The organism is Agromyces sp. GXS1127, from assembly GCF_050565425.1.
Taxonomy (GTDB): Bacteria; Actinomycetota; Actinomycetes; order Actinomycetales; family Microbacteriaceae; genus Agromyces.
The window spans coordinates 285,418-399,822 of record NZ_JBOCIG010000002.1; the positions used below are offsets into that span (position 1 = coordinate 285,418).

Below are 114,405 nucleotides of genomic sequence, written 5' to 3' on the forward strand. Positions count from 1 at the left end.
TCGCGCAGGAGTTCGCCGAACGCCTTCATGCGGTGGCGGATGCCCTTGGTGTAGTCGAGTCGGTCGACGCCGAGCATCACGATGTCGGGGTCGCCGAGGCTGCGACGGATGGCGCGGGCGCGTTCCTGCACCTCGGGCATGCGCGCCAGGTCCTCGAAGGCGGCCGCGTCGATCGAGATCGGGAAGTGACGCGCGACGACGTGGCGGACCATGCCGTCCGCCTCCGGGACGTCGACCACGGTGCCGCGCGTCTTGTATCCGAACAGGCGACGGACCGCGCGCGAGAAGTTCCCGGCATCCGCGGCCCGCTGGAAGCCGATGACGTCGGCGCCGAGCAGTCCCTCGACCACCTGGCGGCGCCACGGCAGCTGCGAGTAGATGCCGTACGCGGGGAACGGGATGTGGTTGAAGAAGCCGATGACGAGGTCGGGGCGCGTCTCGCGGAGCATCCGCGGCACCAGCTGCAGCTGGTAGTCCTGCACCCAGACCACCGCGCCCTCGGCGGCGGCCGCCGCCGCGGCCTCGGCGAAGCGCCGGTTCACCGCGACGTACGCCTCCCACCACTCCCGGTGGAAGCTCGGCGGCGCGATCACGTCGTGGTAGAGCGGCCAGAGGGTGTCGTTCGAGAAGCCCTCGTAGTAGTCCTCGATCTCCTGCTCGGAGAGCGGGACGGGCACGATCGAGATGCCGTCGTGCTCGAACGGGGCGAACTCGCGGTCGGCCACGCCGGCCCAGCCGACCCACGCGCCGTCGTTCGCGCGCATGACGGGCTCGAGGGCCGTGACGAGCCCACCGGGCGAGGCCTTCCACCTCGTGTCGGCGCCCTCGCCGCCGACGTAGTCGACGGGCAGGCGGTTGCTGACCACGACCATGTCGTAGATCGGGCGGACCTCGGATTCCAGCTCGTGTGCGGTCTCGGAGTCGGTGGCGGGCTTCACGTCGGATCCTCCTGGCGGCTCGCGAATCAGGCTAACAGCCGAAGGTCCCCACCCGATCTCCAGCCGCCGGGGCTAGACTTCGAGCCTCATGATGCGTATCGGAATGAGCACCACCTGCGTGTATCCCCTCGAACCCGAGCACGCCTTCCGCATCGCGAAGGAGGCCGGTTTCGACGGCGTCGAGATCATGGTCACGCAGGAGGCGACGACGCAGGATCCCGCCGCGCTCATCGAGATGTCCGAGCGCTACGAGCTGCCGATCCTCTCCATCCACGCCCCGGTGCTGCTGCTCACGCACTTCGTGTGGGGCCGCGATCCGCGGGTGAAGCTGGCGAAGACGGCCGAGCTCGCGAAGGCGGTCGGCGCGGACAGCGTCGTGGTGCACCCGCCGTTCCGCTGGCAGGCGAGCTACGCACTCGAGTTCCTCTCCATCGTGCGCACGCTCTCCGAGGAGCACGGCGTCGCCATCGCGGTCGAGAACATGTTCCCCTGGCGCGCCGCCGGCCGGAACATGAAGGCGTACGCGCCCGGCTGGGACCCGCGCCTGATGGACTGCGACGACGTCACGCTCGACTTCTCGCACGCCGCGCTCTCGGGCACCGACAGCATGCAGCTCGCCGTCGAGCTCGGCGACCGCCTGCGCCACGTGCACCTCTGCGACGGGTCCGGTGCGATCGGCGAGGGCCAGATCTTCGACGAGCACCTGCTGCCCGGCAAGGGCCGCGAACCGGTCGCCGAGGTGCTGCGCATGCTCGCCGACCGGGGCTGGGAGGGCTCGATCGTCGCCGAGGTCAACACGCGCAAGGCGAAGACCGAGGCCGAGCGACTCGAGATGCTGCGTGAGACGGTCGCGTTCGCGCGCGAGCACACCGCCGTCGCGCCGCGGACGGATGCCGCGGAGCCGGCGGCCGCGTCACCGCTGCGACGCGTCATCGACGCGATCATCCCGGGCCGGCACGCGTAACCCGCCGCGGCGTCGGGCTCTATCCGTCGAGGCGTCCCCCCCTCGGCTCTCGCACCGCCGACCGCATGCGGCGGCGACGCCGGGCGTGAGCCGCGACGCCGCCGCCGAGCGCGTCAGGCGCTCGCAGGCGTCGCGGGTGCGAGCCGCGGTGCGGTGCGGATGCCTCGGCGCCGGGCGACCACGATCGCCGTGCCCGCCACCCCGAGGACACCGAACAGCACGAGCGCGCCCGCCGCGGCCCAGACCCCGGAGCCGCCCGCGCCGGACACGATGAGCTGCATGCCCTGCACGGCCCACGTGAGCGGCAGGAAGGGGCTGATCGCCTGGTAGGGCCCGCTCACGATCTCGAGCGGGTAGACCCCGCCGGATGCCGCGAGCTGGAGCACCACGAGCACGAGCGACACGACGGTGCCGACGGCGCGGCCGAGCCACGCGGAGAGGAAGGCGTGGATCGCCGTGAACACGACCGCGAGCAGCGCCGAGAACGCCAGCGTCTGCGGCAGCAGCGACCAGTCGACGCCGAGCACGGTGTGCATGAGCGCCACCACGGCGACGGCTTGCGCGAGCCCGATGAGGGAGCCGCGGAACAGCGTGCGCGCGACGAGCCGGCCGGTCGGCGCGGTCGTCTCGAGCGCCTCGCGGCGGAGCGGACGGAAGACCAGGAACGTGGTCATGGCGCCCAGCCACAGGCCGATGGGCCCGATGAGCATCGCGACGACCTCGCCGAACGTCGAGATCTCGTTGGCGCGCGACGCCTCCGTGACGACCGGCTCGGCGACGACGCTCGCGGTCTCCTCGGGGTCGAGACCCTCGAGCGACGAGGTGCCCTCTGCACCCTGCGCGAGCCCGTCGGCGAGATCGCCCGTGCCATCGGCGAGCTGAGCAGCACCGTCGGCGGATGCCGTGGCGCCGTCGCTCAGCTGCGTGAGGCCGCTCGCGATGCCGCTCACGCCGGACGCGAGGCCGTCGGCGCCGTCCCGCAGCGCGGGCGAACCGGCCGCGGCCTGGGCCGCGCCGCCGGAGAGCTGCGAGATGCCGGACTGGAGGCCGTCGATGCCGGACCCGGTACCGGAGACGAGGGTCGCGCCGCCCGCGGCGAGCTCGTCGAAGCCGGAGGCGGTGCCCACGCGCAGCGCGTCGCCGCCGGCCACGAGCTTCGCGAAGCCGTCGGCGGTTCCGGTCTGGAGCTTCGCGCCGCCCGCCGCGAGCCCCGCGAACGTGGCATCCGTTCCGCTGACGACGTCGCGACCTCCCGCGGCAGCGGCCTCGACGTTCGCCGCGTACTCCGCCACGGCGGCCTGAGCCAGCGCGCCCGTGGGGTCGGCGGCGAGCAGCGCCGGGATCGACTCGGCGAGCTGGTCGCCGCCGTCGGCGAGCTGGTCGAGCCCGTCGACGTACCGCGCGGTTCCGGCGGAGAGCTGGGCACCGGCGCCGGCGACGCCCTCGAGGTAGTCGGCGATGCCCGCATCGACGCCGGCGCCGGCCGCCTTCACGCCCGCGACGTACTGCGCGATGCCGTCGTCGATCCCCGAGCCGGCCTGCGCGACGCCGTCGACGTACTTCGCGACGCCCGACGTGATGCCGTCGAGTCCGCCCGCTTCGGCATCGAGCGTCCCGAGCCCGCCCGCGAGCTGCTCCACGCCCGACGTGTACTGTCCGACCCCCGACGCGTACGCGGCGGCGCCGTCGGCCGCCTGCGCGGTGCCGTCGGCGGCGGACCCGATGCCGCCCGCGAGCCGGTCGAGCCCGCCGGCGAGGTCGTCGGCGCCGTCGGCGAGCTGCCCCGCGCCATCCGCCGCATCGCCGAGTGAGCCGCCCACCTGGACGAGGTTGCCGTAGAGCCCCTCGAGGTACTGGGTCGTGAGCTCGTGGCCGAACGTCGTCGCGATCGCGTCGCCGACCGTCGCGCCGATGGTGCCCGCCAGGTAGCTGTGCGCGTCGTCGGTGCGGATGTCGAGCGCCGCCGTCGTCGGTGCGTCGCCCGAGAGCGAGGTGACCGAGGCGGAGAAGTCGGCCGGGATGGTGAGCACCGCGTACGCCTCGCCGTCGGCGAGCTTGGCCGCGGCCTCCTCGTCGTTCGAGATCGTCCAGTCGAACCCGGTGTCGCCGTCGCCCGTGAGCTCGGTCACGAGCAGGCGGCCTGCGAGCACAGGCTGCTCCTCGCCGTCGGGCGTGGTCGCGGTGACCATCTCGTCGTTGTTGACGACGACCGCGGGGATCGCGTCCATGCGCTCGTCGGCGCCGCCGATCGCGCCGGCGACGAGGCCGGCGACGGCGAGCGGAACGGCGATCACGGCCGCGAGCAGTGCGGCGCGGCGGCCTCTGCGGCGGGCCGCGGGCGCGGCCTGGGCGGGGGCGTCGGTGCGGGTCATCGGAGTGCCTCCATGGGGCGGGTGGCGAGGTCGATCGAGCGGATGCCGCGTGGCTCGAGCGCCGCGCGGGCGGCATCGAGGTCGGCGTCGGGGTCGGCGGTCGCGATCAGCACGACGCCCGGAGGAACGATGCGGTCGAGGGCCGTCCATGCGGCGGCCGACCGGGAGAGGCCGTCGAAGTCGACGACGATCGCCCGGGGATGCTCGGCGAGCGCCGCCGACACCGTGACCAGCAGCCGGTCGAGCGGGTCGAGCGAGGCGATCGGGGTGTCGGGGTCGATCGTGCGGCTGCGGCGGGCGACATCCGCGCCGGGCGCGACGCGGGCGTCCGCGACGCGGCGGAGCGCCGCCTCCACGGCCGACCGGGTCGAGTCGAGGCGGTACCACGCGCGGGTCGCGTCGGCACGCGCGGCGATGAGCTCGCCCGCGCTGCCCGCGGCCGCGGCATCCGCTGCCCCGTCGGCGATCGCGACGCGGCGCATGACCGTGCCGGCGTCGATCGGGAGCGGGGCGTCGAGCACCGCGAGGCGTCCGCCGGCGGGGACGACCCGCCCGGCGAGGGTCGCAGCCACGAGTCGGCGCTCGGCGGGCTCGCCGAGCACGACGAGGGCGCCGCCACGCGGCACGCTGACCGAGATCGGCCCGAGCGGTGCCGCCGGGTCGCCGACGAGCAGGTCCTCGGCGAGCACGTCCGCGTTCCGCGCAGCCGCCCACTCCGACTCGGCGAGGTGGTGGCGCAGGCCCTCGCCCTCGATGTCGACGTCTGGAAGGATCCGACCGAGCCACTTCGGCAGCCACCACGCGCCGCGGCCGGCGAGCGCCATCGCCGCGGGCACCAGGGTCATCCGCACCAGGAACGCGTCGAACGCGACGCCCACGGCGAGCGCGAACGCGATGCCCTTGATCACGCCCGTGCCCTCGGGCACGAACGCGAAGAAGACGAAGAACATGATGAGTGCGGCGGCCGTGACGACGCGCGCGGCGTGCTGGAAGCCGTGCACGATCGAGCTCCGTGGCTCCTTCGTCTTCACGAACTCCTCGCGCATGCCGGAGACGAGGAACACCTCGTAGTCCATGGCGAGGCCGAAGAGCACGGCCATGAGCAGGATCGGCAGGAAGCTCAGGATCGGACCGGGCTCGATGTGCATGAGGTCGGCGAGCCATCCCCATTGGAAGACCGCCACCGTGAGGCCGATCGCGCCGAACGCCGAGAGCAGGAAGCCGAGCGCCGCCTTGATCGGCACGAAGAGCGAGCGGAAGACGACGAGCAGCAGGATCACCGAGAGGCCGACGACGATGAGCGCGAACGGCACGAGGGCGTCGTTGAGCCGCTGCGAGATGTCGATCGAGACGGCCGTGTAGCCGGTCACCGCGATCGGGGTGCCGAACTCGTCGACGATGTCGTCCTCGAGGGCGCGGATGTCCTGCACGACCTGCTTGGTCTCGGGGTCGGTCGGCGCCGACTCGGGGATGACCTGGATGATCGCGGTGTCGACGGTCTCGTTCGGCAGGCCGTCGCCGACGTAGGCGACGCCGTCGACCTCGGCGAGCCGGGCGCCGATCGCGTCGAGGTCGCCGAAGATGTCGGTCGTCTGCGTGATGTCGACCGTGACGATGAGCGGGCCGTTGTAGCCGGGCCCGAAGCCCTCCTCGATCATGTCGTACGCCTCGCGCTGGCTCGTGCCCTCCTCGCCCTGGCCGCCGGGCAGGTTGAGGTCGAGGCTCGCGGCGGGCACCGCGGCTGCGCCCAGGAGGCCGACGACGAGCAGCACGAACACGACGGGCGCCTTGAGCACGGTGTCGACCCAGCGGCGGCCCATGGTGCGCTTGCCGGAGTCGTCGGATGCCACCGCGCGACGGTGCGCGCGGCTGCCGGGCTTCGGGGCGAGCCGGCCCTTCGCGAGGCCGAGCAGCGCGGGCAGGAGCGTCGTCGCGCCGAAGACGGCGACGAGCACCGCGAACGCGGCGGCGACGCCCATGACGCTGAGGAACGGGATGCCGACGACCAGCAGGCCGAGGAGCGCGATGATCACGGTGAGGCCCGCGAACACGACCGCGCCGCCCGCGGTGGCGACGGCCTCCGCCGCGCTCTCCTCCGGATCCATGCCGCGTGCGAGCTGGGTCCGGTGGCGCGACAGGATGAACAGCGCGTAGTCGATGCCGACCGCGAGGCCGATCATGACGGCGAGCATCGGGGCGGTGCTCGAGACCGTCGCGAACGCGGCGACGACCGAGATGCCGCCGAAGGCGGTGCCGACGCCGACGAGCGCGGTGAGCAGCGGCATCCCCGCCGACAGCAGCGAGCCGAACGTGATGAGGAGCACGACGCCCGCGAAGATCACGCCGAACGCCTCGGTGATCGTCAGTCCGAACGTGGTCTCCTGGAACACCTCGCCGCCGAACGCGACCTCGAGGCCCGCGCCGCGGCCGAGATCGCCCGTGGCGAGCACGGCGTCGAGCTGGTCCTGCGTGACCTCGGTCGTCTGGCCGTCGAACTGGACCTGGATGTAGGCCGTGCGGGCGTCGTCGGAGACCTGGTCGCCGGCGTACTCGTCGAAGGGGCCGAGCACGCTCGCGACGCCGTCCACGTCCTCGAGCTCGGACTCCATCTCCTCGATGGCGGCGCGGTACGGGGCGTTCTCGACGGAGTCGCCGTCGGGCGCCTCGACGACGGCCTTGGCGGATGCCCCGGCGGTCTGCGGGAATACGGCCGCGAGCTGGTCGATCGCGTCCTGGGATTCGGTGCCGGGGATCGCGTACGACTCCTGGAGCTGGCCGCCGAGGGCGATGCCGCCGCCGACGAGACCGCCGAGGGCGATCACCCAGGCGACGATCACGATCCAGGCGCGGCGGTAGGCGAAGCGTCCGATGCGGTGGAGGAGGAGGGCCACGGTTCTCTCTCAGTTGCTGGGGGTCGGGGCGGGGGTGCGCGGTGAGGTTCCGGCGGTCGTTCCGGCCGGCGTTCCGGCGAACGATCCGGCCGGCGTGAGGATCTCGGCGATGATGCGACGGAGCGCGTCGCGCAGTTCGTCGTCGGTCGGCACGGTCGACTCGTCGGCGAAGGTCCGGCCGGCGGTGAGCAGGAACGCGGCGCCGCCGATGGCGATGCCGAAGCGGACCTGGTCGTCGACGCTCTCGCGGTCCTCGCAGACGGCGGCGGCGAGCCGGCGCACGGCCACGTTGGCGCGGTCGATGGCCGGCAGGCCCGCGAGGCTCTGCCCCTGGGTGAGGAAGACGTGCACGGCCTCGCGGTGCTCGAGGAGCAGGTCGACGACGCGGTCGACGAGCTCGCGCCGGCGAGTGGAGCCGGGGCCCGTACCGCGACCGGCGAGGAAGGCCTCGAGCACGTCCTCGAAGCCCGCGACCGCGGGCTCGATCGCGGCCTCGAGCAGGGCCTCCTTCGACGCGTAGTGGTAGAGCACGCTCGACTTGGCGTAGCCGGCCTCGTCGGCGATGTGCTGCAGCGACGTGCCGGCGAAGCCGACCGAGGCGAACTGCTCGAGGGCGGCGTGCTTTAACTCGTCGGCGGCGCGCACGCGCGACGTCGTTCTCGCATCGGTGGGCATGGATTCGACGCTAGTTGACCGATCGGTCAGGGTCTGCACGATCGGTCAGACTCGGGGTGTACTCACAGCCTGCGCGGCGCACGTCAACCGGTCGCGCGAGCGTTCGGCGACGCGATAGCGTTGCGGAATGCGCAAGTACCTCTTCAGTGGAGCGGTCCTGAGTTCGCTGTTCGGCGCGGTCGGAGTCATCCGTGCCACGCAGGCAGGGCCACGTGACTGGAGGCTCGTGCTCATGTGGGTCTCGTGGGCCGCGACGCTCGCCATCGCGATCGGCACCGTCGCCGACGAGCAGAAGCGCCGCGAGCTGGCCGAGTAGCTCCGGCCGAGTCGCACCGTCCGCGTCCGACGGCTCGACGCCCCCGCGGCGTGTCCGAGCCCGGGGGGTCGCCGCGTGACGGACACTGGACGAAACCCGTCCGACGAAGTCCGCCACACCGTTCCGACCGAGAGGACACCGATGTTCCGCCGCTGGCGCCGCGCGCGGCTCGCCGCACAGGCCGCAGCCCACACCGCCCCCGCACCGTCGCCCCGCGCGACGGCCGCGGACCTCCGCGGCGAGCACATCTTCGAGCTCGTCAATGCGCGCCTCTCGCGCTTCATCGGCCCGGAGGGCCAGTGGGCGCTCGTGCGCCGCACCGCGGACGACTCGGACCGGATCTTCCAGGCCATGCTGACGCACCAGATCGCCGCCGAGGTCACGCGCGCGATCCTCGAGGAGCGCGAGCAGGTCGCCGTCGTGGTCCCCGCAGAAGAGGCGTCGCACGCCCTCAGCTGGACGCCGGCCCCGCTCGTCATATGGGCCGACCCGGTCGAGGTCGACGAGACGGATGCCGCGGCGTCGGCGATCGACGCCGAGACCGAGGCCGGCAACGTCGCCGAGCTGGCCGTCGAGGAGCCCGCGCGCGCCGCGTGACCCATCGTCGCTCGAGGAGGTCCGGCCGTGACGACGCCGCACGTGATCAGGCCGCTCACCCTCGAGACCTTCCCGGCGTGGCTCGCGCTCGCGGAGAAGCACAACGGGGTCTGGGGCGGGTGCTACTGCTCGTACTTCCACGGTGACACGGAGCAGACCGTGAAGGACGACCACGACCGGCCGACATTCAAGCGGCGGCTCGTGGCGGAGGGTATCGCGCACGCCGCCCTGGTGTTCGACGGCGACGATGCGATCGCGTGGTGCGAGTACGGGTCTCCTGCCGAGCTGCCGAACATCTACCACCGCAAGCAGTACGACGCGGGCGAGACGAACCCCGCACCGTGGCGCATCACCTGCTTCTTCGTCGACCGCGATCACCGACGTTCGGGAGTGGCGCGCGAGGCGCTGGACGGCGCACTCGGTCTCATCGCACAGGCCGGCGGCGGCGAGGTGGTGTCGTTCCCCAACGAGCTCGCCCCCGGCAAGCGGACGTCGTCATCGTTCCTGCACAACGGCACGCGAGCGATGTTCGAGAAGGCGGGATTCGTGTTCGAGCGCCGCATCGGCAAGAACAAGACGGTCATGCGGAAGACGGTCCCGCCGGCGGATCGCTGACCGGCGCGACGCCGTCGGACGGTCGTCGTCAGCATCGGCGGGTTGGCGCCGCTCGGCACCCGCCGATCCTGACGACATCCCCAGCCGGCCGCGCCCGTTGCCGCCCGGCCAGCCGAGCCGTCCCGCGGCCGGCGGCGACCTCGGCACTCCAAAATCGGTCCGGGATTCTTGTACGGCCACCTCGCGCGGCGCCTCCCCCGCGGTTCGTAGCGTGAACGACACGGGCATCCCGCCCCTCACGCCGACCGATGGGAACCGCATGACCGTCGCACCCAGCCCCGTCGCCGCGCCGGAACGGCGCCGCGTCCGCACGTCCGCCCGCGACCTCGCGCAGATCGCCGTCTTCGCCGCGCTCATCGCCGCGCTCGGCCTGCCGGGCGCCCTCTACCTCGGCGGCACCGCGGTGCCGATCACGTTCCAGACGCTCGGCGTCATGCTCGCCGGCGCGATCCTCGGCGCGCGGAAGGGTGCGCTGAGCGTGCTCCTGCTGCTCGTGCTCGTCGCGGCGGGCCTGCCGCTGCTGTCGGGTGGACGCGGCGGCCTCGGCGTCTTCGTCGGCCCGTCGGTCGGCTACCTGATCGGCTGGGTCCTCGGCGCGCTCGTCATCGGCTGGTTCACTGCCCGCCTGCTCCCCCGCTACCGCATCCTGCCTGCCCTCGGCGCGACGGCGCTCGGCGGCATCGTGGCGATCTACCTCGTCGGGGTCCCGGTCTTCGCCGCGATCACCGGCACCCCGCTCGGCGTCGCGATCGCCGGGTCCGCGATCTTCCTCCCCGGCGACATCGTCAAGGTCGTCGTGACCGTGCTCGTCGCCAAGGGCGTGCACCGCGCGTGGCCGGGGCTCATCGAGCCGCGCCCGCGGCCGTGGACTCGGGCCGCCGCGGAGGCCGCCGCCAGGTGATCGACCGGCTCGGCGCATCCGGCGACCGCATCGCGCTCTCGTTCAGCGGACGGCACATCCGCTCCGACGAGCTCGCGCGTGCGGTCGCCCGCGCCGAGCTGCCCGCAGGGCCGGGGCCGGTCGGATGTCCCGCCGACGCCGACCCCGTCGCCGCCATCACGACGGTGCTCGCCTGCCTCGACCGTGGCCGACCGGTGCTCGTCGGCGGCACGCAGGCCGACGCCGACCGCATCGCCGGCGACCTCCCGGAGGGAACCGGACTCGCCCTCACGACCTCGGGCTCGACCGCGACCGACGGCCGGCCGCGGATCGTCGCGCGCACCGTCGAGTCGTGGCTCGCGTCCGCCGAACCGCTGGCCGAGCTCGCGGGGCTCGGACCCGACGACCGCGTCGCGGTGACCGGCCCGCTCGCCGTGTCGATGCACCTCTACGCGGCGCTGCACGCGCTCTGGATCGGCGCGACGGTCACCGACGACCTCAGCACCGCCACGGCCGTGCACGCCACGCCGACACGCCTCGCACGGCTCCTCTCCGCCGAGACGGCGCCGCCCCGCACGGCGATCGTCGCGGGCGCGGCCCTCCCGGCTCGCCTCCGCGAGCAGGCGGCGGCGCGCGGCATCCGGCTCATCGAGTACTACGGCGCCGCCGAACTCTCGTTCGTGCTCGCCGCCGACCACGCACGCGGCGGCGGTGCCGGGGGCACCCTCGCGCCGTTCCCCGGCGTCGAGATCGACCTCCGACCAATCGACGCAGGGCTCGAGCTGTGGGCGCGATCGCCGTACCTCGCGCTCGACGTCGTGGGCGGGCGGATGCGTCGCGACGCCGACGGGTTCGCGACGGCCGGCGATCTCGCGGAGCGCACTCCCGGCGGAGGCATCCGGGTGCTCGGACGCGGCGACGCCGCGATCATCACGGCGGGCGCGACCGTGCTCGCCGAGGACGTCGAGGCGCACCTCGTCGCGCTGCCCGGCGTCCGCGACGCCGCCGTCGTCGGCGAGCCGCACGACCTGCTGGGCGAGCGCATCGCGGCCGTCGTCGAACTCGAGCCCGGCGTCCGGCTCGAGGCTGTGGCGGATGCCGCGCGCGCCGCGCTCTCCCCGGTCGAACTGCCGCGCCGGTGGTTCGCCGCGGACCTGCCGCGCACCGCGTCGGGCAAGCCGGCGCGCGGGCAGCTACGCGAGGAGATCGTCGCCGGGCGGCTCGGCACGGGGCATCCGCCGCCCTTCATCGACGGGAGGAGCGCATGATGCGCGACGCACCCGTGATCGTCGCCGCGCGGCGCACCGCGATCGGCACCTCCGGGCGAGGCTTCGCCGGGCACGCCGTCGATGCGCTCGCGGCCCCCGTGCTGGCCGCCGTCGCCGCCGAGGTCGCGCCCGCGGGCGTCGCGGTCGACGACGTCGTGCTCGGCAACTGCATGGGTCCGGGCGGCGACCTCGCGCGCGTGGCCGCGCTGCGCGCGGGGCTCGGGGCGCACGTTCCGGGCGTGACGGTCGATCGGCAGTGCGGGTCCGGGCTCGACGCGGTGATCCAGGCGGCGTCGCGCGTGCGCGCGGGCGACGCCGGGCTCGTGCTCGCCGGCGGCGCCGAGTCGGCGTCGACCGCGCCGCACCGTCTCTGGCCCGACTCCGGCGAGCGGTACACGCGCGCGCCGTTCGCGCCGGCGGGCCTCCCCGATCCCGACATGGGTCCGGCGGCGGAGCACCTCGCGCAGGTGCGCGGCATCGGCCGCGAGCGACAGGATGCCTGGGCCGCGCGTTCGCACGCCCGCGCCGCCGCAGCCCGCGACGCCGGGTGGTTCGACGCCGAGGTCGTGGCGATCGACGGCGTCGCCCGCGACGACCGGCCGCGGGCGTCGATGGATGCCGCCATGCTCGCGCGCTTCGCGCCGGCGTTCGTTCCCGAATCCGAGGACGTCCTCGGATTCGGAAGCGTCCTCGGATTCGGGAACGAACGCGAGCATGCGACATCCGGCACCGTCATCACCGCCGCGAACGCCGCCGCCGGCACGCGGGGCGGCACCGCGGGCACCGTCACCGCCGGCAACTCGTGCGGGTTCTCCGACGGCGCCGCCGCGATGGCCGTGACCACCGCCGACCTCGCGCGCGACCTCTGCCTGCCCGCGCTCCGCATCCGCGCGACCGCCGTCGCCGCGGGCGACCCCGCACTGCCGGGTCTCGGCGCTGCCTGGGCCGGGCGCCGCGTGCTCGAGCGCGCCGGCATGACCGCTGCCGACCTCGGCTTCGTCGAGATCACCGAGGCGTTCGCCGCGCAGGTGCTCGCCGTGAGCGACGAGCTCGGGCTCGACGAGGAGACGATCTCGGGCGACGGCGGCGCGATCGCGCTCGGCCACCCGTGGGGTGCGTCCGGCGCCATCCTGCTCGTGCGCCTCGCCGCCCGCATGGCGGCCGCCGACGACGCGCGCGCGGGCCTCGCGGCGTGCTCGATCGGCGGCGGGCAGGGCGTCGCGATGATCGTGGAGCGCGTCGCATGAGCGCCATCCGCTTCGAGGGCGTCAGCCACCGCTTCGACGTCGAGCCCGTCGTCGACGACGTGACCCTCGAGCTCACCGAGCGGCGCGTCGGCATCGTCGGGGCGAACGGCTCGGGCAAGTCCACGCTCGCGCGCATGATCAACGGGCTCGTGACGCCCACGTCGGGCACCGTCACGGTCGACGGCCTCGACGTCGCCCGGCACGGCCGCGAGGTGCGCCGACTGGTCGGGTTCGTGTTCACGAACGCCGACACGCAGATCGTGATGCCGACGGTCCGCGAGGACGTCGCGTTCACCCTCCGCCGGCACCGGCTGGATGCCGCGACGGCGGCCGCACGGGTCGACGCGGTGCTCGCCCGGTTCGGGCTGGTCGAGCTCGCCGACCGGCCCGCGCACCGCCTCTCGGGCGGGCAGAAGCAGCTGCTCGCCCTCGCAGCCGTGCTCGTCGGCGAGCCCGCGATCGTCGTGGCCGACGAGCCGACGACGCTGCTCGACGCACGGAACGCCCGCCGCATCGCCGAGCACTTCGCCACGCTCGACGAGCAGCTGGTCGTCGTCAGCCACCAGCTCGAACTGCTCGAGTCGTTCGACCGCGTGATCGTGATGGAGGCCGGCCGGATCGTCGCCGACGACGCCCCCGAGCACGCGCTCGACGCCTACCGGACCCTGATCGGGTGAGGCGGCCATGATCGGCGTGTACCACCCCGGCACCTCGGTCGTGCACCGGATGCCGGCGCTCGCGAAGCTCGCACTGCTCGCGGCCACCGTGACGGCGACCGCGCTCGTCGGCTCACTGCCCGCGCTCGGCATCGTCTCCGCCGCGACGCTCGCGCTCTTCGCCCTCGCGCGCATCCCGGTGCGCGTCGCGTGGCGCCAGGTGTCGCCGATCCTCTGGGTGCTGGCATTCGCGGTGCCCGTCCAGTGGATCTTCGCCGGCTGGGAGGCCGCCGCGACCATGGGCGTGCGGCTCGTGCTCGCCGTCGCGCTCGCGGCCGCCTACACGTTGACCACCCCGGTCACCGCGACCCTCGACGCGATGCAGGTGCTGCTGCGCCCGTTCGCACGGTGGATCGACCCGGATCGCGTCGGGTTGGCGCTGGCCCTCGCCATCCGCTGCGTTCCCCTGCTCGCCGAGCTCGTGCGCGAGGTGCTCGAGGCACGCAGGGCGCGCGGCGCCGAGGGGTCGCTCACCGCGCTCGCGGTGCCGGTCATCGTGCGGGCGCTGCGGACGGCCGACCACCTCGGCGAGGCGCTGGCCGCCCGCGGGCTCGACGACTGATCCGGCCCTACGCGTCCGCGTGCTCGCTCCCCGCCTCGAGCACGTCGCCCGCCGGCAGCTCGCGGTGGCCGCCGAACTGCAGCCGCATCGCCGAGAGCAGCTGGTTGGCGTAGCGGTCGTCCTCCCGGGAGGCGAAGCGCTCGAAGAGGGATGCCGCGAGCACCGGGGCCGGCACGCCGGTGTCGACCGCGGCCTTGACCGTCCAGCGACCCTCGCCCGAATCCGACACGCGGCCCGCGAGCCCCTCCAGCGTCGGATTCTCGGTGAGCGCCGCCGCAGTGAGGTCGAGCAGCCATGACGAGATGACCGAGCCGCGCCGCCAGAGCTCCGCGACGGCCGGGGTGTCGATCGTGAACCGGTAGAACTCGGGCGACTCGAGCGGTGCGACCTCGGCCGAGTGCTCGGCCTGGCGGAGCCCGGCATCCGCGTTCTTCAAGATGTTCAGCCCCTCGGCGAGCGCGGCCATGATCCCGTACTCGATGCCGTTGTGCACCATCTTCACGAAGTGGCCGGCCCCCGCCGGTCCGCAGTGCAGGTAGCCGTGCTCCTCCGGCGCCAGGTCGCCCTCGCGGCCCGGCGTGCGCTCGATGTCACCGGGTCCGGGCGCGATGGTGCGGAGGACGGGCTCGATCCGGGCGACCGCGTCGTCGGGGCCGCCGACCATGAGGCAGTACCCGCGCTCCAACCCGAAGACGCCGCCGCTCGTGCCGACGTCGACGTAGTGGATGCCCGTCCCCTCGAGCGCCGCCGAGCGCCGAACATCGTCTCGGTAGTTCGAATTGCCGCCGTCGATGATCACGTCCCCCGGCTCGAGCACCTCGGCCACCTGGTCCACCAGCGCCCCGGTGATGCCCGCCGGCACCATGAGCCAGACCGTCCGCGGCGCCTCCAGCTTCGCCGCCAGGTCGGCGAGGTCCTCGGCGCCCGTCGCCCCCTCGCGCGCGAGCGCGTCGACGGCGCCGGGATCGACGTCGTACACCACGCAGTCGTGCTCGTCCCGCATGAGCCGGCGCACGATGTTCGCGCCCATCCGCCCCAGTCCGACCATCGCGATCTGCATCCTCGGATCCTCCCGTCGTTCAGCCGACGCGGACGCTCGGACCGGCCGGCGGGTTCGCCGCGCAGTCTAGGTCGCCGGACGAGCGGGCGGCACGGGGTTGCGCGCGGGATGGCGGGCGATGTCGGGCGCACCCTGCAGACTGGTCCCCGGTGGACCCTTCGCCACCCCCGCCCCGCCGATTCGGCCGACCCACGGAGCACCGCAGACCCGATGATGGGCATCACCCATGCCACGAGCGGCGCCGCCGCCTGGCTCGCGATCACCGGAACCATGCCGATCGTCACCGCCGGCGCCTATCCGCTCGACCCCGTCGGGGTGCTCGCCGGCACGGCGGTGTGCGCCGGCGCGGCCCTGCTCCCCGACGCCGACCACCACAGCGCGACGATCGCGCGCTCGGTGCCCGTGCTCGGCAAGCTCGCGACGGGCGTCGTCGAGGCGGCATCCGGCGGCCACCGTCAGGGCGCGCACTCGCCCGTCGGCGTGCTCGTGACGTTCGCCGCGGCCTGGGCGCTCACGCTCGTGACGTTCCCGTTCGACGCGCTCGGCACCCTCGCCGTCGGCGCGGGAGCCGGCACCGCCGCGCTCACGGCGTTCGGCCTCAAGGCGCGGGGGCTCATCCGCTCGTGGCCTGCGGCATGGGCGATCGGCGCCCTGCTCGGGGCGTTCATCATCGTCTTCGCCCCCGAGCAGGTGGCGTGGTTCCCGCTCGCGGTGCTCGTCGGGTTCGTCGCCCACCTCGCGGGCGACCTGCTCACGACCGGCGGGCTTCCGGGCGTGATCTGGCCCTGGCGCATCCGCCCGCCGCGGTCCCTGCGCCCCATCCCGGTGCTCAACCGGATCTGGCTCCCCAACGGCTACGTCTCGCTGCCCGTGCTCGGCGACACCGGCTCGCTGCGCGAGACCATGCTCGGCGCTGCGCTCGGCACGTACTGCTTCGTCGGCACCACCTACGAGGTGCTGCGCCTCATCGGCGTCGATCCGTTCTCGTTCTGGTGAGGCGGTGCGAACGTGCCCCGGGGCTGGTGAGGCCGTGCTCGTCGGCGGGAACGACGAAGGCCCCGGCGATCGCTCGCCGGGGCCTGCTGGTGCACCCCCAGGGACTTGAACCCTGAACCCACTGATTAAGAGTCAGTTGCTCTGCCGATTGAGCTAGAGGTGCGTTTCGGCGGGATTTTCTCAACCCCGAACCGAGGAACAAAGTTATCAGGTCGCGGGCCGAACGCGAAATCGGCACGGCACCGGGCGCGTCGCACCGATCGCGCCCGGCCACGCCCGCCTCGTGGCATCCGCTCGCCCTCGCCCACGGCAGACGCCCGCCCCGCTACCGTTCTCAGGAACCCCTGGCCCGATCGGACCCGTTCTCAGGAAGACACGCCGCCCATCGCGGCGACGCGCCGGAAATCTCCTGAGAAGAGAATCGCACCCGTAGGCTGGGCCGGTGACGGATGCCTCGTACGCCGACGACCTCGCCCTCGCCCTCGAACTCGCCGACCTCGCCGATGCCGCCGCCATGGCGCGGTTCCGCGCGGTGGACCTGCGGATCGACACCAAGCCCGATCGCAGCTTCGTCACCGAGGCCGACCTCGCGGTCGAGCGCGCGGTGCGCGACCTGCTCGCCGAACGGCGGCCGGACGACGGCATCCTCGGCGAGGAGTACGGCACACAGGGGTCGGGCGCGCGGCAGTGGATCATCGACCCGATCGACGGCACGTCCAACTTCCTCCGCGGGGTTCCCGTCTGGGGCGCGCTCATCGCGCTCACGGTCGACGGCGTCGCGGTCGTCGGCGTCGCGTCGATGCCCGCGCTCGGACGACGCTGGTGGGGTGCGACGGGCTCGGGCGCGCAGACGACGGATGCCCCGGGCGCCACGCCCCGCGACATCCGCGTGTCGAACGTGGCCGACCTGGGCGACGCGTCGCTGAGCTTCCAGAGCATGGCGCAGTGGCGCGACGCCGGGTACCTCGAGCGGCTGCTCGCACTCGCCGAGCGCGTGTGGCGCGACCGTGCGTACGGCGACCTGTGGTCGTACTGCCTGCTCGCCGAGGGCCTGGTCGACGTGGTCGGCGAGTTCGACGTGAAACCCTGGGACCTCGCCGCGCTCATCCCGATCGTCGAGGGCGCCGGCGGCCGGTTCACCTCGGTGTCCGGCGACGCCGGGCCGGGCAACGGCAGTGCGCTGGCGACCAACGGCCTGCTGCACGACGCGGTCCTCGAGGCGCTGAAGTGACCCGCGAGCTCGAGGTCTGCATCTTCACCGAGCCGCAGCAGGGTGCCAGCTACGCCGAGCAGCTCGCGCAGGCGCAGGCGGCCGAGCGCCTCGGCTTCGACGGCTGGTTCCGCAGCGACCACATCCTGCACATGGGCGCGGGCGACCCGCTGCCCGGGCCGACGGACGCGTGGACGGCCCTGGCCGGCATCGCCCGGGAGACGGAGCGGATCCGGCTCGGGACCCTCGTCTCGCCCGTCACGTTCCGGCACCCCGGGCTCCTCGCGATCCAGGTCGCCCAGGTCGACGACATGTCGGGCGGCCGCGTCGAGCTCGGACTCGGCGCGGGCTGGTTCGGCGCCGAGCATGCCGCCTATGGCATCCCGTTCCCGCAGCGGCGGTTCGACCTCCTCGAGGAGCAGCTGCAGGTCGTCACCGGCCTCTGGCAGACCCCCGTCGGCGAGACCTTCACGTTCCCGGGCGTGCACTACGACCTCGCGGACGCCCCGGCGCTGCCCAAACCGGCGCAGTCGCCCGTACCGCTCATCATGGGCGGCGGCGGCCGCTCCCGCCTGCCCGTCCTCGCGGCCCGCTTCGCGACCGAGTTCAACCGCGGCTTCTCCGACGAGGACGAGATCGCGGCGTCCTTCGCGCGCGTGCGCGCCGCCTGCGAGGCGATCGGCCGCGATCCCGGCACGATGAAGCTGAGCGTGGCGCTGCCCACGGTCGTCGCGACGGATGACACGACCTACCTCCGCCGGCTCGACGCGATCCACGCCGACCCCGCCACGTTCGCCGAGGTCAACGTCGCCGGGACCCCGGTGGCCGCGGTCGACAAGATCCGCCGGCTCGCCGACCTCGGCGCCGATCGCGTCTACCTCCAGGTCGTCGACCAGCGCGACCTCGACCACGTCGAGCTCATCGCCGCCGAGGTGCTCCCCCACCTGAGCTGACCGCCGTGGGCTGCCGACGCCGAACGCCGGACGACGGACGCCGGACGACGGACGCCGGACGCCGGACGACGGACGCCGGACGCCGGACGCCGGACGCCGGACGACGGAGCGTGCCACGCTTCGCCGCGGCTCCGCCATCGCGTTTCGGCCACGATCCGCGCGATCGTGCCGGAGTGTCGCCGGCGTCGCGTACCCTTGTCGGTGAGGGCCGGGGGGCCTCGAGGGGGAAGAGATGCGGCTGATCGCACGCCGACGACACGAGTTCGTCGACCAGCAACCGCTGGATCCTGAGGACGATCCGTACGCCGCCTACCTGATCTGGAAGGCCGAGCGCGAGGCCGCGGCCGCCGCGCTCGTCACGGACGACGGGGAGGCGGAGGGCGCCGTGAGCGCCGCCTCCGCCGCCGCGGCGATCGAGTCCACCCAGCCGGAGCGCGGCTCGTGGTTCCGCCGCATCACCGCACTCGGGCACGTCAACGCCGCACGCGACCGCTGACGCGACATGACGACGGCCGCCCGAGGGCGGCCGTCGTCAGGCGGGCACAGCGTGCGATGACGACCGGTGGTGGAGATGGGGGGAATTGAACCCCCGTCCATCGCTGGGATTCCACGGTTTCTCCGGGCGCATCCTGTGAAGCGTTCTGCTCGGCCCCGACCCTTGCCACAGGCAGCCAGGTCGACGGGCCCAGCCTGAAGAAAGTCCCGTACGACGCTCAGGCGACGTCGTACAGCGAGTTCCCGAGATGACGCCAGCGACCGGGGCGGGAACGAACCCGGGCTGACGGACTAACGGACTCGCTTAGGCAGCGAGGGCGTAGTCGTTCTGCGACTTATTGGCAGTTATTGGTTCGCAGGGAGCGTTCACGAGATAACCCTGCATCCTCGGCCCGCTTCACGCGGTCTCGCAGGCGATGTCGAAACCGATCATCCCCAAGAGACGCGCTCCGACCATGGTCGGAAGGCGGGTCGTCATCGCACGCTGTGGAGTTGCCAACCGCGCCGCCCCGAAGGGTGCGCGGCCCTACAGGATACAACAGGACCAACCGCCGGGGCATTCCGGATGGCGCGACGGAATCGTTCATGTGCCTGTAACCCGCGGGGCTCCGCCAGCCCGTAGCGTCCCCGCATGGGACGTTCCGGATCCGCCGCGGGAGCCGCATGATCGCGCGGGTCGACCCGTTCATCGGCACCGAGGCCGTCGACCTGCCGCCGCAGACGGGGCTGGCCGCGACCTGGTGGTGGCCGAAGCCGCAGGTCGGCAACACGCATCCGGGCGCGACGTACCCGCTCGGGATGGTCTCCGCGTGCGCGTACTCGGGCGCCTATCCGACCGGGTACGGGCGCTACGACCTCGCCACCGAGGGCGTGCCCCCGACGATCCACGAGGGCGCCGTGGCATCCGGGTTCACGCACTTCCAGCAGTCGGGCACGGGCGCGATCCGCAAGTACTACAACTACTTCCGGGTGACGCCCATGCTCGAGCCGCTCGACGTGCTCGGCCGCACCTGGGAGCTGGCGGAGGAGGCCGCGGAGCCCGGGTACTACGCCGCGACGCTCGACTCCGGCATCCGCGCCGAGCTCACCGTCGGGCCGAAGTCGGCCGTGCACCGCTACACCTTCCCGCGGAACCCCAACGCCCGCATCGTGATCGACTTCTCGCTCGGGGGGCTGTCGATCCCGCACGGCGAGACGATCCCGCTGCGCGCGCGGCTCGAGCAGGTCGCCCCGGGCGTCGCACAGGGCGAGATCGTCGTCGAGGGCGCCCCGCTCGCGGTCTACATCGAGTGCGACGCGCACACGTGGCGGCAGATGCTCTGGTACGACCGGCGCCTGATGCCGGGCGGCACGAAGCTCGCGTTCGACCACATCCGTCCCACGACCCTGCGCCCGTTCGGCCTCATGTGGGCCGGCCCGAGCGAGCCCGGCCAGAGCATCGAGGTCCGCATCGGGTTCTCGCTGCGCGGCGTCGACCAGGCACGCGCGAACCTCCGTGCCGACCAGGGCACCGGACCGACCCGGTTCCCGCACCGCCGCGACCGCACGAAGAAGTCGTGGCGCAAGCACCTCAAGGCGATCACGGTCGACACGCCGTCGACGGAGCGCCAGACGATCTTCTCGACGGCGCTCTACCACTCGCTGATCAAGCCGTGCCTCGCACCCGAGGAGAGCCCGTTCTGGCCGACCGAGGGCCCGTTCGTGTTCGACCTCTGCACCATGTGGGACATCTACCGCACGCAGCTGCCGCTCATCACGACGCTGTTCCCCGAGCGGGCGGTCGAGCTCGCCAACGCGCTGCTCACGATCTGCGAGGAGGAGGGCAACTTCCCCATCGGGTACCGGATGGCGCGTGGCAGCGACCGCTTCTCGCGGCAGGGCAGCGCGCTCGCGCAGACCTTCCTCGCCGACCTCTGCCAGCTGGGACTGCCCGGCGTCGACTGGGAGTGGGCGCTGGTGCACATGCACGCCGATCTCCGTCGCACGTACGGCGAGGACTTCCTGCTCCGCGGTCATGCTCACCCGATCAGCCACACGCTCGACCTCGCCTACGGGTACTGGTGCACCGCGAAGGTCGCGGCCCGGGTGGGCGACCGCGCGCTCACCGAGGAGTTCACGGCGCTCGCGGCGCGCTGGGTCAACGCGTTCGACGCGCAGACGGGCCTGCTGCACGACTCGACGTTCTACGAGGGCAGCCGCCACAACTACTCCTTCCGCCTGCTGCACGACATGCGCCGACGGATCGAGCTCTCGGGAGGCGACGACGGCTTCATCGCAGCGCTCGACGCGTTCTTCGGCTACGGCGCGCAGCCGGTGCGGCAGCCCGGTGTCGCACCGGGTCTCGAGGAGCTCGCCGCCGGCTACGCACTCGGCCGCTTCGAGGGGCTGAACAACGAGCCCGACATGGAGGCGCCCTGGGCGTACCACTATGCGGGCCGCCCCGACCGGACGGCCGAGATCGTCCACGCGGCCGTGCACCAGCAGTTCGGCACGGGTCGCGGCGGGCTGCCCGGCAACGACGACTCGGGCGGCATCAGCTCGTGGTACGTGTGGGCGAGCCTCGGTCTCTTCCCGGTCGCCGGGCAGAACCTGCTCCTCGTCAACGCGCCGTCGTTCGCCGAGTCCGAGCTGCGCGTCGGCGGCGACGCGTTCCGCATCGAGACCACCGGGTTCGTCGAACCGCACCGCGACGGCCCCGTGCAGTACGTGCAGTCGGCGGAGCTCAACGGCGACCCGCTCGAACGCACCTGGCTCCGCGGCGACGAACTGCATCGCGGCGGCAGCCTCCTGCTGCGCCTCGGTCCCGAACCGAGCGAGTGGGGGCGGATGTCGCGGCCGCCGTCGTACCCGGAACGCTGAGCCCGCGGCATCCCGCCACCAGACCTGCCCCATGAGGACGCGCAGCTCGCGCCCAACCAGGAGAGGAGGAGCCATGAACGCTCCGCCCCGGAACCGCCTCGTCATCGTCAACCGCGCCGATCCGGTGATCTGCGGTCATTCGGTCGAGGGCCGCAACCTCGCCGAGGCCGCACTCGAACGCGGCTTCGACGAGGTGCGGATCGTGACCTGGCCGATCGATCGGCTCGAGGCGGCGGGTCTGCCGCTGAAACCCCTGGATCGGATGCTGCCCTACAGTCCCGGCATCATCGTCGAACGCCCCGAGCCGGTGGGCGACTACAAGGTGCCCGACGGCCGGTACCTCGCGGGCATCACCGGTCGTCTCGTGGAGCTCTTCACCGACGGCGTGCCGACCGTGTGCCTCTCGCTCTACCTCAGCCCGCACACCGTCGCCGTCACCGATGCGGTGCGCGCGGCATGGAGCACCGGGCTGCCGGTGAACGTGACCACGATCGCCGAGGCGGTCGGATCGGATGTCACGAACGTCGTGCGCTCGTGCGTCGAGGAGGGCCGCTTCGGGGCGGCCGCGCACATCCTCTCCAGCTACCTGGCGCAGGATCACTGCGTCGCGGTCTCGGAGTACACGCGCGAGCTCATCGTGGCGGCGGCATCCGAGATCGACGCGTTCCACGGCACCCGGTTCGCCGAGCAGTGCCGCGACCGCATCCGGATCTCGTACCCGGCGATCGACACGTCGCAGTACCTCGACCTCGACCCGGCGATCGTGCGCGGCGTGCTCGCGGCCCGGGGGCTCGACCCGGACGGCTACGTGCTCTTCCTCTCCCGGCTGACGGAGGCGAAGGGGGTCGACGACCTCATCGGGGGCTTCGAACGGACGTCGGCGCACGACCGGCTGAAGCTCGTGATCGTCGGTCGCGGTCCGGCGGCCGAGAAGTTCAGGGCGCGCGCGGCCGCGTCTCCCGTCGCGGACCGGATCGTCTTCCTCGACGACGTCGACGACGCGGAGAAGCCGTACCTCATGGCCGGCTGCGCGACCTACGTGCTGCCGAGCAAGCCCAGGCCGGAGTTCGTGGAGACCTTCGGCATCGCGCTCGCCGAGCAGATGCTCGCGGGCGGCGGCACGGTGATCACGACCGACACGGGCGGCATCGGCGAGGCGGTCGGCGAGCACGCGATCATCGTGCCGGTCGACGACCCCGGCGCCATCGCGGAAGCCATCGATCGGGCGCTCTCCTTCCCGCCGGAGGAACGCGCGCAGCGCACCGAGCGTGCACGGGCGTATGCGCTGCAGTTCGACCGCGGCGCGGTGTTCGAGCGACTGTTCGACGGAGCGGGGGTGCTTCCGGCGCGCGCCGTCGCGTGAGCGGCCGCGCGCCCCGCCGTCGGCGCCGGCCGACGTATGCTGAGGTCGGCCGCGCCCCGGTGCGGCCGACCGACGCCGCGCCGGGCCGCGGCCGAACCCCCGGGGGGTCAACGAATGCCGACCACGATCGCCGTCACCGGTCGCGCCGAGGAGCGCGTCGATCCCGAGCTCGGGGCCGTGTCGCTCGCCGTCGCGTCGAGCGGCGCCGACCGCGACCGCGTGCTCGCATCGATCGGCTCGACGCACGAGCGCCTGCTCGCCGCGATCCGGGAACTCGACTCCGCGGGCGCCCTCGAGTCGTGGTCCGCTGGGCAGCTGCGCGTCTGGTCGCATCGACCGTGGAACGCACAGGGTCGGCAGCTGCCGCTCGTGCACGAGGCCGCCGCCGACATCGAGGTGGTCTTCCGCGACTTCGAGGCGCTCGGCTCATGGGTCGGTCCGATCTCCGGGACCACCGACGTGACCGTCCAGGGTGTCGACTGGCGGCTGACGGACGCCACGCGCTCGCGCGTGCAGGAGTCGGCCCAGCGGGCGGCCGTCGCCGATGCGGTGCGCAAGGCCGGCGTGTACGCCGAGTCGCTCGGACTCGGCACCCCGACGCCCGTCGAGCTCGCGGATCACGGCATGCTGCAGGCGCAGCCCATCCCGCGCGCGCACAAGGCCGTCGCGATGCGCGCGATGGCGATGGAGGCCGATGCCGGGGCGGCACCGGAGTTCGCGCCGGCGAAGCTCGTGGTCGAAGCATCCGTCGACGCCCGCTTCACGGCCGGCTGACCCTGCCCCTGCGGCGGGGCGACGCTCAGTCTCGCGCGACGAGCCACGCCTCGAGCGCCTCGAGCTCATCGTGGCCGAACCCCGAAGCGACGAGGTACTCCCGCACGGAGCCGTGGCTGCGCTCGACCTCGTCGAGCGCGGACTCGAGCGCCTCGCGCGGGCTCCCGCCCATGAGGGTCCGCAGCTCGGGGGTGTCCGGCACGCCGTAGGTGCCGATGAGCGCGACCATCTCCTCCAGCCACTCGCCTGCGAGGTGGCCCTCGGTGAGGGCGTAGTCCACGATCACGGCCTCGCGGTCGACGCCCGCGGCCAGGAGCGCCAGCGCCACCACGATGCCCGTGCGATCCTTGCCCGCGGTGCAGTGGACGACCACGGCCCGCTCCCCTGCGCTCGAGATCTCGCGGAGCGCCTCGACGACCACCGCGGAGTGCTTCGTGACGATGCGGTGGTAGAGCGCCTCGAGCGAGATGCCGCGTCCGCCCTGCGATGCGCCCGAACCTTCGAAGACCGGGAGCCGGCGCACCTCGACGTCGAGGCCGTCGAGGTCGTCGGGCATGGCTCGAGCCTCGTTGTCGTCGCGGAGGTCGACGACGATGCCGACCTCGAGGCGGCGAAGGGCGTCGCGACCGTCGTCGCCCAGCCGGTGCAGCCCGTCGGAGCGGAAGAGGCGCCCGTGGCGGACGCTCCCGCCGCGAGCGGGCAGCCCGCCGACGTCGCGGAAGTTGTACGTGCCCGGCACCGGGATGCGCGTCGAGATCTCCACGCGGCGGAGTCTAGCCCGCCGTGCCGCCGGGTGGCCGAGAGCCGGCGATCCGGCACGGTCGGGACGGTCGCGAAACTACTTTCTTTACTTGCAAGTAGTTGCTACGATCCTGACATGTCCACGAACGAACCCACGGGTGCCGACCTCCCCGACCGGGCCGACGCCGCCGCCTTCGTGCGCGAGGCCGAGTCGGCGGTGCGCCGGGTCGCCGTCGAGGGCTCCGCATCGGCGTCCGCGTGGCTGACCGGGCTGGCCGCCGCCTCAGCCATGTACCTCTTCGCCCTCGGCTGGTACGACCGCAGCGACGAGGGGCCGATCCTTGCGCTGTCCATCGCGTTCGGTGCCGTCCTCGGTGTGCTCTCGGTCGTGCACCTGCGGCGCATGCGGGCCGCGAGCCTCGGCTTCTCGCGCCGCTTCGGGCTCGCCGTGGGCGGCTGGGGCGCCGTCTTCGGCGTCTCGCTCACGCTGGGCCTGCTCCTCTTTCCCGCCGTCCCCGCCTACTTCGCCGTCGCGGCGATCGCGACCGCGACGCCCCCGCTCTGGGGGTCGTTGCGCGAACTGGTCGTGGTCCGTGGCTGACGCCGATGACGCCGGGCACCCCCGCCACCGTCTCGACCCGATCCTGCAGCGCCCCGTGCCGTTCTCGATCGCCGCGCTGCTCGCCGCGGCCGACGAGGCCGAGTTCGCGTTCGTCCGCGACTCGGTGGAGCTCACCGACTCGGCGCTGAGCAAGCAGGCGTCGGCGCTCGAGGCGGCGGGGTACGTGTCGGTGCGCAAGGGGTTCGTCGGCAAGTACCCGCGCACGTGGCTGTCGATGACGCCGCAGGGCCGTGCCGCGTTCACGGCCCACCTGGCCGCGCTGCGCGAGATCGCCGGCTGAGTCGTCGCGCCGGCCGCCTGATGCCGGTCGGCTACTCCCCGAGGTGCCGATGACTGGCCATGGCGCGCTCGGCCTCGCGCCTGTCCTGCCGCTCGCGCAGCGCCTGCCGCTTGTCGTACTCGCGCTTGCCCTTGGCGACCGCGATCTCGACCTTCGCACGCCCGTCCTTGAAGTACAGCGACAGCGGGATGAGCGTGTAGCCGCCCTCCTTCGTCTTGTGGCTGATCTTCACGATCTCCTGCTTGTGCATCAGGAGCTTGCGCTTGCGTCGCGGGGCGTGGTTGTTCCAGGTGCCCTCGGTGTACTCGGGGATGTGCACCGCGTCGAGCCAGATCTCGCCGCCGTCGATGAATGCGTACCCGTCGACGAGTGACGCCCGCCCCTGCCGGAGCGACTTCACCTCGGTCCCCGAGAGCACGATGCCGGCCTCGTAGGTGTCCTCGATCAGGTAGTCGTGGCGCGCCTTGCGGTTGGTCGCCACGACCTTCTCACCGCGTTCCCTGGGCACGGTCCACTCCTCGCTTCGATGACGGATGCCGCCGGCGAGCGCCGGCAAGCCCTTCAGTCTACCGGCGGTCGCGGCATCCGTCGCCCGCAGGGTGGGCCTCGGCCCGTACTCGCACCCGACGGGCCGCCCGGTCCGGGCGCCGCGGCCGCCTGCTCAGACGCGCAGGTAGCGCCGGATCGCGATCGCCGCCGACACCGCGGCGAGCAGCACCCCGACCGCCACCAGCAACGGCACGACGAGCAGCGCGTCGTCGAGACCGACGAACGTGAACGACAGCGAGTCGGCGAGGTAGCCCTGCACGAAGAAGGTCACGATCGCGACCACCGCGCCGCCCGCGAGGAGCGAACCGAGCAGTCCGGCGAAGACGCCCTCGAGCACGAACGGCGTCTGGATGAAGCGGTTCGAGGCGCCGACGAGCCGCATGATGCCGAGCTCCTTGCGCCGCGAGAACGCGGAGAGCCGGATCGTCGTGGCGATGAGCAGCGCGGCGGCCACGAGCATGATCGCCGCGACGGCGATGGCCGTGTAGCTCGCGGCGTTCAGCACGTCGAAGATCTGGTCGAGGTAGCGGCGTTGGTCGACGACCTGCTCGACGCCGGACATCCCCGCGAGGCTCTCCACGAGCACCGCCGACTGCGACGGGTCGGTGAGGTTCACCCAGAACGTCTCGTTGAGCACGTCGGGCGTGACGTAGTCGGCCGCGGGCGTGCCGGCGAACTGCTCCTGGAAGTTCGCGTACGCCTGCTCGCGGTCCTCGAAGTAGTACTCGTCGATGAAGGGCGCGAGCGTGTCGCCGCGCAGCTGCGCCTCCACGGCCTCCTTCTGCTCGGGCGTCGCCTCGCCGTCGATGCAGCCCTCCGTCGTCGAGACGGCGGTGCAGAGGTACACCGCGACCTGGGCGCGGTCGTACCAGTACCCGCGCATCTGCGCGATCTGGAGCTGCAGCAGCGCCGCCGTGCCGACGAACGTGAGCGAGACGAACGTGACGAGCACGACCGAGATGACCATGGTGGCGTTGCGGCGGAGGCCGTTCGCCGCCTCCGAGAGCACCAGACCGAACCTCACTTGACCGGCCCCACTTCCTGGTCGTCGTCGCCCGCACGCGGGCCGGCGGGGCTGCGGAGGCCGAGACGCTCGGCGAGCGTGAGGTGGGCCGACTTCGCGCTCGCAGGTGCGGCAGGCCGTCCGGGTGGGCCCTCGCGTTCGTCGTCGTCGCCGTCGTCGGCCGGCGCGGCGCCGTCGGCGCCCCTGGTCAGCGGCTCGATCGGCATCGTCGCGGCGGCCGTGATCTCGGCGGCCTCGTCGGTGACCTCGTCGCGCTCCTCGGGTTCGACGTAGAGCGGCGGTGCGTCCTGCATGACCTTGCGCGTGACCTTCGGTGCGGCCACGCCCACGGTCCCGGTGTCCATCGGCGTGTCGTCGGATGGCGCGGCCGCCGCCTCCGCGACCGCCTTCGCACCGGCCGCGGCCTTCGACGGGCGCTTGGTGCGCGACGGTGCGCGCTTCGGCTTCGACGGTGCGGTCTCGGCGACGGATGCCGCGGCATCCGTCGTCACGGACGACCCGGCACCCTCGGACGTCACGCCCCCCTCGGCGTGCGCCGCGTCGACGGGCGCTGCCTCGGCGGCGTGCGCGGCCTCCTCGGCGCGGATCGACGCGAGGGTCGCGTCGGCCGTGTCGTCCGTGCCCGTCCCGCCCCCGGCGACGGCGGCCGACGACGCCGCTGCCGCATGTGCCGCCTCGACGCCGACGGCGTCCGCGCCGGTCTCGGCGCCGGCCGCACCGACGGCGGCGAGCGCCGCCGCCGCGCGGTCGGTGGGCACCGAACCGTCGGCCGGGATCGCGCCGACCACCGACGTGGTGGGCGCGAGGTCGTCGCCGACGGCGTATCCGGCGCTCCGCTCGTCGCGCACGATCTCGCCGGCGCTGAGTTCGATCACGCGTCGCTGCATCTGGTCGACGATGCCGGCCTCGTGCGTGGCCATGACGACGGTCGTGCCGCTCGCGTTGATGCGCTCGAGGAGCGTCATGATGCCGGCGCTCGTGACGGGGTCGAGGTTGCCGGTCGGCTCGTCCGCGAGGAGGACCTGCGGCTTGTTGACGATCGCGCGCGCGATCGCGACCCGCTGCTGCTCGCCGCCGGAGAGCTCATGCGGCATCCGCATGCCCTTGCCGTCGAGCCCGACGAGCTTCAGCGTCTCGGGCACCGCCGACTGGACGAACCCCCGCGACTTGCCGATGACCCGGAGCGCGAAGGCGACGTTCTCGAACACGTTCTTGTTCGGCAGCAGCCGGAAGTCCTGGAACACGACGCCGAGGTTGCGGCGGAAGTACGGGACCTTCCGGGTCGAGATCGAGCGGAGGTCCTGGCCCAGCACGTGGATGCGACCGGACGTCGGCCGGTCCTCCTTGAGGATCAGCCGCAGGAAGCTGGACTTGCCCGACCCCGAGGCGCCGACGAGGAAGACGAACTCGCCGCGCAGGATCTCGACCGTGATCCCGTCGAGGGCGGGTCGGGTCTGCCCGGGGTAGGACTTGGTGACGGAGTCGAAGCGGATCATCGCGTTCGAGCGTAGGCGCTGCCCGGGTGAATCGGGGCAGCGACACCGGAAAACGCGTCGCCGGAACAGGCCCGGCGACGGACGGTGCGGACGGGGTCAGGCCGGCTGCGCGGCGAGCTCGGCCGCGACCTGCCGCGCCCACTCGTCGATGGCGTCCCAGTCGCGGAAGTCCCCGTCCGGGAGGAGCCCGTTGTCCGGCATCCAGCTCACCATCCGGTCCGGTCCCCGCAGCTCCTCCTTGCGCAGCGCGCCGTAGAACACCATGTCGCCGCGAGGGCGGATGAGCTCCGCGAACTCGTCGAACTCCTTGGGCCGCGCCTCGACGAGCATGTCGTTGCCCTCCGCGTCGAAGCGCTCCGTGCCGAGCGGGCCGCTGGAGAACAGCCACACCGGGCGCGAGGCGAGCAGCTCGTGGTTGCGGCGGACGAACTTCCTCGCCTCCTTCCGCCACTTGCCCACGTACGCGGCGCTGCCGATGACGAACGCGTCGAATCCCTCCGGGTACTCGACGTCGTCGCAGTGCTCGATGTCGACCTCGTGTCCGGCCTCGCGCAGGCGATCGGCGATCCGGTCGGCGATCCCCCGCGTGGAACCGTACTTGCTCGAGTACGCGACCAGCACGCGCATGATCCTCACACCCCCTCGGGACCACCCGGTCCCTCACCGCGGAGGTTAGGACGCGCGCGTCGGCGCGGCTGGTGCCGAAGGTCCCGCGCGTGGCCTAGTCGTCGTGCTTCTGCTTGCGCCAGCGGATGCCGGCGGCGATGAGCCCGTCGAGGTCGCCGTCGAACACGGTCGCCGGGTTCCCCACCTCGTAGCCGGTGCGGAGGTCCTTCACGAGCTGCTGGCCGTAGAGGAAGTAGGAGCGCATCTGGTCGCCCCAGCTGGCGGTGATGGTGCCCGCGAGCTCCTTCTTCTTCGCCGCCTCCTCCTCGCGCTTCAGCAGCAGGAGCCGGGTCTGGAGGACCCGCATCGCGGCGGCGCGGTTCTGGATCTGCGACTTCTCGTTCTGCATCGAGACGACGATGCCGGTGGGGATGTGCGTGAGCCGCACCGCCGAGTCGGTCGTGTTGACCGACTGGCCGCCGGGACCGGACGAGCGGAACACGTCGACGCGGATGTCGTTCTCGGGGATGTCGACCTCCTGCGCCTCCTCCATCACGGGGATGACCTCGACGGCGGCGAAGCTCGTCTGGCGCTTGTCGGCCGAACCGAACGGGCTGATGCGCGCGAGTCGGTGCGTGCCCGCCTCGACCGACAGGGTGCCGTAGGCGTAGGGCACGTCGATCTCGAACGTCGCCGACTTGATGCCCGCGCCCTCCGCGTAGGAGGTGTCCATGACCTTGACGGGGTACTTGTGGCGCTCGGCCCAGCGCAGGTACATGCGCATGAGCATCTCGGCGAAGTCGGTGGCGTCGTCGCCGCCGGCGCCGGAGCGGATGGTGACGACCGCGCCGCGAGCGTCGTACTCGCCATCGAGCAGCGTCTGCACCTCGAGCTGGCTGACGGTCTCCTCGAGGGCGGCGAGCTCCGTGCGCGCCTCGACGGCGGAGTCCTCGTCCTCCATCTCGTTCGCGAGCTCGACGAGCACCTCGAGGTCGTCGATGCGACGCTCGACGTCGCTGACGCGCTTGAGCTCGGACTGGCGGTGGCTGAGGGCGCTCGTCACCTTCTGCGCGTTGGCCGGGTCGTCCCAGAGGCTCGGGTCGCCTGCCTCCTCGGAGAGCCGCGCGATGTCGGCCCGGAGGGCGTCGACGTCGACGACGGCGCGGATGTCGCTGAAGGTGCTGCGCAGGGAGGCGATCTCCTGCGTGAGGTCAAGATCCAACATGGCCCGTCCAGCCTAGTGGCCGCGGCCGTGAGCGGCCTGCGCGGCGGCGCCGGCATCGGCGCGGCATGGGGGCCGGGCGTACGATCGGGAGCGATGACCGCCGACACCGCCCACTCCTTCTCCTGGCGGTCGATCGTCCTCCCCGCGTACCTGCCGACGCTGCTGTTCTCGCTCGGCGAGGGCGCACTGATCCCCGTGATCCCGGTCGTCGCGGTCGACCGCGGCGCTTCGCTCGCCCTGGCCGGCCTCATCGCGGCCATGCTCATGGTCGGCGAGCTCGTCGGCGACCTGCCGGCCGGATGGCTCGTCGCCCGCGTCGGCGAGCGCGCGGCGATGATCGGCGCGTCCGCACTCGCGGCGGCGGGCACGCTCCTCGCCCTGCTGGTGCCGACCGAGTGGGCGCTCGCGGTCGGCGTGTTCCTGCTCGGCCTCGCGACGGCCGTGTTCGGTCTCGCCCGCCACGCGTTCCTCACGAGCTACGTTCCGGCACGGGTGCGCGCCCGCGCGCTCTCGACCCTCGCGGGCGTGTTCCGCGGCGGTTGGGCGATCGGCCCCTTCACGGCGGCGGCGATCATCGCGTGGACGGGTTCTGCGACGGCGGTGTTCTGGGTCCTCGTGGCGGCGTGTGCGGCGGTCGTCGCGGTGCTGCTGGTCCTCCCCGATCCCGAGCGGGTCTTCGGCGCCGCGATCCGGGTGCGCGCGGCATCCGTCTCGAACGATGACGGCGCCGCGACCGATGCGCAGGGCCGAGCGGATGCCGCGGGCGGCATCCGTCACGCGATCGTCACGTATCGCGGGGTGCTGGCACGGATCGGCACCGGCGTGGGCCTGCTCGCCGCGCTCCGCGCGAGCCGGACCGTCATCCTGCCGCTCTGGGCGGTCTCGCTCGGTGTGGCGCCCGATGCTGCGGCCCTCATCATCGGCCTCGCGGCGACGATCGACTTCGCGCTGTTCTACGTGAGCGGCCACGTCATGGACCGGCACGGCCGGCTGTGGAGCGCCATCCCGGGACTCGTCGGGCTCGCCGCAGGGCACCTCCTGCTGTCGGTGACGCACGACATGCCCGACGCGGTCGCCTGGTTCACGGGCGTCGCGATGCTGCTCGGCGTCGCGAACGGGCTGTCATCGGGTGTGATCCTGACGCTCGGCGCCGACCTCGCGCCCGCGTCGAACCCGGCGCCCTTCCTCGGCGCGTTCCGCACCATCGCCGACGCCGGCGGCGCAGCCGCACCGCTCGCGATCTCGGCGATCACGTCGGCGCTCTCCCTCATGGCCGCAGCCGCCGCGATGGGCGTGCTCGGGCTCGTCGGTGCGGGCATGCTGTGGCGATGGATCCCGCGATACGTGCCGCGCGCGCCGCGGCATCCGTCGCCCGAACCGCCCGAGCCCGACGAGGCCTGGACGCCCGCCGCCGACACCTGAACCGCGCACGACACCACCGCCGTGATCACGCACCGACGGGCCGGATGGCCCGAACGGACCGCCTCCCCGACGGTAGGGTCGCGGCGTGAGCGTCCACGGCGTGCTGCTCGACCTCGACGGCGTGTTCTACGTCGGCGACGAGCCCGTGCCGGGCGGGGCCGAGACGGTCGCATGGCTCGTCGACCGCGGCATCCCCCACCGGTTCGTGACGAACACCACGTCGCGCCCGCGGCGCGACATCGTCGCGAAGCTCGGGCGCATGGGCATCGAGGTCGACGTCGGCGAGGTGCTCACGCCGGTCGTCGCGGCGGCGGCCTGGCTCGAGGCGGAGGGATGCCGCCGTCCGGCGCTCTTCGTGCCGGAGGCGACCGCGTCGGAGTTCGCCGAGCTCGGCGTGGGCGCGGCCGACCTGGCAGCGGCGGCGGATGCCGTCGTGGTCGGCGACCTCGGGAGCGGGTGGGACTTCGCGACGATGAACCGGGCCTTCCGGCTGCTCGCGGGGGATCCCGGCATCCCCCTCGTCGCGCTGGGACTCACCCGCTACTGGCGCGCGGAGGACGGGCTGCGGCTCGACGTCGGCCCGTTCGTTCGCGCGCTCGAGTTCGCGTCGGACCGCGAGGCCGCGGTGCTCGGCAAGCCGGCTGCCACGTTCTACCGCACCGCCGTCGACTCGCTCGCGGAGGCGCCCGATGAGGCGGTGATGGTGGGCGACGACCTCCGGACCGACGTAGAGGGCGCGCAGAGCGCGGGCCTGACGGGCGTGCTCGTCCGGACGGGGAAGTTCGATCCGGTCGATCTCGTCGGCGCGATCCGGCCCGACGCGGTGCTCGATTCCATCGCCGACCTGCCCGAATGGTGGCGGAATCGATGAATCGGCGCGGGAATCGACGAATCCTCGATTGAGCTCTTGACAGCGTGAGACGGACGCGGCCAAGGTGGCGCGTAAGGTCCGCACAGCGCCAGAAGCGTGGCGAGCTCCGTACGCACAACGTCGTCACTCATCCCCTCGCGCCGGAAGACGGACCGGAGGGGTCGTCATGACTGGAAACCGTTCCACCCGCTCCCGCATCGCCTTCGGAATCGCCGCCGCGGCCGTCGTCGCGGCGATGCTGAGTCCGATCGGCGCCAACGCCGCCGAGGACGACGTGGGGTCGCTCGACATGTACGTCGCCGAGGTGACCGCTGAGCAGGCGGCCGACATCGCCGAGTCCGGCCTCGATGTCGCCGGCAGCCACGCCGTCGGGCGCGGCCTCGAGATGGACCTCATCCTCACCGAGGACGAGGCCGACGCGCTCGCGGAGCGCGGCATCGACGTGAAGGTGAAGAAGAACAAGGACGGCAAGTCCGCCAAGCAGGTGGCGGAGGAGCAGGCGGCGTACGGCTTCGACGTCTGGCGCTCCTACGATGAGCCGGGCGGCATCCGCGACGAGCTCTACCGGCTCGCCAAGGAGAACCCGCAACTGGTCAAGCTCGTCGTGCTCGGCGAGACGTACGAGGGTCGAGAGATCATCGCGGTGAAGCTGACCCAGGGCGCCAAGGGCCAGAAGGACGGCTCGCGCCCCTCGGTGCTCTACAGCTCGACGCAGCACGCGCGCGAGTGGATCTCGACGGAGACGAACCGGCGCCTGCTCAACTGGTACGTGGACGAGTGGAAGTCCGACGACAAGGAGGTCAAGAACCTCCTGAAGTCGACGGAACTGTGGTTCCTCCTCGTGGCGAACCCGGACGGGTACCAGTACACGTTCGACCACGAGCGCCTGTGGCGGAAGAACCTCCGCGACAACGACGGCGACGGCATCGTCACCGGCGCCGACGGCGTCGACCCGAACCGCAACTACCCGGAGCACTTCGGGTACGACGAGGAGGGGTCGTCCTCGCAGATCTCGAGCGCGACGTATCGCGGCCCGTCCCCGGCATCCGAGCCGGAGACGCAGGCGATGATGGCGCTGTTCGACCGCGCGCAGCCCGAGTTCCAGGTCAACTGGCACTCGTACGGCGAGTGGCTGCTGTACCCCGAGGGATGGCAGGTCGGCACGCCGAGCGCGGACGACCCAATCTACTACGCCCTGTCCGGCAACCTCGACGACCCGGCGATCGACGGCTTCGAACCGGGCCTGTCCTCCGACGTGCTTTACGTCACGAACGGCGAGACCACCGACTTCGCACACGTCACGCACGGCACGCTCGCGTGGACGCCCGAACTCAGCGACGGCGGCAGCGGCGCCGGCTTCGTCTTCCCCGATGACGAGGAGTCGGTGCAGGCGGAGTTCGAGCGGATCCTGCCGTTCTCGACGGATGTCGCGAAGTCGGCGGTGGACCCGGCGAACCCGGTGTCGCACCTCGGCATCGAGACCGAGCCGTTCTACCTGGAGAGCGACGACGACTACAAGGTCGGGCTGCCGCAGTCGAACTTCACCTTCGACCACTCCTACGGCGACCCGCAGGAGGTGCGCGTCCTCGCGAAGCGCAGCCTCGGCGACGTGACCGTGAAGTACTCGATCAACAGCGGCGACGCCCAGAGCGCACCGACCGAGGAGTGGGACGGCGGCGACCGCTACGGCGGCACCACCGACGTCCACTACCGCGTGATGAGCGGCGTGGTGACGGGCACGGATCCGGGCGATTCCGTCACCGTCTGGTTCGAGGGCGGCGGCGAGGTGAGCGACTCGTTCACCTACGAGGCCGTCTCCGAGTCGGGTGCCGACGTGCTGGTGCTCGCGGCCGAGGACTACACGGGCTTCTCGCCCGCTCAGGCGCCGGGCCCGCACCACCTCTCGTACTACACGGACGCGCTCGACGCGAACGGCACGAGCTACGACGTCTACGACGTCGATGCCAACGACCGGACCGCGGCCGACGCGCTCGGCGTGCTCTCGCACTACGACGCCGTCGTCTGGTACACCGGTGACGACGTCGTGACGCGTGAGGCGGACTGGGGTGGAGGCAACGCCTCGCGCCTGGCGATGGACGAGCTCCTGAACGTCCGCGACTTCATGAACGAGGGCGGCCAGGTGCTCTACACGGGCGACTACGCGGGCAGCCAGTACACGCCGAACCTCGGCACGCAGTACTTCGACCCCACTCCGGCGAACGCCGAGTGCCGCGCCGATCCGACCGTACTGGCGCGCTGCAATGCGCTCGGCGGTTCGGGCGACTTCACGAACGACGTGCTGCAGTACTGGCTCGGCGCATACGTGGCGGTCGACTCGGCCGGCCTGGACGACGAAGGCGACGTGCTCGACGCCCTCGGCGTGGACGTGCCGCTCGATGGCCTCAGCTGGAGCTTCAACGGCGCCGACAGCGCCCAGAACCAGTTCCACACGAACTCGTTCATCACGACGAGCGGCGTGCTGCCCGCGTCGGACTACCCGCAGTTCGACAGCTGGGTCTCGGCCCGCTGGGATCGCGCGGGCGGGCCGTTCGAGCCGCACACGGGCGACTACTACCTGTACTCGCAGCTCGGCGACGTCTCGTACAAGCAGGTGACGCGCACGATCGACGTTCCGGCCGGCGGCGCCACGCTGTCGTTCTGGACGTCGTACGACACCGAGGCCCACTGGGACTTCACGTTCGTCGAGGCGCACACGCCGGGCCAGGACGACTGGACGACGCTGCCCGACCTCAACGGGCACACGTCGCAGGACACGGGCGACAGCTGCCTCTCCGGATGGAACGAACTGCACCCGCAGGTCGACCATTACCAGTCGGCCACCTGCGATCCGACGGGCTCGACGGGCTCGTGGAACGCGGCATCCGGCAACTCCGGCGGATGGCAGCAGTGGGAGGTCGACCTCGGCGCCTACGCCGGCGGCCAGGTCGAGATCTCGCTCTCGTACGCCAGCGACTGGGCGACGCAGGGCCTCGGCGTGTTCTTCGACGACATCGAGGTCTCGACGGGCGAGGGCACGACCTCGTTCGAGACCGAGGACCTCGGCGGCTGGGAGATCACCGGTCCGCCCGAGGGCAGTTCGCCGAACCCGAACAACTTCATCCGCACCACGGCGGGCGGGTTCCCGGAGGCCGCGGTCGTGGCCACGCCGGGCTCGCTCTACGCGGGCTTCGGGTTCGAGGGCATCACGGATGCCGCGACCCGCGCCGACTGGATGGAGCGCGCGCTGGACCACCTGCTGGACTGACACGCACACCCGTTCGGGACACCGAGACGGAGCGGCCGGCGGCCTTCGGGTCGCCGGCCGCTCCGCGTCCATCCACAGGTCACGCGATCCGCCCCACGGCGGCGCGCCGAGCCCTATCGTGGCGCGCATGCCGACCGACGATGCTCCGCAGCCCACGAGTCCGCACCGATGCCCGCTGCCCGCAGCGACCGCCCACACCGTGGGAACCATCTGGGAATGCGCACACTGCGGTTCCCGCTATCGCCGCGTGACCCGAACCGGCATGCAGCCGAACGCCATGTGGGACCACGACGCGATGTACCGGCTCCGCCGGGCGGTCGTCGTCGGCGTCATCGGCGTGCCGGTCCTCCTCATCGTCATCCTCCTCATCGCGGCGACGGCCCGGGGCTGATCCCGACGGGGAGCCGACGCGCCGTCGGCCGGTGCTGCCGCCTCAGTGGAAGACCGACCGCGCGTCGGCGGTCACCTCGATCGGGACGGTGACCGGCACGAGGTCGGTCGAGATCGGCGCATGCCAGACGGCGCGGAGCGTCACGCTCGCGCTGCGTCCGTCGGCCGATCCGGCGCGCACGAGTTCGAGCCCGCGCAGCGAGTGCCCCGCGTCCCCGAGGTAGGTCGCCGCGGCGTCGGCGACGGATGCCTCGTCGAGCCCGAACACGAGCGCGTCGCCCTCGAGGCGGACCTCCTCGAGCCGCCACGACTCCGCCGCCGCGAGCGCGGCACCGTCGGCGAGGGTGAAGAGCCGCTTGCGCTCGAGGTAGAGCGACGTCGCCGACGTGACCACGAGCACCAGCGCGAGCGCGAGGACGCCGTAGAAGATCGTGAGGAGCAGCGTCGAGCCGCCCTCGTCATCACTGAGGCGCCGCGGCAACGGCCGAGTCACGACGCACCGGCGAATCGCGACACGGTCTGCGTCGCTTGCGACTCGAGCCGCACGGTGCCGATGCCGCTGGAGGCGAGCGCCTGCGGCACGAGCGGGAGGGCCACCGAGGCGCCGACCGCGACCGTGACCCGCGTCCCGGGCGACGCGCACGACGCACTGCAGTCGATGTCGACGGATGCCGCGCCCGCGTCGATCCCGTAGTCGGCGAGCACCACGCGCACCGTGCGCTCGACGGATGCCGCGGGCTCGCCGGCATCCGCTCGCAGCACCGCGACGCGGGCAGCCTGACGAGCTGCACCCTCGACGCCGAGCGCGGCGGCCTGGATCGAGGCCATGGCGAGCACGAGGTACACGAGCGGCACGAGCAGGATCATCCCCACCGTGAGGAACTCGAGCGAGGCCGAACCCGCCTCGCCGTCGAGCCCCCGATCGGTCGTGTCAGTCGATGAGCTCGATCGCGGCATGCCCGGTCACCTCCAGCCCTCGCTCCGGGCCGAACAGGCCGACGACGGGAAGCACCGCCCGGACGGTGACCGCGATGGCGGGAGCTCCTCCGACCGTGGTCGTCGCGGCCGAGACATCCGATGCGTACTCGGCGGCGATCGCCGCGTCGATGAGCCGACGGGTGCGTTCGACGCCCGCCGCGGGCGACGACCCGGCGAGCGCCGCGTAGCGGGCACCCTCGGCGGCCGCGTCGAGCACGGTGTTCCGCACGTGCAGCGCGAGCGCCAGCTGCACGACCGCGAGCAGCAGCGCCGTCAGGAGCACGCCCACGAGCGAGAACTCCGCGATCGCCGACCCGCGTTCGTCGACGAGTCGCCTCAGAAGCCGACGACCCGATCGATCGCCTGGTCGAAGACCCCCGAGAGCGCCGGTCCGGCGAGCCCCCAGATCACGATCACGAGTCCGGCGGTCATCAGCGTGATGAGCACCCATCCGGGCACGTCGCCGCGTTCGTCGGCGAGGCGTCGGGCGATCCAGCGGGGCATGCGGGGTCCTTTCGTCGGAAGGCGGAGCAGTGCGGCGCATCAGAAGCCGGCCTGGAGCACGAGGTAGCCGGGGAACAGCGCGAAGGCGATCGTCACCGGGAGGATGAGGAAGACGAGCGGCACGAGCATCGCGATCTCCTTGCGGCCCGCGAGCTCGATGAGCGTGCGCTTGGCCTCGGAACGAGCGTCGCCCGCCTGCGCCCGGAGCACCTCGGCGAGCGGCGTGCCGCGCTCCAAGGCGCCGAGCACCTGGTCGATGGCCCGCGACAGCGCCGGGTGCTCGAGGCCGTCGCGCACGTCGGCCAGGGCGGCGCCGAGCGGCACGCCGGTGCCGACGGCGGCGACGACGCCGGCGAATTCGCGGGAGAGCTCGCCCGAACCGGTCCGTGCCACGCGGCGGAGGGCGTCGAGCATGCCCTCGCCGGCCGTGAGGCTCAGCGTCAGGAACTCCAGCACGGTCGGCAGTTCACTCGTGATCCGGGCGAGCCGCCGCCGCGCGGCGCGCTGCAGCATCCAGTCGGCCGCGATGGCCGCCGCGATCGCGCCGAAGGGCGGCACCGCCCAGCGCAGCACCGTCGGTGCGGTCTCCATCGCGGGCGCGAAGAGCGCGAACAGCGCCCCGAACGCGAACCCGGTGGTCGCCCACAACAGCTGGCGCCCCCGGAAGCGCTCCACCGTGACCTCCGCTCCGGCCTGCCGGAGCCGACGTGCGATCGCGTCGTTGCCGCCCAGGATCGACGACAGGATGGCGCGGGCTCGCCGCGCCGCGGGCAGCACGAGCATCCCGATGACCGACCCCGGGTCGGAGGCCGGCCGGGCGCGCATCGCGCGCGCCTCGGCGGAGATGTCGGTGATGTACGGCGCCACGCGATCGACGAGTCGCGCTCGGCCGATGCGGGGCACCGAGGCGACGACGAGCCACAGCCCGAGCCCGAGGACGGCTCCCGACGCGATGGCGAGCACGGGCGTCGCCGTCAGCTGAACCATCGTCGCTCCTCGGGAAGCCGTCCGAGTCCGAGCATGAGGCGGTAGGCGACGAGGGTGACCAGCACGCCGCAGAGGATGAGCACGGTGCCCGCCGTCGAGTCGTACGAGGCGAGGGTCTCGGGCCGGGTCGCGAGCACGCAGAGGAGGAGCCACGGCGCGGCGACACCGAGCCGCGCCGCGTTCCGGATCCACCCCTGCCGCGCGACGACCTCGGCGCGGAGCGCGGCATCCTCTCGCAGGTAGCCCGCGAGCCCGCGAAGCACGGCGGTCAGGTCGGTGCCGCCGACCTCACGCGCCATCCGCAGGGTCTCGAGGATGCGATCGGCGACCGGGTCGGCGAGTCGGTCCTTCAGGGAGTCGACCGCCGAGCCGAAGTCGCCCGTTCGCCGGAACTCGTCGTCGAACGCGCCGAAGGCACTCCTCGTCGCCGCCGGGCCCAGGTCGGCGAGCGACGCGATCGCGTCGGGCAGGTTCATCCCCGCGCGCACGCCGGCGACGAGGTGGTCGACGACGTCGGGCCAGATCGCGCGATTGGTCGCGCGGCGGCGGTTGGCTCGCGACCGGATGAGGACGGGCAGCACGCCGGCGCCGAGGAGCGCCCCGATCAGCGCGAGCAGGGGCACGCCGAACACGGCCTGCGCGAGCGCGGCGCCGAGTGCCGCGAGAACCAGGGCGAGGACGGCCACCACGACGACCGGGACGCCCGGGATCCCGGCGAGCGCGAACTCGTCCCGGACGGCCGCGAGGGTTCCGCGGGTCCCGGCCGCGCCACCGGCTGCGTCGGCGCCGGGCCGTCGTGACGGCCAGAGCCACGGCGACAGCACCAGGACGAGGCCGGCGCCGAGCGTCGCCCCGAGGATGAGGCTCACGCCGCCGCCCCCAGGACGATCGAGGGATCGAGCCCGGCCGCCTCGAACTTGTCGAGCCGGGTCGGGTGCGCCGCGGTGCGGACGAGTTCCCCGTTCGATCCGGCCGCCCGGTCGAACCGGAAGATCGCGTCGGCCTCGACCCGCGCGCCCGCCGTTTCGCCGGTGGTCGCGGCGATCTCGGCGACGCGACGCCGTCCGTCGCGATCGATCGCGAGGTGCACGACGAGGTCGATGCAGGATGCCACGGTCGGCACGACGAAGGCCGAGTCGACGTTCCGGCCGGCGAGGAGCGGCAGCGTGCAGAGCTTCGCGAGCGCATCCTGCGCGGAGTTCGCGTGGATGGTGCACATGCCGGGCAAACCGGAGTTCAGGGCGATCAGGAGGTCGAGGCTCTCGGCCTCGCGCACCTCGCCGACGATGAGCCGGTCCGGCCGCATCCGCAGCGCCTCCTTGACGAGCCGGCGCAGGGTGATCTCGCCACTGCCCTCGAGGTTCGGCTGACGGCACTGCATCGCGACGAGGTCGCGCACGTCGAGGTCGAGCTCGAACGTCTCCTCGACCGTGACGACGCGCTCGCCCTGGCGCGTCGCGGCCAGCAGCGCGTTGAGCATCGTCGTCTTGCCGGTGTGCGTCGCACCCGAGACCAGCACGTTGGCGCCGGCGAGCACGCCCATCCGCAGGAACTCGGCCGCCGGCCTGGTGATCGAGCCCAGTTCGACGAGCCGCTGCAGCGAGCGGATGCGCTGCTGGAACTTCCGGATGTTCACCGCCCAGTGCGCCCGCGTGACATCGGGAATCGCGACGTGCAGGCGCGAGCCGTCGGGCAGCGACGCGTCGACGAACGGCGAACTGAGGTCGACTCTCCGGCCCGAGTGCTGCAGCATCCGCTCGACCAGGTCGCGCACCTCGCGGTCGGAGAGCACGACCGTGGTGAGCTCGGCCACGCCGCCGCGCGCCACGAACACGCGGGTCGGCGAGTTGATCCAGATCTCCTCGATCATCGGATCGTCGAAGAAGGGCTGCAGCGGCCCATAGCCGGTGATGGATGCCACGACCTCGCGCGCGGCGACCTGCTCGTCGCCGAGCGGCGCGTGCGCACCGGCGAGCGCCCGCTCGGAGTACCGCCGCACCTCCTCGGCGGCGAACCGCGCGGCGACGCCGTCGTCGCGGCCGAGGTCGACGCCCTCGCGGAGCACCCGCCCGCGCACGCGCTCGGCGATGGTGCGCACGGGGTCCGACATGGCTCCCATCATGGAGAAGCGGTGGGCCCGGCCCGCTCAGTTATCCACACCGTGGCCTGCGTGGGCGCCCGCGACGGCGGCCGTCGCCCGTTGAAGGCGACGGCCGCCGCGGTGCATCGTCAGGCGGTCGGCGCGCAACGATAGCGGTACGTCGGCAGGGGCGGCCCGAGCTGGGGTGCGATCTCGACCACCGAGGACTCGCCTCCGAGCTCGTCGCACGGCGCGCCGAGCCGTGCGAGGACCGTGGGGGTCGGCGGCAGCCCGAAGTCGCCGCAGGTCAACGCACCGGACTGGGAGCCGAAGTCCTGGCCGAGGCTGAGGCAGACTTCGCCCAGTTCGAGCGTGGCGGGCTTCGGGCACACCACGGTGATGTCACGGAAGCCGTCACGCGGGAACACCTCGTCCGAGACGATGGTCCACGTGGCCGACGCGGCCGGACATGCCGGTTGGAACGCGGACCTCAGTGTGGCCCCGGTCGGCTCCGGGTGGTCGTTCCAGAAGCATCTCCACGCAGACCAGAGGTCGGAGTAGGCCCCGCCGGTCTCGGCGCACAGCTCCTCGACGGTCGGCGGCGGCGGCGTCAGCCGGATCGTGACGAGCGCCGACGCCGAGAGGTCGCCGTCGGAGACCGTGTAGCCGAAGGTCATCGACTCCACCCCGTCGCCGGGCGTGGCCGTGATGGCCCCGCCCTCGAGCGCCGCCGTCCCGTCCGTCGCGTTCTCGACCGAGACGACCGAGAGACCGGGACCGTCGACATCGGAGTCGTTGACGAGCAGATCCGCCGCGGAGATCACGAGCGGAGTCCCGGCGGTGGCCGAGACGAGGTCATCCACCGCGACCGGTGCGTCGTTCACGGGACGCACCGCGATGTCGATCGAGGCGGTCGCCTCGATCGCGCCGTCCGAGATCCGGTACTGCAGGGTGCGGGAGCCGGCGAAGTCGGGCGCGGGCGAGAAGCTCAGCGACCCGTCGGGAGAGACGGCCACCGACTCGCCCGCGGGTGCGCCCGGCGCCTCGACGCCGATCGCGCTCAGCTGGTCGCCGTCGACGTCGACGTCGTTGCCGAGGACCCCCGGCGCCGGCACGACGAGCGGCGTGTCCTCGTCGACCTCGTAGACGTCGCCGGCGGCCTCGGGTGCATCGTTCACCGGCGAGACGGTCACCGTGACGGTCCCGACGGCGGAACCGCCGTTGCCGTCGTGGGCGCGGTAGGTGAAGGAATCCACCCCGTTGAACTGCGCGGACGGCGAGTAGCCGAACGAACCGTCGGGATTCAGCACGAGGGTTCCCGACGCGGAGCCGCTCTCGAGGGCGACGGTCAGCTGATCGCCGTCCGCATCGCCGTCGTTGGCGAGCACGCCGGGAGCGGGCACGGTGAGCTCCCCGTCCTCGTCGACGGAATAGAGATCCTCATTCGCCTCGGGTGCGGCGTTGGCGATCAGGATGGAGACCGAACCGGAGCCCACTCCGCGGTCGCTCAGCCGCACGGTCACGGAGAAGACGGATTCGCCTCGCTCGAGGTCGACCAGCGCGGCCCGATACGTCGTCGTCTTCCCCGAGGACTCCACGCGCGACCCGCAGTCCGCCGCCGTCGTCCCGCCTCCGGGCGCGCGGAGCTCGCACGTCATCGAGTCGATGGACTTCTCCGAGCGGTTGACGGTGTACTGCACGGTCGCCGTGCGCCCGTCGAGGATCGGTGCGGTGAACGTCACGTCGGGTTTCGACGACCCCGGCGCCGCCGATGCGGGCGGGCTGCCGACGACTCCGGCCGCCAGTCCCAGCGCGAGCGCCGCGACCGCGGCGAGCGTGCGTCGAACGGCACGTCGTCCGACGGACTCCGGCGTCGGCGGCGCAGCACCCTCGACCGGATGTCTCGATTCCTCGCGTCGGAACAGCGAAGGCAGAGTGGGCAGGGACCGATACATGGCGCCTCCAACGGCGTTCGGCCACGGCCCCGCGGCGCTCCTCACGCTAGAGCGCTTCGAACCGGAGGTCATCCCCCATTCCGTGGGTCAGCGCAGCGACTGGACGGCCCCAGCATCGGATCCGCTCAGGCCTCGTCGTCGCTCAGCGCCGCCTCGGCCTCGTCGCGGGCGCGCGCCGAGCGTTCGGCCTCGGCAACCGCCGATTCGTGGGCTCGCGTCGCGATGCGCACCTCCCGCTCGGCCGGGCGGAGCTCGTCGCGCACCTCCGACAGGCGCCGCTCGAGCTCGTCGCGCTCGGCCTCGAGGTCTTCGAACCGCTGCTCTGCGGCGTCGCGGCGAACGGATGCCTCGGCGAGCGCGTGCGCGTCGTCGTCGGCCCGCTCGCGGGCGGCCGCCACGGCCGCTTCGCGTCGCTCGCGGTCGCGCCGGGCCTGCTCCGCGGCGGCATCCGGGTCGGTGGCCCGAGCGGTCACGCGGATGTTCGCGGGGCGGGACGCGGCATCCGCTCGCCCCTCGGCGCGCTCGGCCGGGCGTCTCCCCAGTCGCCGCGGCGGCCCCGGCTCGCCGCCGCCGACCGCACCCGCCAGGTCGACGTCGACGCCGACCGCGCGGAGGGCGCGCACGAGCCGACCGCTCGCGACGGCCGACCCGGCCTCCGCCGAGACGCTCGCCGCGACCAAGGTCTGCTCGACCTCGTCGAGCACGGCTCGCGACGGCGTGCGGTCCGCGGCGTCGGCGAGCCCCGACGCCAGCCGCATGAGGTCGCCGATCAGTTCGCGCCGTTCGGCGACGAGCGCGCCGAGCGCCCGGCCGTCGCCGGCGGCCTGCGCGTCGGCGAGCTCCCCGCCGAGTCCGACCAGGTCGCCGACGCGGTCGGGCTCGTCGCGCGCGAGCCGGTTGACGATCCAGGCCGACGGCGACGGGCGTCGCAGCCCGGTGATCGCCTTGGCCGCCGCGGTTTCGCCGGCGCCGCGCGCCTCGGCGGCGCGTTCGTTGCGCGCCGCCGTGAACTCCTCGGGGACGAGCGCGTAGAGCGCGTCGGCCGCCTCCGCCACCGGGTCGGTCGCCATGACTCCATCATGGCGCGGTCGTCGGGCCCGCCGTCGGTCGAATACGCAGGACGAGACGCGTCATACCCCCGCCACGAGCCCCATCACCCGCCTCATCCTGCGAACGCGGCGCGCCGCCGCCGTGCAGACCACAGCGGGCAGGCGCCCGCCACGCGGCATCCGTTCACACCGTCTCGAGGTACTTGTGCACGAGGCTCACCGCGACCGCGCCCTGCCCGACCGCCGACGCGACGCGACGCATCACGTCGTGGCGCACGTCGCCGGCGGCGAAGATGCCGGGAACGCTGGCCTCCTGGGGGAACGGGTCGCGGCGCGGCGTCCATCCGCGCGGCCGGCGCCCGTCGACCATCAGGTCCTGCCCGGTCAGGACGAAGCCGTGGTCGTCGAGCTCGATCAACCCGCGCACGAGCTCGGTGCCCGGCACCGCGCCGATGAAGACGAACATCGCGTCGGCGGGCATCTCCTCCTCATCGCCCGTGCTCGTGTCGGCCACGGTGACGGAGCGCAGCCGGTCCTCGCCGGTCAGCGCGACGACCCGGCGGTGCGGGAGCACGGTGATGTTCCGCGTCGCCTCGATCTGGTCGATGAGGTAGCGCGACATCGACGACTCCAGGCCCGCGCCGCGCACGAGCATCGTGACCTCGGCGGCGTACCGCGAGAGGAACATCGCCCCCTGCCCGGCCGAGTTCGCGCCGCCGACCACGACCACGCGGCGTCCGGCGTACTCGGCCGCCTCCGACGCGGCCGCGCCGTAGTAGACGGATGCCCCGGCCAGGCGCTCCTCGCCGGGGACGCCGAGCGTGCGGGTGTCGACGCCGGTCGCGAGCACGAGCGCCCTCGAGCGGAGCTCGGTGCCGTCGTCGAGCGTGACGATCTTGTACGAGTCCTCGACGCGGATGGCCGTGACCGACTGCGGCGAGAGGATCTCCGCGCCGAGCCGGCGGGCCTGCGTCACGGCGCGCCGCGCGAGGTCGGCGCCGCTGATGCCGTGCGGGAACCCGAGGTAGTTCTCGATGCGCGAGCTCGTTCCGGCCTGGCCGCCGGGCACCTCGCGCTCGACGACCGCGGTGCGGAGTCCCTCCGACGCGCCGTACACGGCGGCCGCGAGGCCGGCCGGACCGGCGCCCACGACCACGAGGTCGTAGAACGGCTGCTGGGCGGGCGCGCGCAGGCCGATGCGCTCGGCGAGCTCGTGCAGGTCGGGGCAGAACAGGGTCGTGCCGTCGGGCAGGAACACCACCGGCAACCGCGTGAGGCCGCTCGAGGACGCCTCGACCAGCGCACGGGCGCCCTCGTTCTTCTCGATGTCGAGCCACTGGTACGGGATCTGGCTTCGCGCGAGGAAGTCCTTCACGGCGTGCGTCGTCGGCGACCACAGCGTGCCCGCGACGCGCACGCCCTCGTAGGTCGGCGGCGTGCTGGCGTGCCAGTCGTCGAGCAGGTCGTCGATCACCGGGTACAGGCGGTCCTCGGGCGGATCCCACGGCTTGAGCAGGTAGTAGTCGAGGTCGAGCGTGTTGATGCTCGTGATCGCCGCGCTCGTGTCGGCGTAGGCGGTGAGCAGCACGCGCTTCGCGTTCGGGTAGAGCACGAGTGCCTCGGTGAGGAACTCGGTGCCGGTCATGCCCGGCATGCGCTGGTCGACGAGGAAGAGCGCGATCGCATCGCCGCGGCGCTTGAAGGCTCGGACGGCGTCGAGCGCGTCCTGGCCCGAGCCCGAACGGACGATGCGGTAGTCGTCGCGATACCGCGCCTGGAGGTCGCGCGCGATCGCGCCGAGCACCTGCGGCTCGTCGTCGACGGTCATGATGATCGGCTTGGCCATCGGTCACTCCCCTTCCGCGGCGTCGAGGGCGGCGTCGAGCGCGTCGTCGAGGTCGTCGTCGGCCTCGCCGTCGGTCGGCGCGACGCCGACCGGCAGCCGCGCGGTGAACCGCGTGCGCCCGCCGCCCGACGACGCCGTCAGCTCGCCGTGGTGCTTCTTGACCACGATGTTGCGCGAGATCGGCAGGCCGAGGCCCGTGCCCTCGCCGGGCGGTTTCGTGGTGAAGAACGGGTCGAACAGCTTCGACAGCGTCTCGGCCGGGATGTCCGGTCCGTCGTTCTCGATCTCGACGACCACGTGGTCGCCCTCCTGCCCTGCCCGCACGACGAGCGTGCCCTCTCCGTGCATCGCATCGATCGCGTTGTCGATCAGGTTCGTCCACACCTGGTTCAGCTCGCTCGCGTGCGCCTGGATCGTCGGCAGCCCGGGCTCGTACTCCTTCACCACCTGGACGCCGCGCTTCAGCTTGTTGTGCAGCATGACGAGCGTGTTGTCGAGGCCGAGCCGAACGTCGACGTCCTGCACGGGCGCCTGGTCCATGTACGTGTACGTCTTCAGGGCCTTCACGAGTTCGACCATGCGCGTCGTGCCCACCGCGACCTCGGCGAGCAGGGCGTACACGAGGAACTTCTGCCCGAGCCACTCGACGATGACCCGGCGCTCCTCCTCGGGGAACACCTCGCCGAGCCGCTCGAGGTCCTGCACGGTGAAGCCGAGGCCGACCAGCGACGGCGCCAGCTCACCGCCGTCGGCGACGCCCTCCCGGTCGAGCCACGACTCGACCTCGGTCTCACGGTCGATGCGCTCGAGCGCGCCGAGCTCGACGGGCGCGGTGGCGTGGTCGGCGGCGAGGCGGTCGAGCTCGCGCAGCCGATCGAGCTTCGATCCGTAGAGCCCGAGCCGGCCGAGTTGCAGCTGGGTGACCTGCAGCTTGGCGAAGGCGGCCATCGCCTGGCTCGACCCGCGCTGGGCAGCGGATGCCGGGTTGTTGAGCTCGTGCGCCATGCCCGCGCTGAGCCGGCCGAGCGAGGCCATCTTCTCCTGGAGGATGAGCTGGTCCTGCATCCGGCTCAGCTGGTCGAGCGTTCGCTCGAGCGCCGCGTTCTTCTCGCGCAGCTGCGCGGAGCGGGCGCGGAGGTCGCGCTCGTTCTGCCGCAGCGACTCCTCCGCCGCCTTGCGTTCGGCGATGTCGCGGATGATGCCCGTGTAGTACCGGTCGCCGTCCGCGATCCAGGTCGACAGCGACAGCTCGATCGGGATGCGTCCGCCGCCCTTCGTCTTCGCGGTCAGCTCGACCGTCCGGCCGATGACGCGCGCCTCGCCGGTCTCGGCGTACCGGCGCATGCCGGCGTGATGCGCGTCGAGGTGCTCGGGCGGGATGATCAGGTCCAGCAGCCGGCCGAGCGCCTCCTCCTCGGAGAATCCCAGGATCCTCGTCGCGGCGGAGTTCCAGGCGACGATCCGGCCGGCGCGGTCGGCCGAGACGATCGCGTCGATGGCCGATTCGGCGACCGAGGCGAAGGTGTCCTGGTCGGGCGTCGCGACCCCGATCTCGTGCACGATCCCGGTGTAGTAGCGGTGGCCGTCGAGCACCCAGGTCGCGAGCGACAGGCCCGCGACGAACTCGGAGCCGTCGCGGCGACGAGCGGGCAGCTCGACGCTCTGCCCGATGACGTGCGACTCGTGCCCGTTGCGCACCCGATCGACACTGGCGCGCAGCGTGTCTCGCAACTGCAGCGGCACGACGAGGCCGACGGGCTGCCCCACGGCCTCGTCCTCGACGTACCCGAGCAGGGTGGTCGCGGCGGGATTCCAGCCACGGATGACCCCGCGTGCGTCCGCGGTGATCACGGCATCGGGCCACGCCGCCATGACGGTCCGGAATCGCCCCTCGGAGTCACGGAGGGCGGCCCTGATCCGCGACACGGAGACGAGCCGTTCGACCCGATCGAGCACGTCCTCGGCGTCGAACGGCGTGGAGAGCAGGTCGTCGCCCTCGGCGAGCGCCCGCACTCTCGTCGCGACGTCGTCGGCGTGGGCGACGAAGGCCACCGGCACGAGCCGCATCGTCTCGTCGGCGTGCAGCGCCGCGGCGAGCGCGAACGCGTCGGTGGCCGACATCCCGACGTCGAGGATCACGAGATCGGGTCGACTCCGCGCCGCCACCGCGGCCGGGTCGCCGTCGCCCGGCGTGGTGCGCATGGCGTAGCCGGCGCCGTCGAGGATGGCGGGCAACTCGCGCACGACACCGGCGTCGTCGGAGACGAGCAGGGCCGTGCCTCGTTGCGTCATCGCCACCCCCTCTCACCGGTCCGGTCGTGTGTGCCGGGGCGCCTGCCGCAAGGGTATCGACGCAGCGCGCCGACACACGCCCCGCGTTCGGGTGCCACCGAGCCGACACGCCCGCGCGACGCGCCCACCCCCATGCCAGGGCGTCACTACATTCGGGCTCACGACACGGTCGCGGGGGGCGACGGAAACGGAGCAATCGCATGACCCGACCCGGACGAGCGGCCGCCCCCGAGGCGCCCGGCGCCGCGCCATCCGTCGACCACGGGTCGCCCGACGACGTCTACCGACCCGAGGCGATCGACGACCTCGTCGACCGCATCGTCGCGCAGGAACTCGCCGAACTGCGCCGCGGCTTCGCCACGGGCGCCGAGTTCGCCCTCACCCGTCCCGGCGCATCGCGCGAACCGACCCTGCACCGGCTCGAGTGCGCGTCGATCGAGTCGCACCTCGACCGTCGCTCCCGCTGGACCGAACCGCACCGCCGGCGCCTGGCCGCGGATCCCGCCTACCGGATGCCGCTGCCCGCGCTCGTGACCCGGCAGGCCGCGCGCGGCCTCTCCGGCGTCCGTTCCTGCAAGGTGTGCTGGCCGAACCCGACCGGTACGGACCCGCGACCGCTGCGCCGCCTGTCGGCGCGGAGCCTCGGCCCGCAGCACGTCGGACACGTGCTCGCACGCCCCGACGGCGAGGCGATCGGGACCATCGTCCGCTGGGGCGCCCGCACGGGCGCCGACCTGTTCGGCGTCGAGCACGACGAGATCGAGATCGTCACCTCGACGGGCGTCGAGACGGTCCAGCCGGACGCCCAGGTGACGATCTGGGACCTCCCGACCGACGAGCAGGCCATCCGCCGCAAGACGCAGCTCTTCCAGCGGTTCGCGGAGTCGGGCGACGCGGTGCGCTGACACGGTCGCCGCACCGCGGCACGCCCGCGGCGCCCGCGCGCGCCGCCCCGCGCGCGCGGCGCCACCGCCCGCCGCTATGCGAGCGACAGCGTGAACGAGAGCACGAACCCGGCCGCGGTGCTGAGCGCCACCGCGGGCCCCCCGTGCTCGTACGCCTCGGGCATGAGCGTGTCGGCGAGCGAGGCGATGACGGCGCCGGCGGCGAAGGCGAGCGGCAGCGACACCGTCTCCGGGTCGCTGTTCGCGAACGGGCCGGCGCCCACCACCACGGCGAGGACGAGGACGACCGCGCAGGCTCCCCACAGCACCAGGATGCTCGCGGCGGACCGCCCCCGCGCCCGCATCGACGAGGCGCCGACGAGCGCCTCCGGCAGGTTCGAGACGAAGATCGCCGCGAGCAGCGCGAGTCCGCCCGAGCCGGCCCCGCCCAGCGAGACGCCGAGCGCGAGGTTCTCAGGGACGCCGTCGAGCGTGACCGCGGCGAGCAGCGCCAGCCCGGCTGCGCCGCGTGTGGAGGCTGCGGCGGCCGGGCGATCCGCCGCGGCGGCGTCGGTGTCGAGCTTCACGCTGCCCTCGACTTCGTCCGCCGGGATCGGTCGCGCCCGCGGCTGGGCCCAGCGGTCGAGCAGTGCGCTGAGGACCGTGAACACGAGCGCGCCGACGAGCAGCCCGAGCGCGGCGCGGACCAGCCCGCCTCGCTCGTAGGCGTCCTCGAACAGCTCGAACGACAGCGCGGTGATGAGCGCGCCCGCCGCGAACGAGAGCAGGATCGCGAGCAGACGCTTGGGCAGCCGGAACCGCACCCCGATCGCGGCGCCGAGGATCAGGGCGCTGGACGCCACCGCGCCGAACAGCCATGCCGAACCCATGCCGCAACCCTGCCCGCCCGGGCGGCCCGCGCGGCACCCCTTGACTCCGCCCGCCTAGACTGGGCGGGCACTCGCGGGAGTGGTGAAATCGGCAGACACGCAGGATTTAGGTTCCTGTGCCTTCGGGCGTGAGGGTTCAAGTCCCTCCTTCCGCACTGGAGCGCCCGGTCAGGCGCGCCCATCCAGGCAGGCCCCGTCAGGCGCGCCCCTTCAGGATCATGTGCCAGTACACCCACGGCAGCACGTGCCGGTGGTCCCGTAGCATGGCGGGCATGATCGAGCCGGGCGTCTACGAGCACTACACGGGCGCCCGCTACGAGGTCATCACCCTCGCCAGGCACAGCGAGACGGAGGAGCAGGTGGTGGTCTACCGCCAGCTCTACGGCGATCGCGGCGTCTGGGTGCGACCGGCCGACATGTTCGGCGAGCAGGTCGAGGTCCACGGCGAACACGTTCCGCGCTTCCGGCGCGTCGACTGAGCGGCGAGCGGATGCCGCGTGGCGGGCGCCTTCCGGCCCGTCATCCTCAGGGCGGATTCGGGGGCCGCCCCCATGGCCGCGAGGCATCCGCTCGGTAGACTGCACGGACACCCCAGCCGACCGGGACCGGCCGTCACCGCGTCCGACGACAGGAGCACCACGCCGTGATCCACACCGCGCTCATCCCGTGGCTCGACCCCGAGACGATCATCCAGGGCGCCGGACCATGGGCGCTCCTGGTGGTCTGCTTCATCGTCTTCGCCGAGACGGGCCTGCTCGTCGGGTTCCTGCTGCCGGGCGACACGCTGCTCGTCATCTCTGGCCTGCTGTCGAACCCCGAGCTGGTGCCGCCCGCGGGCGTGTTCGGCGTCTCGGTTTGGATCGTCGCCCTGCTCATCGGGCTGTCGGCGTTCGTCGGCGGCGAGGTCGGCTACGAGATCGGCCATCGCGGCGGGCCGAGGGTGTTCGAACGCAAGGAGAGCGGGCTCTTCAGCGTCAAGAACGTCGAACGCACGAACGCGTTCTTCGAGCGGTTCGGCGGGCTCACGATCATCCTCGCCCGCTTCGTGCCGATCGTGCGCACGTTCGCGCCGGTCGCCGCGGGCGTCGGCCACATGAACCGCGGCAAGTACACGCTCTACAACTTCATCGGCGCGGTGCTGTGGGGCTTCGGCCTGACGATGTTCGGCTACGCGGTGAGCTTCATCCCGCCGATCGCCTACCTCGTGCGCGAGTACATCGACCTGATCCTCCTCGTCGCGGTCGGCGGCACCGCGCTCATCACCGCGTGGCACTACTTCAGCGAGCGCCGCAAGGCGAAGAGGGCCGAAGCCGCCGGGGAAGACGTGGTGACCGACGAGGATGAGGCCGAGGAGCTCGTGCTCGACCCCGACGTGTTCGACCGCCCGCCGCACCTCGACGGCGACCGCCCGCACCACGGCGACCAGCACGGCGACGAGCGGCCGCCGCACGACGGGCGCTGACGTCGAGCGGATGCCTCGGGGCGCAGACGCGCGCCCGGCCGGTGTTCAGCCCGTGAACCACCCCGTCGCGCCGACGGTCTCCCCCATGCGCGGCACGTACTGGTCGAAGTAGACCCGCGAGATGAGCTCGCGACGGCTGCGCACGCCGGCCTTGTCGAAGACCGCCTTGAGGTGGTCCTGCACGGTGTAGGCCGACACGTGCAGCGTCGTGGCGATCTCCTTCGTCTCGACGCCCTGGAGCACGAGGCGCGTGACGTCGCGCTCGCGCGGGGTGAGCCCGAACGCGGCGACCACGAGCGAGACGATCTCGGGCGGTCGCGCCTCCTCGATGGTCACGACGACGTCGCCCGTGGCACCCGTGGCGCCGCGCAGCGGCGAGGCGTGCAGCAGCAGCCAGATGCCGGACCCGGTACGGACGCGCGCACGCGCCGGCGGCGACGCCGGATCGGCGAGCGTGCGTCGTGCCGCGCCCACGAGCGAGGTGACGAGGCTGAGCGGGTCGCCGCCGTGCGCGTTGCCGCGCAGCTGCTCGAGCCGCTCCTCCGCACCGATGCTGATCTGCGCGACCTCGTCGTGCGCGTCGACGATGACGACCGCGGGGCCTCCGGTCTCATCGCCGACGACGTCGTGCGCGAGCCGGGTCAGGATGCCGGAGCGCACGCCGCGCGCGAACGACTCGGACAGCGAGCCGAGGAACTCGACCTCGTCGGTCGTGAACGCGGGGTCGTCGGGGCCGCGGAACATCGCGAGGCAGCCCCAGACGGCCGTGCCGTCGCGGAAGAGCAGTCGGGCCTCGTCGGCGAATCCGTAGACGGGCGTCATGAGCCGCGACATCCGCTCGGAATCGTCGGCCCGGGCGTCGTCGGTCGCGTGCATGCCGATCGCGAGGCGGTCGCCGACCGCGAGCGACCGGAACGACGTGGGCTCCTCCGAGCCGTACTCGATGATCCCGAAGAGCCGATCGTGCTCGTTGTGCGCCTTCAGCGCCCCGTACTTGCGGGCGCTCGTCAGCATCATCGTCGCCGGATCGTGGGTTCCGACGCAGGCGCCGACCCACGGAACGGCGCGCAGCACCGAGTCCGTCGCCTCGCCGATGAAGTCGTCGAGGTCCAGCCCGGCGCGCGAGAGCACGTCGAGGTCGCCCCGCACGCGGGCGCCGGTCAGCCGGGAGATCACGCGTTCAGTATGCGCCTCGACGGACCGGACCGGTATCCCAGATCGCTGGGGGTCGCGGGAGCCACCCGGCCGGGGTCGCGGATTCCCCGACCGCTCGGGATACCGCACACCCGGCCCCGCTGCGCACGATGTCCGGCGTGACCACCACCACGACCATCGAGACCCGGTCCGTCGACGACCGCGGCGTGCTGATGCACGCCGACGACGCGACCGCGCAGCTGTGCCTGTCACTCGTCCGGCTCGAGACGGCGCTCGTCGAGCGCGGCCTGGGGCTCGGCGCGGTGACGCAGGTGCGCATCCACGCGACGCAGCCGGCCGCGGCCTCGGAACTGGTCGAGCTCGTGCTCGAGCGATTCCGCTCCGGTCCGACGACGCCGATCGTGGCCTGGGTCTCCGCCACGCCGCCCGAGGCCCCGGGAATGCTCGTGCGCCTTGCGGCCGACGTGGCGATCACCACCCCGCACTCCTGAATCGAAGGACTCCGACATGACCCCCTCACTCACCGACACCGCCGCGCTCCGCGGCCTCGGGACCGTGCTCCTGCCGGGCGATCCCGGCTTCGAGGCGGCGACCGTGCCGTGGAACCTCGCCATCCTCCAGCGGCCCGCCGCCGTCGCGGTTCCGCGCGACGCCGACGAGGTCGCCCGGATCGTCGCCGCGGCGGCCGCACTCGGGCTGCGAGTCGCGCCGCAGAGCACCGGCCACGGTGCCGCCGCGCTCGCGGCCGGCTCGCTCGACGATGTCGTGCTCCTGCGCCTGCACGAGCTGACCGGCGTGACCGTCGACCCCGCGACCCGGACGGCGCGCGTGCTCGGCGGCACGCTGTGGCGCGACGTCGTCGAGGCGGCCGCACCGCACGGTCTCGCCGCGCTGCACGGCAGCGCGGGCGACGTCGCGGTGGCCGGATACGCGCTCGGCGGCGGACTCTCGTTCTACGGGCGTGCGCACGGACTCGCGTCGTCGCACGTGCGGGCGGTCGAGCTCGTGACCGCCGACGGCACGCTCGTCCGCGCGAGCGCCGACGACCACCCCGACCTGTTCTGGGCCCTGCGGGGCGGAGGTGGCGGCAACTTCGGCGTCGTCGTCGCCGTCGAGATCGACCTGATCCCCGTGCCCGAGGTGGTCGCCGGCATGCTGCTCTGGGACCTCTCGCGTGCCCTTGACGTGACCCGCGCGTGGGCGCGCTGGACGGCGGCGGCGCCGGAGTCGGCGACCACGTCGCTTCGGTTCCTGCGGTTCCCGCCCGACCCGGCGATGCCGCCGCTCCTCAGCGGCCGGAGCCTCGTCGTCATCGACGGCGCGATCCTCGAGGACGACGACCGCGCGGCGGAGCTGCTCGCCCCGCTCCGCGCCCTCGCACCCGAGGTCGACACGTTCGCGCGCATGCCCGCCGCGGGGCTCGTCGACGTGCACATGGACCCGCCCGGTCCGGTTCCCTCGGTGAGCGACCACGCGATGCTGGCCGACCTGCCTGACGACGCGATCAACGCGCTCGTCGCGGTCGCCGGCGCCGACGTGGAGATCCCGCTGATCTGCGCCGAGCTCCGCCACCTGGGCGGTGCCCTCGCGCGGCCCGGCGAGGGCGCGCTCGCACGCCTCGACGGCGCCTACGCGCTGTTCGCCCTCTCGCCGGCCCCGACGCTCGAGATGGCGGCGATCGGCGAATCGGTCACGAGCTCGGTCGCTGCCGCGCTCGCCCCCTGGGCCAACGGCAGCGCGTTCCTCAACTTCGCCGACCGCGGGATCGACGTCGCCACCGGGTTCGACGCCGACGCCTGGGCACGACTCGTCGAGGTGCACCGCACCGTCGACCCCGACGGCGTCTTCGCCGCCTCCCACCCGATCGGCGACCGCCGATGACCACCACCGACACGACCCACCCCACCGAACCGAAGGAGATCACCACCATGTCCATCCGCCGTCTCGCGGCTGCCGGCGCACTCGCCGCCCTCGCCGTCGCCGTCGCCGTCCCGACCCTGCCCGCACAGGCTGCGCCGTCGGGCGAGCCCGACCGACCCGACCACGCGACCCGGGCCGCCCTGGTCGCCCAGGTGCGCGCGGCGACCGCGCGGTTCCACGACGTCGACGTCGCCCTCGCCGAGGGCTACCTCGACACCCACGAGTGCTCGAGCAGTCCCGCCGGCGCCATGGGCATCCACTTCATCAACCCGGCACTCATCGCGCCCGGCGCCCCGGTCGACCCGACCCGGCCGCCCGTGCTGCTGTACGGGCCGTCCGCCTCGGGCGAGCTCGAACTGTGGGGCGTCGAGTTCTTCGAGCCGGATGTCGGGCAGCCGACGCCGATGTTCGGGTCCGTCGCGTTCGACGGTCCCATGCCCGGCCACGATCCGGAGATGCCCGTGCACTACGACCTGCACGTCTGGACGGGCAAGCACAACCCGAGCGGCCTGTACGCGCCGTTCAACCCGTCGCTGTCCTGCTGAGCCGGCGGATGCCGCGCGCCGGCCGGGGCCCGCACGGTCCCGGTCGGCGCCGTGCGCCGGCCGGGGCCCGCACGGTCCCGGCCGGCGCCGTGCGCCGTGCGAGTGCCGTCGTGGCGACGACGAGGCGGTCAGGCGGGGCGGGGCTCGCTCCGCCGGGACCGCACCCCCGATGGGCTCGGCGTCAGCGCGAGCCCGGCGCCCAGGAGGACCGACGTCGCCGGGACGAGCCACACCGCGATCACCATCGCCGGTCCGCGGAGGAACACCTCCATCTGCATGCCGGTGGCGAAGCCGAGGAGTGCGACGCCCACCAGCAGCACGAGGCTGCCCGCGACGGCGAGGGGCGTGAAGCTCAGCGCGCCGAGCGCGTGCGACCGCATGGCGATGACCCCCGACGCGATGAGCACGGCCAGGATTCCGAGGAAGCCGGCGCCGACGAGGATGCCGCCGACGAGGTCGAACGCCCCGCGCCAGCCCGAGACCGTCGGCATGGCGTAGGAGAACATGGCGAGACCACCGAGGCCGAGCATCGCACTGGCGGCCACGGCTCCGGTGCGCAGCGTCGACGCCATCGCCGCCGAGGCGGCGGAGAGCCGATGCACGAGCGCGAGGAGCCCGATCGCGGTGAGCAGTGCGCCGACGAGGACGATCGTCGGATGCACGAAGACATCGCTCGAATCGAACCCGACGACCGCACCGGTCTGCCGGACGAGACCCCAGAATCCGTAGCTCGAGTAGCTCGCGACGATCATGGGCAGCCCGATCGCGGTGGCGATGCCGGCGCCGAGGCCGGAGAGGTTGACGTGCATGACGGACTCCTTCCGTGCGTGTTCCCGCATGGCTGCGAGCATCAGGTCGAGGACGATCCGCGCCCGTGCCGACCGAGCCGACGAGGCGCCCTGCGCCCGCGCCTCACGGACGGTGTCGCGGGCGAGGACCCGGATCTCCTCCCCGTACTCGGCGCGGAACTCGCCGGGCAGCATGAGCATCGCCGCGCCGAAGAGGCGGCCCTCGATGCCCGGCGCGGACATCAGATCTCACCCCACCCCGTGAGCAGGCGCTTGAGCGCCGCCTGGCGGGCCAGCGCCGCGACGCGCGCGGCCTCGGCGGCCGCGACGCGCGCGCCGAGGCCGGTGATGCGGTAGTACTTGCGCCGCTCGTCGTCGAGTTCGGGGTCGACCCGGGTCGCCGCCTCCTCGATGAGCCCGAGCGAGCGGAGGCGCTTGATCGCGCCGTAGAGGGTGCCGGGCGCGAGCACGACCGATCCCTCGGTGCGCTCCCGCACCTCGCGCATGATGCCGTACCCGTGGCGCTCCTCGTCGGCGAGCGACAGCAGGATGTGGAAGACCGGCTCCGTCAGCGGGAGCAGGTCCTTCGGCTGGGTCTCGGCGGTCATGGGCTCCTCGATCGGATCGATATATCGAACTACGGTATATCGCGTCACGATACATCCGGACCCGACGCGCGTCAAGGGCGGGCCAGGGAGTTCAGGCGTGGGTCGCCGACTCGCGGCGGCCGCGACCGGACGGCTCGAGCTGGAAGGTCGAGTGCTCGACGTCGAAGTGCTCGTCGAGGCATCCGCCCAACTCGTCGAGCAGGGCGCCGACCCGCCCCTCGGCGAACACCGCCGGCTCGACCTCGACATGCGCGCTGAAGACGTGCGCACCGGTCGTGATCGCCCACACGTGCACGTCGTGCACGGCGACCACGCCGGCGGTGCCGAGGATGTGGTCGCGGATCTCCGCGACATCCGTCTCGGCCGGAACGGACTGGCTGAGCACCCGCATGACGTCGCGCAGGAGCATGAGCGCGCGGGGCACGACCAGGGCGGCGATGCCGAGCGACGCGATCGGATCGGCCGCATCCCAGCCCGTGACGAGGATCACGACGGCGGCGACGATGACGAGCACCGACCCGATCGTGTCGCCGAGCACCTCGAGGTAGGCGCCGCGCAGGTTGATCGACTGCGACGCCCCGCCGCGCAGCACGAGCAGTGCCGCCACGTTGGCCAGGAGCCCGACGATCGCGATGACGAGCATCGGTCCGCCCGCGACCTCGTGGGCCTCACCCGTCGCGCCCGAGGCGAGCCGGCCGATGGCGCTCGCGGTCACCGCGACCGCGACGACGACGAGCAGCACGCCGTTGAAGAGCGCACCGAACACCTCGAACCGCCGGAACCCGTAGGTCTGCCGGTCGTTCGCGGGACGGGCGGCGACGATCGCCGCGCCCAGCGCGACGACGAGCCCGAGCAGGTCGCTCGTCATATGCCCGGCGTCCGCCAGCAGCGCGAGGGAACCCGTCAGCAGCCCGCCGACGACCTGCACGACGACGAACGACGCGATGATCGCGATCGCGATCCCGAGTCGTCGGCGGCCGGCGGCGTTCGCGTCGGCGGCGTGGTCGTGCGAGTGTCCCATCCCCTCAAGCGTAGGCACGGATGCCGCGGCTCGCCGCTGATGGGAACGAGACCCGTTCTCAGCCGAACCGCGCGACGCGCTCCAGCTCGGGCAGGAGTGCCCGGAACGCCCGCGCGCGATGGCTGTGCGCGTTCTTGACCTCGGGCGTCAGCTCGGCGGCGGACACGTCGAAGCCGTCGGGCAGGAAGATCGGGTCGTACCCGAAGCCGTTGGCGCCCGCGCGCTCGGTCGCGATGCGCCCGGGCCACGTGCCGACGGCGGCGAACTCGTGCGGCTCGCCGCCCGCGGCATCCGGCACCACCAGCGCGATCGTGCAGTGGAAGTGCGCGGTCCGGTGCGGATCGCGGATGTCGCCGAGCTGCGCGAGCAGCAGCTCGAGGTTCGCCTCCGCGCCACGCCCCGGCCCCGCCCAGCGCGCCGAGAAGATCCCGGGCGAGCCGCCCATGACGTCGACGGCGATCCCCGAGTCGTCGGCGAGCGCGATGCGCCCGGTGTGGGATGCCGCGGCGCGGGCCTTGATGAACGCGTTCTCGTCGAACGACGTGCCGTCCTCGACGGGCTCCGGCCCGGCGTACGGCAGCACGGTGAGCCCGGGGAGGGCGTCGCCGAGGATGTGCTGGAACTCGGCGACCTTGTGCGCGTTGTGCGTGGCGAGGACGACCTCGAGCGGCTGCGGCATCCGTCGGCCCTCGATCAGCCCGCGGCGCCCGCTGCGCCCGCGCTCGCGCCCGCCGCGCCGAGCTGCGCCTCGAGCGCGTGCCGCTGGATGCCGGCGAGCTCGGTCGTGCCGGCGAGCGCGAGGTCGAGCAGCTGGTCGAGCTCGCGCCGGTCGAACGGTGCGCCCTCGGCGGTGCCCTGCACCTCGACGAAGAGGCCGCGGCCGGTCGCGACGACGTTCATGTCGGTCTCTGCACGCACGTCCTCGACGTAGGCGAGGTCGAGCATCGGCGTGCCGTCGATGATGCCGACCGAGACCGCCGAGACGGTGTCGATGAGCGGGGTGGCCTTCTGCGCGATGAACTTCCTCCCGCGCGCCCACTCGATCGCGTCGGCGAGCGCGACGTAGGCGCCCGTGATGGCCGCGGTGCGCGTGCCGCCGTCGGCCTGCAGCACGTCGCAGTCGATCTGGATGGTGTTCTCGCCGAGCGACTTCATGTCGACCACGGCGCGGAGGCTCCGTCCGATGAGCCGGCTGATCTCGTGCGTGCGGCCGCCGATGCGGCCCTTGACCGACTCGCGGTCGTTGCGCGTGTTGGTCGACCGAGGCAGCATCGCGTACTCGGCCGTGACCCAGCCCTTGCCCTTGCCGGTCATCCAGCGCGGCACGCCGTTCGTGAAGCTCGCGGTGCAGAGCACCTTGGTGTTCCCGAACGAGATGAGCGCGCTGCCCTCGGCGTGCGCGCTCCAGCCGCGTTCGATGACGACGTCGCGGAGCGCGTCGGGGGTGCGGCCGTCGGCACGCACGAGGTCGGGGGTCTCGGTCACTGGGGTCTCCTGTCGGTGACGGATGCCGCGGGCGCGGCCGGAAGCGTGAGCACGCCGGTCTGCACGAGCTCGACCTGCGAGATCTCGGGGCCGATGAGGCGATGCGCGAGGTCGAGGAACGCGGCGCTCGAGCCGCCCGTCGCCTCGAAGCGGTGCACGGGCGGTTCGGGCGAACGGCGCTCGAGCCCCTGCGAGACGAGCACGCGGTAGACGTCGTTCGCGGTCTCGACGTCGCTCGAGACGAGGCTCACGCCCTCCCCCATGACGTACGATATGGCGCCCTTCAGGAACGGGTAGTGCGTGCAGCCGAGCACGAGCGTGTCGACGCCCGCGGCGCGAAGCGGCGCGAGGTACTCCTCGGCGACCGCGAGCACCTCGGGCCCGGTCGTGACGCCCGACTCGACGAACTCGACGAAGCGCGGGCACGCGGCCGACGACAGCTCGAGGTGCGGGGCGGCCGCGAACGCGTCGTCGTACGCGCGCGATTGCACGGTCCCGGCGGTGCCGATCACGCCGACGCGCCCCGTGCGCGTGGTGGCGACCGCGCGCCGCACCGCGGGCTGGATGACCTCCACGACGGGCACGTCGTAGCGCTCGCGCGCGTCGCGCAGCATCGCCGACGAGGCGGTGTTGCACGCGATGACGAGCATCTTGACGCCCTGCGCGACGAGGTCGTCGAGCACGGCGAGCGCGTAGCGTCGCACGTCGGCGATCGGCTTCGGCCCGTAGGGCGAGTGCTCGAGGTCGCCGACGTAGAGGATCGACTCGTTGGGGAGCTGGTCGCGCACCGCGCGGGCGACGGTGAGGCCGCCGACCCCCGAGTCGAAGATCCCGATCGGTGCATCACTCACGAGCCACCAGCCTAGATCAGCCGCGCGCGGCGGGCGCCGCCGCGGCATCCTGACCCCGCGCACTAGGCTGGCCGGGTGACCGGGTCTGCTGCGCTGCTCACCGACCGCTACGAGCTCACGATGGTGGACGCCGCGCTGCTCGACGGCACCGCCCACCGCGAGAGCCTGTTCGAGGCGTTCGCGAGGCGCCTGCCCGACGGCCGCCGCTACGGCATCGTCGCCGGCACGGGCCGGCTGCTCGAGCTCATCGAGCGGTTCCGGTTCGAGGACGCCGAGCTCGAGTTCCTCCGCGAGCAGCGCGTCGTGCGTTCCGAGACCCTCGACTGGCTCGCCGATTACCGCTTCCACGGCGACCTCTGGGGCTATCGCGAGGGCGAGGCCTACTTCCCGGGCTCGCCGCTGATCACCATCCAGGCGCCCTTCGCCGAGGCGGTCATGCTCGAGACGCTCGTCCTCTCGGTGCTGAACTACGACTCGTCGGTCGCGAGCGCCGCCGCGCGCATGGTCTCGGTGGCGCTCGGCCGGCCGATCGCCGAGATGGGCTCGCGCCGCACCAACGAGGGCTCGGCCGTCGCCGCGGCACGCGCGGCCTACATCGCCGGTTTCGATGCCACCAGCAACCTCGAAGCCGGTCGCAGTTGGGGCATCCCGACCATGGGCACCGCGGCGCACGCCTTCACGCTGCTGCACGACAGCGAGGAGGACGCGTTCCGCGCGCAGGTCGAGGCGATGGGTCCCGGCACCACGCTTCTCATCGACACCTACGACATCCCCACCGGCGTCGAGACGGCGGTCCGCGTGGCCGGCACGGAGCTCGGGGCGGTGCGCATCGACTCGGGTGACCTGCCGACGGTCGCGGCCGCGGTGCGCGAGCAGCTCGACGGTCTGGGCGCGGTCTCCACGCGCATCACGGTGACCAGCGACCTCGACGAGCACGCGATCGCCGCGCTCGCGAGCGCGCCCGTCGACGCCTACGGCGTCGGCACCTCGGTCGTGACCGGATCGGGCTCCCCCGCCGCCGGCATGGTCTACAAGCTCGTCGCACGACGCGGCGACGACGGCGAATGGGTGAGCGTCGCGAAGGCCTCCACGAAGAAGTCCAGCGTCGGCGGTCGCAAGAACGCGGCGCGCCGCATCGACTCGACGCGCACCGCGCGCGAGGAGCTCGTGTTCATCGGCGACGGACCCGCCGGCGAGGACGAGTTCACCGCCGGCGACGAACTGCGCCCCCTCATGGTGCGGCTCATGCACGAGGGGCGAGCGGATGCCGCGTTCACGGGTCACGCGGGCGTCGAGGCCGCGCGGGCGCATCGCGCCGAGGTCATGCAGGAGCTGCCGATCGAGGCCTTCCGGCTCGGCCGCGGCGAACCGGTGATCCCGACGACGTACCGCTGAGCGTCCCCCGCGCCACCGCTCGGGTGCGCGCGCGGAGGATGCGGGGCCGTCAGCCCTTCTTCATCCGCTCGTAGATCTCCTTGCACGCGGGGCAGACCGGGAACTTCTCCGGGTCGCGCCCCGGGGTCCACTTCTTGCCGCACAGCGCACGAACCGGCTTTCCGGTCATCGCCGACTCGAGGATCTGCTCCTTCTTGACGTAGTGCGAGAACCGTTCGTGGTCGCCGGGTTCGATGTGCTCGTCCTCGAGCAGCTTCTCGAGCTCGCGGTCGAGGACCGAGGTGCCGCCACCGGGCGCGTCGGGGTCGGCGATGCTCGCGTGCACGGGTCGGATCATGCCGAGAAGTCTACGCCGCGATCAGGCGCGGACGGCCGCCGCGACGATCTCGGGACCCCGCCGCTCGAACACGCGTCCGCCGGCCAGCACGCCCACGACCAGCACGACCACGCCGAGCCCGGCGCCGGCCGCGAGCGAGGCCGCGTGCCACGACGAGTCGTCGAAGATGCCGAGCGCCGCGAACCCGATCGCGGGTGCCGCGACCAGCAGCGAGCCGAACATGGTGATCGACTGCACGAGCGCGGTCAGCGCCCCGGTGGACTGCGGCTGCTGGAACGGGCTGTCGCCCGGCTTGACGACCGGGTACGGCATCGCGGCCGACGTGATCGACCCGATGCCGAGGCCGGCGAGCAGCAGCGCGGTGCTCACGCCGAGCAGCGACGGCAGCAGGCGCCAGTCGTCGAGCACGAACACGGTCACGGCGCTGCCGAGGCCGATCACGAGGATGCCGGCGACGAGCACCGGCACGAGCCGGCCGAACCGGTCGGCGGCGCCCCGGACCCCCGAGGCGACGTGCAGCCAGATGGCGGTGTTGTCGTACGCGGTGTCGTTGTGCAGGCTCCAGCCGAGGAGCAGGCACACGAGCGGCACCGGGATCAGCCCGAGGTACATCGACGGCACGCCCGCGATGCCGAGCGGCAGCATCACCAGGATCGGGGTGATCGGCACCATCAGGAGCGACACCCAGTAGCGGGAGTCGCGGAACCAGTACGTGGTGCTGCGGGCGGCGATCGCACCGGTCGGTCCCGAGGTCGTCCGCCCGAACCAGCCGAGGCCGTGGTAGCTGCGGGGGCTCGCCTCGCGTCCGGGCGTCACGAGCATCTTGGCGACCAGTGTCCGCCAGGCGAGCCAGCCGAGCCAGACGCTCCCAGCCGCGATCAGCAGCTTCAGGACGGCGAGGCCCCACGCGCCGGCGGCGGCCTCGCCGGGCACGGCGAACGCGGCGCCGAGCGGCGTCCACGAGAGCGCGGCGGCGACTGCGGCGATCGCGGTGCGGCCCGAGGCCGCCCAGTCCACCGTCGTCAGGGCGACCGCGATCGGGGCGAGCATCACGACGAAGAGCACCCCGAGCACCGTCCCGACATCCCGCGCCCGACGCGTCTCGAGGAGCAGGCCGGCGACGCCGGCCATGAGCCGAGCCCCGAGCAGGCACGTGGCGAACCCGAGCAGCGCGCCGAGGATCGCGAACACGGTCGTCCCGAATCCCCGCGACCAGGTGACGACGGTGCCCGTGAGCACGATCGCGAGGGCGACGGCCGGAACGCCGATCACGGCCGACAGCGCGAGGCCGAGCGCGATCGTGCGGTCGGGGATGCCGAACAGGGCGAAGCGCCTCGGATCCATCGTGTCGTCGACGCCGAACACGAGCGGCACGACGAGGAACCCGACGACCGTCGCGGCGCCGCCCACCACGAGCACATCGCGCACGAGCGCGACGTCCTCGACGGAGCGCAGGCCCACGAGCGTCAGGAACAGCAGCGCCGAGATGCCGAGCCCGTAGACGATCGCCACCGACAGGCCGACGACCTGCCACGCACTCCGCTTGAAGATGTTCCCGAGCAGCCGCAGCTTCAGTCGGAGAAGCTGTGCAACCATTCCATGCCCTCCGCTGCCTTGCGTCCGCCCGCGAGCTCGACGAACCGGTCCTCGAGGGTGTCGCCGCGGCGCACCTCGTCGAGGGTGCCGGATGCCAGGACCCGCCCGCCCACGATGATCGCCGCCGAGTCGCACACCCGCTCGATGAGGTCCATGCTGTGGCTCGAGAGCAGCACGGTGCCGCCCCCGGCCACGTAGCGCTCGAGGATGTCGGTCAGGTTCGCCGCCGACACCGGGTCGACCGATTCGAACGGCTCGTCGAGGACGAGCACGCGGGGCGAGTGGATCATCGCGCAGGCGAGCGCGATCTTCTTCGTCATGCCGGCCGAGTAGTCGGCGACGAGCCGGTCGAGGGCGTCCTCGAGGCCGAACGCGTCGGCGAGGTCGGCGCTGCGCTCGAGCACCGTGCGGTGGTCGAGGCCGCGCAGCGAGCCGGCGTAGTAGAGCATCTCGGACCCGGTGAGCCGGTCGAAGAGCCGCAACCGGTCGGGGAGCACGCCGATGATGCGCTTGGCCGACCGCGTCTGCTTCCAGACGTCGATGCCGTTGACGTGCACCGAGCCGCCGTCGGGCCGCAGGAGCCCGGTGATCATCGAGAGCGTCGTGGTCTTCCCCGCGCCGTTCGGGCCGACGATGCCGAAGAACGAGCCCGCGCGGATGCCGAGGCTGATCGCGTCGACCGCGGTGGTGTCGCCGAAGCGCTTGACGAGCCCGTCGATCGAGAGCACCGTCGGGGCGTCGGCCGGGGGCGCGTCACGGGCGACGCGGATCGTGCGCTTCTTCCTGGGCGCCGGCTTCGCCGTGGCGGCGGCAGCGGTGACGCCGAGCGGGATCACCGCCACGCCGCGCTCGCCCGGCTGGTCGCCGTCGGCCTCGGCCTGCGGCTCCGGCCGGGACTCGACGAGCGGCTCCGCTGCCGCGAGCGGTTCGGGCTCGACGACCGGCTCAGTCTCGACCACCGGCTCAGTCTCGACGACCGGCTCAGTCTCGACGACCGGCTCCGGCTCGACGACCGTCGCGGTCCCGGGCTCGTCGACGACGGCGTCGGCACTCGGCCCGGCCTCCGGCTCGGGCTCGCGCTCGCGCTCGCGCTCGCGCTCGCGCTCGACGACGGTCACGGTGTCCGGCTCGTCGGCGACGCCGTCCGCTCCGGCCTCCGGAGCGGCCTCCTCGGCGGGGGGCTCGGCCGCCGCCTCCTCCGTCGCCGACGCATCGTCCGGTCCACCGGGATGCCACGTCCGCGTGACCTCCGCCGCGGCGACGTCCGCCGCCTCCACGACCTCGTTCGGGGACTCGGACGCGGGCGCGGCCTCGGGGACCTCTGTCACCGGCTCGCTGCCGATCGGTTCGACCGGGCCGGTCGCCCGCCGTGACCGGGGCTCGGCCTCGGTCGTGTCGGTCGTGACCGACGCGGCCACCCGCTGGCGGGCGGATGCCGCGGCCGTGCGGGCTTCGGCGGCGCGCGTGCGCGCCGCCGCGGCGGACGCCGCCCGAGCCGACTTCGCCGACCGGCCGCGCTCCGCGGAGGTGCTCGCGGTCTCGGCGCGCGCGTCTGCGGCGCGCTTCGACGCCGGCGCGGGCGTGGGCGCATCCGTCGGTGCGGCGGTCGCCTCGGACGGCTCCGCCGCACCCGACGACGCGGACGCGCCCTTCGTCGACGCCGTGCGAGCCGAGGCGCGCTTCGCCGCGGCCGCCGAGGCGGGCCGCTTCGCGCTGCCAGAGGATGCGGCCGGCCGTCGGGCCGAGGAGCTCCGCTTCGCCGGAGCCTTCGCGGGCTCGGCGGCGGTCGTCTCGACCGCCTCGTCGGCAGCCGTGCTCGCCCGAGCGGCGGAGGCGCGCTTCGCCGCCGTCGAACGCGTCGCCGCGGACTTGTCGGTCGTCCTCGACGACTTCGCGGCGGCCGACCTGGACGCCGACGCCTTCGCGGCACTCGTACGTGCGGCCGCGGACTCGGCCGCCGTCACCCGGCCCGTTCGCTTCGCGGCGGCGCGACCCGATGCGCCACGCCCCTCGTCGGACGCGACGGATTCCCCCCGACGAGCGGACACCCCCGTGCCCGTGCCTTCGGGAGTCTCGTCGTCAGGACCTGATCGCGAAACGGAAGTCACCACGACAACCTACCAACCACCCGGCCCGCAGCCGCGGACCTGTCACAGCGAATTCACGTGGAGCGCACGGCGTGCGGATCGTGCGAGCCGCCTGCGCATATCACGATCACGCTACGGCTTCGGCGCAACCCCGGGCGGCGGGATGGGCCGTCCGGTATCCTGTGAGTCGGCATAACGGCGTGTCCAGAAGAGAACTTGCGGATGAACCCCCGGTGAACTCGAACCGAATCGAGGCGCCGGCATCCGATCGACGAAGGAGATGCAGTGACCACGCAGATCGTGATCCTCGCAGCCGGCATGGGGAGCCGGCTCGGGCGTTCCCTCCCCAAGCCGCTCACCGAGCTCAGCGACGGCCGCACGATCATGCGCCAGCAGTTCGACAACATCGAGCACGCGTTCGGCCGCAACGCCGCCGTGACGATCGTGGTCGGCTACAAGCTCGAGCACATCATCGAGGCGTTCCCGCAGGCGTCCTTCGTCTACAACGAGGAGTACGACCAGACGAACACCTCGAAGTCGCTCATGCGCGCCCTGCAGGCGTCGCAGGCGGGCGGCGTGCTCTGGATGAACGGCGACGTGGTCTTCGACCCGGCGATCCTCGACCGCGCGCTCGCGTTCATCGCGCGCGACCAGTCGTTCGTCACCGTCAACACCGCGAAGGTGTCCGACGAAGAGGTGAAGTACACGACCACCGCCGAGGGCTACATCAAGGAGCTCTCGAAGACCGTCAAGGGCGGCCTCGGCGAGGCGGTCGGCATCAACTACATCTCGAGCCGCGACAAGGCCACCTTCCTCGCGCACCTCCAGCGCGTCGGCGACCAGGACTACTTCGAGCGCGGCCTCGAGCTCGCGATCGAGAAGAACGGCCTGCTCGTCGAGCCCATGGACGTCTCCGACCTGTACGCGGTCGAGATCGACTTCGCCGAGGACCTGGAGCGCGCGAACCACTTCGTGTGACCTGCGCGCCACACAGCGTGGGAAGCGGATGCCGGTCGCGGCATCCGCTTCTCGCATCTCCGGGAGATCGCAGCGCCGGCGCCGATCCGGCCGGTACGGAGGCCCGCCACCGTCCATCTACGATGAGAGCGTGATGAGCTACGCCGACTCGCATCCGTTCACGCGGACGCCATGGGACGGCTACCGGCATTCGCTGTGGCTGCTCACGACGCGCGACCTCAAGGTCCGCTACTCGACCTCTGCGCTCGGCTACGTCTGGTCGGTGCTCGATCCGCTGGTGATGGCGGGCATCTACTGGTTCGTCTTCACGCAGGTGTTCGACCGCTCGGTCGGCCAGCAGCCCTACATCGTCTTCCTGCTCGCGGCCCTGCTGCCGTGGATGTGGTTCAACGGCGCGGTCGGCGACTCCACCCGCGCGTTCCTGAAGGACGCGAAGCTCGTCCGGTCGACGATGATCCCGCGCACGATCTGGGTGAACCGGATCGTCCTGTCGAAGGGCATCGAGTTCCTGCTCGCGCTGCCCGTGCTCGCATTCTTCGCGATCGTGTTCGGCGCGACCGTCTCGTGGGAGCTCGTGCTGTTCCCGCTCGGCATCGTCCTGCAGGGCGTGCTCACCGCCGCGGTGAGCCTCATCGTCGCGCCGCTCGTCGTGTTCTTCCGCGACCTGGAGCGTGCGGTCAAGCTCGTCCTCCGGTTCCTGTTCTACGCGTCACCGATCATCTACGGCACGAGCGACCTGCCGGAGGGCTTCCAGTTCTGGGCGGCGTTCAATCCCCTGAGCGGCGTGTTCAGCCTCTACCGCGCGGGTTTCTTCCCCGACCAGCTCAACTGGTTCGACGTCGGCGTGTCCGCGGCGATGTCGCTCGCGCTGCTCGCCATCGGGCTCTGGGTCTTCCGGTCGTCCGAGCGCCAGGTGCTGAAGGAGATCTGATGGCCGTGGCCCCGTCTGCTCCGTCGCCGTCCACCGACGAGTTCGCGATCCGCGTTCACGGGCTCGGTGTCCGGTTCCGGCGCAACCGCCGCGCCCGGCGCTCCTTCAAGGACCTCTTCGCCGGCCGCTCGCGGCGCACCCGTCCCGGCGAGTTCTGGGCCTTGCGCGACGTGGACGTCGACGTCCGCCCGGGCGAGGCGATCGGCGTCGTCGGCCGCAACGGGCAGGGCAAGTCGACGCTGCTGAAGCTCGTGGCCGGCGTCCTCATCCCCGACGAGGGCGGCGTCCGCATCACGGGCGGCGTGGCGCCGCTCATCGAGATCACGGGCGGGTTCGTCGACGACCTCACCGTGCGCGACAACGTCTACCTCACGGCCGGCCTGCACGGCATGAACCGAGCCCAGATCGACGCGAAGTTCGACGAGATCATCGACTTCGCCGAGATCGGCGACTTCCTCGACACCCCGTACAAGCACCTCTCGAGCGGCATGAAGGTGCGCATCGCCTTCGCGGTGATCTCGCAGCTCGAGGAGCCGATCCTGCTCGTCGACGAGGTGCTCGCCGTCGGCGACAAGGGGTTCCGCGAGAAGTGCTACCGGCGCATCGAGGAGCTCCTCGCGGGTGGGCGCACGCTGTTCTTCGTCTCCCACAACGAGCGCGACCTTCGCCGGTTCTGCACGCGCGGCCTCTACCTCGACAAGGGCGCGCTCGTGCTCGACGCCTCGATCGACGAGGTCCTCGACCGGTACAACGCCGACTACGGCACCCGCTGACGCATCGTCAAGCCCCTGCCCCGCGAGGCGGGTCCCGGAGACGTTCCCATCCGCGCCGCCTAGGATCGACGCCATGTCCGAACGCGTGCACCGGATCACGACGATGGGCCGCGGTGCGCCCGAGGAGGGCGCGCCGACCGGTCCCGACGCATCGGCCGGCCGGGGTGCGGGAGGCGGCGCGACGCCGTCCGACCCCGCCGACCGTGCCGTCGGCCTCGAGCGCGGCCTCGACCGGCTGCTGTCGATCCAGCGCCCCGTCGTGCTCGCGCACCTGCGTGCCATCCGCCGCAATCACCCGACGGCGACGCCTGACGAGCTCGTGCGGGTGCTCGAGCGCCGCTACCTCACCGCGGTCACCACGGGCGGTGCCGCCGTCGGCGCGACGGCGGTGGTGCCGGGCATCTCCACCGGCATCACGCTCGCGCTGTCGGGCGTGGAGACGGCGGGCTTCCTCGAGGCGACGGCGCTCTTCGCGCAGTCGGTCGCCGAGGTGCACGGCCTGCACGTGGAGAACCCCGATCGCGCCCGCGCCCTCGTGATGACGCTCATGATGGGTCGCGAGGGCGCCGACCTGGTGCGGCAGTTCGCCGCGCAGGCGACCGGCACGGGCGTGCCGCGGAACGCCTACTTCGGCGAGATCATCACGAGCACGCTCCCCCGCGCGGTCATGGGCTCCGTCGTCGATCGCCTCAGGCACGTCTTCGTCAAGCAGTTCGCCGTGCGCGGCGGCGCAGGCATCATCGGGCGCGCCATCCCGTTCGGGATCGGGGCCGCCATCGGCGGCATCGGCAATCACGTACTCGGCCGCCGGGTGCTGCAGCAGTCGCGCCTCGCGTTCGGCCCGGCGCCGTTCGCGCTCCCGGTCGAAATCGAACCGCGCGGCGACGAGACGGCGATCACGTCGGCCGGTCGACGCCTCGCCCGGGCGGCGTCGACCGCGGGTCGTGTCGCACGTCGGCCGTTCGGCAGGCTCACGGCGGCGCGGTCGAAGGACGAGCAGTCGGGTGCCGCGGGCGACGCCGCCGCCGTCGACGGTATGCCTCGCACCTGACGGGTGGGACTCGCGGCGGAATGTGGGCCGACTTCGGGTCGGTCGGTGCGCATCGAGGAGTGCTGATCGTCGACGCCGGCGAACTCAGATCCACCCCTGCATCCAGGCCTTCTCCGCCGCCTCGTGTCGGGACGCCGCGTCGAGCTTCGTCATCGCCGACGACAAGTAGTTGCGCACCGTCCCGGGCGCGAGGTGCAGCCGCTCGGCGATCTGCTGCACGCTCATCGTCGACTCGATCATCCTGTGGGGGGTGGTGTTCGGCGTGCTGTCGAGCCTCGGGATGTCGTTCGCGACGCGCTGAGCGCGGTGCGAGCCGCCTAGTCGATCGGCTCGTACCCGAGCAGCTCGCGCAACTGGCTGGTCTCGGCGTCGAGCACGTCCTCGGGCTTGCCCGCGTCGCGCCGCACCCGGAAGCGCCCGCTCAACGGGATCAGCCGATCCGCGACGTCGTGGTCGGGGTCTCGCTCGATCACCCGCAGCGTGATCACGAACCACCGTTCGGCGAGGGCGAGTTCGTCGGCGAGCTCGAACGCCTCGGCGACGTCGAGGTGCCGCCACCACTCCCCGTTCCCGGAGCCGCGCAGTGCATCGGCCGCCTCGACGGCCGCATCGCGCCGGCCGAGCGCGAGCAGGATCGAGACGAGCGTGCCGGTCGTCTCGTCGGGTTCGGCGTCGGATGCCTCCCCGGCGCGCCGCACCATCGCGAGCGCCCGGTCGAGCTCTCCGGCCATCTCGAGGTGCTCGGCGGCGACATGGAGCAGGTGGGCACGGCGGACCCCGGCGTCCAGCTCGAACGCCGCGGCATCCGTGGCCCATCGCTCGAGCAGGTCGGCGCGCGCGACGTGCCCGCCGTTCTCCACGACACGGAGCTCCAGGTCGTCGAGGTCGGTCTCGGTGATCAGCTGCGCCATGGCCCGAGCCTACGCACCGCGCCGGGCGATCGCACCGGTCGGTGTCGGGTCAGTCGACCTCGAGCTCGTCGGACTGCTCGGCGGCCTCGCCCTCGGCGTCGTGGTCGTCGACCTCCGGATCGGTCGCGTGCAGCGCCGCGAAGCGCTCCCACTCCTCCATGAGATGGTCGACCGCGTCGTGGAAGCGCCGCGTGGTCACGCCCGGCGTCGTGTCGCCGAAGTACCGCTCGACCCAGTAGCCGAGGCGTTCGAGCGCCTGTTCGTCGTGGGCGACCTCGTCGACGCGTGCGAGCATGGCCGGGCCGTCGGACGGGTCGAGCCACTCGCACGCCGCCAGGTACCCGCCCGTGTCGACCTGCGCATCCGGGTTGGCCGGGCGGGTCACGAGGAGCGGCTTGCCCGCCGCCAGGCGGTCGTACACCATCGCCGAGATGTCGACGATCGCGACATCGGCGGCGGCGAGTTGCCACCCGAGGTCGTTGCCCTCGTCGACGACGTGGTGCGCGGTCGGGTCGGCGGCGTTCGCCTGGCCGAGCATCCGCTTGATCTCCTGGTTGGCGCTGCCGTAGTCGTGGTCGACCACGCCCGAGCGCGGGTGAGGACGGTAGATCACGCGGTGACGCCCGGACGCGATGAGCTCACGGACGAGCGCGACGCCGTGCGTCGCGATCGAACCGTAGGCCGCGGCCCCGCGGTCGCCCTCCCACGTCGGCGCGTAGAGCACGACCTCGCGGTCGTCCTCGGGGTACGGCAGGGCGCGGCCGTCGAGGTAGTGGTCGGCCTGCGGACGCCCGATCGGGATGGCGCGCTTGTCGAAGTCGTAGTCCCAGAGCACCTTCTCGAGGCGGGCCCGCGCGGCATCCCCCGCGATCAGCGCGTAGTCGTAGGCCTTGAACTGGTTCGTGGTCATGTACATCTTGTCGGACTCGCCGTGGTTGATGAACACGTGCCAACGGCGCCCGTATCGCATCATCTGGAAGTTCTTGGCGTTCTGGTTGACGTAGAAGACCACGTGCAGGTCCTGCTCGTGGATGACGCGCTCGAGGTCGGCCACGCGGCGCACGTAGGCGACCGGCAGCGGGGACTCGTCGAGCAGTGCGAGCGCGGCGCCGGAGGCGCGGCTGAGGACGAGCACCGGATGCCGCTCCGCGAGCCGGGCGAGCGGCCGGTACCACTGCCGCAGCTGGTAGAGGTTGACCTTGCCGTCGGCGAAGTAGACGGCCACGCGGAACCGGTGCGGCTCGAACGGCCCCTGCTGCGCGAGCTTCTCGACCAGTCGCGCCTGCGCCCGGCGCGACCGGACGACGTTCTGCACGAGCTTCACGGCGCGGCGCGCGTCTCTCCTCAAACCCACCGTCCAAGGGTAGCCGTCGGCGTGCGCCGGCACGTCCGGGTCAGACGACCGGCGGGCGCCCCGCGAGCGTCATCCGCCACACCGTGCGCCAGCGCATGGGCCGACGCTCCCCCGCGTCCTCGCGCCATCCGGCACGCCAGCCCGCGAACCACGCGCGGAGCGCGTCGGGCCGGCGGAACCACCGGAGCAGTTGGATCGCGGTCCACGAGCCGACGTAGCAGGGCACGAGGATCACCGGCAGGTTGCGGCGGGCGAGCCAGATGCGGTTCCGCGCGTTGAGCCGGTAGTAGTACTCGTGCCGTGCCGGATCGATCACGGGGTGCGCGGCCTCGAGGTCGCCCGCATACCAGGCGCGGTACCCGGCGTCCCACACCCGCCAGGCCAGCTCGATGCCCTCGTGGGCGTAGAAGAACGGGTCGGCCCAACCGCCGGATGTCTCGAACGCGCGTCTCGGCATGAGCACCGCGCCCTCCCAGCACGAGAACACGTCGCTCGAGTGCGCGGGGTCGCCCTTGCGGATGCGCGGGATCCAGCGTCGCGGCGATTCGAGTCCCGTCGGGTCGACGACGCGCGGTTGGACGAGCCCGAGGTCGGGCCGTGACGCGAGCAGGCGGCATCCGTCGGCCAGGAAGGTCGGGCTCGGCAGGTAGGCGTCGTCGTCGAGGAAGAACAGGACGTCTCCGGCGACCTCGGGAACGCCGCGGTTGCGACCCGCGGGGATGCCGAGGTTCTCGGGCAGGTGGAGCGTGCGCACCTCGCTCGGCAGGGGCGGGTCGGCGGTCGCCGGGTCCCAGCCGTTCCCGACGCACACGACGTCGACGTCGACGCCCTGCTGGTCGAGGACGCTCCGGATGCCGCGGGCGAGCTCGACCGGGCGCCGCCCCATGGTGAGCACCACGACCCCGACCCGGGGCCTGGTGGCCGGGACGGCGTCGCGGGCGTCAGGAACGGACACGACGGGAGGCCATGATCGCGACGAAGTGGCCGACGAGGGCGAGCGCGGCGAGCGGCAGGAGCGCTGCGACCACGATGCGGTCGACCAGGGGCTGGCCGGCGAACAGCCCCACGACGGCCGCGGCGAACGCGATGAGGGTCAGCTCGACCGAGTGGTAGAGGCGGTGGAACGGCACGAACCGCGCCGCCTTGCGGAGCTTCGCGACGAGCCCGGCGCGCGGTGCCGTCTCGCCGTGCGTGTCGGCGAGCTTCGGCAGCCCGGCGTTCGCGCGGGCGACGTGCACCATGTCGTTCAGCGCCTTGTTGAGCACGATGACGAGCGCGAGCAGGGCCGCGATCGTGGTCCACAGGAAGTCGGCCGGGAATTCGAGCGGGTAGGCGGCGGCCCGGATGCCGAGCGCGAGCGGAATGAGCGCCTCGGTCGAGTAGTGGCCGACCTTGTCGAGGAACACGCCAGCGGGGCTCGACGTGCGGCGCCAGCGGGCGACCTCGCCGTCGCAGCAGTCGACGAGCATCTGCAGCTGGCCGAGGACGACGGCGAGCAGGGCGCCCCAGATGCCGGGAATGAGCAGCGCCGCCGCCGTCGACCAGCCCACGAGGATCATGAGGCCCGTCACCCCGTTCGCGGAGATCCGCGTGTGCAGCAGCAGCCAGGTGAGGTACGGCGACAGGTTCCGCAGGTAGAGCGAGGCGGTCCAGTGCTCCGCGTTCCGGCGGCCGCGGACCTCGGGCGGCTGCGTCACCGCGCGCTGCTCGGCGAGGCTCGATGGGATCCGCCGCTCCGGCATGGGCTCCGACATGCTCACCTTCCCGTGTGCTTCGCGATGTTGCTCGTGAGCGAGAGGTAGCCGAGCACGAATCCGGTCCCCCACGCGACGTGGATGCAGGGCAGCACGAGCAGGAACCAGGCTGCGGTCGCCGCGCCGCGACCCCGCGCGTACGCGATCGTCGCGGCCACGACGAACAGCAGGTACACGAGCGGGACGGCGAAGCCGAGCAGCAGCCACGGGGCCTGGCCCGTGGCGGCCTGGACGATGCCGATCACGCCGAGCACGAGGCCGACCACCACGCCCACGACCATCGCCGGCGGCACGAAGTAGCGGATGCCGTTGGCCGCCGGGAACCGTCGCGCGAGCTCGCCGCGCCAGAGCCCGGTGGAGAGCATCTGCCGCGCCAGCCGCTCCATGCTGGACCGCGGCCGGTAGGTGACGGCGAGCTCCGGCGTGAACCAGACCGTGCCGCCAGTCTGCCGGAGACGCCGGTTCAGCTCCCAGTCCTGGCCGCGCTTGATCGTCTCGTCGAAGAGGCCCACGCGCTCGAGCGCGCTCTTGCGGAACACGCCGAGGTACACGGTCTCGGCGGGTCCCTCGTGGCCGCCGACGTGGAACGCCGAACCGCCGAGGCCGACGGGGGTCGTGTACGCGAGCGCGACCGCGCGCTCGAACGGGGTCTCGCCGCGTGCGTCCATGATGCCGCCGACGTTGTCGGCGCCGGTCCGCACGAGCGTCTCGACCGCGAGGCGCGTGTAGTCGACCGGCAGCATCGAGTGCGAGTCGACCCGCACCACGACCGGATGCACCGCGGCGCGGATGCCGAGGTTCAGGCCGGCCGGCGTGGAGCCCGCCTCGTTCTCGAGCACGCGCACGCGCGCGTCGCGGGACGCGAGGTCCTCGACGAGCTCGTTCGTGCCGTCGATCGAGGGGCCGAGCGCGATGAGCACCTCGACGGGACCGTCGTACTCCTGCGCGAGGATCGACCCGACCGCCGCGCGCACGTGCGACGCATCGTTCAACACGGGCATGACATACGAGACGCCGATCGGCGGCGACAGATCCGCCGGATGGTGCTGGTCGGGCATGGTCCTCACTCGGGCACAGGGTCGATCGAGCCTAGCAGCAGGGATCGCCGCGATCCGCGGCGCGGCGCGGATGTCCGGGGCACGACGACGGGGGCCGGACCATCGGTCCGGCCCCCGTCGCGGTGAGGGTGCGATGCGGCGCGTCAGCCCTCGTAGGTGCCGAGCGTCACCGTCACGGTGTTCGACTCGCCGTCGCGCGTGTAGGTCAGTTCGGCCTCCGCGCCGCCCGCGAGGGCGCGCACCTGCGCGGTCAGGTCGGTCTGGTCGGTGATCGGGATGCCGTTCAGCGCCGTCACGACGTCGCCGGACTGCAGCCCGGCCGCCTCGGCGGCACCGCCGGAGCTCACCTCCGAGATGAGCGCGCCGACCGTGGAGCTCTCGCCGCTCGCCTGCGCCGAGGTGACCGTCGCGCCCAGGAGGCCGTGCGTCGCCGAGCCGTTCTCGATGATCTCGCTCGCGATGCGCTCGGCGAGGTTCGAGGGCACCGCGAAGCCGACGCCGATGTTGCCGGCCTCGGTCGAATTGCCGCCGGCCGAGAGGATCGCGACGTTCACGCCGATGAGCTTGCCCTCGCCGTCGAGCAGCGCACCGCCCGAGTTGCCGGGGTTGATCGCGGCATCCGTCTGGATCACCGGGATCGAGATCAGGCCGCCGCCGCTCGAGGAGCCCGAGCCGCCCTCCTGGCCGTCGAAGTTCCAGAAGTCGAACGGGCTGTCGCCCGATTCGCCCTGGTCCTCGCCGCCGTCGGGCGTCGTCTCGGGCGCCGCCGACGACTCCACGTCGATGCTGCGGTTCAGCGCGCTGACGATGCCGTTCGTGACGGTGCCGGAGAGACCGAGCGGTGCGCCGATCGCGATCGCCGTGTCGCCGACGTTGAGCTCGCCCGAGTCGGCGAACTCGATCGGCGTGAGGCCGGAGGCATCCGCCAGCTTGATCACGGCGAGGTCGCTCAGCGGATCGGTGCCGATCAGCTCGGCCGAGTAGAGCGTGCCGTCCTCGGCCTTGACCTGGATCGTCGGGTCGCCGGTGGCGCCGTCGAGCGTCACGACGTGCGTGTTGGTGAGGACGTAGCCGTCCTCCGACAGGATGATGCCGGAGCCCGTGCCGCCGGACTGGCCGCCGGACACCTCGATCGTCACGACGCTCGGGCCCGCCGCCGCGGCGACCGCCGCGACCTGGTTCACGGAGCCGTCGTCCTCGACGACGATCCGCTGTGTCCCGTTCGAGGTCTGCTCGATCGCGGTGTCGCCGTCGTTCGACACGAGCGCGGTGATGCCCGCACCCGACGCACCGCCGATGAGGGCGGCGGCGACGATCGCCGCGGCCACGCCGAGCCCGACGCGCCGCTGCTTGGCGGGAGCGGGCTCCTGCGCTGCGGTCGGCGCACCGCCGAACGCGGGCGGGACCGTGCCCGAGCCGCCGGCGTGCGGGGAGCCCTGCGTCGCGGCCGCGGCGACGGCCGGCCCGGTGAGGGGGGTGGTCGGCTGGGTCTGGCCGGCGGTGGGCGCGGCGGCCGACTCGTGGCGGTACTGGCCCGCGACGTACGGCTGCGGGGCCTGGCCCGGCGTGTAGACGGTGCCGGTGGGTCGCGGGGCCGGCGCGGCGGGAGCGGTCGGGGCCGGAGCGACCGGGGCGGGAGCTCCCGGCTCGGCCGCAGCGGCCGGCGCGGGAACGCCCGGCTCGGCCGGGGCGGAGGCCGCCTCGGCGCGCGGGGTCTCGACCTGGGCGGGGGCCTCAGCGGCATCGGCCCCGTCGGCCGACGGCGCGGGCCGGTTCTCGGGGGTCTCGTCGATCCCGCCGGTGTTGGTCTCGGTCATCTTCGCTCCTTCCAGCGGATGCCAGCATCCCGCTCCAAGCTGTGCGGCGAATCGGGGGTTCCTATGTCGGGGCTATGTCGCCACCGTGAACCGTCCGGGCGCCGGACACAGCGTAGCCGCCGGACCGTGGCATACGGTGTGAGCGTGGATGCCATGCCCTCACGACCGCTCGCACCGTGGCAGCGGACCGCCGCCGGTGCGGGTCTCCTCGCCGCTGACGGCGGCGTCGCGCCCACCGTGTTCGCCGAGATGAGCGCGCTCGCCGTCTCGACCGGGGCGATCAACCTCGGCCAGGGCTTCCCCGACGAGGACGGTCCGCGCGAGGTGCTCGACGCCGCCCGCGAGGCGATCGCCACGGGCGTGAACCAGTACCCGCCCGGGCCGGGCATGCCCGTCCTCCGCGAGTCGATCGCGCGGCACCAGCACCGCTGGTACGGCCTGACGGTCGATCCCGCCCGCGAGGTGCTCGTCACCGCCGGTGCCACCGAGGCGCTCGCCGCGACGCTGCTCGCCTTCGTCGACGACGGCGAGGAGGTCGTGACGTTCGAGCCGTCGTACGACGCGTACGGCGCCGTGATCGCCCGAGCCGGCGGCATCCATCGCACCGTGCCCCTGCGCTTCCCCGACTGGCGGCCCGACCACGACGAGCTCCGCGCGGCCGTGACCGATCGCACGCGGGTGATCCTGGTCAACTCGCCGCACAATCCGACCGGCGCCCTCATCGACGAGCCGACGCTCGACCTCGTCGTCGAGCTCGCGCACCGGCACGACGCGCTCATCGTCACCGACGAGGTCTACGAGCACCTCGTGTTCGAGGGGCGGCACGTGCCGATCGCGACCCGCCCGGGAGCGTGGGACCGCACGGTCTCGATCTCGTCGGGCGGCAAGACGTTCAACACGACCGGCTGGAAGATCGGCTGGGTCACGGGCCCGGCCGAGCTCGTGACCGCGGTGCTCGCCGTCAAGCAGTACCTGACCTTCGTCAACGGCGCCCCCTTCCAGCCCGCCATCGCGACCGGGCTCGACCTGCCCGACCGGTTCTTCACGGATGCCGCGGCCGAGCTCGCGGCACGCCGCGACCTGCTCGTGGCCGGGCTCACGGGCGCGGGCTTCACCGCCTCGGTGCCGGCATCGGGCTACTTCGTCGTGGCGGATGCCGCTCCGCTCGGCGCGCACGACGGCGATGAGTTCTGCCGCGAGCTCCCCCACCGCGCCGGGGTCGTTGGCGTGCCGGTGACCGCCTTCGTGCACCCTGATCGGCGGGGCGACGTGAACAGCCTCGTGCGATTCGCGTTCTGCAAGCGCCGCGACGTGCTCGAGGCGGCGGTCGAGCGGCTCGCCGCGATGGGCTGATCCCGAGGTCTCGACGGCTCGGCGCGCGGCGCGACCCGACGGGTTCAGCGCGGCGCGGCGATCGGCTCCGGGGGAAGGGCGCGACCGCCGCTCAGACCTCGCGCACGACGACCGAGAACCGGCGCAGCGCGAGCGCGGGATTGCGCGTGCGCACCGCGGCGATGCGCTCCGCCGAGAGCCACGCCACCGCGACATCCGTCTGCTCGCCGATCGTCGCGACCTCGACGCCCATGGGGTCGACGACCATGCTGTTGCCGGCGCCGACGGGCGGCGCGTGGTCGGCGGCGAGCACGTAGGCGGTGTTCTCGATGGCGCGCGCGGTCGTGAGGGTGCGCCAGTGGGCCTCCTTGAGCGGCCCGCGCACCCACTCGGCCGGCATGCAGACCACGTCGGCGCCCGCGTCGACGATGCGCCGCGAGACCTCGGGGAAGCGCACGTCGTAGCAGGTCTGCAGTCCGAAGCGGAAGTCGCCGACGACGAAGGTCTCCGGGTCGCCGATCTCGCCCGGCGCGACCCACTCGCTCTCGCGCTGCCCGAACGCGTCGTACAGGTGGAGCTTGCGGTACCGGGCGACCACGCCCTGCCCCGGCGCGACCGCGACCACGGTGTTCGCGACGCGATCGCGCTCGTCGGGCAGCCGCTCGATCATCCCGGCGACGAGGTGCACGTCGAGACGATCGGCGGTCGCGCGCAGCGCGGTCGTGAATGCGCCGTCGACCGGCTGCGCGGCATCCACCCACGCCCGCCCCGGCTCGGGCGTGAAGAAGCTCGAGTACTCGGGGAACACGACGAGGCGCGCGCCGCGAGCCGCCGCGACGCCCGCGAGCCGTTCGATCTCGGCGAGGTTGGCACCGGGGTCGTCGCCGGGCGCGAACTGCGCCACTGCGACGGCGAGCGGCGCGGCATCCGTCTGCATGCAGCCAGCCTAGGGGGCGTAGTGAAGCCCATCGACGGCCCGAAGGCAAGATCTACCATCGCGCCGACGCACCTGCTGGACTGGTGAGGTTCACGCGCGCGACCGGAACCGGCCGCCGCACGATCGGGTCCCTACGCCGACGGACCAAGCCGGCTCACCGGCACCGGGGCCATGACAGATGGGATACCCAGTGCGCAGAGCACCACGTCGCTCCATCGGCGCGTTCGCCGTCGGAGCCCTCGCCGCGAGCTTCCTCGCGGCGACCGCAGCGCCGGCCTCAGCCGACGACCACGAGAACCTGCCCGGCGAACCGACGATCACGCTGCCGATCAACGACAGCGCCGCCGGTGGAACCTACGATCAGGACTTCACGCGCGTGTACGCCGGCGTGACGCCCGACGGCACCCCCGTGTACATCTACGTGCCGGAGGGCACGCCGCTCGACGGGACCGCGCCCGAGGGCGTCGAGAGCCTCGACCCGGCGTTCGACCACAACCCCGGCGACGAGTTCGAGCCGTGCGTCGACTCGAGCGTCGAGGACTACACGCTCACGCAGGCCCAGATCGACTACATGGGAGACCAGCTCGCGAACCAGATCGTCGCCGTCGATGAGGAGCACTTCGGCCCCATGGACGCGGCCGACCCCTCCGAGCCGGCGAGCGACTCGCTCGTCATGGTCGTCTACAACGTGCAGGACGAGCAGTACTACGACTGCGACGTCACGAGCTACACGGCCGGGTACTTCGCACCCGACTTCATCGACTCGTCCGGCATGAACGCGATCGTCATCGACGCATACGACTGGGCGAACCGGGTCGGTCCGGATGACTCGGAGTGGCGCGACGACGACCCCGCCAACGATCAGGCGACCCTGTACGAGGGCGTGATCGCGCACGAGCTCGAGCACCTGCTGCACAACTACAGCGACCCCGGCGAGCTCAGCTGGGTCGACGAGGGCCTCGCCGACTTCGCGGTGTTCCTCAACGGCTACGACGTCGGCGGCTCGCACCTGACCTACCACCAGGTGTTCTACGCCGAGACGTCGCTCACGCGCTGGGCCGGCGGCCTCGAGAACTACGGTGCCGCGTACACCTACTTCCAGTACCTGTGGGAGCAGGCCGGCGGCAACGGCGACGGCACCTACGAGCCCGACCTCGAGTACGACGGCGCGGGCGGCGACCTGCTGATCAAGCTGATCTTCGAGAACCAGGGCGACGGCATGGCCGGCGTGCAGGCGGCCATCGACCAGTTCAACGCCGAGACCGGCAGCGACCTGCGCACGGCGAAGGAGCTCTACGAGGACTGGGCCGTGGCCGTGTACCTCGACGACGAGGACTCGGAGCGCTTCGACATCAAGGCCGTCGACTTCGGCGACCCGGCGTCGACGAGCTGGACCATCGACATCGCCGACGACCAGTTCTGGGACGGCCGCGGCTCGAACCAGGGTGCGCAGCCGGCGGCCAAGTGGGACCGGCGGAAGAACGGCCAGGCCGACACGGCGCTGCCGTACGGCATCCAGATCGAGCGGTTCCGCAACCCGGGCCCGACGGTCGACGTCTCGCTCGACGGTGAGGACACCACGCAGATCGCGCCGCACACGGGCGACACGCACTGGTACGGCGGCTACGAGAGCCAGGCCGACAACGTCCTCGACGTCGACGTGACGGATGGCGCGGCCTCGACCCTCGACTTCTGGAGCTGGAGCTTCATCGAGGAGGGCTGGGACTACGGCTTCGTCGAGGCGCTCGTCGGCGGCGAGTGGGTCACGGTGCCCCTGACGGATGACTCGGGCGCGGTCGTCACGACCGACGAGGACCCGCACGGCAACAACGAGGAGGGCAACGGCCTCACGGGCACGTCGGGCGGCGAGTACTTCGTGGACGAGCCCGTCTACGTGCACCTGTCGGCCGAGCTGCCCGACGGCACGACCGACGTGCGGTTCCGCTACTCGACCGACGCCGCCTACCTCGACACCGGATGGTTCGTGGACGACGTGATGGTCGACGGCGAGGCCGTGTCGCTGTCGTCGGCCGAGGGCGAGTGGATCGAGACGACCGGGCTCCAGGACAACAACTGGACGCTCCAGGTCATCGCGAGCTGCGACCTCACGCCCGGCGAGGAATCCGACTACGAGATCGTCGACGGGGCGGGCAACCACGTGTACCGGCTCGAGGGCGACGACATCACGATGGCGGGCCTCGACACCTCGTGCGCGAAGGGCAAGAACCGCGACTTCGCCACCCTCGTGTCGAACCTGCCGACCGGTGACCTCGACACGCTCGACGCGGGGTACGAGCTCACGGTGACGAACGCGGGCAACTCGAAGAAGAAGTAGTTCCCGCGGAACGACGGGAAGGCCTCGGTCCGGTGGACCGGGGCCTTCTCCGTTGGCCCCCGACGCATCCTATGCAGATTAGGCTTTGAGCTAAAGGTGTTAGGCTGGGCGGATGACCCGGCAGACGTTGACCCGCGAGCGAGTCGTCCGCCGCGCCGCCGAACTCGCCGATGCGGGGGGAATGTCCTCGGCCACCCTGTCGGCGGTGGCACGATCCTTCGGCGTGCGAACCCCGAGCCTGTACGGCCACGTGCGCGATCTCGCCGCCCTGCGCGACGGCATCACCGTTCTCGCGCTGCACGACCTGGGCGAGCAGGTCGGCGAGGCGATCGCGGGCCGCTCGGGCCGCGACGCCCTCATCGGCTTCGGCGACGCGCACCGCGCGTTCGCACGGCGGCATCCGGGCCTCTGGGAGTCGCTGCAGGGCCGAGCGAGCGAGACGGTGGTTCGCGACCCTTCCGCCGCGCGCATCGTGCGCCACGCCGAGGCCGTGCTGCACGGCTACGGCATCGCCGAGACCGATCGAGTGCACATGATCCGCCTGATCGGCGGGGCGCTGAACGGATTCCTGAACCTCGAACGCCGCGGCGACTTCGACCACAGCGAGCCGCCCGCCGAGCAGTCGTGGCCCGTGCTGCTCGACTCGCTCGATCTCATGCTGTCGCGCTGGAACGAGCGCGACCGCGACGCCTGACGGCACTCATGCCGGCCACCCTGTCGTCCGATGTGCTCCGGCCGCAGAACACCACCGAAGGAACCTCCATGCGCCCACTCCTCGAACCTCTGATCAGGAGCTCGTTCGTGAACGCCTCCAAGCGGGAACGCGCCGCAGTGCGCCTGCCCGCCGACTTCGCGACACTCGACTGGGATGCGCTCGACTACCTCGGCTGGCGCGACCTCAAGACGCCGAACGTCGGCTACGTCGTCACCTGGATCGACGACGACCCCGTGGGGCTCCGCCTCCAGCGCGCCGACGCCCGGCCGCGCTCCCGCGCGCAGTGCTCCTGGTGCGCCGACGTCCGACTGCCGAACGACGTCGTGCTCTACACGACGAAGCGCGCGGGCGCCGCCGGGCGGCGCGGCGACACGCTCGGCACGCTCATCTGCGAGGACTTCCAGTGCTCGAGGAACGTGCGCAGGCTCGCGCCGAGCGCCTACGTCGGCTTCGACCGCGAGGCGGCACGGCAGACCCGCATCGTCATGTTGCAGGAGCACGTCGACCGTTTCGCGCGCGACGCGAGCGGCGAGCGCGACTGAAGGGCCGACGCGCTCAGCGGGTCCCGAGGACGACGTCGACCGGGGCGAGAGTTCCGTCGAGGCGGTCCGAGGTCCCTCCCATGATGCGGGGTCGGTCCTCCCGAAGATCAGAAGGTGGATGCTCCGAATGCGCCGCGGATATGCGAAAAGCCCCGGTCCGAGTGGACCGGAGCCTTCCGTCGTTCTGATGAACGCAGCGTTGCGGGGGCAGGATTTGAACCTACGACCTCTGGGTTATGAGCCCAGCGAGCTACCGAACTGCTCCACCCCGCGGCACAAGAGATAACACTAGCACGGGTTCCGAGGGCGGTCGAATCGGGGCCGCATCCCGGGCGGGTCGGGTCTCGATACGGCGCTGCGCGCCTACTCGACCACCGGGAGCGCTGCGCGCCTACTCGACCGCCGGCGCGGGCGGCCGCGAGGCGACGAGTTCGTAGCCGAGCGGCAGCCACTGCCGGTCGGGCCAGCCGAACATGCCGTCGCCCTTCGGCACCGTGATGGGGAACATCCGCCACGGCAGCTCGTAGTGCTCGTCGAAGTGGTCGACCGTGAGCCCGGCCGCGCGCAGCGCGCCCACGACCTCGGCGAGCGGATGCATCCACTCCCACGTTCGCGCGTTCACGAGGCGCGCCTCGGGGTCGGCGTAGTCGCTCGGGTCGTCGATGATGTCGGGTCCGGTGCTGACGTACGGGTACGCGAACGCCGGCAGGCCGTGGGGCCCGGCGTCGCCCTCGAAGACGTACGCCGCCGGGTGGCCGTCGGCGAAGAACAGCCGACCCCCGGGCTTCAGGAACCAGGCGATGATGCGCGCCCACTCCGCGACATCCGGAAGCCAGCCGATCGTGCCCCACGTCGTGAAGACCAGGTCGAACGACTCGGGCTCGGGCAGGCGGTGCCTCGCGTCGTAGACGTTCGCCTCGACGAACCGCGCGCGGTCGGCGACGCCGAGCTCACCCGCCATCCGCCGGGCCTCCTCGACGGCGGGCCGCGAGAAGTCGAGGCCGATCGCGGTGGCGCCGAGGTTCACGAGCGAGAGCGTGTCGGAGCCGAAGTGGCACTGCAGGTGCAGCACGCGCACGCCGTCGAGACCGTCGGGGTGCAGGCGGTCGATCCCCGCCTGCGCGATCGGGTCGAGCACGCTGCCCCCCGCCCGCAGGCGCGTCCGGTCGTAGAACGGCGACGCGACGTGCAGGGCCACCCGCTCGTCCCAGTTCGCGCGGTTCTCGTCGAGCCACTCGCCCGAACCGAGGTCGACGGACATCAGCCGTTCGAGGGCTCGTCGGTCGACGGCGCCTCGGTCGACGGGGTCTCCGTCGAGCTCGCGCCGTCGTCCGCGAGGACCACGAGCTCCGAGATGATCTCGGCGAGCTCGGCGTCGGCGGCGCCGTACGCCGCCCAATCGCCGTCGGCCAGCGCCTGCTGCTTGTCCTCGATCGCCTGCCGAGCGCGGTTCAAGAGGGACTGCAACTCGGTGTCCTGGGTCGTCGGCGGCGCGTCGCCCTCGCCCCCGCCCTCGGTCTCGCCGCCGTCGGGCGTGGTCGGTTCGACCTCCTCGTCGCCGGCCGCCGCACCCGAGTCGCCGCCGAACAGCACGTTCAGCGCCTCGTCGAGCGTGTCCTGGAACGCGATCTCGTCGCCGAAGGCGACCAGCACCTTCTGCAGCAGCGGGTAGCTCGTCTCACCGGTCGACTGCACGTAGACCGGCTGCACGTAGAGCAGGCCGCCGCCGACGGGCACCGTCAGCAGGTTGCCGTTGATCACGTCGGACTGGCCCTGCTTCAGCAGGTTGAGCGACTGCGACACGGTCGGGTCGGAGTTGAACGTGTTCTGCACCTGACCGGGACCGGGCACGTTGTCGTCCTCCGGCAGCGCGAGCAATCGCAGCTTGCCGTACCCCTCGGCCCGTTCGCCCTCGGTCGAGCCCGCATCCGAATCCACCGCGAGGTAGCCGCGGAGCACGTTCCGGCTCGCGCTGCCGCGGGCCTCGGGGATGAACGTCGAGTAGATCGAGTACGACGGGGCGTCCTGGCCGGGCATCTGCATCGTCAGGTAGTAGGGCGGCTGCAGGTACGCCGTCGCCGCGCTCTGCGTCGGGTCGAGCGGCGTCGTCCAGGCGTCCTCGCGCGAGTAGAACGTCACCGGGTCGGTCACGTGATAGCGGCCGAGCACGGCGCGCTGCATCTTGAACAGGTCGGCCGGGTAGCGGACGTGGCTCATGAGCTCGCCCGACATCTCGCTCAGCGGCTCGATCGCGTTCGGGAAGACCTTCTGCCACGTCTCGAGGATCGGGTCCTCGGTGTCCCACGCGTAGAGCGTGACCGTGCCGTCGTACGCGTCGACCGTCGCCTTCACCGAGTTGCGGATGTAGTTGACCTCGTCGAACGCGAGCGGCTGCTGCACGGCCTCGCTGTCGGAGATCGCCTCGCTGTAGCTGACCTTGTTGGAGTACGGGTACTGGTCGGAGAGCGTGTAGCCGTCCACGATCCAGACGAGCCGGTCGTCGACGACCGACGGGTAGGTGTCGCTGTCGAGCGTCAGGTAGGGAGCCACCTTCTGCACGCGCTCGATGGGGGTCCGGTCGTAGAGGATCTGCGACTCGTTCGTCACCTGGTCGGAGAGGAAGATCTGCTCCGACTGGAACTTCAGCGCGTAGACCAGCTTCGTGAACACGTTATCGAGCACCGGACCGCCGTCGCCGGTGAACGTCGTCTGCTGCGGCTCGCCTTCGCCGCCCGCCGGGTAGTCCAGCTCGATGGGATCGTCGCCCTCGGGCGCGCCGACGATCGAGTAGTCGGGCGAGTTCTCGCCGAAGTACACGCGCGGCTCGAACTCGGGCAGCGTGCCGCTCGACGGGATGCCCGACTCGAGGAACACCGGCTGCCCGTCGCTCGAGCGCTGGTTGCCGGCGGCAGCGACGAGGCCGTAGCCGTGCGTGTACACGAGGTGCGAGTTGAACCACGTCTGCGCGTCGTTCAGGCCCTCGAGGTTGAGGTCGCGGATCGCGACGACGGTGTCCTGCGACTCGCCGTCGATCTCGTATCGATCGACGTCGAGCGTCTCGGGGAACTGGTAGTACTGGCGGAACTGCTCGAGCTGCCGGAACGCCGGGCTGATGACCGCCGGGTCCATGAGGCGGATGCTCGCGGTCGTCGCCGCGTCGGAGCGCAGCGCGCCTGGCTCGGCATCCGTCTCGGCCTCGTAGGGGATCTCCTCGATGTCGGCGACGCCGAACGCCTCGCGCGTCTCATCGATGTTCTTCTTGATGTACGGCGCCTCGAGGGCACGGGCGCTGGGGTCGACCTGGAACCGCTGGACCACCCACGGGTACAGCGAGCCGATGAGCAGGCTCGAGACGATGAGCAGCACGGCGCCGACCAGCGGCAGCCGCCACCGGCCGAGGATCGCGGTGATGAAGAACAGGACGGCGACGACCGCGGCGATGACGGAGAGGATCTGCCGGCCGGGGATGGTCGCGAACACGTCGGTGTACGACGCACCCGTGATGAGCGAGCCCTGCTCGGTGACCGTGGCGAACTGGTCGAGCCAGATGCTGACGGCCTGCAGCAGCAGGTAGAGGCCCGCCGTGATCGCGATCTGGATGCGCGCGGCCTTCGAGATGACGACCTCGCGGCCGTTCACCCGGATGGCGCCGTAGAGGTAGTTCGTCGCGATGACGAGCAGGCCCGAGAGCAGCACGACCGCCGAGGCGAACCCGACGATCGAGCGGTAGAACGGCAGCTCGAAGACGTAGAACCCGATGTCGAGGTGGAACTGCGGGTCGGTCGCGTCGAACGGGGTGCGGTTCAGCCAGGCGAGCACCGAGTCCCACCGGCTGGCGGTCGAGACGCCGGCGAAGATGCCGAGCACGGCCGGGATGCCGTACATCGCGAGGCGTCGGAGGGGCTCGAAGATCTCCTGGTAACGATCCAGTTGCGAATTGAGCTTCGCGTACACGGGGCGGGTGCGATACGCGATCTGGATCGACAGCCACACCGGCACGGCCATCGCGAGGAACCCGATGAAGAAGAGCACGATCCGCGAGATCCACTCGGTGGTCAGCACCTCGAGGAATCCGAGCTGGCGATACCAGAGGATGTCCGCGTAGATTCCGGCGAACACGAAGAACGCGACGACGAGGGCCCCGACGATGCCGATCGTGATCGCGATCGGCGCGCGGCGGCGCGTCGTCCTCGGTTCCTGCGACTGTGCTGTGGACACTTCTCGGCCTCATTCGGGGTCGGGACGGGATCGGATTCCCATCCTACGGTCGGCTGGCTCGGAAACGGCTGGCGAGGCGGATGCACGGCTCCGCTCCGGGCGAACGCCGGACGCGGCATCCGTCACCGACGACCCGGGCGGATGCGTCGGAGACGTCGGTCAGCGAACGACGACGTCGCAGCTCCGGAATCCGGAGGTGTCGCCGCCCTCGCCGATCGTCTCGACGATGGTGCGCGCCTCGTCGAGCGTGCCGACCGCGAACACCTCCAGCCCGTCGGGTACGTTGCCGACGACCTCGTCGCAGTTCGCCTCGGGGGCGAGGAACCACGGGGCGTCGGCGTCGAGGGCACCCCACAGCTTCTGGCGGATGCCGCCGATCGGGCCGACCGTGCCGTCCGAATCGATGGTCCCGGTCCCGGCGACGTTCTCGCCGCCCGTCATCGCCCCGGGCGTCAGCGTGTCGACGATGCCGAGGGCGAACATGAGCCCCGCGCTGGGGCCCCCGACGTCGTTGAGCTGGATCTCGACGTCGATCGGGAACTCGTACCGCATGCGGACGCCGACCCCGAGCACGGCGTTGTCGCCGTCGGCCGCCGGCGTCGCCTCGACGGTCAGCTCCTCGCCGTCGCGGACGACGCCGATCTCGGCGGGCGTCTCCGTTCCGTGCTCGCGCAGCGTGCTGCGCAGCTCGTCGACCGAGTTCACCTCGGCGCCGTCGACCGAGCGGATGACGTCGCCGACCTCGACCACGCCGTCGGCCGGAGTCCCCTCGTTCACGTTCTGCACGACCACGTCGCGCGGGAAGTCGTAGCCGAGCTCGACGAGGGCCGCAGCGATGGCATCCTGCTGCGAGTCGACCATCTGCGCCTCGTTCACCGCGTCGCGGTCCTCGCTGCTGAGGCCGGGCGGGTAGATCACCTCGATCGGCAGCACCGCGCGACGCGGGTCGAGCCAGGCCGCGGCGACGTCGAGCCAGCCGGGCGTGCGCCCGGGTCGGCCGATCGCGGAGACCGTGAGCAGGTCGAGCGATCCGTCGGCCGGGAAGGTCTCCGCGTCGGCGACCTCGATGAGGGGGACCTCCTCGCCGTCGACCTCGGTCGTGCCGAGCGTGTCGTAGACCGGCCCGGCCTGCTGGATGACGTACGGGGTGGGAAGGAGTGCGATGCCGAGGCCGATGACGGCGGCGATCCCGATGGCCGTCCACCCGATCCGCTCGCGACGCGAACGCCGGGGTGCGACACCCTCGTCGGGCACTGCCGAGGGCACCGGCCGGTCGTCGCCAGGGCCGCCGAAGAGCGTCATCCGCCGTGGTCCTTCCCGAGCGCCCGCGGGGAACCCGGCGCTGTTCGCGACGGGCGGACACCCGAGGGGTCAGCCTAGGCCATTTCCCGGCGAGGACGCAGATGCGCGGCGGTAGCGTGGAGCGCGAAGCGAGGGAGGTGGCCCGAGTGGCCGAACACGACCGCGAGCCCGACCGCGACCCCGAGGACGAGTTCCGCGACATGCTGCGCGAACTGCTGTCCGGATCGGGCGGCATCGACCCGTCGAAGCTCGCCGGGGCGGCCGGCCTGCCGAGCGATCCCGCGAGCCTCGCGGCCCTGTTCAGCCAGCTGCAGCAGGCGATGCAGCGATCCGAGGAGGAGGGCATCGACTGGTCGCTCGCACTCCGCCAGGCCGAGCAGCGCGCCTCCAGCGGGCAGCGCCAGGTCCAGGCATCCGAGACCGAACGCCTCGACCGCGCGTTCGACCTCGCCGCACTCTGGCTCGACGAGGCCGTCGACATCTCGGCCCTGCCCGGCACGCCCGAGCTGCTCACCCGCCGCTCCTGGGCCGCGGCGACCATGCCGATCTGGACCCAGCTCGCCGAGCCCGTCGCGCTGAGCATCGCCGACTCGCTGACGCGCGTGATGAGCGAGCAGGCGCCCGAGGAGCTCCGCTCGATGGTGCAGGGCGCGAGCCGGATGATGCGCGGCATCGGCGGCGCGATGTTCGCGATGCAGCTCGGCCAGGTCGTCGGCCAGCTCGCGACCGAGGTCGTCTCCGGCGGCGACGTCGGGCTCCCGCTCCTCGAGGACGGCCGCGCGGCGCTCCTCCCCGAGAACGTCGTCGAATTCGGCGAGGGCCTCGACATCCCGACCGACCAGGTCGAGCTCTACCTCGCCGTGCGCGAGCTCGCGCACGCGCGTCTCTTCCGCCACGCGCGCTGGCTCCGGCTGCAGCTCATCACGGCGATCACCGCGTTCGCGCGCGGCATCGACGTCGACGTCGAGCGTCTCGAGCAGCTCGCCGAGGGCTTCGACCCGTCGAACACCGACGAGCTGCGCGACGCGGTCGCGAACGGGGCACTGCTGCGCCCGAAGAGCCCGGAGCAGGAGGCCGCGCTCGGCCGCCTCGAGACCATGCTCGCGCTCGTCGAGGGCTGGGTCGACGTCGTGACCGCGGATGCCACGTCCCGACTGCCGAAGTCCGACGCCGTCGCCGAGACCATCCGGCGCCGGCGTGCGACCGGCGGGCCGGCGGAGTCCGCGCTCGCGACGCTGGTCGGCCTGGAGCTGCGCCCGCGCCGGATGCGCGAGGCCGCGGCCATGTGGCGCGCCGTCACCGACGCGGTCGGGGTCGCCGGTCGCGACGCCCTGTGGGCGCATCCCGACCTGCTGCCGACGGCGGCCGACCTCGACGATCCGGCACCCCTCGCGGCCCGGCTGGCCGCCGGCGGCGAGGCCGGCGGCGAGACCGATGCCGAGTTCGACGAGGCGCTCGAGGCGCTGCTGCGCGGCGACTTCCCGGCTTCGGGCGAAGCGGATGGCGCCGACGGCGCGACCGCCGACGGGGCCGGTCGCGGTGGCGACGGGGACTCGGCCGGCCCGGGCGACGACGACGCCCCGGAGGGTCCGCGCCTGGCCTGACGGTCGCTGCACGTCGACGACTCCTCGCCGGGGCGTCGGGCCGCTCCCGGCCGCTGATCGCCCGGACCTGTGGACGCGCGCCGACGCGGCCTCGACCCCTGCGCCATGCTTCCGGCATGACGCCCCGACTGGACCCCTCGCTCCCCCTCGTGTGGCGCTCGCCGAGCACCCTCCAGCTCGGCGGCATCCGGCCCGTCGCCCTGATCGACGAGCCGGGCGCGCTCGAGACCGGGCTGCTGCAGGCGCTCGCCGCGGGCGCCTCGCGGTCGACGCTGCACGTCATCGGCTCGGCGTTCGACGGCGACCCCGCACGGATCGATGCCCTGATCGACCGGCTGGAACCCGCCTTCACGGACGACGACGGCCCCGCGGCATCCGGAGTCGTCGCGCTGGCCGGGCCCACCACGCTCGTCGACGACCTCGGCACCGCGCTGCTCAGGCTGGGGCACCGGCCGGTGGCGGCGGCCGACGCCGACCCCGAGGCCACGGATGCCACGGTGCTGGTCGCGCCACGCGTCATCCCGCCGTCGTCGCACCTGCCCTGGCTCGCGGCGGACGTGCCGCATCTCGCGGTCGTGCTCGACGAACGCGGCGCCGAGGTCGGGCCGTTCGTGCGGCCGGGCAGCGGACCGTGCCTGCGGTGCCTGCACCTGGCCCGGCGCGATGCGGATGCCGCGTGGCCGGCGATCGCCGCGCAGCTCGCGGTCGCGCCCGCACCCCGGCACGCCGGGCGGGCCAGGCACGAGGCGCTCGCGCTCGCGGCATCCGTCGTCGACGACCTGCTGCGCACGGGCCGGAGCTCGCTCGACGCCGCGACGGTCGTCGTCAGCGACGCGCCCGGGCAGGCGCTCCCGAGGCCGGCGCCGGTCGGGATGCACCCGGACTGCGGATGTCGAGCTCCCGCAGGAAGCGCGACGGCTCCCGCTCGGCTCGGCGTCCGGACGACCAGCGTGCGAAGCTCAGCGACAGGCGTCGCCGTGCCCGCGTGATGCCGACGTAGAGGAGCCGCCGCTCCTCGTCGATCGCGTCGAACCCGGTCGCGTACGCGATCGGCAGCATGCCCTCGACGAGCCCGGGCAGGTGCACCTCGTCCCACTCGAGGCCCTTCGCGGAGTGCAGGGTAGCGATCGTGACCGCGGCGACCGCGGGCTCGTGGTGGGTCTCGGCCCTGGTGCGGAGGTCGTCGGCGAAGGCCCGGAACGTCGTGCCGGGCGGCTGGTCGTCGACGAGCCGCGCGATCGCGTTGAGCGACTCCCACCGGTCGCGCACCGCGCCGGGACCGGCGGGCGGCTCGACGGTCCAGCCGAGCGAGCGCAGGACGTCGCTCACCGACTTGAAGAGCGGCTCGTCGGCGATCGCGAGGGCGGCGGCGCGGATGGCGTGCACCGCCTCGCGCACCTCCGGGCGGTCGAAGAAGCGCTGCGCCCCGCGCACCCGCACGGGCACGCCGACGTCGCCGAGCGCCTGCTCGAAGAGGGCGGACTGGGAGTTCACGCGGAGGAGCACGGCGACGGACTCCGGCGGGACGCCGGCATCGATACGCCGGCGGATCCGCGTCGCGACGCCCCGCGCCTCGGCGAGCTCGTCGGGGAACTCGGTCACCTCGGGCGCCGGGCCGTGGGCGACGCGCCCTGCCGTCGCGGTGCCGCCCGGGCGGCCGCCGTCGGGCGGCGCCGCGAGGTCGCCGCCGTCCGGCGCGGGCGCGAGGTCGCCGCCGTCCGGCGCGGCCGCGGGGTCACCGCCGTCCGGCACCGCCGCCTCGAGACGCAACGCACCCGGCCGCCCGCGCATGAGCCGGTTCGCGACCTCCACGATCTCGGGCGTCGACCGGTAGTTGCGCTCGAGCCGCACGATCGTGGCATCCGGGTACCTGCGCTCGAAGCCGAGCAGGAAGTCGGCGCTCGCGCCCGCGAACGAGTAGATGGTCTGGCTCGCATCGCCCACCACGCAGACGTCGCGCCGGCCGCCGAGCCACAGCTCGAGCAGGTGCTCCTGCGCGGGCGAGACGTCCTGGTACTCGTCGATGACGAAGTGGCGGTACGCCTCGCGCACCTGCATCGCGACGGCGGGCTCGGACTCGATCATGCCCGCGGTCGCGAGCAGCACGTCCTCGAAGTCCATCGCGCGGCGCTCGTCCTTGAGCTCCTCGTAGGCCTCGACGAGCGCGAGCATCTGCTCGGGGGTGAGCGTTCCCGGGGCCCCGCGCGACGCGAGCCGGACCCGGTAGTCGTCCGGGCCGAGGAGCCCGACCTTGCGCCACTCGATCTCGGCGGCGACGTCGCGGAGGGTCGCGGTGTCGACCTTCACGCGGCAGCGTTCGGCGGCGAGCCCGAGCAGGCGCCCCTTGAACTCGAGCACCCGCGGCGCGGGGCCGCCGACGACGATCGGCCAGAAGTGGTTCAGCTGGGCGAGCGCCGCGGCGTGGAAGGTGCGGGCGGCGACCGACCCGGCCCCGAGCGCGCGGAGCCGCGTGCGGAGCTCGGCGGCCGCGCGGGAGGTGAAGGTGAGCGCCATGACGCGCGCGGGATCGTACGACCCGGAGGCGACGCCGTACGCGATCCGATGCGTGATCGCGCGCGTCTTGCCCGTGCCGGCGCCGGCGAGCACGCACACCGGGCCGATCAGCGCCTCGGCGGCGACGCGCTGCTCGTCGTCGAGCGCCGCGAGGAGCGGGTCGCCCGTCACGAGGTCGACCACGGCATCGACGAGGCGAGGGGGCCGCCGTACCACTCCTCCAGCATCCAGCGCGCGATCGACGTCTCACCGGGCAGGGCGACGCGGCCGAGCGCATCACGGAGCTCGTCGCGGTCGAACCAGCGGAGCTCGAGGATCTCCTCGCCGTCGGGCACCGGCACCGTCGAGGCGCCGTGCACGACCCGCGCCCGGAACGCGCACATCAGGCTCGCCGGGAACGGCCACGGCTGTGACCCGAGGTACTCGACGCGATCGACCGCGAGCCCCGTCTCCTCGACGAGCTCGCGCACGACCGCGGCCTCGAGCGACTCGCCCGGCTCGACGAATCCGGCGAGCACCGAGAACCGGTCCTGCTCCCACATCGCATTCGACCCGAGCAGCACCCGGTCCTCGTCGTCGGTCACGAGGACGATCACGGCCGGGTCGGTGCGCGGGAACCGCAGCCGGTCCTCCTCGAGGCAGCGCCGGGCCCAGCCCGAGCTGACGACCTCGGTCGGGCTCCCGCAGCCCGGGCAGAACCGGTGCGTGACGTGCCAGTTCGCCAGGGCCACGGCCTCGAGCGCGAGCCCCGCGTCGCGGTCGTCGAGCCCGGTCGCGACACGCCGGAGCCCGCCCCACCGCACCTCCTCGGCGATGGACCGGGCCGCGCCGGCGTCGTAGATCCAGGCCTCGACCGGGCTTCCGGCCGGAACGGCCGCGCCCGCGGCATCCGCGCTCGCATCGAGCGTGCGCCCGAGGTAGCAGCGCACCTCGGGCTCGGGCAGGGCCGACGGATGTCGCAGCTCGAGCCGCGGCCCGGTCTCGCCTGCGGCGGGCTCGACGAGCAGCACCCGGCCCGCGTGGACGGCGAGGACCCGCGCGTTCGGGTCGGCGTCGAACGCCTCGGCACGGCCCTGCTGCGTGCGGGTCACGGCGTCGCGATCGAGGTGCTCGCGTGCGAGCGGCGGCGGAGTCGCGGCCTGCGGGGCGCCGGCCGGATTCGGCACGTCGGGCTGGAGCACGGTGCACCTCTCGTCGGAGCCGGAGTCGTCGGGAAGGCGTGGCGGTCCCGGGCATGCCGGATGACCTGCTTAGGCTGTGTGCCATGGCCAGACCCCCACTCACTCTAGCCGCGTTGGCCACGGCCGCGGTGGCCGGACTCGAGGTGCGGGCGGCCCGGGCGCACTCCCGCGGAGCGGGTGGCGCGTTCGATGCCGTCGAGCTCCACTCCACCGACGGACGGCACCTGCTGATCCGTGCACCGCGGTCGCAGACGGCCGAGTCCGAGCAGTCCGCCGACCTCGTCGCGCTGCGCGCACTCACGCCCGGCATCCGGTCACGGCTGCCGTTCGCGGTGCCGCAGTTCGTCGGCCAGGCGCCCATCGGACCGACGCGGGCGGTCGTGACGGAGTTCATCCCCGGCGCCGGGCGCACCGCCGAGGAGCTCACGGGAACACCCGAGCTCGCGGCCGACGTCGGGCGGGCGATCGCCGCCGTGCACGCGCTCCCGTCGGGCTTCATCGGCGACGCGGGGCTCCCGCGCCGCAGCGCGGCCGAGGCCCGCGAGGCCGCCGTCGCGATCATCGACCGTGCCGCCGACACCGGCAGGCTGCCGGCCGCCCTCGTGCGTCGATGGGAGGAGGCGACCGATGACGACACGCTGTGGCGCTTCGCGCCGACCGTCGTCAACGGCCAGCTCGGCGCCGACTCGTTCCTCGTCGAGGGCGACCGGGTGACGGGCGTCATCGGCTGGTCGGGCCTCGCCCACGACGACCCCGCGCACGACCTGCACTGGGTCCTCACCTCGACGGGCATGTCGGCCGAGCGCACCCTCGCGGCGTACCTCGACGCACGCGCCGGCGGAGCCGACGCGGAGCTCGCGCGGCGCGCGCTGCTGTACGGCGAACTCGAACTCGCCCGCTGGCTCCTGCACGGCATCGACACGCACGACGACGAGGTGATCGAGGACGCCGTCGGACTCCTCGACGGCCTCGTGGCGAGCGTGCACGACCACTCCTCGGACTCGCTCACCACCGATACCGGCCCGGTGCTCGCCGTCGCGGACGTCGAGCGCATGCTCGACCAGACGCCGCGCGACCAGCTGCCGCGCGAGTCCGGCGCGACGATGCTCACCGACAGCTACGACGTCTCCGAGCTCCGCCGGCAGCTCGACGCCGGCGGCAGCGGCTCGGAGGACGACGAGCGCGACCTCGGCCTGACGGCGCCGATCCCGCTCGACCTCAGCGACTGGGGCGACGCGACGCCGCAGTCCGATGAGGCCTCGGCGGCTGCCGCGAAGCCGACCCGCGGGACGGGGACGCACGGGCCCTCCGCCTGACGGCTGGTCCGGGCGGCCTTCGCCCTATGCTCGCCCTCCGCGCTCAACCGCGTGAGATCGCCGTGCGCACCTCGTCGGGGACCGTCGAGATCTCGTCTCCGGCGACGCGCGAACCGCTGGACGCTCCGGAGCGGGCGGTGACCCCCGCCCAGGCCCGGCGCAGCGCGGCTTCGTCGTAGAGCTCCTCGGGTCGGAGCACGAGGTCGTCCTCGACGTAGTAGAACACGGCGTCGATCTGCTCGGGCGGCAGGCCGGACCACCGGGCGTAGGCCAGCCGGTAGAGCGCGAGCTGCGTCTGCCTGAGCTCGAGCTCTCGGGCGTCGCGGGGGGCTCCGCCGGTCTTCCAGTCCACGACCTGCGCCCGGATGCCGCGGCGCCCGAGCTCGGAGCCTGGGTCGACGTCGTAGACGGCGTCGAGCTTGCACACGAACACCTGCTCGTCGAGCGGCAGGTGCAGCTCGAGCTCGACGGCAACGGGCTGCAGGTCGCCCCACTCCGAAGCGGCGAACGTCGCGCGCAGGCGGTCGAGGCGCGCCTCCACCGGGTCGTCGACGGCGGTGTCGGAACCCGCCTCGTCGTCGAGCTCGAAGTCGAGCGCGTCGAGGTCGACGGCCCCGCCGATCGCGCCACGTCCCGCCGCCGGGCCGGCGGGCCGCGCGGCGGATCCGCCCGACCGCTCCTCGACCCAGGCGTGGAAGAGCGTGCCGATCCGCGTCGCGCGGTAGGGGCGCTGCGGCATCGGCCGGGCGAGTTCGGCCGCCACGGCGTCGGGGTCGTCGACGTAGTCCTTGAACCGCGACGCGGGCACGCGCACGGGCACCCCCGCCCCGCGGCGCGACTCGCCGCGTCGCCGCCGCTCCTCGAGCAGCATCCGCAGCTCGTCGGCGAGCGCCGGCCCGATGCCCGAACCGGACGGCATCGCCGCCGCCTCGCGGACGGCGTCCGCGGCGCGCACGACGGCCGGGCGGCGCGCGCCGAGCGGATCGAGCGGCCAGGTCACGCGGGCGGTGTCGGAGGAGCGGGGGTTCTCGGGTTCGGTGGGCGCCGAGGGCAGCACCGTCGTATCGACGACGCCGGCGACCACGAGTTCGCGGAGGAACGGGCTCGGCGACCGCGGCGCGCGCTGCGTCGCCCACCACGACCCGGAGAGCAGCAGTTCCGAACGTGCGCGGGTCAGGCCGACGTACGCGAGCCGGCGCTCCTCCTCGGCGTGGCGCTCCCGGTTCTCCTCCGCGTAGGCCCGCACCGCCTCGTCGAACTCGGCCTGGCTCTGGACGCCCCGCCACATGAGCTGCGGGATCTCGTCGGCGTCGCCGCGGAACTCGTCGGGAAGTGCGCCGAAGGCGAGCCATCCGCGGTTGCTCCGGGGCTTCGACGGCAGCTCGTCGTCGACCATCCGCGGGATCGCGACCACGTCCCACTCGAGCCCCTTCGACCCGTGGATCGAGAGCACCTGCACGGCGCCGGGCTCTGGCTCGTCCTGGCGGGGGCTCAGCCGGTCGCGCTGTTCGGCCTCGGTCAGCCAGCCGAGGAACGCCCCGAGCGTCGGCTGCTCTGCCGAGTCGACGAAGGCGACGACCAGGTCGTCGAACGATTCGAGGCTCGCCGCGCCGAGCGGCTGAGCCGGGTTCGCCGCCACCTCGATGTCGAGCAGGAGCTCCTGCTGGACGAGCGTCACGAAGTCGACCAGCCCGAGGCCGGCCCGCCGTCGCAACGACTGCAGCTGCGCGCCGGCCCGCCGCATGCGGGCGAGGCCCTCGCCGCTCAGCCCGGCGAGCGCACGGTGGTCGTCCGGGGCGGTCAGCACGAAGTCGAGGGCGTCGACGATCGACGGGGACTCGTCGGGTGCGATCGACCCGCGGATGCCGCGGCGCACCTCGTCGGCGAGGCGCCGGGTCGAGAGGTCGCGGTCGGCGAGCCACCCGCCGAGCGCTCCGAGCGCGGCGAGGTCGGCGGGCCCGATGCGCCATCGCGCGCCGCCGAGCACTCGCAGGAGCTCCGACCCGGCGGTCGGGTCGTGCACGACCCGCAGGGCGGAGACGAGATCGGCGATCACCGGCTGGTCGAGGAGGCCTGCGACGCCGAGCACGTGCACGGGCACGCCGCGGTCGCGGAGCGCGGTCGCGAAGAGGTCGACGTGCGCGAAGGTGCGGCAGAGCAGCGCGCCCGTCCGGCCGCCGGGTCGCATCCGCTCGGCGAGCCAGTCCGCGACCGACGCCGCCTCCTCGTCGATCGTCTCGGACCACGACACGTCGAGCCGGCCCGCGCCGGCGAAGGGCGACGGGCGCAGCGGCGCCTTCGGGATGCCGCCGTCGAGCGGTCCGATGAGCGCGTTGGCGGCCTCCAGCACCACGACCGGGTTCCGCCAGCTCGTGGAGAGGTCGTACGCGACCGCCTCGCCCGACGAGGAGAAGTCGCGGCCGAAGCGCGCCAGGTTGGCGGCGCTGGCCCCGCGCCATCCGTAGATCGACTGGTCGGGATCGCCGACCGCCATGACCGCGTGGTCGCGGAACAGGGTCGCGAGCAGGCGCGTCTGCACGACGCTCGTGTCCTGGTACTCGTCGAGGAGGACGGTGGCGTAGCGCTCCCGGTGCTCGGCGACGACCTCGGGGTGCGCCGTGCAGATCTGCAGCGCGAGCGCGACCTGGTCGGAGAACTCGACGACGCCGCGACGCTGCTTCTCGGCGGCGTACGCGTCGGCGAGCTCGAGCAGGGGCGGCAACGCCTCGACGATGCCGAGCGCGGACACGAAGCTCTCGAACGGCGTGCGCTTGCGCGGCGCCTCGATCGGGAGGTCGTGCATCGCCAGGAACTCGCGCGCGAAGGTGCACACGTCGCGACTGTCGGTGACGTTCTCCGCGAGCGCCCGGCTGAGCGTGAGGACGGCGCCCGTGACCCGGTCGAGCGAGGCGTCGAGCTCGACGAGCCGGGGGTCCGCCGAGGCCGAGACGATGCCGCGAGCGAGCTGCCACGCGGCCGCCTCGCCGAGGATCGACGCGTCGGGCTCGCGCCCGATGCGCAGGGCGTGCTCGCGGTAGATCGCCCCGGCGAACGCGTTGTACGTGAACACCGCGGCCGACTCGAGCGGATCCAGCCGCACGTCGGCGATGCCCTCGGCGACGAGCTGCGCGACGCGTTCGCGGACGCGCTCGGCGAGCTCGCCCGCGGCCTTGCGCGTGAAGGTCAGTCCGAGCACCTCGGGCACGTCGACGGCGCCGTTGGCGAGCAGCCACACGACGCGGTTCGCCATCGTCTCGGTCTTGCCGCTGCCCGCGCCGGCGACGACGATGCTGCGGCCCCGCGGGTCGGCCTCGATCACGGCGCGCTGCTCGGGCGTGGGCGGGTGCAGGCCGAGCCGCGCGGCGATCTCGTCGGCGCCGATCCGCGCGGAGGTCACGCGCACACCGCCGGCACGAGGTGGACGCGGTACTGCCAGTCGCCGAAGCGCGACCCGTGCCCGAACTCGACGGGCGAGTCGAAACGCGCTCCGGCCATCACGCGGCCCACCTCCTCCAGTCGCGCGCGGAACGCCGCCTCGGCGTCGTCGTCGAACGGCTGCTGTGCGCGCTCGGTGTAGAGCCGACCGCCGACCGGGCGGGCGACGTAGACGAGCTTCGCGCCGCCGAGGCGTCCGCCGTTCGGCAGGGCGCCGGCGCGCGCCGCCAGCTGGTACGCCGCGAGCTGCGGGTGCTCGGCCGTCTTCGCCGCGGTCGGCGGAGTGCGCCCGGTCTTGACGTCGACGATGACGGTCGTGCCGTCGGGCGAGGACTCGACGCGGTCGATGGTGCCCGTGATCCGGACGCGACCGCTGACGAGCGTGAACCGCCCCTCGGCGCCGAGGACCACGACCCCGTCGTCCTCCGCGCTGCGGAGGTAGTCGGCGGCCCCCTCGGTCATCCGGCGTGCGCCCCGCCGCTCGCGCTCGCCCACCCAGCCGGCCTCGAAGCGCAGGTCGCGCCAGCGGCGCTCGACCGAGGCCCACAGCGTCTCGACGTCGACCTCGCCGGGTCGCTGCGCCGCCTCCTCCACGACCGCGTGCACGATCGTGCCGATCGACGCGGCGAGCCCGGAGGGCGGTCGGGCGACGTGGTCGACGAACCAGCCGAGCGGGCTCTCCTCAGCGCGGTCGATCTGCGACGGCGACACGGACACGAGTGCTTCGGGATCGCCGTCGAGGTCGACGAGCGGCGCGGTCGTCGTGGGCTCGGCCAAGCCGTACCACTCATCGGGGTGGGCGCCGGGCACGCCGTGCTCGGCGAGCAGCGCGATCGCCGCCGCGGCCTCGCGGTCGCCCGCCCCGGCGTCGCGTCGGAGCGCGCCGACCATGCCCCGCAGGTGCAGCGGCCGGCGTCGGCGGGACGGCAGGCGGGCCGGCGCGAGGCCCATGAGCACCGACGGCTGCTCGTCGTCGTTCGACGTGCACGTCAGCACGACCTGCCGTGCCGCACGGGAGACGGCGAGCGCGAACAGGCGCAGCTCGTCGGCCCGCACGGCGGCGCGCACCGCGGCAGGCGGCTCGGGTTCGCCGACCGGATCGCCCGAGCGCGCCGCGGCGACCGCGCGCGCGAGCGAGCCCGCGTGCAGCAGCGTGCCGCGCGGGCGGAGGTTCGGCCAGACGCCCTCCTGGAGGCCTGCGACCACGACCACGTCGAACTGCCGCCCGATCAGCGCCGGCGGCGTCGCGAGCACGACGGCGTCGGAGCCTCGCTCCGGAGCGAGCGAGTCCTCGGGCAGCGCGTTCTGGAGCACCTCGTCGACGAACCGACGGGCGGGTGCGCCCGGCTCGCGCTCGACGAACCGCCGCGCCGCGGAGAAGAGCGCGACGACCGCGTCGAGCGAGCGGTTCGCCTCGTCGGCCAGCACCCCGGCGCCGGCCGCCTGCGCCGCCCACTCGGCCTCGAGGCCGCTGTCGTGCCACAGCAGCCAGAGCAGTTCCTCGACGGTCGCGCCGCGCGCCGCGGAGCGCCGCGCCGACTCGAGGAGCCGCGCCAGGCGCGACGCCCGCCGACCGGCCGGCGCGTCGATCGTCGCGAACCCGCCGGCGGCGCCGAGCGCCTCGACGAGCAGCTCGTCGGCGCTGCGCACGCCCCCTGACGCGAGCTCCTCATGGCGGAGCGCGAGCCGGAGGCGGCGCAGCCCGACGCGGTCGAGCCGGCCGAGCGGACCGGTGAGCAGCGTCGTCGCCGTCTCGGGGTCGAGGGGCCGCAGCTCGAGCACGACGACCGCCGCGGCGATGAGCGCCGCGGACCCTGGAGCGTCGCGCAGCGCCGTGCGGACGGCGCCGCCCGAGACCGGGACCTCGGCGGCCGCGAGCGCGCGCGCGAGCGCCGGCAGCTCGGACCCGGACCGCGCGACGACGGCCATCGACGACCACGGGACGCCGTCGAGCAGGTGCCGCTCCCGGAGGAGGCCGGCGACCTGCGCGCCCTCGGTCCCCGGCGACGGGGCCTCGATGCCGAGGACCGGCTGGAGGGGATCGTCATCGACGCCGTCGGCCGCGCCGCCGGCGACCCCGGCGGCGCGGTGGCTGCCGCCGAGCGCGGCACCGATATGCGCCGTCACCCGCCCGAGCAGCTCGCGGTGCGCCGGCCGGCCGCGGTGCACGACGGGAAGCTCGAGCCGTCGCACCTCGGCGCCGCCGAGGACCCGGCCGAGCGAGCCGAGCAGGTCGGCGCGGCCGCCGCGGAACCCGTTGCTCGCGACATCCGGGTCGCCGAGCGCGACGACCTCGACGCCGCGCGCGGCGAACGCGCCGAGCAGGCCCGCGGTCGCCTCCGTGGCCTCCTGCGCGTCGTCGAGCACGATGAGCCGGAGCCCGGCGAGGGCGCCGAGCGCCCGCGCATCCTCCGGGTCGAACGCGCTGCGCCGCACGATCGACGCCGCGAACGCGCCGAGCTCGGCCGAGTCGAACTGCGTCGGCCGCAGCTGCTCCTTCACCTCCGCGTACTCCGCGAGGAACGCCGCCGCGGCACACCACTCGGGCCGCGACGCGGCCTCGCCGAGGCGGGCGAGCTCGCCCGGCCCGATGCCCTGCTCGACGGCACGCATCATGAGGTCGCGGAGCTCGGATCGGAAGCCGCGCAGCTCGCGGACGTCGGCCGCGAGCGTCTCGGGCCATTCCGGGCCGCCGCCGTCGATCGCCTGCGCCTCGAGCAGTTCGCCGATCACCTGGTCGTGCTCGGCGCCCGTGAGGAGCGTCACCGATCGCCCGGTGCGTGCGCGCACGAGATCGTAGGCGACTGCACTCGCCGTCCGCGCGAGCGCGCCCCGCGTGGTGCGGTCGAGCCGCAGCGCGATCGCGTCGCGCATCGCCGCGGCCGTGCGCCGCGTCGCCGACAGAACGAGCACCTCGGACGGGTCGAGCCCGTGCTCCACGCGGTGCGCGACGAGTTCGATCGCGAGCCGCGTCTTGCCGGACCCCGGAGCCCCGAACACCGCGGCGTGACCGCCGGCCGCGAGCGCCGGGACCAGGTCGACGACGGCGGGAGCGGTGGTCGCGGAGCGGGGCATGCCGCCCACGGTATCCGTGTCCGCCGACAGTGAACGCGTCCGGCCCGCACGCCCGCGTGTCGTAGGGTCGAGTCAACGACAGAAAGGCGCACCGTGGACCTTCGCATCGGCATCCAGAACTCCCCCCGCGAGCTCGGTTTCGACACCTCGCTGACGGCGGCGGAGGTCGAGCAGGCCGTCTCGGCGGCGCTCAGCGGGCAGTCGCCCGTGCTGCGCCTGACCGACTCGAAGGGCACGGTCTACGTGGTGCCCGCCGCCGCCCTCGCCTACGTCGAGATCGGCACGGAGGAGTCGCGCAAGATCGGCTTCGTCGGCTGATGGAGCTCCTCTTCATCGCGCTCGGCGGCGCCATCCTCGGCCTCACGGCGCACTTCGTCGCACCCCGCCGCGAGTTCCGCGGCGTCGTCCTGGTGCCCGCCGTCGGCGCGGGCGTCGCCGCGGTCGTCTGGGTCGCGCTGACCTGGCTCGGCATGGCGTGGGACGGCGGATGGATCTGGGTGATCTCGCTCGTGGCCTCGGGCGCCGCGGCGGCCGCCGTCGCCTGGCTGATCGGCCGGCGGCGCGAGGAGGACGACGCGCGCACGTTCGCGCAGCTCGCCAAGTTCGGCCTCGCCCGCGGCTGACCGCCGCTCAGCGGCGCTCCGCGCCCGCCTCAGGCCGTGAGCCCGAGCGCGTCCATCCGGCGCGTGTGCGCCGCGATCAGCTCGGTGAAGACCGGTTCGACGTCGGGCCCGTGCTCCCCCGACCCGGCCTGGCGCACCGCGGAGCGCGCGATGAGGAGCGTGTCGCCGACGAGGCTGCGACCCCAGAGGGCGAGCCGGTCGTCGAGCGTCGGGTCGGCCTCGATCGCCCGCTCGAGCTCGCGTTCGATGACCTCGGCCGACCGCGACTCGCCGAGGATGCCGCGCACGCGAGCACCGACGTCGTGCGGCAGCCCGGCCGCGAGGCGGAGGAAGTAGTCGTCGAGCATCCCCGACGTGATGTGGATGCCGAGCAGCAGCTCGTACCAGTCGGCGCCGGAGGTCGCCTGCCGGAACCGGTCCGCGGCGGGCGCGAACGGCGCCATGACCTCGGCGGGCTCGGCCCCGAGGCGACGCAGCTCGGCGATGAGCTCGTGGTGCTTGCGCAGCGCGACCCCTGCCGCAGCGCTCAGCCCTTCCTTCGAGGCGAGGTCGGGCGCGGCCGCGACGGCCTTCGCGAGGCTCTCGAAGAACTCGAGCTGGATGTACGCGGCCTGGCCGAGGAAGGCGACCGGTTCGGGCGTGAACTCGGTGAAGTCGATGCGCGTGAGGTCGGTCGGCGCGACCCTCGGCCGCATCCTCGGGGTCTCCGGGCGGGCACGGCGCGACATCGACCAATTGACCACGAGCACAGCATATCCGGGGGCTCACAGGGCGCTCGGATAGGCTGGGACGCGCCGCGGGCGATGGAACCGCGGCCGTGCGCCTGTCGATCGGAGCAGGGCGCACCCATTCCGCATCACGGACAGGCAGACATTTGACCACGTTCACCGAACTCGGCATCGCGCCCGACATCGTCGAGGCCCTCGCCGGGAAGGGCATCATCGATGCCTTCCCCATCCAGGAGCAGACCATCCCCCTCGCCCTCACGGGGCAGGACATCATCGGCCAGGCGAAGACCGGCACGGGCAAGACCTTCGGGTTCGGCCTGCCGATCATCCAGCGCCTCGGCGACGACCCCGAGCCCGGCGTCAAGGTGCTCGTCGTCGTCCCCACGCGCGAGCTCTGCGTGCAGGTCTCGGAGGACCTCGAGCTCGCGACCTCGAACCGCCCGACGAAGATCGTCTCGATCTACGGCGGCAAGGCGTACGAGGGCCAGATCGAGCAGCTGAAGGCCGGCGCCCAGATCGTCGTCGGCACCCCCGGCCGCCTCCTCGACCTCGCGAGCCAGCGCCTGCTGTCGCTGAAGAACGTCAGCGAGATGGTGCTCGACGAGGCCGACAAGATGCTCGACCTCGGCTTCCTCGCCGACATCGAGAAGCTCTTCGCGCAGACGCCGGCGACCCGCCACACCATGCTCTTCTCGGCGACCATGCCGGGCCCGATCGTCGCGCTCGCCCGCCGCTTCATGACGCGCCCCATCCACATCCGCGCGAACGACCCCGACGAGGGCCTCACGCAGGCGAACATCAAGCACCTCGTCTACCGGGCGCACTCGCTCGACAAGGACGAGGTGATCGCCCGCATCCTCCAGGCCGAGGGCCGCGGCAAGACCGTGATCTTCACGCGCACCAAGCGCGCCGCCGCGAAGCTCGTCGAGGAGCTGAACGACCGGGGATTCAACGCCGCCGCCGTGCACGGCGACCTCAACCAGGACCAGCGCGAGCGCGCCATGGCCGCCTTCAAGGCCGGCAGGAAGGACGTGCTGATCGCCACGGATGTCGCGGCGCGCGGCATCGACGTCGACGACGTGACGCACGTCATCAACCACACCATCCCCGACGACGACAAGACGTACCTGCACCGCGCCGGCCGCACGGGCCGTGCCGGCAAGACCGGCATCGCGGTCACGTTCGTCGACTGGGACGACCTGCACAAGTGGGCGCTCATCAACCGCGCGCTCGAGTTCGGCCAGCCGGAGCCGACCGAGACGTACTCGTCGAGCCCGCACCTCTACACCGACCTCGACATCCCCGAGGGCACGAAGGGCCGCCTGAAGCCGGCCGCGCCGACCGCGACCCCGTCGCGTTCGAGCACCGCCGGCCGGCGCGAGGGCGACGGGCGGGCGGATGCCTCGGGCGAGCGCGGCTCGCGGAGCCGGCGCCGCACGCGCGGCGGGAAGCCGGTCGGCGAGGGCGCGGCGTCCGACGACGCCGCCGCTGCATCCGACGCACCACAGGAGAAGGAGCCGGGAGCGGGCACGCACGACGGCAGGGGCAAGGAGCACCACGACGGCAACGCCGCACCGCGTCGCCGTCGTCGCCGTCGCGGCGGACGCTCGGGCGGCAGCGCCGCGGGCGCGCCGTCGACCGCGCCCACCGCCTGACGCGACCCGCCCCGGGCGGGTCGTCACGGCAGGACCGGCGCGCTCCCCCGGCCCTCGGCGAGGATCCGCGCCACGACCTCGGGCGCGGTCGTGTACTGGCCGAGGCGATTGACCTTGCCGCGTCCGTGGTAGTCGCTCGACCCGGTGATCGCGAGGCCGTGACGGCGTGCGAGTTCGCGCAGTCGCGGCTTCGCGGCATCCGTGTTCTCGGGGTGGTCGACCTCGAGGCCGAACAGCCCGGCGTCGGCGAACTTCGCGAGGCGCCGGTCGGGCACCACGTCCTCGGCGCCGCGCGTGCCGGGGTGGGCGAGCACGGGCACGCCGCCCGCAGCCCGGATGAGGCGGATGCCGGTGAGCGGGTCTGGCGCGTAGTGGGGCTGCGCGTAGCCCGAACGCCAGTGCAGGATCCCGGCGAACGCGTCGGACCGGGTGGCGGCGTGGCCGCGCGCGACGAGCGCGTCGGCGATGTGCGGGCGGCCGATCGTGGCGCCGGCGCTGGTCTGGGCGAGCACGTCGTCCCACGTCAGGTCGTAGTCGGCGGCGATGCGCCGCACGATCGCCTCGGCTCGCGTCAGCCGCGAGTCGCGGATGCGCGCGGTCTCGGCCAGCAGCGCCTCGTCGGCCGGATCGATGAGGTAGCCGAGCACGTGCACGCTCGTGAACTGCTCGCGCGTCGACAACTCCATGCCGGGGATCAGGGCGACGCCGTGGCGGCGCGCCGCCTCGCTCGCTTCGGCCCACCCGGCCGTCGAGTCGTGGTCGGTGATGGCGAGCGCACCGAGGCCGGCGGCGGATGCCGCGGCGACGAGCTCGGCCGGCGTGTCCGTGCCGTCGGAGACCGTCGTGTGCGCGTGCAGGTCGGCTGCGACGGCGAACGGGGCATCGACCATGACCCCATCGTAGGCGCGCGGCATCAGCCGCTTCCCCGCGGACTCCCAGCAGACGCCCTGTGGATGCTCCGCCCGGGTCGCGCGCACTCGCCTACGCTGTGGTGAATGCTCCCCCGCATCCTCGGCTGGGCCGTCCTGCTCGGCACCGCAGCCGTCGCTGCCGTGCTGCTGTGGCCGCAGGGGTTCGGCCTGCAGAACCAGTGGATCGCGGCGCACGTCGTCGCGCTGCGCGGCGTCGCCGCCGTCGGTGCGGGCACCCTGGCCGCGATCGCCGCGATCGCGATGCTCCTCGGACCGGGGCGGCGCCTGCTCGGCGGGATCGCCGCGATCCTGGTGCTCTTCGCGCTCGGCAACCTCGGCGTGCTCGCGGTGCGGGGGCTCGGCGGCGGCGAGCCGGCCGCGGCATCCGAATCGGTCACCGTGCTCTCGTGGAACACGCTCGGCGAGGTGCCCGACGCGTCGACGATCGCGGGGCTCGCGCTCGAGCAGGAGGCCGACGTGGTCGTGCTGCCGGAGACGACCGAGTCGCTCGGCGAGGAGATCGCGATCGCGATGCGCGAGGGCGGACGGCCGATGTGGGTGCACACGCAGGCCTTCGACGAGATCGCCAAGGCGCGCTCGACCACCATCCTCATCTCGCCCGACCTCGGCGACTACGACGTCGTGAACGATGAGTGGCCGGGACCCCCCGGCAACACGAACACCCTGCCATCGGTGGTCGCCGAGCCGGCGAGCGGCGAGGGGCCGCGCATCGTCGCCGTGCACGCCGTCGCCCCGATCCGCTGGGAGCTGCGCAACTGGCGCAGCGACCTCGACTGGCTGGCCGAGCAGTGCGCCGGCGACGACGTCATCATGGCCGGCGACTTCAACGCCACGGTCGACCACTTCGCGGGGCGCGGGGTCGACGGCGGCGACCTCGGCCGATGCGCGGATGCCGCGACCGCGGGCGGCGCGGGCGGCCTCGGCACCTGGCCGACGAGCCTGCCCGAACTGCTCGGCAGCCCCATCGACCACGTGCTCGCGACGCCCGGCTGGTCGGTCGACGCGTTCCGCGTCCTCGATGCGCTCGACGGTGCGGGCAGCGACCACCGTCCCATCGTCGCGACGCTCTCGAAGTCGGGCGAGTGAGCCCGGGTCGCCCCCGGCGCCGGCGGCGCGGTGCGAGAATGGAGACCATGACGAACACCGGCGACGCGACCGCGACGGCCCACGAGGCCGCGACCGACGAGACCACCGCAGAGGAGACCGGCCGGAACGCGAACCGTTCGACCACGCCGGAATCCGAGGGCTTCAAGGACTTCATCACGAGCGGCTGGGCGGAACGCGACGAGCGCCTCCCCGAGGCCCGCCCGCAGGCAGCGCACGCGGCCGTCCGCCGCGCGAAGGTCTCGGCCGAGTTCCCCGGGCAGCGTCTCGTCATCCCGGCCGGCGACATGAAGCAGCGTGCCAACGACACCGACTACCCGTACCGCGCGCACTCGGCGTTCGCGCACCTGACCGGCTGGGGCTCCGACTCCGAGCCGGGCGCGGTGCTCGTCCTCGAGCCGACCGGCGACGCCGGGCACGAGGCGACCGTCTACTTCCGCGAGCGCGCGGGCCGCGACAGCGAGGAGTTCTACGCCAATCCCGCGATCGGCGAGTTCTGGATCGGCCCCCGGCCGTCGCTCGCGCACGTCGCCGCCGACCTGCAGCTCGGCACGCGCGGCATCGCCGACTTCGACGCCGTCGTGGACTCGACCGACACCGCCACGCTCGTCGTCCGCGAGGCCGACCCCGCGATCACCGAGCGCATCGACCACGCGCGCCTGCGCTTCGCCGCCGAGGAGGCGCTGTCGACGAATGCGTCCGACGCGCCGTTCAGCCTCGAGGTCAACGCCGAGCACGAGCCCGACGGCGACTTCGCCCGCGTGCTGTCCGAGCTGCGGCTCGTGAAGGACGACTTCGAGGTCGCCGAGCTCCGCGCCGCCGTCGATGCGACCGAGCGCGGCTTCGGCGAGGTGCTCGCCGAGCTGCCGCGCATCACGAGCGAGGTGCGCGGCGAGCGCGTCATCGAGGGCGTCTTCGCGACCCGCGCCCGTCTCGACGGCAACGACGTCGGCTACGCCTCGATCGCCGCCGCCGGTCCGCACGCCACGATCCTGCACTGGACCCGGAACGACGGACCGGTCGTGCCGGGCGACCTGGTGCTGCTCGACGCGGGCGTCGAGATGGACAGCTACTACACGGCCGACATCACGCGCACGTTCCCGGTCAACGGCACCTTCTCGCCGGTGCAGCGCCAGGTGTACGAGGCCGTGCTCGAGGCGGCGGATGCCGCGTTCCGCATCGTGCGCCCCGGCATCGTGTTCCGCGAGATCCACGCCGCTGCGATGGCGGTCATCGCGAAGCGCACCGCCGAGTGGGGCTTCCTCCCGGTCTCGGCCGAGGAGTCGCTGCAGCCCGAGAACCAGTTCCACCGCCGGTACATGGTGCACGGCACGAGCCACCACCTCGGCCTCGACGTGCACGACTGCGCGCAGGCGCGCCGCTCGATGTACCTCGACGGCGTCCTCGAGGCGGGCATGGTCTTCACCATCGAGCCGGGCCTGTACTTCCAGGCCGACGACCTCTCCGTGCCCGAGGAGTTCCGCGGCATCGGCGTGCGCATCGAGGACGACATCCTCGTCACCGCGGACGGCGCCGAGAACCTCTCGGCGGGCATCCCCCGCACGGCCGACGAGGTCGAGGCCTGGGTGCGCGGCGCGCAGGCCTGAGCGCACGCCGTCGACCGGCTCACTCGACGGTGAGCCGGTCGACCCCGTCCCAGTCCTCGTAGGTCAGCTCGACCTCGGTGATCCGGCCCGCGGATGCCTCGGGCACGTCGAGCTCGTTCGTGTACGCCGCCATGTCGGCGGTGCAGGCGGCTCCTCCTGCGCGGCCCAGGTGGACGCGCGCGAGCGCGCCGTCCCACTCGACCTGGTCGACCTCGCGGTGGCAGCTGGAGCTCCCCCACGTCGTGATGGCGAGCACGCTGCCGTCGTCGAGGAGGGTCGCGCGCGGCGACTCGTCGAAGCCGTCCGGTGCGTGACCCGGCGGGAAGCCCGCATAGCCGGCGCCGTCACCCGCTCCGGGGCGGAGTGCCGCACAGGCGGCGAGGGCGAGCACGAGCGCGAGCACGGCGGGAACGGCGACGGCGATGCGGCGTGGGGTCACGTCCGCATCATCCCTCCCGGCGAGGCGCATCGCAATCGCGCGGCTCGTCCACGCGCGACGATTGAACCACGTCTCGCCGAGTGATACCGGTGCGCCGGCATCACACGGCGCGGGCCGTATCACGCGGCGCCGGCATCACTCGGCGCCCGCATCACTCGGCGCCCGCATCACTCGGCGGCGAGTCGCGCCTCTCGCGCCGCGCGGCGCGCCTTCCACCAGGCCCAGAAGCGGTCGAGCAGGCGCTTCAGCCACGCCGAGATGCGGCGCGCCCAGCGGAACTCCGTTCCGAGGATCGCGAGGCCGAGGAAGACGACGAGCCATCCGGGGCCCGGCAGCGGCACGAGCACCAGGCCGCCGACCGCGATCACGCCGCCGAGCAGGCCGACGAGGAACCGGTAGGCGAACCGCAGGCGGGGGTGCCGGTCGATCCGGCGACGGATGCCGCGGAGCCACCGACGCACGGGACGGTCGGGGCGCTCGGCGGCCACGATCTCCGCGCGCACCGTCCGCTCGAGCGGCGTCGGGCCGGCGTCGGGAGGCGTGCGGTCGGGCATGGAGGTCACGGTAGGCCCGCACGCTGGGAATCGCCGGTGCGACGGGGCCGGATGCGGCCCCGCATCGCATTCTGACGGCGCCGTCCCGGGATGGAGGTCGCGCGGGAGGTCACCGGCTCAGGACGGGAGGACCCGGACTACTCCTCGCCGCGCTCGCGCTCGGCTCGGCGTCGGGCGTCCTGCGCCTCGCCGTAGGTGAGCGGGCGCGACGGGTCGATCTCGCGCGCCTCGGACTGCGACTCGGTCGGCGCGCCGCCGCCGGGGGCCGACGGCTCGGCCGTGGCATCCGACCCAGCTTCGGGCGCCGGCGGAGCCGGCGGGCGGGCGACCGTCGTCGCGGCGGGCGACGGCGGCGCAGCGGCATCCGTCACGCCCAGCACCTGACGGGCCCGCACGACGTGCGCGGGCTCGGCGATGATCGCGTAGCGCGTCGCGAGCACCTGCATGACCGACGTGAAGTCGCGCCGCCGGCGGTTCACCGAGTAGGAGACGAGGCTGAAGATCATGCCGAAGCCGGCGCCGATGAGGATCGCGGCGCCGAGGATGCCGAGCGAGGTGCCCGACGGCGAGAAGATGAAGAACAGCAGGCCGAGGAACGTGCCGAACCACGCTCCCGAGAGCGCGCCCGCAGCGGCAGTGCGGCCCCAGCTGAGGGTGCCAGTGATGCGCTCGACGCTCGTGAGGTCGTGGCCGACGATCGAGAGCTCCTTGACGGGGAACTCGGCCTTGGCGAGCTGGTCGACCGCGGCCTGCGCCTCCTGGTACGTCTCGTAGCTCGCGACCGTCTCGCCCTTCGGAAGCGTCGGGAAGGTGCGGCCGATGCGACCGCCGAACGGCGACTGGGTGCTCACCCCGCCATTCTTCCATGCGGGTCGTCCGCCCGGTCCGAACCCGGGAACGCGCGGTAGGTTGGGAGGCGTGAGCGCCACGAGAGTCTTCGTCGCCCGACTCGCCGGGTGCGCCGTGTTCGACCCCGCGGGCGACCGCGTCGGGAAGGTGCGCGACGTGCTCGTCGTGTACCGCAAGGACGACCCGCCGCGCGTGGTCGGCCTCATCGTCGAGATCCCGGGCAAACGGCGCGTCTTCGTCTCGATCGGGCGCGTCACGTCGATCGGCGGCGGGCAGATCATCACGACCGGGCTCATCAACCTGCGCCGCTTCGAGCAGCGCGGCGGCGAGGTGCGCGTGATCGCCGAGATGCTCGGCCGCAAGGTGACGTTCAACGACGGCTCCGGCACGGCCACCATCGAGGACGTGGCGATCGAGGAGCGCGAGCCCGGCGAGTGGGAGGTCGACCAGCTGTTCGTCCGCCGCCCGAAGACGAGCGCGTCGCCCTTCGCGAAGGGCCCCTCGGCGTACGTCACCTGGCGCGAGGTCCGCGAGACGAGCGAGGCCGGCGAGGCGCAGTCCGCCGAGCAGCTCATCGCGACCTACTCCGAGCTGAAGCCCGCCGACCTCGCGAACACCCTGCTCGACCTGCCGCCGCAGCGACGGCAGGAGGTCGCCGCGGAGCTCCCCGACGACCGCCTGGCCGACGTGCTGGAGGAGATGCCCGAGGTCGACCAGGTCGACATCCTCGCCAAGCTCGGCGACGACCGCGCGGCCGACGTGCTCGACCACATGTCGCCCGACGACGCCGCCGACCTCATCGCCCAGCTCCCCGAGGAGCGCGGCGAGCACCTGCTCGAGCTCATGGAGCCCGAGGAGGCGGAGGACGTCCGGTTCCTGCTCTCCTACGGCCCCGACACCGCCGGCGGTCTCATGACCACGGAGCCGATCATCGTCTCGGCCGATGCCACGGTGGCCGAGGGGCTCGCCCTCATCCGCCGGCACGACCTCCCGCCCGCGCTCGGCGCGGCCGTGTGCGTCACACTGCCGCCGTACGAGCCGCCGACGGGCCGCTTCCTCGGCATCGTCCACTTCCAGCGCATGCTGCGCTACCCGCCGCACGAGCGGCTGGGGTCGCTCATCGACCAGGGGCTGGAACCGGTCACGGCCGACACGTCGGCGGCCGAGGTCAGCCGCATCCTCGCGAGCTACGATCTCGTGTCCGTCCCGGTCGTCGACGAGAAGCATCGACTGGTCGGCGTCGTCACGATCGACGACGTGCTCGACTACCTGCTCCCGGACGACTGGAGAAGTCATCCCGAGGACGAATCGGAGGTGAGCAGACGCGCGACGGCCCGCGCACAGCTGGCCACCGGCAGCATCCCGATCGCACCCGGAAGGAGGGCAGGAGATGGCACGCGCTGACGCCGCCGACGACCGTCGGTTCGACACCCCGAAGGGCATCCGCCGATCCGCGCCGCCCCTGCGACGTTCGGGCGACCGGGACCGCTTCGGCCGCTTCACCGAGTGGGTCGCGCGCAACATGGGCACCCCGTGGTTCCTGCTCGGCCTCACGCTCTTCGTGACGTTCTGGATCCTGTGGAACACGCTCGCCCCGCCGGCCTGGCGGTTCGACTCGGTCGAGCTCGGCTTCATCGCGCTCACCCTCGTGCTCTCGCTGCAGGCGTCCTACGCCGCGCCCCTCATCCTGCTCGCCCAGAACCGGCAGGACGACCGCGACCGCGTGCAGATCGAGCAGGACCGCCAGCGTGCGGAACGGAACCTCGCCGACACCGAGTACCTCGCGCGGGAGGTCGTGGCGCTCCGGCTCGCGGTGCGCGACCTCGCGTCGAAGGAGTTCATCCGGCAGGAGCTGCGGCAGGTGCTCGAGGAGCTCGACAAGCGCGACGAGGAGGATGCCGCGAATGCCCCGTCCTGACGCGGGCGACATCGAGCGGGCCGTCCGCACCGCGCTCGCGGGCGTCATCGATCCCGAGATCCGCAGGCCCATCACCGAGCTCGACATGATCGAGCACGTGACGGCCACGGACGCCGGCGTCGAGGTCGGCGTGCGGCTCACGGTCGTCGGCTGCCCGGCTTCCGACCGCATCGAGCGCGACGTGCGCGCCGCGGCCGAGCAGGTCGTCGGCGCGGGCCATGCGACCGTCGAGCTCGGCGTCATGACGCCCGACCAGCGCGCAGCCCTCACCGAGCGCCTCCGCGGCGGCCGCGCCGCGCGCGGCAACCCGTTCGGCCCGGGCACGCTCACGCGCGTCGTCGCGGTCACGAGCGGCAAGGGAGGGGTCGGCAAGTCGACGCTCACCGCGAACCTCGCGGTCGCGCTGGCGGCGCGCGGGCTCTCGGTCGGACTCGTCGATGCCGACGTGCACGGCTTCTCGATCCCGGGCCTGCTCGGCCTCGTCGACGAGCACGGCACGGCCGCGCGCCCGACGCGCGTCGACGACATGATCCTGCCGCCCGTGGCCTTCGGCGTGAAGGTCATCTCGATCGGCATGTTCGTCGAGCCCACCGAGCCCGGCGGCCGCGGCTCGTCCGTCGCCGTCGCGTGGCGCGGCCCGATGCTGCACCGCACCCTGCAGCAGTTCCTCACCGACGTGTACTTCGGCGACCTCGACGTGCTGCTCGTCGACCTCCCGCCGGGCACCGGCGACGTCGCGATCTCGCTCGGCCAGCTGCTGCCGAACGCCGAGGTGGTGGTCGTCACGACGCCCCAGCCGGCGGCCGCCGACGTCGCCGAGCGCTCGGGCCTCGTCGCGCGGCAGACGGGCCAGCGCGTGGTCGGCGTGATCGAGAACATGGCCGGGCTCGCACAGCCCGACGGGTCGCTCCTCGACCTGTTCGGCTCGGGCGGCGGCGAGGAGGTCGCGCGGCGACTCTCCGAGGGCGTCGACGATGCCGTGCCGCTCGTCGCCGCGGTGCCGCTCAGCGTCGCGCTGCGGCGCGGCGGCGACGACGGATTCCCGGTCGTGCTCGCCGAGCCCGACGATCCCGCGGCCCGCGCGATCGAACGGGCGGCCGACTTCCTCGCCGGTCGCCCGCGCGCACTCGCCGGTCGACGACTCGACGTCTCGGTGCGGTGAGACGGATGCCGCGTGCCGCTCGTCTCCGCGTCCGGTCCGCGGTGCGCGCGCCCGCGTCCCTCGTCGTCGCGGCCCTCGCCGTCGCATCGCTCGTCTCGTGCGGCGCGGTCGCCGGACCCGGCCCCGGTCCGACCGGCGACGGGCTCCCGGAGGGCCTCTCCGTGACGGTGCAGCAGGGCCGGATCGACGTCCCGCAGGGCCGGCTCGTCCTGCACTTCGAGAACACGGGCGAGCCCGTCACGGTCACGGCGCTGTCGGTCGTCTCCCCCGCGCTCGAACCGGGCATGGACCGCGACGAGCCGTTCGAGCTCGATCGCGACGACGCGCTCGACATCCGGATGGATCTCACCGGGAGCGTCTGCGACCGGGACCCCACCGCGATCGGCATCGACGTGCGCGCGACGACCGCCGACGGCACCGACCACGAGGGCACGCTCGAGCCCGCGGACCCCTTCGGCACGATGCAGCGCATCGCCGACGCCGACTGCCTCGCCGAGTCGGTCGCCGTCGTCGCCGCGATCGAGCTGCCCGGACGCCTGCGCACGACCGGGACCGGCGCCGCCCAGCGGGCGTGGATCGACGTGACCGTCGCGCCCGTGGCATCCGGCGACGGAACGCTCGCGATCGACCGCGTGTCCGCCACGACGCTCATCGGGAACGAAGACGGCCAGGACTGGCCGCTCGGCCTCGAGGTCGCCCCCGGCGACGCGCCCGTCGAGGTGTCGCTCGCGGTGCGACCCGCGCGGTGCGACGCGCATGCGCTCGCCGACGACAAGCGCGGCACCATCCTGCCGTTCACGGTGGCGACCGGCGACGGACGCGAGGGACGGCTCGAGATCGCGTCCGGCGCCGACCTCAAGGCCGACCTCTACGCGTACTACGCCGAGCGCTGCGGGCTCTAGCCGCCGCGGCCGGATCGCGCGCCGCGCGTGCCGGGGCTCGTCAGTCGCGCGGCTCGACGACGCGGGCGAGCAGCTCCACGAGCAGCCGCTCCGTCAGGGGCGCCGGCAGTGCCTCGACGAGCGCGAGCACCGGCGCCATCCGCTCGGGCAGCGCCCCGCCTGCCCCCTCCCCGCCGAGCAGCCCGAACGCGCCGAGCAGGCCGGCCGCGGTGTCCGAGTCGAGGCCGTCGGATGCCGCGGCGAGCGCGCCGGCGCCGCCGGGGAGCTGCCCCGCGAGCCCGGCGACGAGTTCGCCGCCGTCGACCGCCGGGATCCCGCGCACGGCGTCGGCCGCGGCCCGGAGCGCGGGCACGAGTTCGCCGACGACGTGATCGGTGACGGGCGTCACGGTGAGGTGCGTGGTGTGGGGCAGGACGGTGCCGTCGGCCTGCACCATGCCCGGCTGCAGCTGCAGGTGCCATCCGGCGCCGCGCGCCGCGTCGGCCCAGTGGTGCGGGTCGACCCGGCGTTCGGCGGGCACCGCGTCGTCGGCGCGGACCGCGAGCAGCGGGCCGACCGGATCGCCGACGACTGCGAGGCCCTCGATGCCGTCGATCGCGTCGCGCAGGGCCGCCGTCGCGGTCATCGCCCGAGCCGTGAGGTCGGCGAAGCCGGACTCGCCGAGGACCCGGAGGATGGCCCACGCCGCCGCGAGCGGCCCGGCGGGCTTCGAGCCCGCCATGGTCGGGTTCACGACCGGGTACCCCGGCCACGCCGTCGTCGCGAAGTACTGGCGGCGCTGCCGGTCGCGGCCGCGTTGCAGGAGCACCGACACGCCCTTGGGCGCGTAGCCGTACTTGTGCAGGTCGGCCGAGAGGCTCGTGACGCCCGGGACCCGGAGGTCCCAGTCGGGCAGGCCCTCCTGGAAGGCGAGCGCGAAGCCGCCGATGCAGGCATCGACGTGCAGCGCGATGCCGCGTCCGGCGGTCTCCGCCGCGACCTCGCCGATCGGGTCGAGGGTCGCGAACGGGTACGACGGCGCGCTCATGACGACGAGCGCCACGTCGTCGCCGAGGCGGGCGACGACGTCGGCCACGCGGGGCGCGCCGGTCTCCGGGGAGACGGGGACGAGCTCGAGCGCGAGCCCGAAGTAGTGGGCGGCCTTGTGGAACGCGGCGTGCACGGTCGTCGGGGCGACGAGCCGCGGCATCCGCTCGTCACCGGGGTTCGCCTCGCGCCACACGTCGCGCGCGGTCTTGACCGCGAGCAGGCAACTCTCGGTGCCGCCGGACGTGACCGACCCGATGACCTCGTCGGGCCCCGCGTCACCGTGGAACGCCCGGCGCGCGAAGCCCACCACTCCGGCCTCCATGGCCGCGACCGAGGTGAACGTCGTCGGGTCGAGGCCGTTGACGGGCTGTACGAGGCGTGCCGCGTGCGCCGCGAGGTCGTCGAGCTCGGCGAGGCCCGAGTCGTAGACGTACGACAGCACGCGACCGCCGTGCGTGGGCGCGTCGGCCTCGCGCAGTGCGGCGAGCTCGGCGAGCACCGCGTCGGGCTCGCGTTCGAAGGCGTTCATCGGGCGATCTCCTCGGTGGGGGCGGGGGTGTCGATGTCGGCGCGCCGCAGCGGGTAGCGCAGGAGGGGGATGAGGCTGACGAGCACGAGCACGGCCGGAAGCAGGCTGAAGCTCATCGCGATGCCCGCGACCGCGGCATCCGGCTGCGCGACGACGGCCGAGCCGACCGACTCGAGGTAGCCCGTCGCCGCGAGCACGATGGTGAGCAGGGTCGCGCCGAGCGCCATCCCGGTGGTCTCCCCCGCCGTCCAGACGCCGCCGAAGGTGCCGGCGCGGCCGGGTCC

103 protein-coding genes, 3 tRNA genes and 1 other RNA gene (2 of these 107 cut by a window edge) are annotated in these 114,405 nt (G+C 73.0%); 49 read left to right on the plus strand and 58 right to left on the minus strand.

Annotated features, from left to right (window positions below; all coding sequences use genetic code 11):
* Positions 1-872: the beginning of a bifunctional alpha,alpha-trehalose-phosphate synthase (UDP-forming)/trehalose-phosphatase gene (locus ACQ393_RS04255; protein WP_430645806.1), read on the minus strand. It extends 1,300 nt beyond the left edge of the window; 872 of the gene's 2,172 nt are visible here — the first part of the coding sequence; its start codon is at positions 870-872; the stop codon falls past the left edge of the window.
* Positions 873-1,041: 169 nt separating this feature from the next.
* Here ACQ393_RS04255 and ACQ393_RS04260 point away from each other — a divergent pair, with 169 nt between their 5' ends.
* Complete coding sequence (locus tag ACQ393_RS04260; RefSeq protein ID WP_430645577.1) at positions 1,042-1,902, plus strand: sugar phosphate isomerase/epimerase family protein; 861 nt, start codon at positions 1,042-1,044, stop codon at positions 1,900-1,902.
* Positions 1,903-2,015: 113 nt separating this feature from the next.
* On the opposite strand, the gene ACQ393_RS04265 is transcribed toward ACQ393_RS04260, so the two are convergent.
* From ACQ393_RS04265 to ACQ393_RS04275, 3 genes are read right to left on the minus strand one after another with little or no spacing between them, the layout of a single operon-like run.
* Entirely contained in the window at positions 2,016-4,274 is a 2,259-nt protein-coding gene (locus ACQ393_RS04265) for a YhgE/Pip family protein (RefSeq protein ID WP_430645578.1), read from the minus strand.
* The gene (locus ACQ393_RS04270) at positions 4,271-7,165 is read right to left on the minus strand and encodes an MMPL family transporter (protein ID WP_430645579.1); all 2,895 of its coding nucleotides are present in this window, start codon (positions 7,163-7,165) and stop codon (positions 4,271-4,273) included. Before ACQ393_RS04270 ends, ACQ393_RS04265 begins: the two co-directional genes overlap by 4 nt.
* Positions 7,166-7,174: 9 nt before the next feature.
* Positions 7,175-7,840 carry a TetR/AcrR family transcriptional regulator gene (locus ACQ393_RS04275; protein ID WP_430645580.1) on the minus strand — a complete coding sequence of 222 codons (666 nt, stop codon included), beginning with the start codon at positions 7,838-7,840 and terminating at the stop codon, positions 7,175-7,177.
* 127 nt (positions 7,841-7,967) lie between these two features.
* Between ACQ393_RS04275 and ACQ393_RS04280 the strand changes: the two genes are divergently transcribed.
* From ACQ393_RS04280 to ACQ393_RS04315, 8 genes are all read left to right on the plus strand, one after another.
* A complete protein-coding gene (locus ACQ393_RS04280) occupies positions 7,968-8,156 on the plus strand; it encodes a hypothetical protein (protein WP_155049931.1) in 189 nt (62 codons plus the stop codon).
* Between the two features lie 141 nt (positions 8,157-8,297).
* Positions 8,298-8,753 carry a hypothetical protein gene (locus tag ACQ393_RS04285; protein WP_430645581.1) on the plus strand — a complete coding sequence of 152 codons (456 nt, stop codon included), beginning with the start codon at positions 8,298-8,300 and terminating at the stop codon, positions 8,751-8,753.
* Between the two features lie 27 nt (positions 8,754-8,780).
* Positions 8,781-9,368 carry a GNAT family N-acetyltransferase gene (locus tag ACQ393_RS04290; protein ID WP_430645582.1) on the plus strand — a complete coding sequence of 196 codons (588 nt, stop codon included), beginning with the start codon at positions 8,781-8,783 and terminating at the stop codon, positions 9,366-9,368.
* Between the two features lie 259 nt (positions 9,369-9,627).
* On the plus strand, positions 9,628-10,269 hold the full coding sequence (locus ACQ393_RS04295) for a biotin transporter BioY (protein ID WP_430645583.1): 642 nt from the start codon (positions 9,628-9,630) through the stop codon (positions 10,267-10,269).
* Complete coding sequence (locus tag ACQ393_RS04300; RefSeq protein WP_430645584.1) at positions 10,266-11,516, plus strand: class I adenylate-forming enzyme family protein; 1,251 nt, start codon at positions 10,266-10,268, stop codon at positions 11,514-11,516. The genes ACQ393_RS04295 and ACQ393_RS04300 overlap by 4 nt, the downstream gene beginning before the upstream one ends.
* Positions 11,516-12,763, plus strand: a complete 1,248-nt coding sequence (locus ACQ393_RS04305; protein WP_430645585.1) for a thiolase family protein — start codon at positions 11,516-11,518, stop codon at positions 12,761-12,763. Before ACQ393_RS04300 ends, ACQ393_RS04305 begins: the two co-directional genes overlap by 1 nt.
* On the plus strand, positions 12,760-13,440 hold the full coding sequence (locus ACQ393_RS04310; protein WP_430645586.1) for an energy-coupling factor ABC transporter ATP-binding protein: 681 nt from the start codon (positions 12,760-12,762) through the stop codon (positions 13,438-13,440). The genes ACQ393_RS04305 and ACQ393_RS04310 overlap by 4 nt, the downstream gene beginning before the upstream one ends.
* A 7-nt stretch (positions 13,441-13,447) precedes the next feature.
* Entirely contained in the window at positions 13,448-14,041 is a 594-nt protein-coding gene (locus ACQ393_RS04315) for an energy-coupling factor transporter transmembrane component T family protein (RefSeq protein ID WP_430645587.1), read from the plus strand.
* Positions 14,042-14,048: 7 nt separating this feature from the next.
* Here the strand turns inward: ACQ393_RS04315 and gnd are convergent, their stop codons facing one another.
* Positions 14,049-15,101 (minus strand): phosphogluconate dehydrogenase (NAD(+)-dependent, decarboxylating), encoded by a 1,053-nt coding sequence (gene gnd, locus ACQ393_RS04320; protein WP_430645588.1) that lies wholly within the window; start codon positions 15,099-15,101, stop codon positions 14,049-14,051.
* Positions 15,102-15,311: 210 nt separating this feature from the next.
* Between gnd and ACQ393_RS04325 the strand changes: the two genes are divergently transcribed.
* On the plus strand, positions 15,312-16,097 hold the full coding sequence (locus tag ACQ393_RS04325) for a metal-dependent hydrolase (protein WP_430645589.1): 786 nt from the start codon (positions 15,312-15,314) through the stop codon (positions 16,095-16,097).
* Between the two features lie 87 nt (positions 16,098-16,184).
* Here the strand turns inward: ACQ393_RS04325 and ACQ393_RS04330 are convergent.
* Positions 16,185-16,260 (minus strand) — tRNA-Lys (locus tag ACQ393_RS04330).
* Positions 16,261-16,539: 279 nt separating this feature from the next.
* On the opposite strand from ACQ393_RS04330, the gene ACQ393_RS04335 reads away from it, so the two are divergent.
* From ACQ393_RS04335 to ACQ393_RS04345, 3 genes are all read left to right on the plus strand, one after another.
* The gene (locus ACQ393_RS04335) at positions 16,540-17,328 is read left to right on the plus strand and encodes an inositol monophosphatase family protein (RefSeq protein WP_430645590.1); all 789 of its coding nucleotides are present in this window, start codon (positions 16,540-16,542) and stop codon (positions 17,326-17,328) included.
* Positions 17,325-18,260, plus strand: coding sequence for a TIGR03560 family F420-dependent LLM class oxidoreductase (locus ACQ393_RS04340; RefSeq protein ID WP_430645591.1), 936 nt, complete (start codon positions 17,325-17,327; stop codon positions 18,258-18,260). Before ACQ393_RS04335 ends, ACQ393_RS04340 begins: the two co-directional genes overlap by 4 nt.
* A gap of 232 nt (positions 18,261-18,492) precedes the next feature.
* On the plus strand, positions 18,493-18,756 hold the full coding sequence (locus ACQ393_RS04345) for a hypothetical protein (RefSeq protein ID WP_430645592.1): 264 nt from the start codon (positions 18,493-18,495) through the stop codon (positions 18,754-18,756).
* 67 nt (positions 18,757-18,823) lie between these two features.
* On the opposite strand, the gene ssrA is transcribed toward ACQ393_RS04345, so the two are convergent.
* Positions 18,824-19,192, minus strand: a transfer-messenger RNA (tmRNA) gene (gene ssrA, locus ACQ393_RS04350).
* A 226-nt stretch (positions 19,193-19,418) separates the two neighbouring features.
* Here ssrA and ACQ393_RS04355 point away from each other — a divergent pair.
* The 3 genes from ACQ393_RS04355 to ACQ393_RS04365 all read left to right on the plus strand — a co-directional run bounded on the left by ACQ393_RS04355 (position 19,419) and on the right by ACQ393_RS04365 (position 23,751).
* A complete protein-coding gene (locus ACQ393_RS04355) occupies positions 19,419-21,614 on the plus strand; it encodes a glycoside hydrolase domain-containing protein (RefSeq protein ID WP_430645593.1) in 2,196 nt (731 codons plus the stop codon).
* Between the two features lie 73 nt (positions 21,615-21,687).
* The gene (locus tag ACQ393_RS04360) at positions 21,688-22,977 is read left to right on the plus strand and encodes a glycosyltransferase (protein WP_430645594.1); all 1,290 of its coding nucleotides are present in this window, start codon (positions 21,688-21,690) and stop codon (positions 22,975-22,977) included.
* Between the two features lie 114 nt (positions 22,978-23,091).
* Positions 23,092-23,751, plus strand: a complete 660-nt coding sequence (locus ACQ393_RS04365) for an SIMPL domain-containing protein (protein ID WP_430645595.1) — start codon at positions 23,092-23,094, stop codon at positions 23,749-23,751.
* Between the two features lie 25 nt (positions 23,752-23,776).
* On the opposite strand, the gene ACQ393_RS04370 is transcribed toward ACQ393_RS04365, so the two are convergent.
* Entirely contained in the window at positions 23,777-24,514 is a 738-nt protein-coding gene (locus tag ACQ393_RS04370; RefSeq protein ID WP_430645596.1) for a tyrosine-protein phosphatase, read from the minus strand.
* Positions 24,515-24,628: 114 nt separating this feature from the next.
* Here ACQ393_RS04370 and ACQ393_RS04375 point away from each other — a divergent pair, with 114 nt between their 5' ends.
* Complete coding sequence (locus tag ACQ393_RS04375; protein WP_430645597.1) at positions 24,629-25,093, plus strand: hypothetical protein; 465 nt, start codon at positions 24,629-24,631, stop codon at positions 25,091-25,093.
* Positions 25,086-25,394 carry a winged helix-turn-helix domain-containing protein gene (locus ACQ393_RS04380; protein WP_430645598.1) on the plus strand — a complete coding sequence of 103 codons (309 nt, stop codon included), beginning with the start codon at positions 25,086-25,088 and terminating at the stop codon, positions 25,392-25,394. Before ACQ393_RS04375 ends, ACQ393_RS04380 begins: the two co-directional genes overlap by 8 nt.
* A gap of 31 nt (positions 25,395-25,425) precedes the next feature.
* On the opposite strand, the gene smpB is transcribed toward ACQ393_RS04380, so the two are convergent.
* The 5 genes from smpB to prfB form a co-directional block, all read right to left on the minus strand.
* Positions 25,426-25,902, minus strand: coding sequence for an SsrA-binding protein SmpB (gene smpB / locus ACQ393_RS04385; protein WP_430645807.1), 477 nt, complete (start codon positions 25,900-25,902; stop codon positions 25,426-25,428).
* A 153-nt stretch (positions 25,903-26,055) separates the two neighbouring features.
* Positions 26,056-26,967, minus strand: a complete 912-nt coding sequence (gene ftsX, locus ACQ393_RS04390) for a permease-like cell division protein FtsX (RefSeq protein WP_430645599.1) — start codon at positions 26,965-26,967, stop codon at positions 26,056-26,058.
* On the minus strand, positions 26,964-28,463 hold the full coding sequence (ftsE, locus tag ACQ393_RS04395) for a cell division ATP-binding protein FtsE (protein ID WP_430645600.1): 1,500 nt from the start codon (positions 28,461-28,463) through the stop codon (positions 26,964-26,966). The genes ftsX and ftsE overlap by 4 nt, the downstream gene beginning before the upstream one ends.
* A gap of 96 nt (positions 28,464-28,559) precedes the next feature.
* Positions 28,560-29,084 (minus strand): flavodoxin domain-containing protein, encoded by a 525-nt coding sequence (locus ACQ393_RS04400; protein ID WP_430645601.1) that lies wholly within the window; start codon positions 29,082-29,084, stop codon positions 28,560-28,562.
* 100 nt (positions 29,085-29,184) lie between these two features.
* Complete coding sequence (gene prfB / locus ACQ393_RS04405; protein ID WP_430645602.1) at positions 29,185-30,294, minus strand: peptide chain release factor 2; 1,110 nt, start codon at positions 30,292-30,294, stop codon at positions 29,185-29,187.
* Between the two features lie 93 nt (positions 30,295-30,387).
* Between prfB and ACQ393_RS04410 the strand changes: the two genes are divergently transcribed.
* The 4 genes from ACQ393_RS04410 to ACQ393_RS04425 all read left to right on the plus strand — a co-directional run bounded on the left by ACQ393_RS04410 (position 30,388) and on the right by ACQ393_RS04425 (position 36,243).
* Positions 30,388-31,716: an MFS transporter gene (locus ACQ393_RS04410; protein ID WP_430645603.1), complete on the plus strand. Its 1,329-nt coding sequence runs from the start codon at positions 30,388-30,390 to the stop codon at positions 31,714-31,716.
* A gap of 85 nt (positions 31,717-31,801) precedes the next feature.
* Positions 31,802-32,587 carry a TIGR01458 family HAD-type hydrolase gene (locus ACQ393_RS04415; protein WP_430645604.1) on the plus strand — a complete coding sequence of 262 codons (786 nt, stop codon included), beginning with the start codon at positions 31,802-31,804 and terminating at the stop codon, positions 32,585-32,587.
* Positions 32,588-32,753: 166 nt separating this feature from the next.
* Positions 32,754-35,852 (plus strand): M14 family zinc carboxypeptidase, encoded by a 3,099-nt coding sequence (locus ACQ393_RS04420; protein ID WP_430645605.1) that lies wholly within the window; start codon positions 32,754-32,756, stop codon positions 35,850-35,852.
* A 247-nt stretch (positions 35,853-36,099) separates the two neighbouring features.
* A complete protein-coding gene (locus tag ACQ393_RS04425; protein WP_430645606.1) occupies positions 36,100-36,243 on the plus strand; it encodes a hypothetical protein in 144 nt (47 codons plus the stop codon).
* Between the two features lie 42 nt (positions 36,244-36,285).
* Here ACQ393_RS04425 and ACQ393_RS04430 read toward each other — a convergent pair whose 3' ends face one another.
* The 11 genes from ACQ393_RS04430 to ACQ393_RS04480 all read right to left on the minus strand — a co-directional run bounded on the left by ACQ393_RS04430 (position 36,286) and on the right by ACQ393_RS04480 (position 47,933).
* Positions 36,286-36,723, minus strand: a complete 438-nt coding sequence (locus ACQ393_RS04430) for a pilus assembly protein TadG-related protein (protein ID WP_430645607.1) — start codon at positions 36,721-36,723, stop codon at positions 36,286-36,288.
* 8 nt (positions 36,724-36,731) lie between these two features.
* Positions 36,732-37,199: a hypothetical protein gene (locus tag ACQ393_RS04435; protein WP_430645608.1), complete on the minus strand. Its 468-nt coding sequence runs from the start codon at positions 37,197-37,199 to the stop codon at positions 36,732-36,734.
* Positions 37,174-37,626 (minus strand): TadE/TadG family type IV pilus assembly protein, encoded by a 453-nt coding sequence (locus tag ACQ393_RS04440; protein WP_430645808.1) that lies wholly within the window; start codon positions 37,624-37,626, stop codon positions 37,174-37,176. Before ACQ393_RS04440 ends, ACQ393_RS04435 begins: the two co-directional genes overlap by 26 nt.
* Positions 37,557-37,724, minus strand: a complete 168-nt coding sequence (locus tag ACQ393_RS04445; RefSeq protein WP_240898393.1) for a hypothetical protein — start codon at positions 37,722-37,724, stop codon at positions 37,557-37,559. The genes ACQ393_RS04440 and ACQ393_RS04445 overlap by 70 nt, the downstream gene beginning before the upstream one ends.
* A gap of 39 nt (positions 37,725-37,763) precedes the next feature.
* Entirely contained in the window at positions 37,764-38,711 is a 948-nt protein-coding gene (locus ACQ393_RS04450; protein ID WP_430645609.1) for a type II secretion system F family protein, read from the minus strand.
* Complete coding sequence (locus ACQ393_RS04455) at positions 38,699-39,580, minus strand: type II secretion system F family protein (RefSeq protein WP_430645610.1); 882 nt, start codon at positions 39,578-39,580, stop codon at positions 38,699-38,701. Before ACQ393_RS04455 ends, ACQ393_RS04450 begins: the two co-directional genes overlap by 13 nt.
* Positions 39,577-40,821 carry a CpaF family protein gene (locus ACQ393_RS04460; RefSeq protein WP_430645611.1) on the minus strand — a complete coding sequence of 415 codons (1,245 nt, stop codon included), beginning with the start codon at positions 40,819-40,821 and terminating at the stop codon, positions 39,577-39,579. The genes ACQ393_RS04455 and ACQ393_RS04460 overlap by 4 nt, the downstream gene beginning before the upstream one ends.
* A gap of 119 nt (positions 40,822-40,940) precedes the next feature.
* Entirely contained in the window at positions 40,941-42,533 is a 1,593-nt protein-coding gene (locus tag ACQ393_RS04465; protein WP_430645612.1) for a cadherin-like domain-containing protein, read from the minus strand.
* A gap of 338 nt (positions 42,534-42,871) precedes the next feature.
* Entirely contained in the window at positions 42,872-43,816 is a 945-nt protein-coding gene (locus ACQ393_RS04470; protein WP_430645613.1) for a hypothetical protein, read from the minus strand.
* A 163-nt stretch (positions 43,817-43,979) separates the two neighbouring features.
* Positions 43,980-45,641, minus strand: coding sequence for an FAD-dependent oxidoreductase (locus tag ACQ393_RS04475; protein WP_430645614.1), 1,662 nt, complete (start codon positions 45,639-45,641; stop codon positions 43,980-43,982).
* Between the two features lie 3 nt (positions 45,642-45,644).
* Positions 45,645-47,933, minus strand: coding sequence for a PAS domain S-box protein (locus ACQ393_RS04480; protein ID WP_430645615.1), 2,289 nt, complete (start codon positions 47,931-47,933; stop codon positions 45,645-45,647).
* 200 nt (positions 47,934-48,133) lie between these two features.
* Between ACQ393_RS04480 and ACQ393_RS04485 the strand changes: the two genes are divergently transcribed.
* Positions 48,134-48,838 (plus strand): hypothetical protein, encoded by a 705-nt coding sequence (locus ACQ393_RS04485; RefSeq protein ID WP_430645616.1) that lies wholly within the window; start codon positions 48,134-48,136, stop codon positions 48,836-48,838.
* A 74-nt stretch (positions 48,839-48,912) separates the two neighbouring features.
* Here the strand turns inward: ACQ393_RS04485 and ACQ393_RS04490 are convergent, their stop codons facing one another.
* The gene (locus ACQ393_RS04490; RefSeq protein WP_430645617.1) at positions 48,913-49,707 is read right to left on the minus strand and encodes a ZIP family metal transporter; all 795 of its coding nucleotides are present in this window, start codon (positions 49,705-49,707) and stop codon (positions 48,913-48,915) included.
* Between the two features lie 73 nt (positions 49,708-49,780).
* Here ACQ393_RS04490 and ACQ393_RS04495 point away from each other — a divergent pair.
* The 3 genes from ACQ393_RS04495 (at position 49,781) to ACQ393_RS04505 (ending at position 51,169) form a co-directional block, all read left to right on the plus strand.
* Positions 49,781-49,862, plus strand: a tRNA-Leu gene (locus ACQ393_RS04495).
* A gap of 117 nt (positions 49,863-49,979) precedes the next feature.
* Entirely contained in the window at positions 49,980-50,186 is a 207-nt protein-coding gene (locus tag ACQ393_RS04500) for a DUF1653 domain-containing protein (RefSeq protein WP_430645618.1), read from the plus strand.
* A gap of 164 nt (positions 50,187-50,350) precedes the next feature.
* Positions 50,351-51,169, plus strand: coding sequence for a DedA family protein (locus tag ACQ393_RS04505; protein ID WP_430645619.1), 819 nt, complete (start codon positions 50,351-50,353; stop codon positions 51,167-51,169).
* A 45-nt stretch (positions 51,170-51,214) separates the two neighbouring features.
* Here the strand turns inward: ACQ393_RS04505 and ACQ393_RS04510 are convergent, their stop codons facing one another.
* Positions 51,215-52,345: a helix-turn-helix transcriptional regulator gene (locus tag ACQ393_RS04510; protein WP_430645620.1), complete on the minus strand. Its 1,131-nt coding sequence runs from the start codon at positions 52,343-52,345 to the stop codon at positions 51,215-51,217.
* 137 nt (positions 52,346-52,482) lie between these two features.
* Between ACQ393_RS04510 and ACQ393_RS04515 the strand changes: the two genes are divergently transcribed.
* The 3 genes from ACQ393_RS04515 to ACQ393_RS04525 are packed head-to-tail and all read left to right on the plus strand — an operon-like array spanning position 52,483 to position 54,789.
* A complete protein-coding gene (locus tag ACQ393_RS04515; protein ID WP_430645621.1) occupies positions 52,483-52,815 on the plus strand; it encodes a hypothetical protein in 333 nt (110 codons plus the stop codon).
* A 16-nt stretch (positions 52,816-52,831) separates the two neighbouring features.
* Positions 52,832-54,205 carry an FAD-binding oxidoreductase gene (locus ACQ393_RS04520; protein ID WP_430645622.1) on the plus strand — a complete coding sequence of 458 codons (1,374 nt, stop codon included), beginning with the start codon at positions 52,832-52,834 and terminating at the stop codon, positions 54,203-54,205.
* Entirely contained in the window at positions 54,202-54,789 is a 588-nt protein-coding gene (locus tag ACQ393_RS04525) for a hypothetical protein (protein ID WP_430645623.1), read from the plus strand. Before ACQ393_RS04520 ends, ACQ393_RS04525 begins: the two co-directional genes overlap by 4 nt.
* Before the next feature lie 128 nt (positions 54,790-54,917).
* Here the strand turns inward: ACQ393_RS04525 and ACQ393_RS04530 are convergent, their stop codons facing one another.
* The 6 genes from ACQ393_RS04530 to murI all read right to left on the minus strand — a co-directional run bounded on the left by ACQ393_RS04530 (position 54,918) and on the right by murI (position 59,542).
* Complete coding sequence (locus ACQ393_RS04530) at positions 54,918-55,820, minus strand: hypothetical protein (RefSeq protein ID WP_430645624.1); 903 nt, start codon at positions 55,818-55,820, stop codon at positions 54,918-54,920.
* Positions 55,820-56,185 carry a PadR family transcriptional regulator gene (locus ACQ393_RS04535; RefSeq protein WP_430645625.1) on the minus strand — a complete coding sequence of 122 codons (366 nt, stop codon included), beginning with the start codon at positions 56,183-56,185 and terminating at the stop codon, positions 55,820-55,822. The genes ACQ393_RS04530 and ACQ393_RS04535 overlap by 1 nt, the downstream gene beginning before the upstream one ends.
* A gap of 91 nt (positions 56,186-56,276) precedes the next feature.
* Positions 56,277-57,206 (minus strand): cation diffusion facilitator family transporter, encoded by a 930-nt coding sequence (locus tag ACQ393_RS04540; protein ID WP_430645626.1) that lies wholly within the window; start codon positions 57,204-57,206, stop codon positions 56,277-56,279.
* 58 nt (positions 57,207-57,264) lie between these two features.
* Positions 57,265-57,885, minus strand: a complete 621-nt coding sequence (gene rdgB / locus ACQ393_RS04545) for an RdgB/HAM1 family non-canonical purine NTP pyrophosphatase (protein WP_430645627.1) — start codon at positions 57,883-57,885, stop codon at positions 57,265-57,267.
* A gap of 14 nt (positions 57,886-57,899) precedes the next feature.
* Positions 57,900-58,691, minus strand: coding sequence for a ribonuclease PH (gene rph, locus ACQ393_RS04550; protein ID WP_430645628.1), 792 nt, complete (start codon positions 58,689-58,691; stop codon positions 57,900-57,902).
* The gene (murI, locus tag ACQ393_RS04555) at positions 58,688-59,542 is read right to left on the minus strand and encodes a glutamate racemase (RefSeq protein WP_430645629.1); all 855 of its coding nucleotides are present in this window, start codon (positions 59,540-59,542) and stop codon (positions 58,688-58,690) included. The genes rph and murI overlap by 4 nt, the downstream gene beginning before the upstream one ends.
* A gap of 75 nt (positions 59,543-59,617) precedes the next feature.
* Here murI and ACQ393_RS04560 point away from each other — a divergent pair, with 75 nt between their 5' ends.
* Positions 59,618-60,937 (plus strand): nicotinate phosphoribosyltransferase, encoded by a 1,320-nt coding sequence (locus ACQ393_RS04560; protein WP_430645630.1) that lies wholly within the window; start codon positions 59,618-59,620, stop codon positions 60,935-60,937.
* Positions 60,938-60,986: 49 nt separating this feature from the next.
* On the opposite strand, the gene ACQ393_RS04565 is transcribed toward ACQ393_RS04560, so the two are convergent.
* The 3 genes from ACQ393_RS04565 to ACQ393_RS04575 are packed head-to-tail and all read right to left on the minus strand — an operon-like array spanning position 60,987 to position 64,834.
* The gene (locus tag ACQ393_RS04565; RefSeq protein ID WP_430645631.1) at positions 60,987-61,274 is read right to left on the minus strand and encodes a DUF3039 domain-containing protein; all 288 of its coding nucleotides are present in this window, start codon (positions 61,272-61,274) and stop codon (positions 60,987-60,989) included.
* A 21-nt stretch (positions 61,275-61,295) separates the two neighbouring features.
* Positions 61,296-62,870, minus strand: coding sequence for a hypothetical protein (locus tag ACQ393_RS04570; RefSeq protein ID WP_430645632.1), 1,575 nt, complete (start codon positions 62,868-62,870; stop codon positions 61,296-61,298).
* A complete protein-coding gene (locus tag ACQ393_RS04575) occupies positions 62,846-64,834 on the minus strand; it encodes an ATP-binding cassette domain-containing protein (RefSeq protein ID WP_430645633.1) in 1,989 nt (662 codons plus the stop codon). Before ACQ393_RS04575 ends, ACQ393_RS04570 begins: the two co-directional genes overlap by 25 nt.
* A gap of 408 nt (positions 64,835-65,242) precedes the next feature.
* Here ACQ393_RS04575 and ACQ393_RS04580 point away from each other — a divergent pair, with 408 nt between their 5' ends.
* The 4 genes from ACQ393_RS04580 to ACQ393_RS04595 all read left to right on the plus strand — a co-directional run bounded on the left by ACQ393_RS04580 (position 65,243) and on the right by ACQ393_RS04595 (position 68,690).
* Positions 65,243-65,935, plus strand: coding sequence for an NTP transferase domain-containing protein (locus ACQ393_RS04580; protein WP_430645634.1), 693 nt, complete (start codon positions 65,243-65,245; stop codon positions 65,933-65,935).
* A gap of 133 nt (positions 65,936-66,068) precedes the next feature.
* Positions 66,069-66,866, plus strand: a complete 798-nt coding sequence (locus ACQ393_RS04585) for an ABC transporter permease (protein WP_430645809.1) — start codon at positions 66,069-66,071, stop codon at positions 66,864-66,866.
* Entirely contained in the window at positions 66,866-67,639 is a 774-nt protein-coding gene (locus tag ACQ393_RS04590) for an ABC transporter ATP-binding protein (protein WP_430645635.1), read from the plus strand. The genes ACQ393_RS04585 and ACQ393_RS04590 overlap by 1 nt, the downstream gene beginning before the upstream one ends.
* A gap of 73 nt (positions 67,640-67,712) precedes the next feature.
* Positions 67,713-68,690 carry a hypothetical protein gene (locus ACQ393_RS04595; protein WP_430645636.1) on the plus strand — a complete coding sequence of 326 codons (978 nt, stop codon included), beginning with the start codon at positions 67,713-67,715 and terminating at the stop codon, positions 68,688-68,690.
* An 84-nt stretch (positions 68,691-68,774) separates the two neighbouring features.
* Here the strand turns inward: ACQ393_RS04595 and ACQ393_RS04600 are convergent, their stop codons facing one another.
* The 7 genes from ACQ393_RS04600 to ACQ393_RS04630 form a co-directional block, all read right to left on the minus strand.
* Positions 68,775-68,930 carry a response regulator transcription factor gene (locus ACQ393_RS04600; protein ID WP_430645637.1) on the minus strand — a complete coding sequence of 52 codons (156 nt, stop codon included), beginning with the start codon at positions 68,928-68,930 and terminating at the stop codon, positions 68,775-68,777.
* Positions 68,931-69,007: 77 nt separating this feature from the next.
* Positions 69,008-69,601, minus strand: coding sequence for a hypothetical protein (locus ACQ393_RS04605; protein ID WP_430645638.1), 594 nt, complete (start codon positions 69,599-69,601; stop codon positions 69,008-69,010).
* A 49-nt stretch (positions 69,602-69,650) separates the two neighbouring features.
* Entirely contained in the window at positions 69,651-70,955 is a 1,305-nt protein-coding gene (locus ACQ393_RS04610) for a CDP-glycerol glycerophosphotransferase family protein (RefSeq protein WP_430645639.1), read from the minus strand.
* A 40-nt stretch (positions 70,956-70,995) separates the two neighbouring features.
* Positions 70,996-71,841 carry a glycosyltransferase family 2 protein gene (locus ACQ393_RS04615; RefSeq protein ID WP_430645810.1) on the minus strand — a complete coding sequence of 282 codons (846 nt, stop codon included), beginning with the start codon at positions 71,839-71,841 and terminating at the stop codon, positions 70,996-70,998.
* 55 nt (positions 71,842-71,896) lie between these two features.
* Positions 71,897-72,709 carry a CDP-alcohol phosphatidyltransferase family protein gene (locus ACQ393_RS04620; protein WP_430645640.1) on the minus strand — a complete coding sequence of 271 codons (813 nt, stop codon included), beginning with the start codon at positions 72,707-72,709 and terminating at the stop codon, positions 71,897-71,899.
* A 2-nt stretch (positions 72,710-72,711) separates the two neighbouring features.
* Positions 72,712-73,767 carry a glycosyltransferase family 2 protein gene (locus ACQ393_RS04625; RefSeq protein ID WP_430645811.1) on the minus strand — a complete coding sequence of 352 codons (1,056 nt, stop codon included), beginning with the start codon at positions 73,765-73,767 and terminating at the stop codon, positions 72,712-72,714.
* A gap of 143 nt (positions 73,768-73,910) precedes the next feature.
* Positions 73,911-75,584, minus strand: a complete 1,674-nt coding sequence (locus ACQ393_RS04630; RefSeq protein ID WP_430645641.1) for a trypsin-like peptidase domain-containing protein — start codon at positions 75,582-75,584, stop codon at positions 73,911-73,913.
* Positions 75,585-75,737: 153 nt separating this feature from the next.
* On the opposite strand from ACQ393_RS04630, the gene ACQ393_RS04635 reads away from it, so the two are divergent.
* Entirely contained in the window at positions 75,738-76,937 is a 1,200-nt protein-coding gene (locus tag ACQ393_RS04635; protein ID WP_430645812.1) for an aminotransferase class I/II-fold pyridoxal phosphate-dependent enzyme, read from the plus strand.
* Between the two features lie 91 nt (positions 76,938-77,028).
* On the opposite strand, the gene ACQ393_RS04640 is transcribed toward ACQ393_RS04635, so the two are convergent.
* Complete coding sequence (locus tag ACQ393_RS04640) at positions 77,029-77,853, minus strand: carbon-nitrogen hydrolase family protein (protein WP_430645642.1); 825 nt, start codon at positions 77,851-77,853, stop codon at positions 77,029-77,031.
* 190 nt (positions 77,854-78,043) lie between these two features.
* On the opposite strand from ACQ393_RS04640, the gene ACQ393_RS04645 reads away from it, so the two are divergent.
* The 3 genes from ACQ393_RS04645 to ACQ393_RS04655 all read left to right on the plus strand — a co-directional run bounded on the left by ACQ393_RS04645 (position 78,044) and on the right by ACQ393_RS04655 (position 81,445).
* Positions 78,044-80,188, plus strand: coding sequence for a hypothetical protein (locus ACQ393_RS04645; protein ID WP_430645643.1), 2,145 nt, complete (start codon positions 78,044-78,046; stop codon positions 80,186-80,188).
* Positions 80,189-80,300: 112 nt separating this feature from the next.
* Positions 80,301-80,882, plus strand: coding sequence for a TetR/AcrR family transcriptional regulator (locus ACQ393_RS04650; RefSeq protein WP_430645644.1), 582 nt, complete (start codon positions 80,301-80,303; stop codon positions 80,880-80,882).
* A 68-nt stretch (positions 80,883-80,950) separates the two neighbouring features.
* A complete protein-coding gene (locus ACQ393_RS04655; RefSeq protein WP_430645645.1) occupies positions 80,951-81,445 on the plus strand; it encodes an FBP domain-containing protein in 495 nt (164 codons plus the stop codon).
* 199 nt (positions 81,446-81,644) lie between these two features.
* Here the strand turns inward: ACQ393_RS04655 and ACQ393_RS04660 are convergent.
* From ACQ393_RS04660 to ACQ393_RS04675, 4 genes are all read right to left on the minus strand, one after another.
* A tRNA-Met gene (locus ACQ393_RS04660) sits at positions 81,645-81,718 on the minus strand.
* A gap of 118 nt (positions 81,719-81,836) precedes the next feature.
* Complete coding sequence (locus ACQ393_RS04665; RefSeq protein ID WP_430645646.1) at positions 81,837-82,706, minus strand: class I SAM-dependent methyltransferase; 870 nt, start codon at positions 82,704-82,706, stop codon at positions 81,837-81,839.
* Complete coding sequence (locus tag ACQ393_RS04670) at positions 82,706-85,663, minus strand: UPF0182 family protein (protein WP_430645647.1); 2,958 nt, start codon at positions 85,661-85,663, stop codon at positions 82,706-82,708. The genes ACQ393_RS04665 and ACQ393_RS04670 overlap by 1 nt, the downstream gene beginning before the upstream one ends.
* Before the next feature lie 159 nt (positions 85,664-85,822).
* Complete coding sequence (locus ACQ393_RS04675; RefSeq protein ID WP_430645648.1) at positions 85,823-86,965, minus strand: YlbL family protein; 1,143 nt, start codon at positions 86,963-86,965, stop codon at positions 85,823-85,825.
* Between the two features lie 200 nt (positions 86,966-87,165).
* Between ACQ393_RS04675 and ACQ393_RS04680 the strand changes: the two genes are divergently transcribed.
* A complete protein-coding gene (locus ACQ393_RS04680) occupies positions 87,166-88,569 on the plus strand; it encodes a zinc-dependent metalloprotease (RefSeq protein WP_430645813.1) in 1,404 nt (467 codons plus the stop codon).
* 825 nt (positions 88,570-89,394) lie between these two features.
* On the opposite strand, the gene ACQ393_RS04685 is transcribed toward ACQ393_RS04680, so the two are convergent.
* Together ACQ393_RS04685 and nudC are read right to left on the minus strand one after the other, a co-directional pair.
* Complete coding sequence (locus ACQ393_RS04685; RefSeq protein ID WP_430645649.1) at positions 89,395-91,299, minus strand: ATP-dependent helicase; 1,905 nt, start codon at positions 91,297-91,299, stop codon at positions 89,395-89,397.
* A complete protein-coding gene (nudC, locus tag ACQ393_RS04690) occupies positions 91,251-92,264 on the minus strand; it encodes an NAD(+) diphosphatase (protein WP_430645650.1) in 1,014 nt (337 codons plus the stop codon). The genes ACQ393_RS04685 and nudC overlap by 49 nt, the downstream gene beginning before the upstream one ends.
* An 83-nt stretch (positions 92,265-92,347) precedes the next feature.
* On the opposite strand from nudC, the gene ACQ393_RS04695 reads away from it, so the two are divergent.
* On the plus strand, positions 92,348-93,580 hold the full coding sequence (locus ACQ393_RS04695; RefSeq protein ID WP_430645651.1) for a phosphotransferase: 1,233 nt from the start codon (positions 92,348-92,350) through the stop codon (positions 93,578-93,580).
* Positions 93,581-93,623: 43 nt separating this feature from the next.
* Here the strand turns inward: ACQ393_RS04695 and ACQ393_RS04700 are convergent, their stop codons facing one another.
* Both ACQ393_RS04700 and ACQ393_RS04705 read right to left on the minus strand, forming a co-directional pair.
* Positions 93,624-96,977, minus strand: coding sequence for a UvrD-helicase domain-containing protein (locus ACQ393_RS04700; protein WP_430645652.1), 3,354 nt, complete (start codon positions 96,975-96,977; stop codon positions 93,624-93,626).
* The gene (locus ACQ393_RS04705; protein ID WP_430645653.1) at positions 96,974-100,090 is read right to left on the minus strand and encodes a PD-(D/E)XK nuclease family protein; all 3,117 of its coding nucleotides are present in this window, start codon (positions 100,088-100,090) and stop codon (positions 96,974-96,976) included. Before ACQ393_RS04705 ends, ACQ393_RS04700 begins: the two co-directional genes overlap by 4 nt.
* A 93-nt stretch (positions 100,091-100,183) precedes the next feature.
* Between ACQ393_RS04705 and ACQ393_RS04710 the strand changes: the two genes are divergently transcribed.
* Both ACQ393_RS04710 and ACQ393_RS04715 read left to right on the plus strand, forming a co-directional pair.
* Positions 100,184-100,408 (plus strand): DUF3107 domain-containing protein, encoded by a 225-nt coding sequence (locus tag ACQ393_RS04710; protein ID WP_430645654.1) that lies wholly within the window; start codon positions 100,184-100,186, stop codon positions 100,406-100,408.
* The gene (locus ACQ393_RS04715; protein WP_430645655.1) at positions 100,408-100,713 is read left to right on the plus strand and encodes a hypothetical protein; all 306 of its coding nucleotides are present in this window, start codon (positions 100,408-100,410) and stop codon (positions 100,711-100,713) included. The genes ACQ393_RS04710 and ACQ393_RS04715 overlap by 1 nt, the downstream gene beginning before the upstream one ends.
* Positions 100,714-100,742: 29 nt before the next feature.
* Here the strand turns inward: ACQ393_RS04715 and ACQ393_RS04720 are convergent, their stop codons facing one another.
* Positions 100,743-101,456, minus strand: coding sequence for a ferritin-like fold-containing protein (locus ACQ393_RS04720; protein WP_430645656.1), 714 nt, complete (start codon positions 101,454-101,456; stop codon positions 100,743-100,745).
* 131 nt (positions 101,457-101,587) lie between these two features.
* On the opposite strand from ACQ393_RS04720, the gene ACQ393_RS04725 reads away from it, so the two are divergent.
* Positions 101,588-103,096, plus strand: coding sequence for a DEAD/DEAH box helicase (locus tag ACQ393_RS04725; RefSeq protein WP_430645657.1), 1,509 nt, complete (start codon positions 101,588-101,590; stop codon positions 103,094-103,096).
* Between the two features lie 23 nt (positions 103,097-103,119).
* Here the strand turns inward: ACQ393_RS04725 and ACQ393_RS04730 are convergent, their stop codons facing one another.
* Entirely contained in the window at positions 103,120-103,986 is an 867-nt protein-coding gene (locus tag ACQ393_RS04730) for a PHP domain-containing protein (RefSeq protein ID WP_430645658.1), read from the minus strand.
* Between the two features lie 105 nt (positions 103,987-104,091).
* Here ACQ393_RS04730 and ACQ393_RS04735 point away from each other — a divergent pair, with 105 nt between their 5' ends.
* Entirely contained in the window at positions 104,092-105,114 is a 1,023-nt protein-coding gene (locus ACQ393_RS04735) for an endonuclease/exonuclease/phosphatase family protein (protein ID WP_430645659.1), read from the plus strand.
* 38 nt (positions 105,115-105,152) lie between these two features.
* A complete protein-coding gene (locus tag ACQ393_RS04740) occupies positions 105,153-106,739 on the plus strand; it encodes an aminopeptidase P family protein (protein WP_430645660.1) in 1,587 nt (528 codons plus the stop codon).
* A 19-nt stretch (positions 106,740-106,758) separates the two neighbouring features.
* Here the strand turns inward: ACQ393_RS04740 and ACQ393_RS04745 are convergent, their stop codons facing one another.
* From ACQ393_RS04745 to ACQ393_RS04755, 3 genes are all read right to left on the minus strand, one after another.
* A complete protein-coding gene (locus ACQ393_RS04745; protein ID WP_430645661.1) occupies positions 106,759-107,178 on the minus strand; it encodes a hypothetical protein in 420 nt (139 codons plus the stop codon).
* Positions 107,179-107,345: 167 nt separating this feature from the next.
* Positions 107,346-107,732, minus strand: a complete 387-nt coding sequence (locus ACQ393_RS04750) for a TIGR02611 family protein (protein WP_430645662.1) — start codon at positions 107,730-107,732, stop codon at positions 107,346-107,348.
* 137 nt (positions 107,733-107,869) lie between these two features.
* Entirely contained in the window at positions 107,870-108,583 is a 714-nt protein-coding gene (locus ACQ393_RS04755; RefSeq protein WP_430645663.1) for a general stress protein, read from the minus strand.
* Between the two features lie 67 nt (positions 108,584-108,650).
* Here ACQ393_RS04755 and ACQ393_RS04760 point away from each other — a divergent pair, with 67 nt between their 5' ends.
* The 4 genes from ACQ393_RS04760 to ACQ393_RS04775 are packed head-to-tail and all read left to right on the plus strand — an operon-like array spanning position 108,651 to position 112,563.
* The gene (locus ACQ393_RS04760; protein WP_430645664.1) at positions 108,651-109,985 is read left to right on the plus strand and encodes a magnesium transporter MgtE N-terminal domain-containing protein; all 1,335 of its coding nucleotides are present in this window, start codon (positions 108,651-108,653) and stop codon (positions 109,983-109,985) included.
* The gene (locus ACQ393_RS04765) at positions 109,972-110,499 is read left to right on the plus strand and encodes a DUF1003 domain-containing protein (RefSeq protein WP_430645665.1); all 528 of its coding nucleotides are present in this window, start codon (positions 109,972-109,974) and stop codon (positions 110,497-110,499) included. Before ACQ393_RS04760 ends, ACQ393_RS04765 begins: the two co-directional genes overlap by 14 nt.
* On the plus strand, positions 110,486-111,661 hold the full coding sequence (locus tag ACQ393_RS04770) for an Mrp/NBP35 family ATP-binding protein (RefSeq protein ID WP_430645666.1): 1,176 nt from the start codon (positions 110,486-110,488) through the stop codon (positions 111,659-111,661). Before ACQ393_RS04765 ends, ACQ393_RS04770 begins: the two co-directional genes overlap by 14 nt.
* A gap of 5 nt (positions 111,662-111,666) precedes the next feature.
* Complete coding sequence (locus ACQ393_RS04775) at positions 111,667-112,563, plus strand: hypothetical protein (protein WP_430645667.1); 897 nt, start codon at positions 111,667-111,669, stop codon at positions 112,561-112,563.
* Between the two features lie 40 nt (positions 112,564-112,603).
* Here the strand turns inward: ACQ393_RS04775 and ACQ393_RS04780 are convergent, their stop codons facing one another.
* The gene (locus ACQ393_RS04780) at positions 112,604-114,121 is read right to left on the minus strand and encodes a pyridoxal phosphate-dependent decarboxylase family protein (protein WP_430645668.1); all 1,518 of its coding nucleotides are present in this window, start codon (positions 114,119-114,121) and stop codon (positions 112,604-112,606) included.
* Positions 114,118-114,405, minus strand: the 3' portion of a protein-coding gene (locus tag ACQ393_RS04785; RefSeq protein ID WP_430645669.1) for an MFS transporter. 1,083 nt of this gene lie beyond the right edge of the window; 288 of the gene's 1,371 nt are visible here — the last part of the coding sequence; the start codon falls outside the window, past its right edge; the stop codon is at positions 114,118-114,120. The genes ACQ393_RS04780 and ACQ393_RS04785 overlap by 4 nt, the downstream gene beginning before the upstream one ends.

Coding starts and splice junctions, on each gene's coding strand:
- prfB (WP_430645602.1), bottom strand. CDS start 30,294: ATGTTGGATCTTGACCTCACGCAGGAGATCGCCTCCCTGCGCAGCACC.
- ACQ393_RS04310 (WP_430645586.1), top strand. CDS start 12,760: ATGAGCGCCATCCGCTTCGAGGGCGTCAGCCACCGCTTCGACGTCGAG.
- ACQ393_RS04775 (WP_430645667.1), top strand. CDS start 111,667: ATGCCGCGTGCCGCTCGTCTCCGCGTCCGGTCCGCGGTGCGCGCGCCC.
- ACQ393_RS04640 (WP_430645642.1), bottom strand. CDS start 77,853: ATGCAGACGGATGCCGCGCCGCTCGCCGTCGCAGTGGCGCAGTTCGCG.
- ACQ393_RS04605 (WP_430645638.1), bottom strand. CDS start 69,601: ATGGCGCAGCTGATCACCGAGACCGACCTCGACGACCTGGAGCTCCGT.
- ACQ393_RS04435 (WP_430645608.1), bottom strand. CDS start 37,199: ATGCCGCGATCGAGCTCATCGACTGACACGACCGATCGGGGGCTCGAC.
- ACQ393_RS04600 (WP_430645637.1), bottom strand. CDS start 68,930: ATGATCGAGTCGACGATGAGCGTGCAGCAGATCGCCGAGCGGCTGCAC.
- ACQ393_RS04530 (WP_430645624.1), bottom strand. CDS start 55,820: ATGTCCGCGCCGGGCATCGAGGGCCGCCTCTTCGGCGCGGCGATGCTC.
- ACQ393_RS04655 (WP_430645645.1), top strand. CDS start 80,951: ATGCGCCCACTCCTCGAACCTCTGATCAGGAGCTCGTTCGTGAACGCC.
- ACQ393_RS04355 (WP_430645593.1), top strand. CDS start 19,419: ATGATCGCGCGGGTCGACCCGTTCATCGGCACCGAGGCCGTCGACCTG.
- ftsE (WP_430645600.1), bottom strand. CDS start 28,463: ATGATCCGCTTCGACTCCGTCACCAAGTCCTACCCCGGGCAGACCCGA.
- ACQ393_RS04675 (WP_430645648.1), bottom strand. CDS start 86,965: ATGACGCTCTTCGGCGGCCCTGGCGACGACCGGCCGGTGCCCTCGGCA.
- ACQ393_RS04540 (WP_430645626.1), bottom strand. CDS start 57,206: ATGGGACACTCGCACGACCACGCCGCCGACGCGAACGCCGCCGGCCGC.
- ACQ393_RS04750 (WP_430645662.1), bottom strand. CDS start 107,732: ATGCCCGACCGCACGCCTCCCGACGCCGGCCCGACGCCGCTCGAGCGG.
- ACQ393_RS04615 (WP_430645810.1), bottom strand. CDS start 71,841: ATGGGGCGGCGCCCGGTCGAGCTCGCCCGCGGCATCCGGAGCGTCCTC.
- ACQ393_RS04770 (WP_430645666.1), top strand. CDS start 110,486: ATGCCCCGTCCTGACGCGGGCGACATCGAGCGGGCCGTCCGCACCGCG.
- ACQ393_RS04480 (WP_430645615.1), bottom strand. CDS start 47,933: ATGACGCAACGAGGCACGGCCCTGCTCGTCTCCGACGACGCCGGTGTC.
- ACQ393_RS04490 (WP_430645617.1), bottom strand. CDS start 49,707: ATGGGTTCGGCATGGCTGTTCGGCGCGGTGGCGTCCAGCGCCCTGATC.
- ACQ393_RS04475 (WP_430645614.1), bottom strand. CDS start 45,641: ATGGCCAAGCCGATCATCATGACCGTCGACGACGAGCCGCAGGTGCTC.
- ACQ393_RS04295 (WP_430645583.1), top strand. CDS start 9,628: ATGACCGTCGCACCCAGCCCCGTCGCCGCGCCGGAACGGCGCCGCGTC.
- ACQ393_RS04445 (WP_240898393.1), bottom strand. CDS start 37,724: ATGCCCCGCTGGATCGCCCGACGCCTCGCCGACGAACGCGGCGACGTG.
- ACQ393_RS04410 (WP_430645603.1), top strand. CDS start 30,388: ATGACCGCCGACACCGCCCACTCCTTCTCCTGGCGGTCGATCGTCCTC.
- ACQ393_RS04450 (WP_430645609.1), bottom strand. CDS start 38,711: ATGGTTCAGCTGACGGCGACGCCCGTGCTCGCCATCGCGTCGGGAGCC.
- ACQ393_RS04705 (WP_430645653.1), bottom strand. CDS start 100,090: ATGCCCCGCTCCGCGACCACCGCTCCCGCCGTCGTCGACCTGGTCCCG.
- ACQ393_RS04500 (WP_430645618.1), top strand. CDS start 49,980: ATGATCGAGCCGGGCGTCTACGAGCACTACACGGGCGCCCGCTACGAG.
- ACQ393_RS04345 (WP_430645592.1), top strand. CDS start 18,493: ATGCGGCTGATCGCACGCCGACGACACGAGTTCGTCGACCAGCAACCG.
- ACQ393_RS04280 (WP_155049931.1), top strand. CDS start 7,968: ATGCGCAAGTACCTCTTCAGTGGAGCGGTCCTGAGTTCGCTGTTCGGC.
- ACQ393_RS04665 (WP_430645646.1), bottom strand. CDS start 82,706: ATGTCCGTCGACCTCGGTTCGGGCGAGTGGCTCGACGAGAACCGCGCG.
- ACQ393_RS04470 (WP_430645613.1), bottom strand. CDS start 43,816: ATGGCGACCGACCCGGTGGCGGAGGCGGCCGACGCGCTCTACGCGCTC.
- ACQ393_RS04565 (WP_430645631.1), bottom strand. CDS start 61,274: ATGATCCGACCCGTGCACGCGAGCATCGCCGACCCCGACGCGCCCGGT.
- ACQ393_RS04285 (WP_430645581.1), top strand. CDS start 8,298: ATGTTCCGCCGCTGGCGCCGCGCGCGGCTCGCCGCACAGGCCGCAGCC.
- ACQ393_RS04780 (WP_430645668.1), bottom strand. CDS start 114,121: ATGAACGCCTTCGAACGCGAGCCCGACGCGGTGCTCGCCGAGCTCGCC.
- ACQ393_RS04585 (WP_430645809.1), top strand. CDS start 66,069: ATGAGCTACGCCGACTCGCATCCGTTCACGCGGACGCCATGGGACGGC.
- ACQ393_RS04265 (WP_430645578.1), bottom strand. CDS start 4,274: ATGACCCGCACCGACGCCCCCGCCCAGGCCGCGCCCGCGGCCCGCCGC.
- ACQ393_RS04460 (WP_430645611.1), bottom strand. CDS start 40,821: ATGTCGGACCCCGTGCGCACCATCGCCGAGCGCGTGCGCGGGCGGGTG.
- ACQ393_RS04625 (WP_430645811.1), bottom strand. CDS start 73,767: ATGCCCGACCAGCACCATCCGGCGGATCTGTCGCCGCCGATCGGCGTC.
- ACQ393_RS04650 (WP_430645644.1), top strand. CDS start 80,301: ATGACCCGGCAGACGTTGACCCGCGAGCGAGTCGTCCGCCGCGCCGCC.
- ACQ393_RS04570 (WP_430645632.1), bottom strand. CDS start 62,870: ATGGTTGCACAGCTTCTCCGACTGAAGCTGCGGCTGCTCGGGAACATC.
- ACQ393_RS04535 (WP_430645625.1), bottom strand. CDS start 56,185: ATGACCGCCGAGACCCAGCCGAAGGACCTGCTCCCGCTGACGGAGCCG.
- ACQ393_RS04695 (WP_430645651.1), top strand. CDS start 92,348: ATGGCCAGACCCCCACTCACTCTAGCCGCGTTGGCCACGGCCGCGGTG.
- ACQ393_RS04275 (WP_430645580.1), bottom strand. CDS start 7,840: ATGCCCACCGATGCGAGAACGACGTCGCGCGTGCGCGCCGCCGACGAG.
- ACQ393_RS04260 (WP_430645577.1), top strand. CDS start 1,042: ATGAGCACCACCTGCGTGTATCCCCTCGAACCCGAGCACGCCTTCCGC.
- ACQ393_RS04595 (WP_430645636.1), top strand. CDS start 67,713: ATGTCCGAACGCGTGCACCGGATCACGACGATGGGCCGCGGTGCGCCC.
- ACQ393_RS04730 (WP_430645658.1), bottom strand. CDS start 103,986: ATGGTCGATGCCCCGTTCGCCGTCGCAGCCGACCTGCACGCGCACACG.
- ACQ393_RS04305 (WP_430645585.1), top strand. CDS start 11,516: ATGCGCGACGCACCCGTGATCGTCGCCGCGCGGCGCACCGCGATCGGC.
- ACQ393_RS04525 (WP_430645623.1), top strand. CDS start 54,202: ATGACCACCACCGACACGACCCACCCCACCGAACCGAAGGAGATCACC.
- ACQ393_RS04680 (WP_430645813.1), top strand. CDS start 87,166: ATGCTGCGCGAACTGCTGTCCGGATCGGGCGGCATCGACCCGTCGAAG.
- ACQ393_RS04420 (WP_430645605.1), top strand. CDS start 32,754: ATGACTGGAAACCGTTCCACCCGCTCCCGCATCGCCTTCGGAATCGCC.
- ACQ393_RS04715 (WP_430645655.1), top strand. CDS start 100,408: ATGGAGCTCCTCTTCATCGCGCTCGGCGGCGCCATCCTCGGCCTCACG.
- ACQ393_RS04620 (WP_430645640.1), bottom strand. CDS start 72,709: ATGTCGGAGCCCATGCCGGAGCGGCGGATCCCATCGAGCCTCGCCGAG.
- ACQ393_RS04485 (WP_430645616.1), top strand. CDS start 48,134: ATGACCCGACCCGGACGAGCGGCCGCCCCCGAGGCGCCCGGCGCCGCG.
- rdgB (WP_430645627.1), bottom strand. CDS start 57,885: ATGCCGCAGCCGCTCGAGGTCGTCCTCGCCACGCACAACGCGCACAAG.
- ACQ393_RS04590 (WP_430645635.1), top strand. CDS start 66,866: ATGGCCGTGGCCCCGTCTGCTCCGTCGCCGTCCACCGACGAGTTCGCG.
- ACQ393_RS04740 (WP_430645660.1), top strand. CDS start 105,153: ATGGAGACCATGACGAACACCGGCGACGCGACCGCGACGGCCCACGAG.
- ACQ393_RS04635 (WP_430645812.1), top strand. CDS start 75,738: ATGCCCTCACGACCGCTCGCACCGTGGCAGCGGACCGCCGCCGGTGCG.
- ACQ393_RS04325 (WP_430645589.1), top strand. CDS start 15,312: ATGATGGGCATCACCCATGCCACGAGCGGCGCCGCCGCCTGGCTCGCG.
- ACQ393_RS04315 (WP_430645587.1), top strand. CDS start 13,448: ATGATCGGCGTGTACCACCCCGGCACCTCGGTCGTGCACCGGATGCCG.
- ACQ393_RS04360 (WP_430645594.1), top strand. CDS start 21,688: ATGAACGCTCCGCCCCGGAACCGCCTCGTCATCGTCAACCGCGCCGAT.
- ACQ393_RS04765 (WP_430645665.1), top strand. CDS start 109,972: ATGGCACGCGCTGACGCCGCCGACGACCGTCGGTTCGACACCCCGAAG.
- ACQ393_RS04365 (WP_430645595.1), top strand. CDS start 23,092: ATGCCGACCACGATCGCCGTCACCGGTCGCGCCGAGGAGCGCGTCGAT.
- gnd (WP_430645588.1), bottom strand. CDS start 15,101: ATGCAGATCGCGATGGTCGGACTGGGGCGGATGGGCGCGAACATCGTG.
- ACQ393_RS04735 (WP_430645659.1), top strand. CDS start 104,092: ATGCTCCCCCGCATCCTCGGCTGGGCCGTCCTGCTCGGCACCGCAGCC.
- ACQ393_RS04630 (WP_430645641.1), bottom strand. CDS start 75,584: ATGACCGAGACCAACACCGGCGGGATCGACGAGACCCCCGAGAACCGG.
- ACQ393_RS04520 (WP_430645622.1), top strand. CDS start 52,832: ATGACCCCCTCACTCACCGACACCGCCGCGCTCCGCGGCCTCGGGACC.
- ACQ393_RS04375 (WP_430645597.1), top strand. CDS start 24,629: ATGTCCACGAACGAACCCACGGGTGCCGACCTCCCCGACCGGGCCGAC.